This window comes from Mycolicibacterium rutilum (assembly GCF_900108565.1).
Taxonomy (GTDB): Bacteria; Actinomycetota; Actinomycetes; order Mycobacteriales; family Mycobacteriaceae; genus Mycobacterium; species Mycobacterium rutilum.
Map to the genome: position 1 here is coordinate 4,373,328 of NZ_LT629971.1, position 114,167 is coordinate 4,487,494.

Here is a 114,167-nt window from a genome sequence, read left to right on the forward strand (position 1 = left end):
CGCCGACCCGAAGCTGGCCGGCATGGAGATCTCCATCGAGTGGCCGTACGGGTCCAACCTGCACTGCGAGATCCTCGTCGACGACCAGATCGTCGCCAAGGCCGATCAGTTCATCGCGCCGCGGCTGTTCCGGCCGAAGGACGACCCGATGTACGGCGTGCTGCAATGCGGTGCGCCGCTGAACGTTCCGATCGACGGGGCCCCGGCCGCGCCGCCGGTCGACGCTCCGCCGGTCGAGGCGTCCGCACCGCCTGCCGCATAGGCGACGGTCAGGGCCGCCAGCCGGTCGTGTCGGCCCACTCCCACGCCCGTCGGTAGGCGTCGAGGAACCACGGCTCCTTCGCCTCGGCGTAAGCGTTGGTGGTGGCGTGTCCCTCCGCGGCGACCCGCCGCTTGAGCGCTAGGTAGTCCGCCTGCACCCCGGGGTTGGCGCGCAGCCAGTCCACGAACAACAGGGCGAACTGCTGATCTGGCCAGCCGTCCACCCGCAGGTGCACGTTCGTCGGCCGGCCCGGGTCGGCCGAGCTGTGAACACGCTTGTGCCACAACGCATCATCGCTGCTGTGATCGAACGCGGCGACGGTGCTGCGGGCGTCGGGCTTGCCGACGTCGGTGGTGTACGGCAGGCGCACGTAACCCACCGAGGTCAATGCCTCGCTCAACTCGTCGGCCGTCTCCAGCGAATCGACCGTCACCTGGATGTCGATGACGTCCTTGGCGTCCATACCGCGCACCGCGGTGGACCCGATGTGGTCGATGCGCACGGCGCGGTGCCCGCATGCGGTGTTCAGCCGTGCCAGGATGCGACGCGCCTGGTCGGGCCAGGTTTCGTCGTAGGGCACCAGCACCGGTTTCGGGGACGCGGGACGGTTCTGGGTGAGGTTGTGGGCGAACGGCAGGATCCGCTCGTGCCACAGCGCGCGGGCCTGCTCCACGAGTTGACCGGCGCTGCCCGCGTTGTCCAGCCACACGTCCGCGACGGCCCGACGCTGCTCCTCGGTGGCCTGCGCGGCAATCCTGGCCCTGGCGTCCTGTTCGGTGAAGCCGCGGTACTCGATCAGCCGCTTCACCCGGACATCTTCGTCGGCGTGGACGATCACCACGAGCGGGAACATCGGGGCCATCCCGGACTCGACGAGCAGCGGGATGTCCTCGATGATCACCGCATCGGTGGCGGCCGCCTCGATCAGCTCCGAACGCCGATGCGCCACCAACGGGTGCACGATCCCGTTGAGTGTCTGGCGCTTCTCCTCGTCGCTGAACGCGATCGCCGCGAGCGCGGGCCGGTCCAGCGCACCGTCTTCACGCAGAATGTCGCGGCCGAACGCGTCGACCAGCTTGGCCAGTCCCTCGGTGCCGGGCTCGACGACCTCGCGGGCGATCACGTCGCCGTCGACGACGATGCCGCCGAGTTCGCTGAACGTCGCGGACACGGTCGATTTCCCGGCGCCGATACCGCCGGACAGGCCTATGCGCAACACCGCACCAGTCTGTCAGGACCACCGAACGACGAACGCCCCGGCTCGCCATGAGCCGGGGCGTTCGATCGGTAACGAGTTAGGCGTTGCCTGCGAGCTTCTCGCGCAGCGCCGCGAGCTGAGCGTCGCTGGCCAGCGACCCGCCCGCCGACGGCTCGTCGCCGCGCGAGGTGCCGTTGCTGGCCGGGCGGCTGGCCGCTTCGGCCTCGGCAGCGGCGAACTTCTCCATCTGCGCGGTGTGCATCTTGTGCCGGCGCTCCGCCTCGGCGTAGCGGGACTCCCACTCCTCACGCTGCTTCTCGAAGCCTTCGAGCCATTCGTTGGTCTCGGCGTCGAAGCCCTCGGGGAAGATGTAGTTGCCCTGCTCGTCGTAGCTGTCGGCCATGCCGTACTTCGACGGGTCGAACTCCTCGGTGTAGTCCTCGTTGGCCTGCTTGAGGCTCAGCGAGATCCGGCGACGCTCCAGGTCGATGTCGATGACCTTGACCATCGCGTCGTCGCCGACCTGGACCACCTGGTCCGGGACCTCGACGTGGCGCTCGGACAGCTCCGAGATGTGCACCAGACCCTCGATGCCCTCCTCGACGCGGACGAACGCACCGAACGGCACCAGCTTGGTGACCTTGCCCGGCACGATCTGACCGATCGCGTGGGTGCGGGCGAAGTGGCGCCACGGATCTTCCTGAGTCGCCTTGAGCGACAACGAAACCCGCTCGCGGTCCATGTCGACGTCGAGCACCTCGACGGTGACCTCGTCGCCCACCTGAACAACCTCGGACGGGTGGTCGATGTGCTTCCAGGACAGCTCGGAGACGTGCACCAGGCCGTCGACACCGCCGAGATCGACGAACGCGCCGAAGTTGACGATCGAGGATACGACACCCTTGCGGATGGCGCCCTTCTGCAGCTGGTTGAGGAACTCGCTGCGCACCTCGGACTGGGTCTGCTCTAGCCAGGCGCGACGCGAGAGCACCACGTTGTTGCGGTTCTTGTCGAGCTCGATGATCTTGGCCTCGATCTCCTTGCCGATGTACGGCTGCAGATCGCGGACGCGACGCATCTCGACCAGCGACGCGGGCAGGAAGCCGCGCAGGCCGATGTCGAGGATCAGGCCGCCCTTGACGACCTCGATGACGGTGCCCTTGACGGCCTCGTCCTTCTCCTTGAGCTCTTCGATGGTGCCCCAGGCGCGCTCGTACTGGGCGCGCTTCTTGGACAGGATCAGGCGGCCTTCCTTGTCCTCTTTGGTGAGGACCAGGGCTTCGACCTCATCGCCCACGGAAACGACCTCGTTGGGGTCGACGTCGTGCTTGATGGACAGTTCCCGGGACGGGATGACACCTTCGGTCTTGTAGCCGATGTCGAGCAGGACCTCGTCACGGTCAACCTTGACGATGGTTCCCTCGACGATGTCGCCATCGTTGAAGTATTTGATGGTCTTGTCGATGGCGGCGAGAAAGTCCTCGCTCGAGCCGATGTCGTTGACGGCTACTTGCGGCGAGGTGACGGAGGGACTTGGCATGTGGTGGGTTGCTCCGGACAGGTTTGATCGTAGGGATGGGACTTGAGTTATTGGTGATACCCGCCGCAGAAGAATGCAAAAACCACAGACAGGTACCCGTAGAGGTTACTCGACGGTGCACATGCTGGACAAACCCGGTCCCCAGCGGGCTGGGGAGACGTCACACGATCCGGGTCGTGTGCTCGCCCCAGTACCGGTCGCGGAGCAACCGCTTGTAGAGCTTGCCGGTGGGTAGCCGCGGCAGTTGGTCCAGCCGGCGCAGCCCCCGGCGGCGTACGTCACCGACTCGCCCGCCCCGGCCGTGGTGCCGCTGATTGGACGAACTCGGCCCGCCTCGGGCGATTCCCGCGGCTAATCTGCTGGGGTGTCACACCCCGGCGCATCACCGCAGACCTGGCTGCCCACACCGCCGTTCCAGCGCAAGGTCCGCAAAGTCGGGGCCCCGCTCGCGGCGATCATCGTGATGGCCACCGTGGTGGGACTGATCATCGTCCTGCTGACCGCGCTCAACCCCGTCGGCACCGCGGTCGGCCTGGTGCTGTCGAGCATGGCCATGCTCGTCGTGGTGCTGGCGTACATCTGGCTGGACCGCTGGGAACCGGAGCCGCCGCGGCTGCTGATCTTCGCGTTCCTGTGGGGCGCGTCGGTCGCGGTCGTGTTGTCGGTGACGGTCGGACTTTTCGTCGAGTCGCTGATCGTGACCGGTGAGTCCGACGAGGTCAGCTGGGTGTCGGTGGCGATCGCCGCGCCGGTCATCGAGGAGGCGGCCAAGGGCGCGTTCCTGCTGCTGATGATGACCGGCAGGCGCCGCAACGAGCTCAACTCGCTGACCGACTGCCTGGTCTACGCCGGGCTGGTCGGCGCCGGCTTCGCCTGGCTGGAGGACATCCTCTACATCTCCAGCGGAGAATCCTTCGGTGATTCGCTGATGACGGCGGCGCTGCGGCTGATCATGGCGCCGTTCGCCCACTCCCTGTTCACCACCTTCTTCGGGATCGGCGTCTACTTCGCGCTGCAGCACCGCAGCGCCCTGGGTAGGGGCGCGCACATCCTGCTCGGCTACCTGGCCGCCGTCGTCATGCACGGGTTGTGGAACGGCTCGTCGCTGCTGGGCGTCGAGTGGTACTTCGGGATCTACGTGGTGTGGATGATGCCGATCTTCGCCCTGGCGATTGTGCTGGGAGTGCAGAGCCGGCGCCGCGAGCAGAACATCGTCGCCGCCAAGCTGCCCGGCATGACGCAGGCCGGGCTGGTGACGCCCAACGAGGCCACCTGGCTGGGGTCGCTCCGCGACCGCAAGGCAGCCCTCGGCCACGCCAACCGGTTCGGTGGCCCGGCGGCGGGCAAGTCGGTGAAGCGGTTCGCCGCCCACGTCGTCGAGTTGGCGTTCGTCCGCGACCGCATCGACCGCGGCTTCGGCGACGCGCGCCTCCAGGCGCTGCTGACCGAGGAGGCGTACGCGGTGCACGCCGCCCGCGCCGCCGCACCGGCATTGCAGAGCCTGGCCGGTTACCGCGCGCCCGGTCGCTGATCCGCTAGGAACTCGGTTGCGCGGGCAGCGATACTTCTGAGATGGCGACCGAAATGGCCCGGCATCTGTGGGATGTGATGCCCGCATTCCTGCTGGCGTGCGTGATCCTCGCGGCCCTCCCGGGCCCGGCGACGGCGTTGTTCCTGCACCGCTCGGTGCGCGACGGGCGCGCGGCCGGCCTGGCCGCGGTTGTCGGCAACGAGATCGGGATCCTGGGCTGGACCCTGGCCGGCGGTGCGGGCCTGTCGGTGCTGCTGCTGGCCAACCGCGCGCTGTCGGTGGTGCTGCACGTCGTCGGTGCGGTGATCCTGATCTGGCTCGGTGTCAGCGCCTGGCGCAACGCGAAACGCCCGACGGAACTCGAGGTGCCGCTGCCACCGCGCGGCCGCACACCCGCGGCGGCGTTCCGGGCTGCGCTGCTGTCGATCGCCGCCAACCCGAAGGCGGCGGCGTTCGGCATCGTGGTGATCCCGCAGTTCCTGCCGTCGAGCGGACCGGTGCTGCCGACCCTGCTCGTGCTCGCGCTGATCCAACTGGTCGTCGACACGTCCTGGTGCGCAGCCGTCGTGCTCGTCGCGGCGCGAGCGCGAGATATGTTGCGCCAGAACCATATTCGACGCCGCATGGAGCGCGTGATGGGCGCCATCCTGATGGCGCTCGGCCTTGGCCTGGCGGCCGACGCCCGTTAGTGCGCCGCGGCGTCCCAGCTGCGGCCGTATCCGACCGACACCTCGAGCGCAACGTCGAGCGGATAGGCGTTGCCCATCTGCTCACGCACCAAGGCCTCGACCGTGTCCCGCTCCCCCTCAGCGATCTCGAGGAGCAGCTCGTCGTGCACCTGCAGCAGCATCCGCGACTTCAGCTTCGCGTCCTTGAGTGCCTTGTCGACGTTGATCATCGCCACCTTGATGATGTCGGCGGCGCTGCCCTGGATCGGCGCGTTGAGCGCGGCGCGTTCGGCCGCCTCCCGCACATTGCGGTTGCTGCTGTCGAGTTCGGGCAGATAGCGCCGCCTGCCGAACACCGTCGAGGTGTAGCCGTCCTTGCGCGCCTGGTCGACCACGTCGCGCAGGTAGTCGCGGATCCCGCCGAACCGGTCGAAGTACTGCTCCATCTGGACCTTGGCCTCTTCGGTGGAGATCTTGAGCTGCGCGGCCAACCCGTAGGCGCTCAACCCGTACGCCAGGCCGTAGGACATCGCTTTGACCCGGCGGCGCAATTCGGCGGTCACCTCGTCGATCGGCACGTCGAATGCGCGTGACGCGACGAACGAGTGCAGATCCTCACCGGTGCGGAACGCCTCGATCAGGCCCTCGTCCTTCGACAGATGGGCCATGATGCGCATCTCGATCTGGCTGTAGTCCGCGGTCATGAGCTCGCTGTAGCCCGTGCCCACGACGAACGCGTCGCGGATCCGACGGCCCGCGTCGGTGCGGATCGGGATGTTCTGCAGGTTCGGCTCGGTCGACGACAGCCGGCCGGTGGCGGCGATCGTCTGGTTGAACGTGGTGTGGATACGGCCGTCGGAGGCCACCGAGTTCAGCAGCCCGTCGACGGTGACCTTGAGCCGGGTGGCGTCGCGGTGGGTGAGCAGGTGCTGGAGGAACGGGTGACCGGTCTTGTCGAACAGCGACTGCAGCGCGTCGGCGTCGGTGGTGTAGCCGGTCTTGGTGCGCTTGGTCTTCGGCATCTCCAGCTCGTCGAACAGCACCACCTGCAGCTGTTTGGGCGAGCCGAGGTTGATCTGCTTGCCGATCACCGCGTAGGCGGCTTCGGCGGCGTCGCGGATCTGGTCGGCGAACTCGCTCTGCAACTCGGTGAGCTGGGCGATGTCGACCGCGATGCCTGCGGTCTCCATCTCGGCCAGCACCCGCTGCACGGGCAGCTCGAGGTTGTTCAGCAGCGCCAGCGAGTCGATGCGCGCGAGCTCCTCGTCGAGCGCGTCGGCCAGGTCCATCACCGCGCTGGCCCGCAGGATCGTCGTCTGCACGGCCTGCTCGTCCGTGCCGTCACTGTCATCGAGCAGCGAGAGTTGTTGTTGTTCAGGGTTTTCCGCGCGCAGTTCGCGTTTGAGGTAGCGCAGCGACAGGTCGTCGAGCGCAAAGCTGCGCTGCCCGGGCCGCACCAGGTACGCCGCCAGCGCGGTGTCGGACGTGACGCCGGCAAGTGTCCAGCCGCGGCCCTGGACGTCGTGCATCGCCAGCTTGGCCTCGTGCAGCGCCTTGGGTGGACCCGAGTCGGCCAGCCACGACGCCAGCGCCGCCTCGTCCTCTTCGGTGAGCGTCGCGGTGTCGATGTAGCGCCCGTCGCCGTCGGCGGCGACGATCGCCAGCGCGGTCGCGTCGGCGTCGAAGGCCAGATGCGTGCCGACGACGGCGAGGCCGAACCGCTGACCGGTGCTGTGCTCGGCCAGCCAGGCGGCCAGCTCACCCGGCTCCAGCGCGCCGCCGCGTACGTCGAAACCCTGGTCGACCTCGGGGTCGGCCGACGCCAGCGTCTCGAACAACCGCTCGCGCAGCACGCGGAACTCCAGGTCGTCGAACAGGCGGTGGATCTGGTCGCGGTCCCACGGTTGCATGCGCAACGTGTCGGGGGTCTGCGGCAGCGGAACGTCCTTGACGAGGTCGGTCAGTTCGCGGTTGAGCACCACAGACGAGAGGTTGGCGCGCAGCGCGTCGCCGACCTTGCCCTTGACCGTGTCGACGTTGTCGACGAGCGCCTGCAGCGAACCGAACTCGGCGATCCACTTCGTCGCGGTCTTCTCGCCGACCCCGGGAATGCCGGGGAGGTTGTCGCTGGGGTCGCCGCGCAGCGCCGCGAAGTCGGGGTACTGCTGCGGGGTCAGCCCGTACTTCTCCTGGACGGCTTCCGGGGTGAACCGGGTCAGCTCGCTGACACCCTTGCGGGGATAGAGCACGGTCACGTCGTCACTGACCAACTGCAGCGAGTCCCGGTCGCCGGTCACCACCAGCACGCGGTACCCGCCCTGCTCGGCCTGGGTCGCCAGGGTGGCGATGATGTCGTCGGCCTCGAAGCCGGGTTCGGCGAGCACGGTGATACCCAGCGCGCCGAGCACCTCCTTGGTGATGTCGATCTGCCCGCGGAACTCGTCCGGCGTCGACGACCGGCCGGCCTTGTACTCGGGATACTTGTCGACCCGGAAGGTCTGGCGCGACACGTCGAACGCCGCGGCGATGTGGCTCGGCTGCTCGTCGCGCAGCAGGTTGATCAGCATCGCGGTGAACCCGTACACGGCGTTGGTGGTCAGTCCGCCCTGGGTCTTGAAGTTCTCCGCGGGCAGCGCGTAGAACGCCCGGTACGCCAGCGAATTGCCGTCGAGCAGCATCAGTGTCGGCTTGTCGGTGGGGTTGGCGGATGCCGTCTTCTTGGCAGTGGCGGTGCTGGCTGGGCTCACGGCCCTAACTCTAGGCACCGCCGCCGACACGCACGTGCTCGCGGGCCAAGGCGATCAGAACCCGGGCCGCGGGGCTGACCGGTCCGCGCGCCCGCCAGGCCAACACCAGGCGCCCCCGCAGTTCCGGCGTCACCGCGACGGGATGTATGTGGGTGCGCGAGCGTGCCACCGAACGGGGAACGATCGCCACGCCCAGACCGTGGGCCGCCAGATCGACGAGTTCCAGCGGCGTGCTGGCCTCCAGGGCGACCCGTACGGACACCCCTGCCGCCGCACACGCCTCGTCGAGCCTGCTTCGGATCCCGCTTCCGGCTGGCAGCGCGATCAGCGGCCGGTCGGCGAGTTCGTCGACCCCGACCGACCGGCGGCCCCACCATGGGTCCTCGCGCCCGACGGCCGCGTCGATCACCTCATCGGTGGTGGCCTCGACCTGCAGGCCGGCGGGCACTTCCGCACTGCCCACGGACGCGATGGCCAGGTCGAGTCGCCCGGACCGGACACCGTCGATGAGTTCGTCGGAACTGTCCGTGCTCAGCGTGATCTCGACCGCGGGGTGGTCGCGGTGAAACTTCGCCAACAGCGACGGCATGTCGACGTTGTGCGCGGTGACCGTGCCGATCGAGACCGACCCCCGCACCAGGTCGCCGAGTTCGTCGACGGCGGTGCGGATGTCCGCGACAGCGCCCAGTGCCGCACGCGCGAACGGCAGCACCGCCTCGCCCGCCGCGGTGAGCCGGACCCGTCGCTGGGTGCGGTCCAGGAGTCGCTCTCCGAGTTCGCGTTCCAGCCGGGCGATCTGGGCGCTCACCGCGGGTTGCGCGACCCGGATCCGTTCGGCCGCCCGGGTGAAGTTGGCCTCCTCGGCGACCGCGATGAGGTACTCGAGCTGCCGCAACTCCATAACCGATGATTATAGTTTCGGTCACTCATCGATATTGGACTTATAGCGCCTGCTCACGCACGGTGGATATATGGCCACCTACGTGCTGATCCCCGGAGCCTGCCACGGCGCCTGGTGTTTCGATGACCTCGCCGCCGCGCTGCGCACGCGCGGACACCGAGTGCTCGCCTACACCCTGACCGGCGTGGCGGAACGCGCCCACCTCGCCCATGCGGGCGTCAACCTCGACACCCACATCACCGATGTCGTCTCGGCGGTGACGGCCGACACCGACGACCGCAACCTGGTCCTCGTCGGCCACAGCTACGGCGGCATGGTGATCACCGGCGTCGCCGACCGGATGGCGGACCGGGTCGACGCCCTCGTCTACCTCGACGCCCTGGTGCCCCGCGACGGCGAATCCTGTTGGCAGCTGGTCAATGACGAGGAGCGCGAGTGGTACCTCGGCGTCGACGACACCGGTTACGGAGTGCCCCCGATGCCGTTCTTCGATCCGAGAGCCACCGCACACCCGCTCGCCTCGTTCCTGCAACGCATCAACCTGGACGGCGATGTCAACCGGTTCCGCAGGCGCGACTTCGTGTACGCGTTGCAGTGGCCCGGCGACTCTCCGCTGCGGCCCTCCTACGAACGTGTGCGCGACGACCCGAACTGGGCCGTGCACGAACTCGACGGCGCCCACAACCTGATGCGCGACAACCCCGACGACCTCCTGCGGATCTTGCTGGCGGCGGCCGCCCACTGACTGGAACACGTTTCAGTTTCACAGGTCGACTGGGTACGCTGACCGCGTGTCAGCATCCACTCAACCGGCGATCGACGGGTGGTTCGCCACCGACGGGTCCGGGTCGCCATACCTGATCGGTGGCAAGTGCCATCAGTGCGGGACCTACGTGTTCCCGCCCCGCGCCAACAACTGCCCCAACCCCGCCTGTGACGGCGACGAACTGGCGCAGGTGCCGATGTCGCGCCGCGGCACGCTGTGGAGCTACACCGAGAACCGCTACGCTCCCCCGCCGCCGTACCCGGCGCCGGATCCATTCGAGCCGTTCGCCGTTGCCGCCGTGCAACTGGCCGACGAAGGCTTGATCGTGCTCGGCAAGGTCGTCGAGGGCACGCTGGCCGCCGATCTGAAGGTCGGCATGGAGATGGAACTGACCACGATGCCGCTGTTCGTCGACGACGATGGCGTCGAACGCGTCGTCTACGCATGGAGGCCCGCGTCATGAGCACACCGGAACCCGTCTACATCCTCGGCGCCGGCATGCACCCGTGGGGCAAGTGGGGCCGCGACTTCACCGAGTACGGCGTCGTGGCCGCCCGCGCCGCGCTGGCCGAGGCCGGCCTGGACTGGCGCCAGATCCAACTCGTCGCAGGCGCCGACACCATCCGCAACGGTTATCCCGGCTTCGTCGCCGGCGCGACGTTCGCCCAAAAGCTCGGCTGGAACGGGGTTCCCGTCACCTCGAGCTACGCCGCCTGCGCCAGTGGGTCGCAGGCGCTGCAGAGTGCCCGCGCCCAGATCCTCGCGGGCTTCTGCGACGTGGCGCTCGTCATCGGCGCCGACACCACGCCCAAGGGGTTCTTCGCGCCGGTCGGCGGCGAGCGCAAGAACGACCCGGACTGGCAGCGGTTCCACCTGATCGGCGCCACCAACACCGTGTACTTCGCGTTGTTGGCGCGCCGCCGGATGGACCTCTACGGCGCCACCCTCGAGGACTTCGCCGCGGTGAAGGTCAAGAACGCCAAGCACGGCCTGGACAACCCGAACGCGCGGTACCGCAAGGAAGCCAGCGTCGAGGACGTGTTGGCCAGCCCGGTGGTCTCCGATCCCCTTCGGCTGCTGGACATCTGCGCGACGTCGGACGGTGCGGCGGCGCTGATCGTGGCGAGCAAGTCGTTCGCCGAGAAGCATCTCGGTTCCGTCGAGGGCGTACCGTCGGTGCGCGCGATCAGCCTGCAGTCGCCGCAGTATCCGCAGCATCTGCCCGAATTGCCGGACATCGCAACGGATTCCACCGCCGTGGTGAAGGCGCCCGAGCGGGTGTTCAAGGACCAGATCCTCGACGCCGCCTACGCAGAGGCCGGCATCGGACCCGAGGACCTGAGCCTGGCCGAGGTCTACGACCTGTCCACCGCACTGGAACTCGACTGGTACGAGCATCTGGGGCTGTGCGCCAGGGGCGAGGCCGAACAGTTGCTGCGCAGCGGCGCCACCACCATCGGCGGGAAGATCCCCGTCAACCCGTCGGGCGGCCTGGCGTGCTTCGGGGAAGCCATTCCCGCACAAGCCATCGCGCAGGTCTGCGAGCTCACCTGGCAGCTGAAGGGACAGGCCACCGGCCGCCAGGTCGAGGGCGCCAAGGTCGGGATCACCGCGAATCAGGGCCTGTTCGGGCACGGTTCGTCCGTGGTAGTTGCTCGCTAGGCAGTTCGAACCGTACGGCCCCTCGTACTGGGGTGCCCTGGCCGTGTTCGCGGTCGGGGCGGTGCTGCTGGTCTGGGCCGGGCGCGGGTTGGCGCCGGCTCGGGCTCGGCGACTGAGCCGCGTCCTCGGCGCGCTCACCGCGGCGATCTACGCGGCGATCCTGGTCTACAACGTGCTGCCGCCGACCTTGGCGAGTTCGGTGCCGCTGCAACTGACCGATCTGGCGACCGTCGTTGCCGCGGTGGCGTTGTGGACCCAGCGTCAGTGGGCCTACACGCTCACCTACTACTGGGGTCTGGTCCTCAGCGTGCAGGCGCTGATCACCCCCGTACTGCGCGGACCGGACTTCCCGCACTACCAGTTCCTGGCGTTCTACGCGATCCACCTGCTGGTGGTGTGGGCGGCGATCTTTCTCACCTGGGGCCGCGGCATGCGGCCCGACTGGCGCGGATACCGATTCGCCGTCGCCGTGACCGCCGGATGGGCGACGTGCACCGTGGTGTTCAACAAGGTCGCCGACACCAATTACGGGTTCACCCACCACAAGCCGGCCACCGCGTCGCTGCTGGACCTGCTGGGCCCGTGGCCGGTGTACATCGTGGTGACGGCCGCGCTCGTGTTCGCCGTATGGGCGCTGATGACCTGGCCGTGGGTGCGGCGATGATCGTCGCGGTGCGCGTCAAGCCCGGCAGCGCGAAGGGTCCCCTGGTCGAGGAGGGCGCCGACGGCGAACTCACGGTCTACGTGCGCGAGCGGGCCGTCGAGGGCAAGGCCACCAAGGCCGTAGCGAAACTCGTCGCCGCGCATCTGGGCGTCGCGCCCAGCCGGGTTCGGCTGGTCTCGGGCGCGGTGTCGCGCATCAAACGCTTCGAGGTGGACCTCTCCTAGGCGACGCCGAGGTAGGCGGCGCGAATGCTGTCGTCTGTCAACAGCTCTCGCGCGTTGCCGGTGCGTGTCACCTCGCCGGTTTCGAGGATGTAGGCGCGGTCCGAGCGGCTCAGCGCCTGCTGCGCGTTCTGCTCGACGAGCAGCACCGTGGTGCCCTGACTGTTGACCTCGGCGATGATCTTGAAGATCTGCGAGATCACCATCGGCGCCAGACCCATCGACGGCTCGTCGAGCAGCAGCACCCGCGGCCGGGCCATCAGCGCGCGCCCGATCGCGAGCATCTGCTGTTCACCGCCGGACAGCGTGCCGCCCACCTGGGTGCGGCGTTCAGCGAGCCGAGGGAACGTCTCCAGTACCCAGTCCAGCCGTTCCTTGTGCTCATGGCGCGACGCGAATTTCCGTCCGTAACAACCCATTTCGAGGTTCTCGACAACCGTCATACCGGGGAAGACGCCGCGGCCTTCCGGTGCCTGCACCAGGCCCTGGACCGCGCGGTGATGCGCCTTGACCTTGCTGATGTCGTTGCCCTCGAACCAGATCGAGCCCGACGTCAGCGGCAGCAGACCCGAGATCGCCCGCATGGTCGTGGTCTTGCCGGCACCGTTGGAGCCGAGCAACGTGACAAGTTCGCCTTCCCGCACGGTCAGTGAGATCCCGTGCAGAGCGCGGATACGCCCGTACTGCACGACGAGGTCGCGCAGTTCGAGGACGACGGGACGCTCGTCGGTCTTCTGCTCACTCGACTGCGTCATCAGGCACTCCCAGGTAAGCGGCGATGACCTTGGGGTCCTCGCGGATCTCGGCGGGCAGGCCGTCGGCGATCTTGCGACCGAACTCCAGCACCACGATCCGGTCGGTCACTCCCATCACCAGCCTCATGTCGTGCTCGATCAGCAGCACGGTGTAGCCGTCGTCGCGGATCTTCTGGATCAACTCGATGAGCGCGGCCTTCTCCTTCGGGTTGAACCCGGCGGCCGGTTCGTCGAGGCACAGCAGCTTGGGTTCGGTGGCCAGCGCGCGGGCGATCTCGAGTCGCCGCTGATCGCCGTACGGCAGGTTCTTGGCCTTCTCCTCGCCGCGGTGCCCGATCCCGACGAAGTGAAGCAGTGCGGCCGATCTCTCGACGGCCGACATCTCCTCACGGCGGTGCCGCGGGGTCCGCACCAGCGCGCCGGGCACCGACGTGAAGTGCCGGGCGTCGGTGCCCACCATGACGTTCTCCAGCGCGGTCATCTCGCCCCACAACCGGATGTTCTGGAACGTACGCGCGATGCCGCGACGGGTGATCTGGTGCCGCTTGATCTTTCCCAGCGGGGCACCGTCGAAGGTGACGGAGCCCGACGTCGGGCGGTACACGCCGGTGATCGCGTTGAAGCAGGTCGTCTTGCCCGCCCCGTTCGGTCCGATCATGCCGAGGATCTCGCCGCGGCGGATGTCGAACGACACCGAATCCAGCGCCGTCAGCCCGCCGAACTTCATCGTGAGATCCGTTGTGCGCAGCAGTATTTCACCTTCGGCCGCGTTGATCTCGCGGTGGACGCCTGCCAGTTCCTCGATGGTCACTTCGCGGCCTCCTTCTCCGGATTGCGGAGTAGGTCGCGCGCCGCCCTGCCGTAGGTCAGCAGCTGCTGGCGCGCCGGGAACAGCCCCTGCGGCCGGAAGATCATCAACGCCACCAACGCCATCCCGAAGAACAGGTACTTCAGGTCGCCGAGGTTGATGCCCAGGAACTCGACGCCCAGCAGCCGGTTGGGCAGGTAGACGATGATGAACGCGCCGACCACCACGCCGAGTTTGTTGCCCTGCCCGCCGAGCACCACCGCGCACAGGAACAGCATCGAGTTGATGATGTTGAACGTGGGCGGCGCGACGAACTGCACCTGGCCCGCGTACAGGGCGCCGGACAGGCCGCCGATCGCGGCGCCGATGACGAACGCCCACAGCTTGAACTTGAACGTGTTGACGCCCATGACTTCTGCGGCGTCCTCGTCCTCCCGGATGGCGATCCAGGCGCGGCCCACGCGGCTGCGTTCGAGGTTGCCGACAAGCAGCAGGATCGCGATGATCAGCACGATGCCCAGCCAGAACCACCACGTGCCGTAGTTGGCCAGGCCGGACGAGTTCCCGCTGGAGAACACGCCTTCGGGTAGCCGTTCACTCTCGCCGACGTGGGGATAGGCGACCTCGTTGAGGCCGCGCGGCCCGTTGGTGATGTCGGCGAGGTTGTCGGCCATCAGCCGGATGATTTCGCCGAATCCCAGCGTGACGATGGCCAGATAGTCCCCGCGCAGCCGCAGCGTCGGCGTGCCCAGGATCAGGCCGGTCAGCGCGGTGATCGCCATGGCCAGCGGCACACAGGCCAGCCACGCCCAGTCCTCGTTGAACCAACCGGTGGCGCCGAGCCTGTTCCATGGGCTGTTCGGGCTGGTCAGCAGTGCGACGGTGTAAGCGCCGACGGCGTAGAAGCCGACGTAGCCGAGGTCGAGCAGGCCCGCCTGCCCGACCACGACGTTGAGGCCGATCGCGATGATCGCGACCATCGCGAACTGCGCCATGGTGCCGCCGAAGCTGATGTTCGGAGTGTTGAGGAACGGCGGCGGGAACAGCGGCAGCAGCGCAAGCACCCCGAACGCGAGCAGTCCGAAGCCCCACTTCTGCACGCGGGTGCGGCCGTCCCACCACTCCCGCAGCCCGTCACCGGGGGCCAGCAGTTTGCGTGTCATGCTCGTGCCTTTCCGAGGCTCTCGCCGAGTATCCCGGTGGGCCGGAAGAACAGCACGAGGACCAGCAACACGAACGCCACCACATCACGCCACTGGGTGCCGAACACCGCCTGCCCGTAGTTCTCCATGATGCCGAGCAGCAGGCCGCCGAGCAGGGCGCCGCGCAGGTTGCCGATGCCGCCGAGCACCGCGGCCGAGAACGCCTTGATGCCGAGCAGGAAGCCGCCGGAGTAGATGATGCCCTGCGGAACCTTCAGCGTGTACAGCAGCGCCGCCGCGCCGGCGAGCAGGCCACCGATCAGGAAGGTGGTCATGATGATGCGTTCGCGGGAGACACCCATCAGCGTGGCGGTGTCCGGATCCTGGGCCACCGCGCGAATGCCGCGGCCGAACTTCGTGCGGTTGATGGCCATGTCCGTCATCAGCGCCAAGAACAGCGCCGCGATGACGATGATCAGCGTGATGTTGGAGACCGCGGCGCCGAACACGGTGAACTGCGTCTCCGGCGCGACGAGCCGGATCGGCTGCTGGGCGTTGGAGCCGCCGTAGCCGTCGATGATCTTCGGCAGGATGAAATGCACGAACTCCTGCAGCACGAACGACATGCCGATCGCGGTGATCAGGAACGACAGCCGCTCGGCTTTTCGCCGGCGCAGCGGCCGGTACGCGATCGCCTCCAACCCCACGGCCGTGCCACCGGACACCGCCATCGCGAACAGCATCGCGATCGCCAGGTACAGCACCGTCAACGCGATGCCCTTGTCGTAGGTGTTACCGCTGGGAGTGAAGCCCAGAATCATGTCGAGGCAGAAATACGCGCCGAACATGCCGAACATGAACACTTCGGAGTGCGCGAAGTTGATCAGCTTGAGCACGCCGTAGACCAGCGTGTACCCCACCGCGACCAGCGCGTAGATCGCGCCCCAGGACAGACCGTCGATCGTCAACTGCCAGAAGCCGTCCCGCAGGCCGTCCAGGTTGAAGTTGATGTTCGCGGCCAAGCAGGCGTACTGCTCGACGCACTGGTGTGTCATCCGGCGGCGGCTCCTCGCGGCAAAGGTCTGGTCACGAGAACGCGCCCGAGCCGTGGTGGCATCGGACGCGTCTCGCTCGTCTTCCTACTGAACCTTGTAAATCCAGATCAAACTGGTGGTCAGCTCGCCCTCGGGGGTCCACTGATACTGCCGGGCGACGCCGCGGCCGTTGTAGTTACGGACGAAGTCCAGCAGCGCGGGCCGCGTGATGGCGCCCGAGTCGATACCCTTGAGCATGATCGTGCCCAGGTCGTAGCCCTCGGAGCTGTACGTGCCGGGTTCCTGGTTGAACTTCTCGGTGTACTCGTCGGCGAAGCTGCCGGTCGCCGGGCCGCACGGGCAGGACAGGATGGCGTCCTTGGACGCATCGCCGGCCTGCTTGACGAACTCCGGATCCTTGGTGCCGTCGGCGCTGACGAACGCGCCCTCGAAGCCGCCGTCCTTGAGCTGCTGCACGAACGGCGACGCCTCGGCGTAGTAGCCGCTGAAGAACACCGAATCCGGCGCGGCGCCTTTGATCTGGGTGACCGCCGCCGAGAAGTCCTTGTCGCCCTTCTTCACCGAGATGTTGCACGCGGAGTCGGCCACCGGACCGAGCGTCTCGCGCACGGTCTGGGCCAGGCCGAGGCCGTAGTCGGTGCTGTCGTCGACCACGCACACCTTCTTGTGGCCCAACGTGTTCTTCAGGTAGTTCGCCACCGACGGGCCCTGCACGCCGTCGTTGCCCAGGCCGCGGAAGAACGTCTTCCACCCCTTCTCGGACAGCGTGACGTTGGTCGCCGAGGCGGTCGCCGCCACCAGGCCGGCCTGGTTGAACACGTCGCCGGTGGCGTTGGTCTCACCGGAGAAGGCGGGCCCGATCAGGCCGATCGTGAACGCGTCGTTGATGATCTGCGGCGCGATCTGCGTCGCCTTCTGCGGGTCGCCTTCGGTGTCGAAGGTCTTCAGCTGCACCTGGCAGCCTTGGTTGGCCGCGTTGTGCTTGTCGACGGCGAGTTGGATGCCGTTCTTGATGTTGATGCCCAGCGCGGCGTCGGGCCCGTTGAGCGCGCCGGCCATCGCCAGCGACACCGGCGGGCACTGCGCCTTGCCGTCCCCTGCCGGGTCGGCGGGCGCGGCGCTCTCGTCGGCCTTCACTTCGGCGCCGTTCTCGTCGATCTGCACCTGCTCGACGATCTTGAGATCGGTCTGCGCGCTGCCGCCTCCCTCACTCGGTTCGGACTGTTGGCAGCCCGCTATGCCGAGCACAACCAAACCGGCACTGCTGATGGCAAATGCTTTCCGTGCCACGCGAGAGCGCACGCTTCACCTCCGTGTCAATGATGTTGTGGGCTTCGGCGCCTCGACCCAGCTAGGCGGGGGCGGCGATGCTTCGGGAGAACCTTAGCCAACGCATGGCCTCGGTGCGTGCTGTTGGAAAAGGCGCGGTGGCTTTCCCGTGATCGTCGGGGCGAAACGGCGCTGTCGGAAACGTAGTTTTTACGCGACCGAGCCTCGGTGGGTCAGCTCGAGGCCGCCGCATCCCCGGGCGTGTCGAGGGTCTCGAGCACGACCTCGGCAACGCGTTTCATCGTCGTCCTGCGGTCCATCGCGGCGCGCTGTATCCACTTGAACGCCTCGGGCTCGGTCATCCCCTGCTTGGCCTGCAGCAAACCCTTCGCCCGCTCCACCAGCTTGCGGGTCTCCAACCGGTCCGACAGCGTGGCGACCTCCTGCTCGAGCGCGGCCATCTCGCTGAAGCGGCTGACCGCCACCTCGATGGCGGGAATGAGGTCGGTGATCGTGAACGGTTTGACCAGGTAGGCCATCGCGCCCGCGTCGCGCGCACGTTCCACCAATTCGCGCTGGCTGAACGCGGTCAGGATGACGATCGGCGCGATGCGCTTGCCCGCGATCTCCGCGGCCGCGTCGATGCCGTCGCGGCGGGGCATCTTGACGTCCATGATCACGAGGTCGGGTTTGAGGCTTTCGGCGAGGTCGACGGCCTCCTGCCCGTCGCCGGCCTCGCCGACGATCTCGTATCCCTCTTCGCGCAGCATCTCCGCCAGGTCCATGCGGATGAGTGCCTCGTCTTCTGCGACGAGAACACGGCGTGCTTGCTGGCCTTCGCTGGGTGACCCGGTCATGGATGCCATTGTGGCGGTAGCAGCCCCGTTCAGCGACCTCGGGTCATCCTCTATGGTGGTAACCCGCACGCCCTCGTATCCCAACTGGCAGAGGAAACGGATTCAAAACCCGTACAGTGTGAGTTCGAATCTCACCGAGGGCACCACCGGCGCTCAGACCGCCAGCAGCATCCCCCACGGCCCCTGCACGTAGGACACGTTCGAGCCGCTGCCACCCGACTTGTCGCCGCCGCCGGAGCTGTCGTTGCCTCCGCTGCCGCCGGAGTCGTCGCCTCCGGAATCCGCGCCTCCGGCACCCGCGCCGCCGGAGCCCGGACCGTTGGAGCCGGGACTTCCAGTGCCAGCACCGTTTCCGGCGCCACCGGTTCCCGGCGTGGCCTTGTTGCCGTCCTTAGTGTCGTTGGCGTTTCCATCGTCCGACGAGTCATCGTCGCCGCGAGCAGTACCGCGGGAATCGTCCTTGCCAGTGGAGGTTTCGTCCTCGTCGCCACCGGTGGTGTCTTCGTCCTCGGCGGGCGTCTGCTCCTCCTCGTCGGTCGGCGCGGGCGCTTCCACCGGCTCGGGAGTCTCTTCGACCGGAACCTCATCGACCGGGACCTCCTCGGCCGGCACCTCTTCGACCGGAACTTCCTCGGCCGGAACTTCCTCAGCCGGGACTTCCTCGGCCGGGACCTCTTCGGCCGGGACCTCTTCGGTCGGGACCTCCTCGGTCGGGACAGGTGCCTCTTCGGCGACCGGCGGCACCTCGGCCGCAGGTTCGGTGACCTCGGCCGGCGGCGCCTCGGGCGCCTCCGGGGTGACCGGATTGTCCAACGCGTCGAGCGAGGACTCGATCGGCTCACCCGTCACGTCCTCGGCGGCCGTGGTGACCGCGCCGGCCAGCGCCATCCGGGTGTCAGCCGGCACGTCGAGGCTGGCCGTCGCCGGATTCGTCAGACCGCCGAACAGGTTGCGCAGTGCATCGGCGATGACGTTGACGACGGCGTTCGCGAGCTGCGTAACGGTCTGTGCGACAACGGTGTACACCTGCTGCAGGACCGCCGCCACCGCCTGCACGAGCGCGGTGACCGGATCGACGACCGGATCTTCTCCCGGATCGACCGGGCATTTGCGTCCGGTGGTCGCGCACTCGATCACGTCGGCCACCAGCTTGCGTCCCCACTCATAGGTGAAGATGCCCATGGTGCCTTCTTCGGTGGTGGAGTTCAGCCGATCCCGCAGCGTGAACAGGAACGCCGGACCGGTGTAATCCTGAGCGCCCCAGTAGTCGAGGAAGTCCTTCACCCAGGCCGCCTGGGTCTCCTCGTCCTTGATGTAGGTGCTCAGGCCGTACTCGGTGGCCCAGATCTTGAGGGCGTCGTCACCGTTGGCGATCATCTGCTGCCGGATCGCGATCAACTGCTCGACCGGGGTCTGCCACAGGTTGTTGGGATCCAGTCCGTCGCTGAACTTGATCTCGTTGTTGTACGGGTGGATCGACAGCGCGTCGAAGTAGCCCTTCGCCCCGGCGGCGTACATCCGCTCCACGAACGTGACGGGGTTCATGGTCAGGCCGGAATCCTGAACGGTGCCAAGGACTCCGGCGACGACCAGCGCGTCCGGGTCGATCGCGTCGATGGCGTCGTATGCAGCCCGGAGGATCTCGGTGTAGTGCTCGGGATCCGGGCCGGCCGTCCAGTAGGCGGTGTAGTTCGGCTCGTTCCAGATCTCGTACGCCGACACCAGCCCCTTGTACCGTTCCGCGACGGTCGCCGCCCACGCGCCGTACAGCTCCGGGTCCGGTGGGGTGTAGATGCCGAAGCCCGGCTCCTCGGGGTCGTCACCCCAGCTCGGCGTCGTGTTCAGCACCCCGAGGACCGCCATCCCGCGATCGGCGGCGGCGTTGATGATGTACTCCGAGCGGTTCCACAGGGACTCTTCCCAGTCCGGCGGCAGCGTGCCCGGCTCCACCGGCTGGATGTCGGCCCACGGGATCAGCACCCGGACGGTGTTGACCCCGAGCTTCTGCATCTCCTCGAGATGCCGGTCGATGGCCTCGGTGTCGATGGTGCCGTCCGGCCTGGTCAGCCCGTAGATGTCGGAGTCGGCGATGCCGATGGTGTCATTGGAATCGTTGATGACGGCGGCGGGAACGTAGCTGTAGCTCACCGGCCTCGGCAGCGGCTCCGTCGGGACAAGCAAATTCGTGACATACGCGCAAAGCACCGCGAGAGGCGCAGCGGCAATCACGCTTGCCACCCCATAGCGACGCAGTCGGCGTTTCCCGATGAGCCCCATGGGCACTCCTGTTCAGTTCTCAACCGGAAGGCAGTCAACGATGCGAGGAACTCAAATTAACGTATTCCGGCGAACCATACACACCTAATGCCAGGAAATCTTCTTGGCCATTAAGCGAAACACCTCGAGGGCGCTACGACTCCATTCCAAGTCAGTTGTATGGTCCGCAATGATGGTCCGCGCCGTGCGAATGCGGCAAAGTCCATACCATTGGTCTTTTTCGCTGCGCGGTCGTCGGAAATAGTCGCTGTCCAGCGCAATCTCCGCAGATGGAGACTACTAATGCCGAAGGCGCGCCGTTGGCAATTCGGCTGCCAAGAATGGCGCACTGCTAGCTACGTTTGCGGGCGGCAATGGCAATGTGCGTTTATTTGCGATCGCGAAAATAACAACGTCGTCTCGATGTTCGTCAGCAATGTGGTCAGCGGAGTTTACGGACAGCCACAGCGATCCCCACACCCGCTTTCGGGATTCGTCACGTGACGGTCACCGTGGACGCCACGATGCGGATGACCACCGTTCGGACCGCAGCTGCGTGTGGCCGATGAAATTTCGGCCGCCGACGAAATCGAGCAAACCTACGGTTAACAGAAGGGCCGGTACGGGCGGCGGAAAAGCAAATAGCCGACCCTGGCAGCCGAGGCCGTCCATCCGTGCTCGCGCCTTGAACGGCAAAACCGCAGGTCGACAGACCTTTCGGCGTTACCCTTTCTGGGTGGAGATGAGGTTGCGCCCGGTCTGCGTGCCGGAACTGGCGCTCGAGAGCCGCAACCCGGCACGCGTCCGCCACTACGTCGACAACGCCGTCCGGCACCGGCGCGTGCTGAACGTGACCTCCCTGATCAGCGCGGCGATCAGCGCCGTCTTCGGGGTCCAGGGACTGCTCATCGGCCAGGACCTCTGGTGGATTGCGCTGATCAATCTCGCCAGCGCGGCGGGATTCGTCACCATCCCGTACCTGTGCAAGTTCGGCGAGCTCGTCGCGCCGCTGGTGTTCTTCGCGATCGCGTACACCACGATCACGGTGGTCTGCATCTTTCTCGGCACGGGGACCGGCCTGCAGTTCTACTTCGTGGTCGCCGCTGCGATCACCGTGCTGGTGCTCGGCATCGATCACATGGTGCTGGCGTCGGCACTCGCCGCCGTCGGTGCGGTGACGGTGGTCCTGCTCGAGTTCTTCGTGCCCAACGACACCGGTTCCCAGCCGCCATGGGCGTTCGCGACGTCGTTCGTCCTCACCGTGCTGACGGCGTGGATCCTGCTCGTCGCCACGCTCTGGTACGCCCTTCGCGAGATCCGTCGCGCCCGGCTGGCGATGGAGGCCGAGTACGAGCGCTCGGAGCGCCTGCTGGCCAACATCCTTCCGGCGCAGATCGCCGAGCGGCTCAAGGATCCGACCCGCACGGTGATCGCCGACAAGTACGACGACGCCTCGATCCTGTTCGCCGACATCGCCGGATACACCAAGCGTGCCAGCGACACCACACCCGACGATCTGGTCCGCTTCCTCGACCGGCTGTACACCGATCTGGACGCGCTCGTCGACCGCCACGGCCTGGAGAAGGTCAAGACCAGCGGGGATTCCTACATGGTGGTCAGCGGTGTGCCCGAACCGCGCCACGACCACATCGAGGCGCTGGCCGGGCTGGCGCTCGACATGGCCGACACAGTCGCGGATTTGCGCTACCCGCGCGGCCGGGAAGTGCCCCTGCGCATCGGGCTTGCCGCCGGCCCGGTGGTGGCCGGCGTCGTCGGTGCGCGCAAGTTCTTCTACGACGTGTGGGGCGACGCGGTCAACGTCGCCTCACGCATGGAAACCACCGACGTGGAGGGCCGCATACAGGTACCACAGGACGTCTACGAAAGGCTCAGCGGCACCTTTGTGCTCGAGCCTCGCGGCGAGGTCGACGTCAAGGGCAAGGGCGTGATGACGACGTGGTACCTGGTCGGGCGCCGAGCAGCGCCGGACGGCCGGGCGCTCGATGCGCTCAGTCGGAAACCTCAGTCGGTTTGAGCCGTTCGGCCAGTGCGGCCAGTCGCCACAACGTCTCCCGGTTGCGGGGGTAGACCGCCAGATCCGAGATCTTGTTCGGCATCACCGCGGCGGGACCGCTGACCGGATACTCGGTCATCTGCACCCGACAGCCGTCCGGAATGTCGCTCAGCCGCAGCACGATTCGTGCGCCGCCGAACGGGCGGCCCTTGGCGTGCAGCACCAGTTCTTCGAGCGGGACGCTCTTCTCGACCACGGTCACGTCGTTCAGCAACAGCGGCCAGACGCCCACCGAGTGGCAGATGGTGGAGCCCGGAGCCGGCCAGTTCGGGTCGACGGCGCGCATGCGGCTGTTGCCCACGACCCACTGCGAGTAGGTCCACCCGTCGGCCATGACGTCCCAGACCTGTTGCCGGGAGGCATGGATATCTCGCGTCACAGTCACGACGGATGGATACCCGCGAACGGCCGAACTAGACCTTGCGATTCTCCGACTTGATCAGCCAGGCCAGCTTCTCGAGCCCGTCGATCAACTGGTGCAGGATGTCGGCGGTGCTGGGATCCTCGGCGTCGACGGTGTCGTGCACGGCGCGGATCGTGTCCACCGCGGCGTACACCCGGCCGGTGATCAGGTCGACGGTCTCTTCGGTGCTCACCTCGAAGGCAGGGAACTGCGGGAGCGTGGTGGACGCCGCGACGGTGTCGGACCGGCCGTCGGGCACCGCGTCCAGTGCGCGCATGCGCTCGGCGACGGTGTCGCTGGACTCGCGGGCGAAATCGACCAGCTCGTCGAGCTGCAGGTGCAGGTCGCGGAAGTTGGTCCCGACGACGTTCCAGTGCGCCTGCTTGCCCTGCAGGTGCAGTTCGATCAGGTCGACCAGGACTCGCTGCAGGCTGGCTGCCAGTTCCGGCGACGCGTGGAATCCCTGAACTTCGGCTTCACTTCGACGTGTTGTGTTCATGTCTTCTTCAACGCCTCCTTATTTGGACTCAGTCCAATCTAGCACGTGCCGTTGCTCACAGTCGAATCCTGTTTTCCCAGCAAGCGGGCGTAACCGGCGCCCATCCCCAGCAGGATCAACCCCACGACGATGAAAACCCCGACCCGGAAGATCCCGTCGAGCGTGCCGAGATCGAACAGGAACAACTTCGCCATCGCCGCGGCCACCACGGCCAGCCCGGCGCCGATCGGTACCGACCGGTCGGCCCGCGGGCGGCGCGCCGCGTACGCGAACAGCGCGGCCGCCACCGCGATCCAGAAGATCGTCGCCGCCATGTGCCCGGCGAAGAAACCGCCGTCGGTCCCGCCGATCAGCACCCCGGCGGTCACCGCGAACATGGTGACCGCATATCCGGTCACGGCCGCCAGCCCCGTCCACACCACGGACTCGCGGCGCGGCAGCGACCAGCCGAGCGTGACCGCGCACGCGATCACCAAGACGCTGGTGACCAACGTCGAAAGGCTATGTGCAGCCGTCGGTTCCGCCGGATAGATAATCAGCGAGGGCGGTGAGTAGGACAGGTAGTGCACGCCACCGACAGCCGCCAGTCCGAACGCGCACACCCGGGCGACCGCGGAGCCGCGGCCGATCGCGGCCACCACGACCGCCATCACCAGCAGCACCGGACCCGCGATGCGCCCATCGAATGCCACCAGCACACCGATCAGCGCCGACAACGTCGCGAGCACGGCCCAGATTCGCCGCACGTCACGGTCGACGCCCGGCAACTGCTCCCCCGCCAGCACGACGGTGAGCAGGGCCGCCGCCAGCGCCGCCGCCATCAGCGCTGCCGCTGCCCGGTCGACGGCCAACCCGACGCACAGCACAGGCAGCACGCCGACCGCGGTCAGCACCGCCATCGCGGGCTTGTTCGCGGTCCGGGGCAGCAGGATCAGCGCAGCGGCGAGAGCCAGCAGTGCGGCGATACCGCAGGCACCGGCCAGCCAGGCATCGTGCCCGTCGTCGAAGTACACCCCGGCCAGCGCGACGAGCAGCGGAAGCGACGCCGCCGCGATCCGGGCGCCGTGCAGCCAGAGCCAGTCGCGGCCCAGCTGCACCGGCAGCGACGCCGCCGCCAGCGCGAGCATGAACGCGACCAGCAGCAGCGTCACACCGCCGACCACGACGGGCGCCAGCACCAGCAGCGGCACCAGGACTAGCAGGCCGAGGTGCTCGGAGTCCCACCGCCGCGCCAGCGTCAGGCCGCCGCCGCCGATCACCGCGGCAAGGACGAGCCCGGCCGGCGCGCTGACCCACTCGTAGATGGTCGTGACCGCGACAACGTCGATGTAGGCGGCCGCGATACCGGTGGCCGCCAACGCAATTGCCCCGGTGCGGCCACCCGGACGCGCGTAGAGCCAGCGGGCGGCCGCGACCAGCACACCCGCGAGCATCGCACCGGCCGCGACCCGCACCTCCGGACGCAGGATCCCGGCCTGCGCCGCGAGCACCAGCAGCAGCGCGACGCCGATCAGCGTGACCGCCACGCCCGCGACGGCGAGCAGCTTGCCGATCCAACCCTCGTCGCGAGACGCCCTGGGTGCGGGGGCCGGCGCCTGCGGCACGGGTGGCGGCGGCTGCACCGGCAGGACGGGCGGGGGCGCCGCGAGCGTGCGGTTGAGTTCGGTCAGGTCGGCGGACACCCGTGCGAGGTACGCGGACAGCGCGGCCACGTCGGCGGACATCCGCGCGATGAGGGCTTGCGGCGGTTCGGTCATGAGAACATCGTCGCCGCGTGACCGGCTCAGCGGATGAGTAGGACTACTCGTCCAGGCCGTGCTCGATCGCGTAACGGGCCAGCTCGACCCGGTTGGCGACCTGCAACTTGCGGAACGTGGCCTGCACGTGGTTCTCGACGGTGCGGTGGCTCAGCGACAGGCGCGCCGCGATCTGCTTGGCCGTCAGCCCCTTGGCCACATGCCGCAGGATCTCCGTCTCCCGCTCGGTCAGGCTCGGGGTCTCCGGACCCGGGTCTTTGGCGATGCGCCGGTACTCGCCGAGCACCAGACCCGCCAGCCCGGGCGTGAACACCGCGCGGCCGTCGGCGGTCGCGCGCACCGCGTCGCCGAGTTCCTGCTTGGAGGCGCTCTTGACGAGATAGCCGGTGGCGCCGGCCTTGACGGCCTGCAGCACGTCGTCTCGTTCATCGGATGCCGACAGCACCAGTATTCGCGACGACGGTGACACTGCCAGCACCTCGGCGGTCGCTTGCGCACCGTCGCCGTCGGCGAGGCGCATGTCCATCAGCACCACATCGGGGCGTACTGCCGCTGCGCGACGGCGGGCGGCGCCGACGCCGTCGGCGGTGGCCACCACGGTGAAGCCGTCCTCCTCGAGGTCGCGAGCCACCGCGTCGCGCCAGATGGGATGGTCGTCGACCACCATCACCGTCGGGGTACCGTCAGTTCCCATTCCGTCCCGCTCTCCGCGCCGGTGGTCAACGTGGCGCTGCCGCCGAGCCAGTTCATCCGTCCCACAATCGATTTCGCGACGCCCACCCGGCCCTCCCGCAGCGCCTCGTCGAGCCGGCCGTCGGCGATGCCCACCCCGTCGTCGCGGATGCTGACGGTCACCGTGTCACCGAGGTCCTCGACCAGCACGTAGGCATGCGCCTCCGGGCCGGCGTGCGCAGCCACATTGTCCAGCGCGTTGGCCGCCGCCGCCGCGAGTTCCGCCGCGACGCCGGCCTCGAGCAGGACCGGCTCGGCGGGCAGGCTCACCGAGACGCGGTCGGACGCGCGCTTGCGCAGCAGAGCGCCGACGTCGGTCAGCGCACCGCCACCCGGATCGGCCTGCGCCGAGCTGACCAGCCGCCGCAGCGCCCGCTCCTGCTCACCGGCGAGCTCGGCGAGTTCGGCTGTCGGACCGCCGATCTCGCGGCCGCGTCGGGACACCAGGGCGAGCACCTGGATCGCCCCGTCGTGCACCTCCCTGGACAACCGCTCGCGCTCCTGGTGCGCCGCCGCCAACCGCGCCGCCTGCTCGAGTTCGGCATGCGCGCGCCGGGCGGTCTGCGCGGCCATCCCGACCGCGAGTCCGACGGCGAGTTCGATGACGATCGTCGCGTTGCGGCCGAGGTCGTAGTTGATGAAACCCTTCACCACCGTGCTGGCGGCCATCACCGCCACTCCGCTCAACATGCCCGCGATCGGCCCGGAGACGATCGCCGCGGAGATCGTCGCGTTGGTGGCCCACAGCGTCGTCGGCCACGACTGGTTGTCGAATGCCCACTGCGCCGAGGCGATCACCTCGGTCGACAGGATGAGCGCGACGACGACGGCGATCTCGGCCACCACCCACGACCACCGCCTGCCGAACCCCTGCAGGTAGGCCACCGCGCACAGCGCACTCCACAGCAGCAGCACACCGAACAACAGCCACGCCAGGCCCGGCCGCTCGAGGTCGGCGTTGACCGACAACTGGAAGCCGAGGGCGTAGAGGCAGCTGAGCAACCGGAACACCTGCGCCGCACGCCACAGCGGCGTGGCCGGGTCCGGTGCACCAGTCGGCATCGGGCTACAGCACCTTGGACAAAAACGCTTTCGTGCGTTCGTGTTTCGGGTTGCCGAGCACCTCGCGGGGCGGGCCGCTCTCCACCACGACGCCACCGTCCATGAACACCAGATGATTGGCGACCTCGCGGGCGAACCCCATCTCGTGCGTCACCACGACCATCGTCATGCCCTCGGCGGCAAGCTTTTTCATCACTTCGAGCACCTCGCCGACGAGTTCGGGGTCGAGCGCGGAGGTGGGCTCGTCGAACAGCATAAGCTTCGGGTTCATCGCCAGCGCACGCGCGATCGCCACCCGCTGTTGCTGCCCGCCGGACAACTGGGCGGGATAGGCGTCGGCCTTGGCCGACAGGCCCACCTGGTCGAGCAGGTCGCGGGCCCGCGCAACCGCGGCGTCCTTCTTGACCCGCTTGACGTGGATCGGCGCCTCGATGACGTTCTCCAGCGCGGTGCGGTGCGGGAACAGGTTGAAGTGCTGGAACACCATGCCGATGTCGCGGCGCTGCTTGGCGGCCTCGCGCGGCGACATCTCGTGCAGCTTGTTGCCCCGCTCGTGGTAGCCGATGAGTTGGCCGTCGACGTACAACCGGCCTGCGTTCACCTGCTCCAGGTGGTTGATGCAGCGCAGAAACGTGGACTTGCCCGAACCGGACGGGCCCACCATGCACAGCACCTCGCCGCGGCCGATCTCCAGCGTGATGCCCTTGAGCACGTCGAGGGCGCCGAAGCTCTTGCAGACCTGTTCTGCTTTGACCATCGGTGTCACGGGTGCGCCTCTCCCACCGTCTGCGCCTTGGCGAGCGCCTCGAGTTGCTTGGTCGTCAGCTTGCGCGACGCGCCCCGCGAGTAGTATCGCTCGAGGTAGTACTGGCCCACCATCAGCACACTGGTGATGACCAGATACCACGTCGCGGCCACCAGCAGCAGCGGGACGGGTTCGAATGTGCGGGCGGCGATCTCGCGCGAGGTGATGCCGTACAGGTCCAACGTGAACGGAACCGCGGTCACCAGCGACGTGGTTTTCAGCATGCTGATGACCTCGTTGCCGGTCGGCGGGATGATCACCCGCATCGCCTGCGGAAGAACGGTGCGACGCATGGTCATTCCCCAGGACATGCCGAGCGCGGTGGACGCCTCGGCCTGTCCCTCGGGTACGGAACTGATTCCGGCACGGATGATCTCGGCCATGTACGCGGCCTCGTTGAGCGCCAGCCCGAGGATCGCCAGCAGGAACGGGATCGACAGCGCCTGCAGGTTCATCTCGAAGAACGCGGGCCCGAACGGCACACCCAGCCGGATGTTCTGGTAGATCGTCGGCAACAGCCCCCAGAACACCAGCTGCACGTACACCGGGGTGCCGCGGAAGATCCACAGATACACCCACGACACCGCTTTGAACACCGGGTTCGGCGACAGCCGCATCACCGCGAGCAGCACGCCGAGGGCGATCGCCAGCACCATCGAATAGATGGTCAGCTGCAGGGTGTTGACCACCCCGACGACCAGCACCCGCTCGTTGAACAGGTATTCCCAGTACGTCGACCATCGGTAGGCGTCGTTGGTCGCCGCGCCGTAGAGGAACAGCGCGAGCAGGAAGACGATGACGACCGCCGCCACCCACCGCCACGGGTGACGCAGTGGGACGGCGTCGATTGCGGCGGGGGCTGCGGGTGACGACGTGTCGACATCGGTCATCGGAAATCCTCTACGAGACAGCGCCGTTGATGACCGGCTTGTCGATCATCCCGTTCTCGACGCCCCAGTTGGCGGCGATCTCCTTGTACGTGCCCGACTCGATGAGGTGCTCGAGCGCCTTCTGTAGGGACTGCGCCAGCGCCGAACCCTTCTGCACCGGCCAGCCGTACGGCGCCGAGTCGAAGATCTCTCCGGCCGCTTCGAGCTTGCCGTTGCTCTGCTTGATCGCGTATGAGGTCACCGGCGAATCCGCCGACATGGCGTCGGCCTGACCCAGCACCACCGCGTTGGTGGCGGCGTCCTGGCCGTCGAACGGCACGATCTCGATCGCCGGCTTGCCCCCGTCGGTGCACGCCTTGCTCTTGGCGGGCAGTTCCTCGGTCTCCTGGGTGGTGGTCGCCTGCACCGCCACCTTCTTGCCGCAGGCGTTGTTCGGGTCGATCGGCGAACCCGGCCGCTGCGCCCACAGCGTGCCCGCGTTGAAGTAGGTGACGAAGTCGACCGACTCCTCGCGCTCCTTGGTGTCGGTGAACGACGACATCCCGACGTTGTAGGTACCGCCCTGGATGGACGGGATGATCTTGGCGAAGTCGGACTCGCGGTACTCCGGCGTCAGGCCCAGCGTGGCGCTGATCGCGTTCATCAGGTCGACGTCAAAGCCGACGATCTTGCCGCTCGGGTCCTTGAACTCGTTGGGCGGGTACGGGATGTTCACGCCGATGATCAGCTTGCCGGACGACTTGATGGCCTCGGGAACGGTATTGGCGATCTCGTCGACCTTCTCCGCCGAGGCGGCCGGAGGCGCACTGCTCGTCTCGCCGCCGCCCGAACCGCCGGTGTCGCTCGCGCAGCCGGCCATGGCGAGCGCACCGGTCGCAGCAAAGACCGCGGCGAAGCGCCAGAATTTCCCTCGACGGTTGTGACAGTCACCTAACACGTGTGCCTCTACTTTCTGCCTCGTGGAGCCGGTGCGAAGCACCGGTAACGGAACAGTAGTGGAGACCTAACGCGCTGGCTGAACTTCTGCGCTGCTACCCCACACCCCATACTTTGGGGCAGTACACGTAGACAGCACCTTCGACGAACGTCGAGGCTTCGGTCTGGGTCCAGCCGCCGGCGTGTTGCAGGTTGTAACCGGCCAGCCAATCCGGGTTTCCCTGCCGTACGGCGTCGACGCAGAACTCCTTGGCCATCCGGATCGCGGTGGTCTCGTTCTTGTACGGGACCCGCTTCTTGTCCAGGAAGTCGATGAAGGTCTGATTCTTGTCTTCCTGCGCATGCGCGGGAGCGACCGCCACCGCTGCGCCGCCCATCGTCAGCAGAACAGCTGCCACCGCGGCGCCTGCGCCGCGCCACAAAGCGGTCGATGCCGTCGATGACATTGTCACTCCTCGCCTGCCGGTGATTTGCCCGTTGCCGTGTACAGACTGTGCTCAGTCCGGGCTACGGAATTGTCATCGTACCGAACGATCAGAGCGTTACCGGTAATCGAGCGTCCCGCGGGCATTTCAAATATTTGCGCGCCAGTCGGGAAATTATTTGCGCTGCATTCGGCACGAATCGAATCGATACCGAAATGCGACGGCATGTCCATTCTGCTGTGCCAAACTTCGGCCATGGAAATCACCGCACCGCCCAGCCTGCTGCAACACCTCTGGAAGACCACGCTCGCCTCGGGAATCCTCGCGGTCGTTCTCGGCGCCCTGGTCTGGCTCTGGCCCGGAAAGACGATCGTCGTCGCGGCCATCTTCTTCGGCGCCTACCTGCTGGTCGCCGGCATCGCGCAGGTGATCTTCGCGTTCAGCCTGCACGTTTCCGCAGGCGGGCGCGTGCTGCTGTTCATCTCCGGCGCGGCGGCCCTGATCCTTGCCGTGCTGTGCTTCCGCAGTTTGCAGGAATCGATCCTGCTGTTGGCCATCTGGATCGGCATCGGCTTCATCTTCCGCGGCGTCGCGACCGCGGTGTCGGCGATCAGTGACCCGACCCTGCCCGGCCGCGCCTGGGAGATCTTCATCGGCGTGGTCAACCTGCTCGCCGGCGTGGTCATGCTCGCCGCGCCGTTCGAGTCGCTGGCCATCCTGACGGTGGTCGCCGGAATCGCGCTGGTCGTGCTCGGCCTGTTCGAGATCGTGTCCGCGTTCGCGATCCGCAAGGCTGCCAAGACCCCCGGTGAGCAGGCCGGACCGGCGCCCGAAACCGCCGACGAGACCCCGGTGAGCTAACCCACACTGATATCTACTACGCCCTGTCGTAGGCTGGTGCCACAGCCACGAAAGAGGGGCCGATGGACGCACTCGATGTGTCGCGGTGGCAATTCGGGATCACCACCGTCTACCACTTCATCTTCGTCCCGCTGACCATCGGCCTGGCGCCGCTGATCGCCGGTATGCAGACCGCGTGGCTGGTCACGGGGAACACCGCCTGGTACCGGCTCACCCGGTTCTTCGGCAAGCTCTTCCTGATCAACTTCGCCCTCGGTGTGGCCACCGGGATCGTGCAGGAGTTCCAGTTCGGGCTCAACTGGTCTGAGTACTCGCGCTTCGTCGGCGACGTGTTCGGTGCACCGCTCGCCATGGAGGGCCTGGCGGCCTTCTTCTTCGAGTCGACGTTCCTCGGGCTGTGGATCTTCGGCTGGACCCGGCTGCCGCGCCTCGTCCACCTGGCCTGCATCTGGGTCGTCGCGATCGCGGTGAACATGTCGGCGTTCTTCATCATCGCCGCGAACTCGTGGATGCAGCACCCGGTCGGCGCGCGCGTCAACCCCGAAACCGGCCGCGCCGAACTCACCAGCATCGTCGCGCTGTTCACCAACAACACCGCGATCGCGGCGTTCACCCACGCGGTGTTCGGGGCCTTCCTCACCGCGGGCGCCTTCGTCGCGGGCGTCTGCGCCTGGTGGATGGTGCGGGCGCACCGCGAGGCGCACACCATGTTCCGCCCCGCAGCGGTGATGGGCGCCCTCGTCGTGCTGGTGTCCGCGGTCGGGCTCGCCGTCACCGGCGACGTCCAGGGCAAGCTGATGTTCGAGCAGCAGCCGATGAAGATGGCGTCGGCCGAATCGTTGTGCCACAGCGAAACCGACCCCGACTTCTCGATCCTGACCGTCGGCACCCACAACAACTGCGACGGCGTCATCCACCTCATCGAGGTGCCCTACGTGCTGCCGTTCCTCGCCAAGGGCGAATTCGACGGCGTCCGCCTCGAGGGCGTGGAAGACCTGCAGGCGCAGTACGTCGAGAAGTTCGGCCCCGGCGACTACCGGCCCAACCTGTTCGTGACGTACTGGGCGTTCCGGGCGATGATCGGGTTGCTCGCGGTACCCGCACTGTTTGCCCTCGCCGTGCTGTGGCTGACCCGCGGTGGGCGAATCCCGCAGTCGCCTTGGTTCTCCCGGTTCGCGCTGGCGACGCTGCCCACCCCATTCCTGGCCAACAGCGCCGGCTGGGTGTTCACGGAAATGGGCCGCCAGCCGTGGGTGGTGGTCCCCAACCCGACCGGCGACCAGATGATCCGGCTCACCGTCGCCGACGGGGTGTCCGGTCATCCCGTCGGCATGGTGGTGCTGTCGCTGACGGTCTTCACCCTCATCTACGGCGTGCTCGCGGTCATCTGGTTCTGGCTCATCCGCCGCTACACCGTCGAGGGCCCGCAGGAACACGACTCCGAACCCGCCGCCCCGTTGCCGCCCGACGAGGTCGCGCCGCTCTCGTTCGCTTACTGAAAGGAGTTGAGAAGCAATGGCATTACCGGATCTTTGGTTCGTCGTCATGGCGGGCCTGTTCCTCGGCTTCTTCATCCTCGAGGGCTTCGACTTCGGCGTCGGCATGCTCATGAGCTTCTTCGGCCGCGCGGCGGGCGCAGAGTCCGAGCGGCATCGCCGCGCCGCCCTCAACACCATCGGCCCGGTGTGGGACGGCAACGAGGTGTGGTTGATCACCGCGGGCGGCGCGATGTTCGCGGCCTTTCCGGACTGGTACGCGACGATGTTCTCCGGGCTGTTCCTGCCCCTGCTGCTGATCCTGGTGTCGATGATCCTGCGCGTGGTGGCCATCGAATGGCGCGGCAAGGTCGACGACCCGCAGTGGCGGCGCTGGGCCGATCTCGGGATCGCCGCCGGGTCGTGGGTGCCGGCCGTGTTGTGGGGCATGGCGTTCGCGATGCTGGTGCAGGGCCTGCCGATCGACGCCGACAAGCAGGTGCGCGCATCGTTCGGTGACCTGATCAACGGCTACACGCTGCTCGGCGGGCTGACCACCGCGGGCCTGTTCCTGCTGCACGGGTCGGTGTTCGTCGCTCTGAAAACCGAAGGCGCCGTGCGCGATGACGCGTTGCGGTTCGCGAACAGGTTGGCGGTCCCGGTGACAGTGGTTCTTGCCACGTTCGCTCTGTGGACCCAGCTGTCGCATGGGAAGACGTGGACGTGGCTGGTGCTGATCGCCGGCGGGCTGGCCCAGTTCGCGGTGCTCACCCGCGTGTGGCGGCGCACCGGCGAGGGCTGGGCGTTCGCGTACACGACGGTGGTGGTGGCGTCGTTGGTGGTGCTGTACTTCGGCGCGCTGTACCCGAACCTGATGCCGTCGACGATCGACCCGGCCTACAACCTGACCGTCGCCAACGCGGCGTCGAGCCCCTACACGCTGACCATCATGAGCTGGGCGGCGCTGATCTTCGCCCCGCTCGTGCTGCTGTACCAGGGTTGGACGTACTGGGTGTTCCGGCAACGTATCTCGGCCGACCGGATACCCGACTCCATCGGACTGGCGCGCCGACGATGAACCTGTGGCGGGCATCGGCGGCCATGCGCCGGTATCTGGTGAAGGCGGTCGGTTGCGGCGTCCTGATCGCCGCCGCGACGATCGCGTCGGCCGTCGTGCTCGCCCAGATCGTCGCCGGGATCATCACCGACCCCGCTGCGTGGCGGTTGGAGCAGTGGGCGGGGCCGCTGGCCCTGCTGTCGGCGCTGTGGACGCTGCGCGCGGTGGCGCAGTGGTGCCAGGGAAGGCTCGCCTCGACCGGTGCCACGCAGGTCATCGCGGAGTTGGCCGGCCGCGTGCTGCGCACGGTCACCGCGCTGCCGACCCGGCGGCTCGCCGCCGAACGGGACACCGCCGCCGCGCTGATCACCCGCGGGCTCGACGGGTTGCGGCCGTTCTTGACCGCCTACCTGCCGGCGGCGTTCCTCGCCGGAATCCTCACCCCGGCAGCGGTTCTCGTGATCGCCGTGTACGACTGGCGCTCGGCGCTGATCGTGCTGGTGGCGCTTCCGCTGATCCCGATCTTCATGGTGCTGATCGGCCTGTTGACCAAGGACCGCACCGAAGCGTCGCTGGCGGCGATGACCACGCTGCAGTCGCGGCTGCTCGACCTGGTGGCCGGGATCCCGACGCTGCGGGCGCTGGGCCGGCTGGACGGCTCGGCCGAACGCATCGCCGATCTGGCCGCTGCGCACCGCCGTTCGACGATGGCCACGTTGCGGATGGCGTTCCTGTCGGCGCTCGTGCTCGAACTGCTCGCCACGCTCGGTGTCGCCCTGGTCGCCGTCGGCATCGGGTTGCGACTGGTGTACGGCGAGATGACGCTGACCGCCGGGCTGACCGCGCTGCTGCTGGCCCCCGAGGTGTTCTGGCCGCTGCGCCGGGTCGGCGTCGAGTTCCACGCCGCGCAGGACGGCAGGGCCGCCGCCGACGCCGCGCTGCGGCTGCTCGACTCGCTCCCGCTGCGCGACAGCGGAACCCGCACGATCGCCGCGCGCGGAGCGACGATCCGGCTCGCGTCGCCGGCCGCCGACGTCCGGCCCGGCGAGGTGACGGTGCTGACCGGGCCCAACGGATCGGGCAAGACGACGGCGCTGCACACCGTGCTCGGACTGCACCCCGGCCGGGTCTGGGTCGACGGCGTCCCGCTCGACGACATCGACCTGCAGAGTTGGTGGCCGCAGATCGCGTGGCTGCCGCACCGCCCCGTGATCGTGCCGGGCAGCGTGCGGGAGAACCTGGAACTCTTCGGCCCGCTCCCCGACCTCGCGCTCGCGTGCCGGTCCGCGGGATTCGACGAAGTGCTCGCCTCGCTGCCGGACGGGCTGGAAACCATGCTCGGCCGCGACGGCGAAGGCCTGTCGCTCGGGCAGCGCCAGCGACTCGGGCTGGCGCGGGCGCTCGGCTCGGCAGCGCCGGTGCTGCTGCTCGACGAGCCGACGTCGCACCTCGACGCGGCCATGGAGGCCCGTGTGCTGGCCGCCATCGTCGCCCGCGCCCGCGTCGGCGCCACCGTGCTGGTCGTCGGTCACCGAGATCCGGTGCTGGCGATCGGCGATCAAATCGTTCGGCTGGGGAGCCTCACCCATGCGTGAGGTGTTGCGGGCTCGGCTCCCCCGGCTGGCACTGGCGGTGGTGCTCGGTGTGTTGTCGTTGGGCAGCGCGCTCGCACTGGCCGCGATCTCGGCGTGGCTGATCACTCGGGCCTGGCAGATGCCGCCGGTGCTGCACCTGACCGTCGCCGTCGTCGCGGTGCGTGCGCTCGGCATCACCCGCGGTGTGCTCGGCTACTGCCAGCGCCTGGCCGCACACGACACGGCGTTGCGCTCGGCGGCCGACATCCGCGAAACCGTGTACCGGCGGCTGGCCGCGGCCCCCGCCGACACCCTGATGCGTCTTTCCGGCGGTGAACTCGTGGCGCGCGTCGGCGCATCGGTCGACGACCTGGCCGACGTCCTGGTGCGCGCCGTGCTGCCGATCGCGGTCGCCGCGGTGCTGGGCGTGATCGCGGTCGCGGCAATCGCGGTCATCTCTCCCGCTGCCGCGGGCGTGCTCGCGATCTGCCTGCTGGTCGCGGGCGTCCTCGCGCCGTGGTTGGCGGCACGTTCGGCTCGACAGGTCGAAGCCGTTGCCGCCGAGCATCATTCGGGCCGCGACGTGGCGGTGATGCTCGCGCTCGAACACGCACCGGAACTACGCGTCGGCGGCCGCCTGGACGCCGTCCTCGCCGACGCCGAGAACCGGCACCACGAGTGGGGCACCGCCACCGACCGGGCGGCCAGGCCCGCAGCGACGGCGTCAGCCGTCGCGACACTGTCGATCGGTGTCAGCGTGCTCGGCGCGGTGATCGCGGCCGTGCTGATCGCCGACTCCGTCGCACCCACCACGCTCGCCATCCTCATGCTGCTGCCGCTGTCGGCGTTCGAGGCGACGAGCGCGCTGCCCGCCGCGGCCGCCCAACTCACCCGCTCACGCATCGCCGCCCGCAGGATCGCCGAACTCACCGAACCGGCGCCATCGAACCGGGCTCGGCCCGACGTCGCGCCCGTCGTTCCGACGCCGGGTGAGCGGCGCGCGATCACCGGCCCGAGCGGATCGGGCAAGACCACACAGTTGCTCAAGCTCGCCGAAAACTGCGACGGCGCAACGTTCTTCGCCGAGGACGCGCACGTGTTCGCGACCACCGTGCGCGACAACCTGTTGGTCGCCAGGGGTGATGCCGACGACGACGAAATCCGGGCCGCCCTGCGCCGGGTCGGGCTCGGCGACTGGCTCGACGCGCTGCCCGACGGGTTGTCCACCGTGCTCGTCGGCGGCGCGGCCGCGGTGTCGGCCGGCCAGCGCAGGCGGCTGCTGCTGGCCCGCGCCCTGCTCAGCCCGGCCCCGATCGTGCTGCTCGACGAGCCCACCGAACACCTCGACGCCGACGACGGCCAACGGATCCTCACCGAACTGCTCACGCCCGGCGGGCTTTTCCCCGCCGACCGCACCGTGGTTATCGCCACCCATCACCTGCCGCTCGGAGTAACCTCACCGGCATGAGCGAACCGGACCCGCCGCAGCAACAGCCGCAGTACGGGGCGTATCAGGGCGGCTATCCGCCGCCGCCGCCGCAAGGTGGTTATCCCCCGCCACCGCAGGGTTACCCGGCCTACCCGGGCTATCCGCCCGGACCGCCGGCGCCGAAGAACGGCCTCGGTATCGCGGCGCTGGTCGTCGCGATCGTCGCGCTGCTGTCCGTCTTCGGCGGCATCGTGCTGGGCCCCGTCGCGGTGGTCCTCGGCTTCCTGGGCTGGAACCGCGCCAAGCGCGGCGAAGCCAACAACGGGGGCATCGCGGTCGCCGGCATCGTGCTCGGCGTGCTGAGCATCATCGAGGCGATCGTGATGATCTGGCTCGCGGTGTGGGGCTTCAACGAGGTCGGCGGCACCGACTACATCGACTGCGTCTCCCGGGCCGGCAACGACCAGGAAGCCGTGCAGCAGTGCGCCGAGCAGTTCCAGCAGCGCATGGAAGACCAGTTCTCCGTCACCTTGACACCGACCCGCTGATCAGCGCGCCGGGAAGTACTTGACGATGCCTTCCTGCACGACACTGGCGATCGGCTGACCCGCCGCATCGAAGTAGTGGCCGGTGCTCAGACCGCGCGAATCCGCCGCCACCGGCGACGACGTCGAATACAGGACCCAGTCGTCGAAGCGCACCGGCCGGTGAAACCACACCGAGTGGTTCGTGGTGACCGCGAAGATCCGGTCGAACCCCCACGACAGCCCGTGCGTGGTGATAATCGAGTCCAGCACCGTGGTGTCCGACGAGTAGATCAGCGCCGCCGCGTGCAGCACCGGGTCGTCGGGCAGCTCGCCGAGCGCCTTCATCCAGACCCGGTTGTGCGTCAACGTCTCGCCCTTACTGCGCATCACCCACGTCGGGTCGTTGGTGTAGCGCCAGTCGATGGGCCGCAGCGCGTTGACGAAGTGCGGCACGACATCCTCGTAGCCGCGCAGCAGGTCGTCGACCGGCGGGACCTCCAGCGGGCCGGACACCGGCGGCGGCTCGATGCCGTGTTCGAGGCTACGGCCGCCGGCCAGAAAGGACACCATCGCGGTGGTCAGCAGTGCGCCGTCCTGCATCACGTCGACGCGGCGGTTGGCGAACCGGCGCTCGTCGCGCAGCCGCACGACGTGGAACTCGAGGTCCTTCTCCGGGTCGCCGCCCGCGATGAAGTGCGCCGACATCGCGCTGGGCAACGTCGGATGGTTCAGGCTGCGGCTGGCCGCGACGAACGCCTGGGCCATCATCTGCCCGCCGAAGGTGCGCACCGGGTTCTTGCTGGGATGCGACCCGACGTAGGTGGCGTCGTCGCTCTGGCGGAGGTCGAGTATCGCGAGCAGTTCGTCGAAGTCCCTCGAGCCGGCCACCCGTTACCTCCTGCTAGACGTCGTCCTCCCCGATCCGGTGCACGTGGATCAGATTCGTCGACCCTACTGTGCCCGGCGGAATGCCCGCGATCACCACCACCAGGTCGCCGCGCTTGTAGCGACCGAGCTCGAGCAGCGACTTGTCGACCTGGCGGATCATCCCGTCCGTGGTCTGGATGTGCGGCACGATGAACGTCTCGGTGCCCCAGCTCAGCGCCAACTGGCTGCGCACCTCGGGCAGCGAGGTGAACGCGAGCAGCGGCAGCGGGGTGTGCAACCGCGCCAGCCTGCGCACCGTGTCGCCGGACTGCGTGTAGGCCACCAGCGCCTTGGCGTCGAGGCGCTCGCCGATGTCGCGGGCGGCGTACGAGATGACGCCACGCTTGGTGCGGGGGACATGGGTCAGCGGCGGCGCGGCCACCGAGTTCTCCTCGACCGCATGGATGATGCGCGCCATCGTCTTGACCGCTTCGAGCGGATACTTGCCGACCGACGTCTCACCGGACAGCATCACCGCGTCGGCGCCGTCGAGCACGGCGTTGGCGACGTCGGACGCCTCGGCACGGGTCGGCCGTGGCGCGTCGATCATCGACTCCAGCATCTGGGTCGCGACGATGACGGGTTTCGCGTTCTCCCTTGCCATCTGGATCGCACGCTTCTGCACCAGCGGCACCTCTTCGAGCGGCAACTCGACGCCGAGGTCACCGCGGGCGACCATGATCGCGTCGAAGGCCAGCACGACCGCTTCGAGGTTGTCGATGGCTTCGGGTTTTTCGAGTTTGGCGATGACGGGCACCCGCCTGCCGACGCGGTCCATCACCTCGTGCACGAGTTCGATGTCGGCCGGTGAGCGCACGAACGACAGTGCGATCAGGTCTACCCCGAGGGGCAACGCGAACTCGAGGTCGTCGACGTCCTTCTCCGACAGTGCCGGCGCCGAGACGTTCATCCCCGGCAGCGACATGCCCTTGTTGTTGCTGACCGGCCCGCCCTCGGTGACCGTGCAGATGACGTCGTTGCCTTCGATCCTGTCGACCACCAGGCCGACGTTGCCGTCGTCGACGAGCACCCGGTCGCCCGGTGAGGCGTCCTCGGCGAGCCGCTTGTAGGTCGTCGAGACCCGGTCGGCGGTGCCCTCGACATCGTCGATGGTGATCCGCACCGTCTCGCCGTTGGCCCAGAACGTCGGTCCGTCCTTGAACCGGCCGAGCCGGATCTTCGGTCCCTGCAGGTCGGCGAGGATGCCGACCGCGTGTCCGGTGGCGTCCGACGCCGCCCGGACTCTCTTGTAGTTGGCCTCGTGATCGGGGTAGTCGCCGTGGCTGAAGTTCAGCCGGGCGACGTCCATACCGGCTTCGACCAGCGCACGAACCGCCTCCTCCGAGGCGGTCGCCGGACCCAGGGTGCAGACGATCTTTCCGCGTCTATTCACGGGAACCGAGCATAGTCGTTAATCGATTCAGACAACCGCTAGCGGAAGCGCACCCGGGATCACCGGCGCGGGCAGATCCGACTCCCCCATCAAGTACGCATCGACCGCGTGTGCCGCGCTGCGGCCCTCCGCGATCGCCCACACGATCAACGACGCGCCGCGGTGCGCGTCCCCGCAGACGAACACGCCCGGCGCGTCGGTCTGCCAGTCCGAACCGCACGCCAGCGCGCCGCGCCGGTTCAGCGACAGCCCGAGCCCGTCGAGCACCGGCATGTGCTCGACGCCCTCGAATCCGATGGCCAGCAGCGCCAGTTCGCACGGGATCTCGATCGGCTCCCCGACCGGGGTGATGACGCGGCGGCCCTCGGCGTCGCGTTCGACCTTCACCTCGGCGATCTCCAACGCCCGCAGGCGGCCGCGGTCGTCGCCGAGGAAGCGTTGCACGGCCACCTCGTAGCGACGCTCGCCGCCTTCGGCGTGCGCCGGCGAGAGCCGCGTGCGCAGCACCAGCGGCCACGTCGGCCACGGTGTGCGGGTGTCGTCGCGGACCTCCGGCGGTTCGGGGTTGTAGTCGAGCTGGGTGACCGACAGCGCGCCCTGCCGGTGCGCGGTGCCCAGGCAGTCCGCTCCGGTGTCGCCGCCGCCGATGATCACGACGTGCTTGCCCTTGGCCGAGATCGGGCTCGGCCCGTCACCCTCGCATTCCTTGTTGGCGGGCACCAGATGCTCCATCGCCAGGTGCACACCCTTGAGGTGGCGGCCCTCGACGTCGTGGTCACGGGCACGCAGCGCGCCCACCGCGAGCACGATCGCGTCGTACTGCGCGCGGAGCTGGTCGATCGTCACGTCGACGCCGACCTCGGTCTCGGTGACGAACCGCGTTCCCTCCGCCCGCATCTGGGCCAACCGCTGATCGAGGGTGGCCTTCTCGAGCTTGTACTCCGGGATGCCATAGCGCATCAGCCCGCCGATCCGGTCGTCCCGCTCGTAGACGGTGACGTCGTGACCGGCGCGGGTGAGTTGTTGTGCCGCAGCCAGTCCGGCGGGACCCGAGCCGACGATCGCGACCCGCTTGCCGGTGGCGATCGCCGCGGGCTGGGGTTCGACGATGCCGTCCATCCACGCCTGGTCGGCGATCGTTTGCTCGATGCGTTTGATCGTGACGCTGCCGCCGGTCTGCTCCTCGGAGATCGACAGCACGCACGCCGCCTCGCACGGCGCCGGACACAACCGGCCGGTGAATTCCGGGAAGTTGTTGGTCGCGTGCAGCCGGTCGCTGGCGGCGTCCCATCGGCCGCGGCGCACCAGGTCGTTCCACTCGGGAATCAGGTTGCCGAGCGGACAGCCGGCACTTCCGGAGTGGCAGAACGGGATTCCGCAGTCCATGCAACGGCGGGCCTGTTGGGACACTTCGCCGGCGCGCTGGTGCGGGTCGAGCTGTTCGTAGACCTCGCGCCAGTCGCCGACCCGCTCGTCGACGGGTCGTTTGGCGGCCTCGATTTTCGGGACTTTCAGAAATCCGGTGGGATCAGCCACGGCTGGCCTCCATGATCGCGGTGTCGACGTCACGCCCCTCGCGCTTGGCCGTGAGGGTGGCTTCCAGCACGCGCTGGTAGTCGCGGGGCATGATCTTGGTGAATTGTGCGCTGCGCCTTGGCCAGTCGGCGAGTACCGAGGTCGCCAGGCTGCTGCCGGTGTACTGGGCGTGCCGGGCGATGACGTCGTGCAGCCAGGTGAGGTCCTCGGGTTCGAGGCGCTGCAGTTCGACCATCTCGGTGTTGACCCGGCGCGGGTCCAGGCCCAGCACGAACGCAATGCCGCCGGACATGCCGGCAGCCATGTTGCGTCCGGTGCGGCCCAGCACCACCACCCGTCCGCCGGTCATGTACTCGCACGCGTGGTCGCCGACGCCCTCGACGACCGTCAACGCGCCCGAGTTGCGGGCGGCGAACCGTTCGCCGACGCGGCCGCGCAGGAACACCTCGCCCGACGTCGCCCCGAACAGCAGGGTGTTGCCGGCGATCACGTTGTCCTCAGCGAGGAACAACACGTCGTCGGGTGGCCGGACGATGATCCGCCCGCCCGACAAGCCCTTGCCGACATAGTCGTTGGCGTCGCCGACGAGATCCAGCGTTATGCCGGGCGGCAGGAACGCGCCGAGCGACTGGCCTGCCGACCCCGTCAGCGTGAGGTGGATGGTGCCGTCGGGCAGTCCCTGTGCGCCGTAGCGCCGGGTCACTTCGGCGCCGAGCAGGGTGCCGACGGTGCGGTTGACGTTGCGGATCGGCAGATCCAGCCGCACCGGATGCGCGTCTTCGAGCGCACCTTCGGCAAGTTGGATCAATGTCTGGTCGAGGGCCTGGTCCAACGCGTGGTACTGGTCGCGGACCTTGCGGCGCGGGGTCGGCTCCCCGGTGTGCCCGTCGGCCGGCACAGCGAAGACCGGGCTCAGGTCCAGGCCGCGGCTCTTCCAGTGCGCGACACCGGGATCGGTGTCGAGCACTTCGGCGTGGCCGATCGCCTCATCGAGGCTGCGGAAGCCGAGTTCGGCGAGGTACTTGCGGATGTCCTCGGCGATGAACCGGAAGAAGTTTTCCACGAATTCCGGCTTGCCGGTGAACCGCGCACGCAACTCGGGGTTCTGCGTCGCCACGCCGACCGGGCAGGTGTCGAGGTGGCAGACGCGCATCATGATGCAGCCGGACACGATCAGCGGAGCGGTGGCGAACCCGTACTCCTCCGCACCCAGCAGCGCGGCCACGACGACGTCACGGGCGGTGCGCATGCCGCCGTCGCACTGGACGGTGATGCGGTCGCGTAACCCGTTGAGCATCAGGGTCTGCTGAGTGTCGGCGAGCCCGATCTCCCACGGCACGCCGGCGTGCTTGAGGCTCGTCAGCGGTGCCGCGCCGGTGCCGCCGTCGTACCCCGAGATCAGCACCACGTCGGCGTGCGCCTTGGACACGCCGGCGGCCACCGTGCCGACGCCGACGCTGCTGACGAGCTTGACGTGGATCCGGGCCTGGTCGTTGGCGTTCTTCAGGTCGTGGATCAGCTGGGCCAGATCCTCGATGGAGTAGATGTCGTGGTGCGGCGGCGGGGAGATCAGGCCGACGCCGGGCGTGGAGTGCCGCGTCTTGGCGATGTTCGGATACACCTTGAAACCCGGAAGCTGGCCGCCCTCACCGGGTTTGGCGCCCTGCGCCATCTTGATCTGGATGTCGGTGGCGTTCACAAGGTAGTCGCTGGTGACGCCGAACCGTCCGGAGGCCACCTGCTTGACGGCGCTGCGCCGCTTCGGATCGTAGAGGCGGTCGGTGTCCTCGCCGCCCTCGCCGGAGTTCGACCGCCCGCCGAGGTTGTTCATCGCGATCGCCATCGTCTCGTGGGCCTCGGCCGAGATCGAGCCGTAACTCATGGCGCCGGTGTTGAACCGCGTCACGATGTTCTCGACCGGTTCGACCTCGTCGAGCGGGACGGGCGGCCTGGTGTTCTTGAACTCGAACAGCCCACGCAGCGTCCCGCCCTCGCGCGAGAGCCGGTTCACCTCCTCGGAGTACCGGCGGAAGATATCGGCACGCCCGGTACGGGTCGAATGCTGCAGCAGGAAAACCACTTCCGGGGTGAACAGATGCAGTTCACCTTCGCGGCGGAACGCGTAGTCGCCGCCGACCTCGAGGCGACGGTGCACACGCTCGGTCGGGTTCTCGGGGTAGGCGCGGCGGTGCCGCTGCTTGACCTCTTCGGCGATGACGTCGAGTCCGACGCCGCCGAGTTGGCTGGGCGTGCCGGTGAAGTACTCGTCGATGACGTGCTTGTCGATCCCGACGGCCTCGAATGCCTGTGCTGCGGTGTAGGAGGCGACGGTGGAGATGCCCATCTTGCTCATCACCTTCATTACACCCTTGCCCAGCGCCTTGCAGTAATTGCGCACGGCCGCAGGGGGTTCGATGCCGGTGAGTTCGCCTTCGCGGACGAGGTCCTCGATCGACTCGAAGGCGAGATAGGGATTGACCGCGGCGGCGCCGAAGCCGATCAGCATCGCGATGTGGTGGACTTCGCGGGCGTCGCCGCTCTCGACGACCAGTGCGACGGCGGTGCGCTCCTTGGTGCGCACCAGGTGGTGGTGCACGGCCGAGATCGCCAGCAGGGACGGGATCGGCGCGCGGGTGTGGTCGGAGTCCCGATCGGAGATGACCAGCGTCCGTGCACCTTTGGCGATTGCGTCGCAGGCTTTGGCCCGTAGATCGTCGATCGCGTCGGCGAGCCCCTCCCCGCCGCGTTCGACGTCGTAGAGCGCCTTGAGCACCGTGGTGCGCAGGCCGGGATGCTCACCGTCGTCGTTGATGTGCACGAGCTTGCTCAGTTCGTCGTTGTCGAGAACCGGCCAGCGCAGCACGATTTGGCGGCAGGACGCCGCCGAGGGTTCGAGCAGATTCTGCTCGGGACCCATGATGCGGGCCATCGAGGTGACGACGGCCTCGCGGATCGCGTCCAGCGGCGGGTTGGTGACCTGCGCGAAGAGCTCGACGAAGTAGTCGTAGAGCAGGCGGGAACGCTGCGACAGCACCGCGGCGGGAGTGTCGGTGCCCATCGACCCCAATGGTTCGGTGCCGGAGGCCGCCATCGGGGTGAGCAGGATGCGCAGGTCCTCTTCGGTGTAGCCGAAGGCGATCTGCCGTCGCACCACGGATTCGTGGTTGGGCTGCATGTGGGCCCGGTCGGGCAACGTCGCGATGTCGAGCAGGCCGGCGTGCAGCCATTCGCCGTACGGTTCCTGCTTGCTCAGCGAGTCCTTGATCTCGTCGTCGCTGACGATGCGGCCGGCCGCGGTGTCGACGAGGAACATCTTGCCGGGCTGTAGCCGCCCCTTGGCCACGATTTGCGCCGACGGCACGTCGAGCACGCCGCTCTCACTGGCCAGGATGATGCGGTCGTCGATGGTGCGCCACCAGCGGCCGGGCCGTAACCCGTTGCGGTCCAACACGGCTCCGACCAGTGTGCCGTCGGTGAACGTGACACAGGCGGGCCCGTCCCACGGCTCCATCAGCGAGGCGTGGAACTGCCAGAACGCGCGCTCGGCGGCGCCCATCGTGGTGTTGTTCTCCCACGCCTCGGGGATCATCATCAGCACGGCGTGCGGCAGGCTGCGGCCGCCGAGGTGCAGGAGTTCGAGCACCTCGTCGAATGACGCGGAGTCGGAGGCCTCCGGGCTACATATCGGCGACAGGCGGGACAGGTCGCCCGGGATCTTGGCGCTGGCGAGCATGGCCTCGCGGGCGTGCATGCGGTTGCGGTTGCCGCGGACGGTGTTGATCTCGCCGTTGTGGGCGACGAAGCGGAAGGGATGCGCCAGCGGCCAGGACGGGAAGGTGTTGGTCGAGAAGCGGCTGTGCACGATCGCGATGGCGCTGCGGCAGCGTTCGTCGCGCAGATCCGGAAAGTATTGCGGCAGTTGCTTGGTGGTGAGCATGCCTTTGTAAGCCATGGTACGGCTGGACAGCGACGGGAAGTAGACGCCTTCGCGTTCGGCGCGTTTGCGCAGTGGGTAGACGCGGCGGTCGAGTTCGATGCCGCTGACGCTGTCGGTGGAGGCGACGAACAACTGCTCCATGTGCGGCATGCAGCCCAGCGCCGTCGCGCCAAGGTCCGCCCCGAGCGGATCGATCGGCAGGGGCCGCCAGCCGAGGACCTTGAGGCCTTCGTCGTCGGCGATGGCCTCGATGGATTCGCGGGCGGCGGTGCGCGCGGTTGGTTCGGCGGGCATGAAGCAGATGCCGGCGGCGAAGGTGTTCTCACCGTCGAGTGCCGGGGGCGGAAGTTCGAAGTCGACGACTTCGCGGAGCAAATCGACGGGAAGTTGGATGAGAATGCCGGCACCGTCGCCGCTGTTGGTCTCGGCGCCGGCGGCACCGCGGTGGTCGAGGTGTTCGAGGGCGATCAGCCCGTCGACGACGATGCTGTGCGAGCGGCGGCCCTTGATGTCGGCGACCATGGCGACGCCGCAGGAGTCTGCTTCGTTGTCTGGGTCGTAGAGACCCTGGGGTTCGGGGAATGCCGAAAACAGCATCGAGGGGCACCTTCGCAGTCCGGAAGTGTTCATGTCCGGGACTGCACCGGCCCGTCGCCCAGTGTATCAGCGAGGTTGCTGGATCACCCGTCGAGAACCGTCGGGGCCAGCGGGAATCCGGGCAGGTTACGAACGATCGTCCACGTGGCGACCGAGACGAAAATCACGACGATTGTCACGGTGTTCATCGCCGGTTTGCCCTGCCGGGACCTCAGGAACAGCCAGGCCAGTAGGACAGGCAGGCCGATGAGGACGAAGGCATTGTCGACGAAAGCCGCGGCGAGGTCACCGTGCAGCAGATCGTGCGTCATCCGGAGGCCGCCGCAGCCCGGGCAGTAGAGCCCGGTGAGGGCGTGGAACGGACACGGCGGGAAGACGAAGCCGGGACCGTGCGGGTCGCCGATGCCGATGTAAGCCAGGGCACCAGCCAGTACCGCGCCCGCCCCGAGCGCCGGGTACAGGCGTTTGGTGGTGGTGCTAGGTGCCATCGCGCAGGGGCCGGCCCTGCGGGTCGCGAACCCGGTCGGTCAGCATCAGGATGGCGTCGATGATGCCCCAGATGATGGCGCCGACGCCGCACGTGAGCACTCCGACGACAAGCTGGGCGACGCCGAGTCCCGTGTAGCCGAGGTAGATGCGGCCGATGCCGACGATGCCGAACAGGCCGATCAGTTGCAGGAGCCCTGCGATGATCTTCGACTTCTCCGAGTAAGGCTCCCCCGTCATCGGGTGCCGGCCATACGGGGCGGTCGGGTCGCCGTAGGCCGAGGGGTAGCCGGTGGGCGGCGGAGGGTACTGCCCAGGTGGCGGCGGGTATGGCGGCTGCTGTGGCGGCGGCGGAGGCGTGCTGCCGTACTCGCTGCCACCGAACTGCGGCTCAGTCATGATGCCCAGCATGCCAGACGGGTGTGCTCGCGGTAAGTAAGGAAAACCCGCCTTTTCGCATGCGGACATGACGATGCGCCCGCGAGCTCCGAATCCCGCTGCGGGCCATCGTCTATCAGGTGGTGGGGATTTCTGTGGTGCTGGGCTCAGCGCGTTCGTAGCCTCAACTGAGGCACCGGGTTTCGTAGGCCGGCGTTGTCAGAAGGGTGGTGGTTCGTCGTTTCTGGCGAGTCGTTCGGCGATGAGTAGGTCTGTGCGGGTGATGCGTGCGGTGTTGTGTTGGCGTTCCAGGGCGATGCGGTAGGTCTTGTCTTCGGTGCGGGTGCGGCGGCGTCTGGGCATCATCGCGCCCCGGTGATCGTTGGGCGCTGCGCTTGGTGTGGTCAGGTCGATGACGCCGGTGGGTTGGGCCAGCGCGGCGAAGAACTCAGCCCCGGCCGGTGTGGTCGTGTACATCTTCCCGCTGGGGGCGCGCCAGATCACGGTGCCATCGGGCAGTTGCAGGTCGCCCCACCCGGTGCGTCCGGTCCAAAACGTCTTCAACAGATGGTGAAACACGCACAGCAGCTTGAGGTTTGACGGATGGGTGGGCCCCATCGGGTAAGCGACCGTGTGGTCGATCTGACACGCCGACGCCGGGACGTCACACCCGGGGAACCGGCACGCCAAATCGCGGCACCGAATGAACCGGGCCAACGCCGCCGAGGGCCGGCAACCGGCCTCCGCACACGGCTCAGGCAACGTGAGCGGGCGCAGTTGGGCGGTGGCGGCGCGCTCGCGCAGCACCGCCGCCGGGATCGCCCCGTACCCCGGCAGATACCCGGGGTTATTGTTCGAGCCCTCCAGGGTGGCCTGCTCGGCGATCACATTGATCACCACCTGCGCCGCCGGCGCCACCGACCCACTATTCGGACAATCGGAGGCACCACAACCGCACACCAACCGCAGCTGGCCTTGCGAGATGGCCACCATCGCGTCCACCCGGCGCTGCTCGGCGGTGCGTGGATCCTCACGACAGACGGTGGCGGCGATCTCGTCGATGCGGGTATCGAAGGCGACGCCTTCGTCGAAGGCCAGCCGCGCCCACACCCCGACCTGAACTACCCCAGGTTTTCTTCCGATCTCTATAGGAGGATTGGAAGTTATGCCCCGTCAGTATTCGCCCGAGTTTCGGGTGCGTGCGTTGCGTTTGGTGGACACCACAATGGAGTCTGCGGAAGTGTCTGAGTTCGAGGCGATCAAGTCTGTTGCGAGCAAACTCGGGGTTGCCGAGGAGTCGGTGCGTCGGTGGCGGCGTAAGTCGCAGATCGATGCCGGCGAACGCCCTGGCGTGACGACCTCCGAGCACGCTGAGATTCGCCGCCTCAAGCGCGAGGTCGCCGAATTACGAAGAGCGAACGAGATTTTGAAGTCTGCGTCAGCGTTTTTCGCAGCGGAACTCGACCGCCCAGGAACGAAATGATCGCCTACATCGATGCGCATCGCGATCAGTTCGGGGTCGAGTTCATCTGCCGTGTTCTGCGGGCAGCTATCCCTGGGTTTTTCACCTCCCGCGGTTACCGCGACGCCAAGACCCGCCCCCGCTGCGACCGCGCTCTGCGCGATGAGCTGCTGATCGCCGAGCTGGCCACCGTGCACCGGGCGAACTACTCGGTCTACGGCGTCAAGAAAATGCAGCACGCCATGATCCGGCGTGGCTGGTCGATCGGACGCGAACAAACCCGCAGGTTAATGCACTTGGCTGGCCTGCGCGGTGTGCGGCGCGGCAAACCGGTATTCACCACAATCACCGACCCCGCCGCGGCCCGACCGGCCGATCTGGTCAACCGGCAGTTCGCCACCAGCGCACCCAATCGGCTCTGGGTCGCCGACATCACCTACGTGCGGACCTGGCAGGGGTTCTGCTACACCGCGTTCGTCACCGATGCCTGCACTAAACGGATCGTCGGGTGGGCGGTGTCGCCCACGATGAGCACCGAAGACTTACCTCTTCAGGCGTTCAATCATGCTGTTTGGCAACAGAACTCAGATCTTTCTGAGTTGATCCATCATTCCGACCGCGGATCGCAATACCTATCGCTGACCTATACCGAGCGGCTACTTGAGCTCGACATCGCGCCATCGGTGGGATCTCGCGGAGATAGCTATGACAACGCCCTGGCCGAAGCAGTCAACGCCGCCTACAAAACAGAACTGATCTACCGCGGCCGGCGCTGGCGCGGCGTCGACGACGTCGAACTGGCAACCGCTCAATGGGTGGCCTGGTACAACCAGGAACGCCTGCACGAAGCCCTCGGCTACCTCACCCCAGCCGAGTACGAGACCGCCCTCACCGCGGACTCACACCATGCGAGCCAGCCAGCCCCGGCCCTCGCAACCGCATAGGAAGAAAACCTGGGGTAGTTCAACCATCCCGCCGCCCATCGGCGCAACGTGCACATAGCGGTCATCGCGTTCCGGTGTGGGTTCACGCACCCCGGCCGGGTCGAACTTTTCGACCCACATGTCGATGCGCTCACCAAGTTTGGGCCCCGACAGGTTCATCCACTTCGGGGCCCGGCGGGCGAACTCGGCGTCCAGGCGGGCCAGCAGCTCAGGGTCTTCGACGTTGCTGCTGCGATTGACCAGCGCGATCACCATCCGGTAGTCGATGTCCCCGGCGGCGAACACCTCCCCGACGTTGGGCAGGCGCTCGCGCAGGTCGATCGCCACATCCAGCCGGCTCGCCGCCCGCCCACGGCTGATATTGAGTGCCGCCGAGATCTCGGCGACCACGTTGGCATGCCCGTCAACCGCCCACGTCAGTCGCTCGTCCTCGTCCTCGGGCGCCCGACGGGCATAGAGCTCACCAATGGCGCGCATCTCTTGACCGCACGCCGCGTTCTGCGCACGCGACGCCGCAGCGATGGCCTCCACCACCGCCACATCATCCGCCTGCTCGAACATGTGTTCGATATTACCCGCGGGGTCGGACGTTGGGGCGAAGAAAAACTTCGCCTGTGGATAACTCGAGATTCGTTCTAGCGATTACGTCGGGCGCGCAGCCAGCGACGAACGCGACCACCAGACTCGGCGGTGGATTGTGCAGCGGGAGTTACGGTTTCGGAGGTGTCAGCGCCTGTCTGATCAACAGCTGACTCGCGAGCCCCCGACTCGTCGGCTGGGGCGTCGTCTGCCTCCTCGCCCTCGACAGCGCCCAGATCGGCTTCGGCTTCGTCTGCGTCGCCGGCCTCGGCTTCGTTGGCAGCTTCGGCTTCCTCGGCCAGCTCGGCGGCCTCGGCTTCGCCTCCTACGGCGGCGTCGTGGGCCTCGGACGCACCGGCCAAGGCGTCGGAGGCTTCCTCACCCTCGACCGCGCCCAACCCGGCTTCGGCCTCTGCGGCTTCGCCGGCTTCGGCGAACTCCTCAGCCTCCGCGATCTCCTCGGCAGGCGCCGCGGCCACCTCATCGGCCAGTTCTTCAGCCTCCGCGACAGCCTCGGGCGTCTCATCGCCGGAGCTGGCCTCCTCAGCCACCTCGGCGGCCTCGGCTTCGCCTTCTACGGCGGCGTCGTGGGCCTCGGACGCATCGGCCAAGGCTTCGGACGCTTCCTCACCCTCGACGGCGCCAAGCCCAGCTTCGGCATCCGCGGCGTCACCGGCATCGGCGAACTCCTCAGCCTCCGCGATTTCCTCGGGCGTTTCCTCGTCGGTACTGGCCTCCTCAGCCACCTCGGTGGCTTCAGCTTCGCCGTCGACGGCAGCGTCGTGGGCCTCAGATGCGTCGGCCAAGGCGTCGGAGGCTTCCTCACCCTCGACAGCGCCAAGCCCAGCCTCCGCCTCTGCGGGTTCGTCGGCGGCGCTGGCTTCCTCGGCCAGCTCGGCGGCCTCAGCTTCGCCGTCGACGGCAGCGTCGTGGGCCTCAGATGCGTCGGCCAAGGCGTCGGAGGCTTCCTCACCCTCGACAGCGCCAAGCCCAGCCTCGGCCTCTGCGGCTTCGCCGGCTTCGGCGAACTCCTCAGCCTCCGCGATCTCCTCGGCAGGCGCCGCGGCCACCTCATCGGCCAGTTCTTCAGCCTCGGCGACAGCCTCGGGCGTCTCCTCGGCGGCGCTGGCTTCCTCGGCCAGCTCGGCGGCCTCAGCTTCGCCCTCGACGGCAGCGTCGTGGGCCTCAGATGCGTCGGCCAAGGCGTCGGAGGCTTCCTCACCCTCAACAGCGCCAAGCCCGGCCTCCGCCTCTGCGGGTTCCTCGGCGGCGCTGGCTTCTTCGGCCAGCTCGGCGGCTTCAGCTTCGCCCTCAACAGCCGCGTCGTGGGCCTCAGATGCGTCGGCCAAGGCGTCGGAGGCTTCCTCACCCTCAACAGCGCCAAGGCCGGCCTCCGCCTCTGCGGGTTCCTCACCGGAGCTGGCTTCCTCGGCCAGCTCGGCGGCCTCCGCCTCGCCCTCAACAGCCGCGTCGTGCGCTTCAGCCGCATCCGCCAAGGCGTCGGACGCTTCCTCACCCTCAACGGCGCCGAGCCCAGCTTCGGCATCCGCGGCTTCACCGGCTTCGGCGAACTCCTCAGCCTCCAGGATTTCCTCGGCAGGTGCGACGGCCACGTCGTCGGCGAGTTCCTCTGCCTCCGCGACGGCTTCCGCGGTGTCGGACGTGGCTTCGGGGTCGTCGCCCTCCAGCGCGAACTCCTCGGCTTCCTCCAGATCGTCGGCGGGCACACCGGCGACGTCGGCGCCGAAGTCTTCGGCCGCGATCTCTCGAGTCGCCTCGTCCTCGGCGGCCTTGAGATCCTCTTCCTCATCGGCCGCAGCAGCTTTCGCCGCGGCCACAACACCCGCAGTAGCGCCGACAGCCGCGAGTTCTTCGGTCAGGTCCTCGGCGCGATCGTCGCCCTGGAGTGTGGCCGGGTCTTCACGACCCTTCGGCGCGACCATGATGTACACCACGGCGCCGATGAACACGAATGTCGACGTGAACGAGTTGATCCGGACGCCGTCGATCAACGTGGCGTCGTCGACCCGCAGCAGTTCGATCCAGAACCGGCCCAGGCAGTAACCCGCCACATACATCGCGAACAGCCGGCCGTGGCCGAACTTGAAGCGCCGGTCGACGTAGATGAGCACCGCGAAAACCAGCAGGTTCCACAGCAGTTCGTAGAGGAACGTCGGATGGACGAGGTGCACCACCTCGCCGGTCGACACACCGTTGAGGTTGTCGAGCGCACCCGAGGCGTCGCGCCGCTCATAGATCTCCAGCGCCCACGGCAGCGTCGTCGGGGCGCCCCACAGCTCCTGGTTGAAGTAGTTGCCGATGCGCCCGATCGCCTGCGCCAGCACGATTCCCGGCGCGATCGCGTCCCCGAACGCGGGCAGCGGTATCCCCCGCCGCCGACAGGCGATCCATGCGCCGACGCCACCGAGCGCGACCGCTCCCCAGATTCCGAGACCGCCGTCCCAGATCCGGAAGACCCCGGCCAGCCCGGCTCCGTTCTCGCCGAAGTACCGCCACCAATCGGTCATCACGTGGTACAGCCGGCCACCGATCAGACCGAACGGCACCGCCCACAACGCGATGTCGTAGATGACGCCCCGCTCACCGCCACGCGCCTCCCACCGGCGGTCGCCGATGACGAGTGCCGCGATGATGCCGACGATGATGAACAACGCGTACGCCCGCAGCGGAACCGGCCCGATGTGCCAGACGCCCTGCGCGGGGCTGGGGATCGCCGCCAAGAAGGTCGTCGTCACGCAGAGATCCTCTGCCGAACTCCGTCAGCGAGTTCCGCGGTCAGCGCCGCGACCGCGTCGAGGCCGGTCTGCAGCGCCGACACCAAAGCCGAACCCACGATGACCCCGTCGGCGTACGCGCCGATCTGCGCGGCCTGTTCGGCCGACCTGACGCCCAGGCCCACGCCGACCGGGATGTCCGAGACCTCTTTGACCCGTCGCACCAATTCCGGTGCCGCGTTGGACACCGCATCGCGCGCGCCAGTGACTCCCATCGTCGAGGCGGCGTAGACGAAGCCGCGCGACGCGTTGACCGTCATCGCCAGCCGCTCCGGCGTCGACGACGGCGCCACCAGGAAGATCCGGTCCAGATCGTGCGTCTCCGATGCTGCCATCCACTCGTCGGCCTCTTCGGGGATCAGGTCCGGCGTGATCAGGCCGAGGCCGCCGGCCGCCGCCAGGTCCCGCGCGAAAGCGTCGATGCCCCACTTCAGTACGGGATTCCAGTACGTCATCACGACGGCGCGTCCGCCCGCGTTGCTGATCGCCTCGACCGCTGCCAGCGCGTCCCGCACCCGCACACCACCGCGCAACGCGACATCCGTCGCCGCCGCGATGACCGGGCCGTCCATGCCGGGGTCGGAATACGCGATCCCGACTTCCACGACGTCGCAACCGTTTTCGACGAGGGTGGTCATCGCGGAGATGGAAGTCGGCACGTCCGGGAAGCCGGTCGGCAGGTAGCCGATGAACGTGGAGCGTTCTTCGGCACGGCAGGCGTCGAACATCGGTCCCAACCGGCTCACGGCGCACCGTCCAGCAACCCGAACCATTTCGCGGCGGTTTCGACGTCCTTGTCCCCGCGGCCCGACAGGTTCACCAACACGATCGAACCGCGGCCGAGCTCGCGACCCAGCTTCAGTGCGCCCGCGAGGCCGTGCGCGGATTCGATCGCCGGGATGATCCCCTCGGTGCGGCAGAGCAACGAGAACGCGTCCATCGCCTCGCTGTCGGTGATGGGACGGTACTCCGCGCGACCGGTGTCCTTGAGGAACGCGTGCTCGGGACCGACGCCCGGATAATCCAAACCCGCTGAGATCGAATGCGATTCGATGGTCTGGCCGTCGTCGTCCTGCAGCAGGTAGGAGAACGAACCCTGGAACGCCCCGGGTGAACCACCCGTGAAAGTCGCTGCGTGCCGGCCGGTTTCGACCCCGTCACCGGCGGCCTCGTATCCGACGAGCCGCACGTTGGGATCGTCGATGAAAGCGTGGAAGATCCCGATCGCGTTCGACCCGCCGCCGATGCACGCGGTCACCGCGTCGGGCAACCGCCCCGCCTGCGCCAGGATCTGCGCGCGCGCCTCCAGCCCGATCACGCGTTGGAAATCGCGCACCATCGTCGGGAACGGATGCGGTCCGGCGGCGGTGCCGAAGCAGTAGTAGGTGTTGTCGGCGTTGGTGACCCAGTCGCGGAACGCCTCGTTGATGGCGTCCTTGAGCGTCTTCGATCCGGCCTCGACCGAGACGACCGTCGCGCCCAGCAGTCGCATCCGCGCCACGTTGAGCGCCTGGCGCGCGGTGTCCACAGCGCCCATGTAGATGACGCACTCGAGCCCCAGCAGCGCGCACGCCGTCGCGGTCGCCACACCGTGCTGTCCGGCGCCGGTCTCGGCGATCACCCGGGTCTTGCCCATCTGCCGCGCCAGCAGCGCCTGGCCCAGGACGTTGTTGATCTTGTGGGATCCGGTGTGGTTGAGATCTTCTCGCTTCAGGAAGATCCGGGCTTCCCCGGCGTGCTCCGACAGCCGCTCGGCCTCGTACAGCGGCGAGGGGCGGCCGCTGTAGTGCTGCTGCAGCCGGTCCAGTTCGTCGAGGAACGTCTGATCGCCGCGGGCCTTCTCGTACGCCGAGGTGACCTCCTCGATCACCGCCATCAGCGCCTCGGCGACCAGGCGGCCGCCGTAGACACCGAAGTGGCCGCGCTCGTCGGGGTCATGCGGGGTCGGCTCGGCCACGGCCGCACTGGAACGGGGCAGTTCAGGCCCGGCGTTGTCGGCCACGGCTCACCGCGAGGGCTTGGGGCACGACGGATGCGTGCCTGCGGTGACGAGATCGGCGACGGCGGTGCGGGGATCACCGCTGGTGACCAGTCCCTCGCCGACGAGTACCGCGTCGGCACCGGCGCCGGCGTAGGCGAGCAGGTCTGCCGTCCCCCGCACACCGGACTCCGCCACGCGGATGACGCCGGACGGCAGGCCCGGCGCGATCCGCGCGAAGCAGTCCCGGTCGACGCTGAGGGTCTTCAGATCGCGGGCGTTGACGCCGATCACGGTGGCACCGGCGGACAGCGCCCGGTCGGCCTCCTCCTCGGTGTGCACCTCGACGAGCGCGGTCATGCCCAGCGACTCGGTGCGCTCCAGCAGCGATTCGAGCACCGGCTGCTCCAGCGCCGCGACGATCAACAGCAGCATGTCTGCGCCGTGGGCACGCGCCTCGTGGATCTGGTACGGCCGCACGATGAAATCCTTGCGCAGCACCGGGATTGACACCGCGGCGCGCACGGCGTCGAGGTCGGCGAGCGAGCCGTTGAACCGGCGCTGTTCGGTCAGCACGCTGATCACCCGCGCGCCGCCGCTCTCGTAGGCGCGGGCCAGATCCGCGGGGTCGGCGATGGCGGCCAGTTCACCGCGCGACGGGCTGGCGCGCTTGACTTCGGCGATCACCGCGATGCCCGGTGCACGCAGCGCCGCCATCACGTCCAGCGGCGGCGGTGCGTCCTTGGCCTTGGCCTTGATCTCGGCGAGCGGGATGAGCTCTTCGCGGGCAGCGACGTCGGCACGAACTCCCTCGATGATCGAGTCGAGCACGGTTGCCGAACTCATGAGTGCCGCTTTCCTTCCCCCGACATGACCGGACGATCTTCAACCACGAAGGGTAGTCGCCACCACAGCATCGGCGATCACCGGCCCTTGTTGTCTGGATCGGTCGGATCCCGGGTCGGATCGGAGCCCTCGTCGAGGGCGTCCCAGATGGCCCGCTCGGACATCGCCTCGGCCGGATCGTCCTGGCGCGCGGCGGTGCTGCGGCGGCTGTACCGGGCGGCGCCGGACGGGTCGCTGCGGGCCGCCCGCACCATCAGCACCGCGCAGGCCAGCGTGAGCACCGCGGCGACGACGGTGATCACCGCGCCGGCGTAGTGACGTTGGGTGCCGACGATGTCGGCGACCGGGGCTTCGGCGAGGTGCGACGCCCGCACCGCGACGTCGTCGATCACCCACAGGCTGACGGCCAAGTACCCGGTCCCGGCGCTGGTCAGGGCGACCAGCACGGCCAGCGCCCGCAGCGGCCAGCCGCGCACCGCGAGCGCCGCGACCGCCGCGGCCAGCAGCAGAACTGCGAGCGGGACCAGCGCCGTCGACCACGTGCCACCGGACAGCGCGACCGTCTTGGGCTGGCCCAGACCGTCGAACGACGTCACGTCGACCCACGTCAGCCTCGACGCGCCCCACAGCGCCGCGGCGGCGAGCACGAGTCCCAGCTGCGCGGCCCTGATCATGGCTCGGTCAGGGTCTCGGCCGCGGCGATGGCGTTGAGCACCGCGCGCGCCTTGTTGGACGCCTCGGTGTACTCGTAGGGGCCGTTCGAATCGGCGACGACGCCGCCGCCGGCCTGCACGTAGGCGGTGCCGTTGCGCATCAGCGCGGTGCGGATGGCGATCGCGAAGTCGGCGTTGCCGGCGAAGTCGAGATAGCCCAGCACACCGCCGTAGAGCCCGCGACGGGTCTTCTCGACCTCCTCGATCAACTCCATCGCGCGCACCTTCGGCGCACCGGAGAGCGTGCCCGCCGGGAAGCATGCGGTCACCGCGTCGAGCGCGGTCCTGCCCTCGGCCAGCAAGCCGGTGACCGTCGACACGAGATGCATGACGTGGCTGTAGCGCTCGATGTGGCTGTAGTCCTCGACGCGCACCGTGCCGGGCTGGCAGACCCGGCCGAGATCGTTGCGGCCGAGGTCGACCAGCATCAGGTGTTCGGCGCGTTCCTTCTCGTCGCTCTGCAGCTCCTTCTCGAGCAGCAGGTCTTCCTCCTCGGTCGCGCCGCGCCACCGGGTGCCCGCGATCGGGTGCGTGGTGGCCCGACCGTCCTTGACGGTCACCAGCGCCTCGGGGCTGGAGCCGACGATCGAGAAGTCCAGACCGCCGGCGGCGTCGGGCACGTTGAGCAGATACATGTACGGGCTGGGGTTGGACACCCGCAGCATCCGGTACACGTCGAGCGGGTCGGCGCTGGTGTCCATCTCGAAGCGCTGCGAGGGCACCACCTGGAACGCCTCGCCGGCTTCGATGTCGCGTACGAGTTTCTCGACGATCGCGCCGTACTCCTCGACCGTGCGCTGCGCCCGGTGGGTGGGTTCGGGTCGGCTGAACGTCGCGACCGTCGACGGCAGGTGCTCGCCGAGCGCGGCGGTCATCACGTCGAGGCGGGCCACGGCGTCGTCGTAGGCCCAGTCGACCCGTTCGTCGGTGCCGTTCCAGTTGACCGCGTTGGCGATCAGCGTGATCGTGCCCTCGTGGTGGTCGACGGCGGCGATGTCGGTGGCCAGCAGCAGCAGCATGTCCGGCAGGTGCAGGTCGTCGACGGCCAGCGTCGGCAGTTTCTCCAGCCGGCGCACCATGTCGTAGGCGAAGAAGCCGACCAGCCCGCTCGACAGCGGCGGCAGGCCCGGCACGGGTTCGGTCTTGAGCAGTTCCAGCGTCGCGCGCAGCGCCTGCAGCGGGTCTCCGCCGCTGGGCGCGTCCTGGGGCGTCGTCCCCAGCCACCCCGCCTCGCCGTCACGCACGGTCAACGCCGACGGGGCGCCGGCGCCGATGAACGACCAGCGCGACCACGACCGGCCGTTCTCGGCGGACTCGAGCAGGAACGTTCCGGGCCGGTTGGCCGCCAGCTTGCGGTACGCCGACAACGGGGTCTCGCTGTCGGCGAGCACCTTGCGGGTCACCGGCACCACGCGGTGGCCTGCGGCCAGCGCGCGGAAGTCCTCACGCGAGGTGGTTATCGCCAGCGGGTTGGCGGTTGTCTGCACCCGTCAAGTGTCCCAGACGCGGTCAGCATCACCGGCGACTGCGCCATGAACCGCGGTGTGCTGCCCCGATGCTCGTCGGCTGCGTGCGCGGTGAACGGGTGCAGCAGATACATGTCGCCCGGCGCGCCGGTGGCGTAGATCACCGGACGCGACGCGCTCGCCTCGTCGACGAGGCGGCCCATCTCGGCGAGTTCGACCGGTTCGGGCCCCAGCACCTGGGCGACATCGCGGTGCGATCCGACCCTGATGCGGGTCGGCGCGTCGTCGGGACCGACCTCGGAGAGCAGCGTGAGCAGCAGGACGGTGTGTGGGCGTCCGGTCACCGCCCAGGAACCGTCGGGCAGCGGGGTGTTGGCGTCGATGTGCCAGCCGCGGTCCTCGGCGGGCCGCGACACCGGGAAGCGCACCGGGATGTTGCCGAGCGATCCCCGCGGCGTCCAGCCGCCGACACCGCAGATCTGATCCAGTGCCGCAGCGAGTTTCGGGCTGCGGACCAGCTCACCGAACGGGCCTTCGCCGGTCATGTCGGCCGCCCAGCGCACCGGCTCGGTCCAGGACTCGGGCGCGTCGGGTGAGAGCCCTAGCTGGCGCCACAGCACCGCCCGCGCCGCGTCGGCCACCGCACGCGGCGCCGCCTGTTCGATCTTGAGGTATCCGTCGGTCGCGAACATCGTCACGAGGTTCGCATGCAGGCGACCATCGGCACCAACGGTTTTCCGTCCTCGAAACCGACGCAATGGTCGATCTGGCGGCCTTGAACCAACCAAAACGTCGGTCTGGGCGTGCGCGGCGTAGCGTGGTCGATCATGAAGCAGGGTGACAGCGTTGCCGATTTCCAGCTGCCGGACCAGACGGGTGCGGTCCGCTCGCTCACCGAGTTGCTCGCCGACGGGCCGATCGTGTTGTTCTTCTACCCGGCGGCGATGACGCCGGGCTGCACGAAGGAAGCCTGCCACTTCCGGGATCTGGCTTCCGAATTCGCGGCCGTCGGCGCCAGCCGGGTGGGCATCAGCACCGACGCGGTCGACAAGCAGGCCGAGTTCGCGACCAAACAGAACTTCGACTATCCACTGCTGTCGGACGCCGACGGGACGGTGGCCGCCCAGTTCGGCGTCAAGCGGGGTCTGCTGGGCAAGTTCATGCCGGTCAAACGGACCACGTTCGTGATCGACACGGATCGCACCGTGCTGGCGGTCATCGCCTCGGAGATCAACATGGACGGCCACGCGGATAAGGCACTCGAGGTGCTGCGGCAACGCGTATGACACCGGTTCTCGAACTCGCCGACGTGACGTTTCGCCGCGACGGCAAACAAATCATCGACGGCATCTCGTTGAGCGTGCACGCGGGTGAACACTGGACGCTGCTCGGCCCGAACGGCGCGGGCAAGAGCACGCTGCTCGGGTTCTGCGCCGCGGTGCAGTTCCCCAGCAGCGGTACGGTGCGCATCCTCGGCGAGCAGATGGGCCGGGTCGACCTGGCCCGACTGCGCCACTCGATCGGCCACGTCAACCCGCGGCACCGGCTGCAGTACTCGCTGACTGTCCGTGAGGTCGTGCTGACCGGCATCACGGCGACCATCGACATCCCGATGCGGTGGACGCCGAGCGCCGCGGAGATCGCGCGCGCCGAGGCGATGATCGACGCAGTGGGCTTGACGCACAAGGCGACTGATGGGTGGGCGACGCTGTCGCAGGGCGAGCGGGGACGGACGTTGATCGCGCGGGCACTGGTGGCCGAGCCGAAGCTGCTGTTGCTCGACGAACCGACGACGGGGCTCGACGTGGCCGCCCGCGAGCAGTTGCTGGAGACGCTGGACTCGCTCGACGAGACGCACCCCGACGTGGCCTCGATCCTGGTCACCCATCACCTCGAGGAACTGCCGACGACGACGACGCACGCCCTGCTGATCGCCGAGGGACGCACGGTCGCAGCGGGTCCGGCGCGGGAGACGGTGACCACCGACAACGTCAGCGCCGCGTTCGCCCACCCGGTTGTGGTCGGTTACGACGAGGGTCGATGGACCGCGCGCGCGAAAGCCACCCGCATCATCGACGTCTGACGTTCACTGCTCCGGAGCGAGCAACTGGTCGGCGTCGAAGCAGGTGTGGTCGCCGGTGTGGCAGGCGCCGTCGACCTGGTCGACCTCGAGCAGCACCGTGTCGCCGTCGCAGTCCAGCCGCACCGAGTGCACATACTGCGTGTGCCCGGAGGTCTCGCCCTTGACCCAGTGCTGCTGGCGGGACCGCGAAAAGTACGTCGCCCGACGGGTTTCCAGGGTGCGGGCGAGCGCGATGTCGTCCATCCACGCGACCATCAGCACCTGACCGGTGCCGCGTTCCTGCACGACGGCGGTGATCAGCCCGTTGCCGTCGCGCTTGAGCCGCGACGCGATCGACGCATCAAGTGTCATCGGACGGTGATCCCTTCGGCCGCCATCGCCGCCTTCACCTGACCGATCGTCAGTTCGCGGAAGTGGAACACGCTGGCGGCCAGCACCGCGTCCGCACCCGCGCCGACCGCGGGCGCGAAATGCTCGGGCGCACCCGCACCACCGCTGGCGATCACCGGGACGTTCACCGCGCCGCGCACCGCCTTGATCATCGGCAGGTCGAAACCGGCCTTGGTGCCGTCGAAATCCATCGAGTTCAGCAGGATCTCACCGACACCGAGTTCGGCTCCGCGGGTGGCCCATTCGACCGCGTCGATACCGGTCCCCCGCCGCCCGCCGTGCGTGGTGACCTCCCATCCCGACGCCGTGGGCTCCTGGTCCTGGGGCACCGTGCGCGCGTCCACCGACAGCACGATGCACTGCGAGCCGAACTGCCGCGACAACTCGGCCAGCAGTTCCGGGCGCGCGATCGCGGCGGTGTTGACCGCCACCTTGTCGGCGCCGGCGCGCAGCAGCACGTCGACGTCAGCCACCGACCGCACCCCACCGCCGACGGTCAACGGGATGAACACCTGCTCGGCGGTCCGCTTGACCACCTCGAGCATCGTGGCCCGGCCCGATGACGACGCGGTGACGTCCAGAAACGTCAACTCGTCGGCGCCCTCGGCGTCGTAGGCGGCGGCCAACTCCACGGGATCGCCTGCGTCGCGCAGGTTTTCAAAGTTGACGCCCTTGACCACCCGGCCGTCGTCGACGTCCAGGCAGGGAATGATCCGCACCGCCAGGTCTTTCGGGTTCATCAGAAGTCCCGGGGGTCGCCGACCGCGCGCAGCAGATCGAGCAGCTGTTCGTGGGTGCCGGGCACCCCGGCGAGCGCCGACGGCGACCGGACGGTCCAGTCGTTGCCCATCAGATCCGTCACCACACCGCCGGCAGCGCGGATCAGCGCCACCCCGGCGGCGTGATCCCACACGTGCCCGCCGAAACTGATTGCTCCGCCGAGGATTCCGGCCGCCGTGTAGGCGAGGTCGATGCCGGTGGCGCCGTGCATGCGCATCCGCGAGCACTGCCTGCTCAGGCTCTCGATCACCGCGAGGCGGTAGCGGCCCGGCACCTTGCCGCGGGAGTCGACGTTGAACGTGCTGACCCCGACGATCGACTCCGACAGGTCCGCGCGCGTCACCCCGGGTTGTTCGACGCCGTTGCTGCGCAGCGGTCCCCCGACGACCGCGGTGAACCGCTCGCCGGTGAACGGCACCCACGTCAGCCCGGCCACGGGTTCGCCGTTGCGCACCAGGCCCAACAGGATCGCCGCCATCGGGGAACCCGCGGCGTAGTTGAACGTGCCGTCGATCGGGTCGAGCACCCACACCAGCGGCGACTCGAGGTCCTCGCCCCCGAACTCCTCCCCGTGCACGCCGATACCGGTGCTGCGGGTCAGCGCCTCGACCACCTGGCGTTCGATCGCCAGGTCCACCTCGGTCGCGAAGTCGTTGCCCTTCTTCTGCACGGCGCTGTCCGCGCGGTGGCCCTCGATGAAGGGGGTGGATGCGGTCTCGAGGATCTGGGCGGCCTCGGCGACCAACGCGTCGAGGTCGGCGGTGTCCAGCGCCATCTACCGCTCCACCGCGGCGAGCGCCTCGGGAAGCGTGAAGCGCCCCGCGTACAGCGCCTTTCCGACGATCGCGCCCTCCACGCCGCGGTCGGTCAGGGTCGCGATGGCCCGCAGGTCGTCGAGGCTGGACACCCCGCCGGAGGCGATCACCGGCGCGTCGGTGCGGTCGGTGACCTTTGCGAGCAGGTCCAGGTTGGGCCCGTTGAGCGTGCCGTCCTTGGTGACGTCGGTGACGACGAAGCGCGAACACCCCTCGCGGTCAAGCCGATCCAGCACGTCCCACAGGTCGCCGCCGTCGGTCTCCCAGCCGCGGCCGCGCAGCCGGTGCTCGCCGTCGGAGATCTTGACGTCCAGGCCGACCGCGACCTTGTCGCCGTGTTCGGCGACCACTTTGGCGCACCACTGCGGGTTCTCCAGCGCCGCGGTGCCCAGGTTCACCCGGGCGCAGCCGGTGGCCAGCGCCGCCGACAGCGAGTCGTCATCGCGGATGCCGCCGGACAATTCGACTGCGACGTCGAGCTTGCCGACCACCTCGGCCAGCAGTTCGCGGTTGCTGCCCCGGCCGAACGCGGCGTCGAGGTCGACGAGGTGGATCCACTCCGCCCCGTCGCGCTGCCAGGTCAGCGCCGCGTCGAGTGCGGAGCCGTACTCGGTTTCGCTGCCCGCCTGTCCCTGCACGAGGCGCACGGCGCGGCCGTCGACCACGTCGACGGCGGGAAGAAGAATCAGTCGTTGCGGCACTGTGGTGGTCTCCTCTTCGCGCGAGCGCTCATCGGTGGTCAACCTAATGCCTTCACCCAGTTTGCGAGTAATGCGGCACCGGCATCGCCGCTCTTCTCGGGGTGGAACTGCGTCGCCGACAGGGGCCCGTCCTCGACGGCGGCGAGGAACGGCACGTGGTGGGTGGCCCAGGTGAGCTTGGCGGCCGGATCGCCTTCCCACTGCTGGGCGGCGTAGGAGTGCACGAAGTAGAAGCGGGTGCCCGCCTCCATCCCGGCGAACAGCGTGCTGCCCTGCGGGCTGTCGACGACGTTCCATCCCATGTGCGGGATCACCGGCGCGTCGAGTCGCACCACCGAGCCGGGCCACTGGCCGCAGCCGGTGGTCTCCACCCCGAATTCGACGCCGCGCGAGAACAGGATCTGCATGCCCACGCAGACGCCGAGCACGGGCCGGCCCGCGGCCACCCGGTCGGCGATCAGCTTGGCCCCGTCGATCTTGCGCAGCCCGGTCATGCAGGCTTCGAATGCGCCGACCCCGGGCACCACCAGGCCGTCGGCGTTCATCGCCGCGTCCGCGTCGGCGGTCACCTCGACGTCGACGCCGACGCGTTCCAGTGCCCGCTGCGCGGAGCGCAGATTGCCCGAACCGTAATCCAGGATGACGACTTTGTTTGTCACAGTGTGCCTTTGGTCGAGGGCACGCCGGTGACGCGCGGGTCGTATTCGACAGCCTGGCGCAGCGCGCGGGCCACCGCCTTGTACTGGGCCTCGGTGATGTGGTGCGGGTCGCGACCGTAGATCGTGCGCACGTGCAGCGCGATCCGGGCGTTGAGCGCGAGCGACTCGAACACGTGCCGGTTGACGACGGTGTGGTACGGCGCCTGCGAACCGGCGATCGTGAAGTGGAGCATGTGATCCGGCTCGCCGGTGTGCACGCAGTACGGCCGGCCCGACACGTCGACCGCCGCGTGGGTGAGCGTCTCGTCCATCGGGATCCACGCGTCGCCGAACCGCCGGATGCCCTTCTTGTCACCGAGCGCCTGACCGAGCGCCTGGCCCAGCACGATCGCGGTGTCCTCGATCGTGTGGTGTCCCTCGATCTCGATGTCGCCCTTGGCGCGCACGGTCAGGTCGAAGCTCGCGTGGCTGCCCAGCGAGGTCAGCATGTGGTCGAAGAACGGCACGCCCGTGTCGATGTGCACCTGGCCGGTGCCGTCGAGGTTCAGTTCGACGACGATGTCGCTTTCCTTGGTCTTGCGCTCGATCGTCGCCCGACGAGGCTCGTTCACGTTGCTCCTAGTGTCGAAAGTTCGGTTGCGGCCAGGCGCGCGCTGGCCGCCAGCAGCGCGTCGTTCTCCTCGGCCAGGCCGGTGGTGGCGCGCAGATAGCCGGGCAGCCCGACGTCGCGGATGAGGATGCCCTCGTCGAGGTAGCGCTGCCAGCTGGCGGCGGCGTCGGCGAACTCGCCGAACAGCACGAAGTTGGCGTCGCTCGGGATGACCCGGAACCCCATGTCCGACAGCGCCTTCGTCACCCGCTCGCGCTCGGCGATCAGGGTTGCCACGCTGCCGAGGGTGTCGTCGGCGTGGCGCAGCGCCGCGCGGGCGGCGGCCTGGGTGACCGATGACAGGTGGTACGGCAGGCGGACCAGCAGCATGGCGTCGATCACGGCCGGCGCGGCGATCAGGTACCCCAGCCGGCCGCCGGCGAACGCGAACGCCTTGCTCATGGTGCGGGTCACCACCAACCGGGTGGGGAACTCCTCGATCAGCCGCACCGCGCTCGGCTGCGAGGAGAACTCGCCGTACGCCTCGTCGACGATCATCACGCCGGTGCTCATCGCCTCCAGCAGGCGGCGCAGATCCTCGAGCGGAACACTCTGTCCCGACGGGTTGTTCGGGCTGGCGACGAAGACGATGTCGGGGGTGTGCTCGCCGATGGCCGCTGCGGCCACCTCCACGTCGAGGGCGAAGTCGTCGCCGCGGTTGGCCACCAGCCACCGGGTCTGGGTGCCGTCGGAGATGATCGGGTGCATCGAGTACGACGGCACGAAACCGATCGCGCTGCGCCCGGGCCCGCCGAACGCCTGCAGCAGCTGCTGCAGGATCTCGTTGGAACCGTTCGCCGCCCAGAGGTTTTCGACGGTGACGGGATTGCCGGTCTGCGCGGCGAGGTAGCGCGCCAGGTCGGTCCGCAGCGCCACCGCGTCGCGGTCCGGGTAGCGGTGCAGGTCACCGGCGGCCGCGGCCACCGACGCGGTCACGTCGTCGATCAGCGCCTTGGTCGGCGGGTGCGGGTTCTCGTTGGTGTTCAACCGCACCGGCACGTCCAACTGCGGTGCGCCGTAAGGCGATTTGCCGCGCAGGTCGGTCCGCAGCGGCAGATCCTCGAGCGTCACCTGGTCTCCGAGGCTCACCTTTCGAACCTCCGCCGGACCGCCTCGCCGTGGGCGGGCAGGTTCTCGGCTTCGGCGAGCGTGATGACGTACCCGGAGACGTCTTTGAGCGCCGCCTCGTCGTAGTCGATGACGTGGATGCCGCGCAGGAACGTCTGCACCGACAATCCGCTCGAGTGCCGGGCGCAGCCTGCCGTCGGCAGCACGTGGTTGGAGCCCGCGCAGTAGTCGCCCAGGCTGACCGGTGCATACGGGCCGACGAAGATCGCGCCCGCGGACCGGATCCGGCCGGCGACCTCGCGCGCGTCGACCGTCTGGATCTCCAGATGCTCGGCGGCGTACGCGTTGACGGTCCGGATCCCGGCGTCGAGGTCGTCGACCAGCACGGTCGCCGACTGCCGTCCGCCCAGCGCCGCATTGACCCGTTCGTGGTGCACGGTGGTCGCCAGCTGGTTCTGCAATTCGCGGTCGGTCGCGTCGGCGAGGTCCACGCTGGGGGTGACCAGCACGCTGGCCGCCATCTCGTCGTGTTCGGCCTGGCTGATCAGATCGGCGGCGACGTGCACCGGGTCGGCGGTGTGGTCGGCGAGGATCGCGATCTCGGTCGGGCCCGCCTCCGCGTCGATGCCGACCTGCGAGCGGCAGATGCGCTTGGCGGCGGTGACATAGATGTTGCCGGGGCCGGTGATCATGTCGACCGGCGCGAGCTCGGTGCCGTTGGTATCGGTGCCGCCGTACGCGAGCAGCGCCACGGACTGCGCGCCGCCGACCGCCCACACCTCCTCGACGCCGAGCAGTGCCGCCGCGGCCAGGATCGCGGGGTGCGGCAGGCCGGTGAACGGCTCGGGGTTGCCGGCCTGCGGCGGGCTGGCGATCACCAGCGAGTCCACGCCTGCGGTCTGCGCGGGCACCACGTTCATCACCACGCTCGACGGGTAGACGGCGTTGCCGCCGGGCACGTAGAGGCCGACCCGCTCGACCGGCACCCAGCGCTCGGTGACGGTCGCGCCGGGGCCCAGCGTGGTGGTGGTGTCGGTGCGGCGCTGATCGGCGTGCACGGCGCGGGCGCGGTCGATCGCGACCTCCAGCGCGGCCCGCACGTCGGCGGGCAGTGCGGCCAGCGCGGCCGCGAGCCGGTCGGCCGGCACCCTGACCTGCGCGGGACGCACGCCGTCGAACGATTCGGTGTACTCCAGGGCGGCCTGCGCGCCGCGCTCGGCGACGGCGTCGACGATCGGGCGCACCCGCGGCAGCACCGCGTCGACGTCGACACCGCCCCTGGGCAGCGCGGCCCGCAACTGCGCCGCACTCAGCGAGCGGTTGCGCAAGTCGATGCGGGCGATCGGCCCCGGCGATACATTCACGCTGTCCATTCTCCCAGAGCAGACCAAATCGGTTATGGAGGCGTCATGCGAGCCAGCGAGCACCCCAACAACGCTCCCGGCGTGCCCATGGTGTTCCCGCCGTGGTTCGAGAATCTGCAGGTCAAATACCTCAACAAGATGGTCCGCCCGTTGGCGAAGGTGATGCCGGGGCTGTCGACGGTCATTCATCGCGGCCGCAAATCCGGCAAGCAGTACGAGACGATCGTCACTGCCTATCGCGACGGCGATACCGTCGCCGTGGCGCTCGGCCACGGCAAGACCGACTGGGTGAGGAACGTGCTGGCCGCCGGCGAGGCCGACCTGCGGCTCGGCCGGCGCGAGCTGCACCTGGTCAATCCCCGGATCGTGCCGGCAGGCGGCGACGGCACCGGGCTGCCGCGGATGGCCCGGATGCAGGTCGGCCGGATGGCGATCTTCGTCGCCGACGTCGCCTGAGCTACGCGCGGGTGAACACCGTCTTGCCGGTCATCGCCGGCCACGCCGACGGCGCCTCTTCCCACGGCACCACCCTTTCGACGACCGACGAAATAGCCTGTCCCGCAAGTAGATCAAGTACGTCCGGCAGTGCCGCGCGGGCGTTGACGCGTCCGGTGACCAGGCGGACGCCCCGGGTGTACATGGACAGCATCGGCAGGGAAACCGCCCCCTCGGCGTAGATGCCGGTGTCGGTGCACACCCCGTCCGGCCAGGTGACGCGCAGCGTGGCGGCCAGCACCGCGGGGTCCGCGGTGGTGTGCACAGTCACCGGGTACGGCTTCGCCGACTTGTCGGGCTTGTCCCGGTCGTGCACGGTCGCGCCGAGCTTCTCGGCGACCGCGAGGCGGTTCGGGTCGGTGTCGACGTAGTCGACGGGCACGCCCAGCGCCACCGCCGTCGCCGCTGCATACAGGCCGATGGACAGCCGGCCCAGCACCAGGACGCGCCGGTCGCCGGGCGGCAGCGCCTCGAGTTCGCGGCGGTAGGGACCGACGCCGCGCCAGCCGTCCGGCACGTTGTCCGACATCGACGCCACGGCTACCGGGTCGGCGCCGTCGGGCACCGCCACCAGCATCGCGTCGGCGTAGGGCACCAGCACGAGGTCGGCCATGAAACCGCCGCCGTCGAAGCCGGCCAACGGCGCCATCCCGTACATCGCCATCAGCGGGAGCGAAGCGCAGGACCCGGTCACTCCGCGCACGCACGCTGCGCAGTGCCCGCAACTGATCTGAAACGGCACGACGACGCGATCACCGACGGACACGGCCCGCACGTCGTCGCCGATTGCGACCACTTCGGCGACTCCCTCGTGGCCGACCGCGTGCCACGACGGCATCGGCAACCGGCCCTGCGCCACCGCCACGTCGAGATCGCAGCACGCCACCGCCAGCGGCCGCACGATCGCCTGCTTGGGGTCGCTGAGTTCCGGGTCGGGCGCCTCGCGCCAGGCGTAGCTTCCCGCGGCTTCGAACATGAGCTGCTGCATCGCGGCGGCACCCTTCTTTAGTGGTCGCTCAACTATTCTTGAGTGACCTTTCTAGTAAAGTCAAGGGATGCCTCGCCCCGACCGCAGCCGCAGCGCACTCGTCGATACCGCGGCCGTGCTGTTCCGCAGGCAGGGCTACGCCGCGACCGGGGTCAACCAGATCCTCGAGGACGCCGGGGTCAAGGCCGGATCGCTGTATCACCACTTCCCCGACGGCAAACAGCAGCTGGCGGCCGCGGTGGTCGAGCGCGTGGGCTCCGACATCGAGCGGCGGCTGCGCGAGGTGCTGGCCACCGAACTGCCGGTGACCGACATCGTCGACGGCTGGATCGACCTGATGGCCGCGGGTCTGGCCGACGATCAGCGCGACGGCTGCCCGATCGAGCCGATCGCCACGGAGTCGGTCAACGCCAGCGCCGAGGTCCGGACGGCCTCGGCCGCGGTGTTCGACAGCTGGCGACGGGCGATCACCGACCGGTTGCGCGCCGACGGCTGGCCGCAGGCCGATGCGGACCGGACCGGGCTCGCGCTGATCGCGTTGGTCGAGGGCGCGCTGCTGTTGTCGCGCATCGCCGGGGACTCCGCCGCGCTGGACGCGGCCAAGACGGCCGCGCGCACGCTGCTGGCGCCTACTTACACAGCTCGGTGATCGTCGTGTTGGCCGCATCGGCGTCGGTCAGCCGTTTCGCTTGCGCCGGTTCGTCGTTGGGCACCCCGGCCGTAGCGTTCGCGCCGATGTCCATCAGGTTGTTGGCGAATTCGCGAACCTTGTCGGCGAGCTGAGCCGGCGTCGCCGGATCGATGCGCTCCAGCAGGTACTGGCCGCCGTCGTACAGCGAGATCCTGGCATTGGCCGCGACGGCCTGCGCGCCGGTGACGTCCTGCGGACCGCCCGCCGGGGCCAGGTTGGTGTTGATCGAGATGCCGCGGCGCACGACGTCGGCCGCACCGCAGACCCGGCCCTTGGCGTCGGCGATCTGCGTCGGGTCGTACTCGGTCTTGCTGAACTCCGTCTTGTACAGCGTCCACCCGGCCACACCCAGCGCCACCACGGCGATGATCAGCGAGATGATGGTCAGCAAACTGAAGCGGCGCGGCTCGTCGTCGTCGTACACGCAAGCGATCGTAGCGGCCCGGCGCCGACGCGAACGGTAGCGGCGCGCTAAACGTCCAACCCGATGTCGAGAACGCGCACCGAGTGGGTGAGCGCTCCGACTGCGAGGAAGTCGACGCCGGTACCGGCGTATTCGGCCGCGCTGTCGAGAGAAAGCCCGCCCGATGATTCCAGTTTCGTCCCCGGCGCCCGGGCATCGCGGCGCTGCACCGCGATCTGTGTCTGCCACACCGGGAAGTTGTCCAGCAGCACCAGTTCGACGTTCTCGGCGAGGACCTCGTCGAGTTGCTCGAGCGAATCGACCTCGACCTCGCACTCGATGTCGGGGGCCGCGGCCCGGACCGCGCGCAACGCCGCGACGACGGATCCGGCCGCCGCGACGTGGTTGTCCTTGATCAGGGCGGCGTCCCCGAGGCCCATCCGGTGGTTGACGCCCCCGCCGACGCGCACGGCGTACTTCTGCAGCGCCCGCAGGCCGGGCAGCGTCTTGCGGGTGTCGCGGATCTTGGCGGAGGTGCCGTCGACCGCGTCGACCCAAGCCGCGGTCGCGGTCGCGATGCCCGACAGGTGGCACACCAGGTTCAAAGTGGTGCGCTCGGCGGTCAGCAACCCCTGCGTCGGCGCCTCGACGGTCAGCACCACGCCGCCGGGCTCCAGGCGGGTGCCGTCCTCGACGCGGTCCTTGACCAGGTAGCCGTCCGGGCCCAGCACCTCGTCGAGCGTCAGCAGTGCGATGTCGACGCCGGCGATCACCCCGGGTTCGCGGACCACCATCGAGGCCGTCGTGCGCGCCTCGGAATCCACCGTCGCGAGCGTGGTGACATCGGGCCCGTAGCGCAGGTCTTCCTCCAGCGCGCGGGCGATGACCCGGCGCGCCTCGGTGAGTTCGTCGGCGGTCAGTTTCATCAGCAGCACGCTCCCGCGGCGATCAGGCTGCGCGCGAACTGCCCTTCGGCGTCGGGGAAGTCGCTCCGGTGATGGCAGCCGCGTGACTCGGTGCGCGCCATGGCGGCTGCGGCAACACCCGTGGCAACCGTCGTCAGCGCGACGTCTTCGAATGTGGCCCGGGAGTCGATCGGCCGCGGCCGAGCGGTGTCCAGTTCCTTCGCCAACAGCCGCAATCCGTCGGCATCGCGCACCACGCCGGCGTGTTTGGTCATGGCCCGCTGCAGATCGCGGCGCGGCAGCGCGCGTCGCACAGCCGGTTCCGGCGGCGCTGCGGTCACGGGCCCGGCGTCGAGCGCATGCGCGACGGCGGCCTTGCCCGCCCGCACGCCGACGACCAGACCCTCGAGCAGGCTGTTGGACGCCAGCCGGTTGGCGCCGTGCATGCCGGTGCGGGCGACCTCCCCCGCGGCGAACAGGCCCGCCAGTTCGGTACGGCCGTGCACGTCGGTGAGCACCCCGCCGCAGCTGTAGTGCGCGCCGGGGACCACCGGAATGGCCTCGAGCAGCGGGTCTATCCCGGCCGCCCGGCACGCGGCGGTCACGGTCGGGAAGCGGGTCGCGAACCCGTCGATACCGCGCGCGTCGAGGAACACGCACGGCGCGCCGGTCTCCTCGAGGCGGGCGTGGATGGCGGCGGCCACCACGTCACGGGGTGCGAGGTCTCCCATCGGGTGGACGCCGGCGGTAACTGAACGACCTTGAGAGTCAACGAGTCTGGCGCCCTCACCGCGGACCGCCTCGGTGATCAACGGACGCCTGCCTGCGTTGTCGCCGTCGAACAACATGGTCGGGTGGAACTGGATGAACTCGAGATCGCTGACCGCCACGCCGGCCCACATCGCCAGCGCCACCCCGTCACCGGTCGAGCCGTCGGGGTTGGTGGTGGCCGAATACAGGTGGCCCAGACCGCCGGACGCCAGGATCACCGACGGCGCGTGCACGACACCGGGGCCGTCCTCGTTGAGCACGAGGACGCCGGTGACCGCACCGGCCTCATGCAACAGCTCGACGGCGACGTGGTTGTGCCGGATGTCCAGCGTGGTGGCCGCGCCGTTGAGTGCCCGCTGCACCTCGGCGCCGGTGGCGTCACCGCCGGCGTGGATGATCCGGCGCCGGGAGTGGCCGCCCTCGCGGGTCAACGCCCACGACCCGCTCGCCGACTCGTCGAAGCGGGCACCCTCGTCGACCAGTTCGCGCACGGCGCGGTAACCGTCGGAGACGATCGACCGCACGGCGTCGGGATCGCACAGGCCTGCACCCGCGGCGAGCGTGTCGGCGACATGGGCGTCCACCGAGTCCCCGGCGTCGCGCAGCGCGTCCGGCAGCACCACCGCGATGCCACCCTGGGCGTAGAACGTCGCGGTGTCGCCGGTCTTGCTCAGCACCACCACCTTGCGGCCGCGCCGGTGCGCGGCCAGCGCCGCCACCAGACCCGCGACGCCCGTGCCGATGACGACGACGTCCGCGCGCTGCTGCCAGTGCCCGGCCCACCGGCCGGACCCGCAGGCCGGCCGATTGCCCATGGCGCGCGTCATTCGCCGCCGCCGGGTTGGCCGATCTCGATCATCCGCTGCACGCTGGCGCGGGCCAGGCGGGCGGTCTCGGGATCGACGTCGACGACGTCGTTGCCGTCGACCAAGCACCGCAGCAGGGCCGCGGGGGTGATCATCTTCATGTACTTGCAGGAGGCCCGGTCGTTGACCGCCATGAACTCGACGTCCGGTGCGGCCCTGCGTAACTGGTGCAGCATGCCGACCTCGGTGGCGACCAGCACCTGACGGGCACCGGTTTCGCGCGCGGCGTCGAGCATGCCGCCGGTGGACAGGATCTTCACCCGCTCCTCGGGCACCGCGCCCTCACCGGCGAGGTACAACGCCGAAGTAGCGCAACCGCATTCGGGGTGGACGAAGAGCTCGGCGTCGGGATGCGCACGGGCCTGGTCGGCGAGCTCGTCGCCGTTGATCCCGGCGTGTACGTGGCATTCGCCGGCCCACACGTGCATGTTCGTCCGGCCCGTCACCCGGCGCACGTGGGCGCCGAGGAACTGGTCCGGGCAGAACAGCACCTCGCGGTCCTCAGGGATCGAGGCGACCACCTCGACGGCATTCGAGGAGGTGCAGCAGATGTCGGTCTCGGCCTTCACCGCCGCGGTGGTGTTGACGTAGGAGACCACCACCGCGCCGGGATGGTCGGCCTTCCAGGCGCGCAGGTCGTCGGCGCTGATGGAGTCGGCCAGCGAGCAGCCGGCCCGCTGGTCCGGGATCAGCACGGTCTTGTCCGGCGACAGGATCTTGGCGGTCTCGGCCATGAAGTGCACGCCGCAGAACACGATCGTGTCCTCGGGTGCCTCGGCCGCAATCCGCGACAGCGCCAGCGAGTCGCCGACGTGGTCGGCGACGTCCTGGATGGCGGGCAGTTGGTAGTTGTGCGCGAGCAGCGTCGCGCCGCGCAGATCGGCGAGCCTGCGCACCTCCGCGGCCCACCACTCGTCGCCGTCAACTCCGGAAAAGCCGGCCGGACCGTCGGTGATCCGGCCCGTCAGATCGTCCGCGGGCATACGGTCGAGAACCGTCATGGCCGCCTCCTTCATCCCGTTGGAGTTTTCGACTTATAATCGAAAACATGGCACATACTAGCACCGCGCACGAGGTGCTCGCCGCTGTGTTCCAGGTTCGGGCGGTCGCGTCGGGAAAACCGGCACTTCACGTGCTGTTGTGGCAGCGGGCGCTCGATCCCGAGCGTGGCAAGTGGTCGCTGCCGGGCGGCCGACTCGGCGACGACGAGGACATGACCAGCTCGGTACGACGCCAACTCGCCGAGAAGGTCGACCTCCGTGAAGTTGCTCACCTCGAACAACTCGCCGTGTTCTCCGATCCGGCGCGGGTGCCCGGCGTGCGCACCATCGCCTCGACCTTCCTCGGGCTGGTGCCCTCCCCCGCCACCCCGGAACTGCCGCCCGACACCCGCTGGCATCCGGTGAGCGACCTGCCGCCGATGGCGTTCGACCACGGCACGATGGTCGAGCATGCTCGCACCAGGCTGGTCGCCAAACTGTCCTACACCAACATCGGATACGCCTTGGCGCCAACGGAGTTCGCCCTGTCGGCGCTGCGCGACATCTACAGCGCGGCGCTCGGACACCACGTCGACGCGACCAACCTGCAGCGCGTGCTGGAGCGACGCAAGGTGATCACCAGGACCGGCACCACGGCGCGGTCGGGCCGCAGCGGCGGTCGGCCCGCGGCGCTGTTCCGGTTCACCGAATCGCGTTATCGGGTCACCGACGAGTTCGCCGCATTGCGCCCGCCCGGGTGAGTCGACTGGATTCTTAAGACTTCCTTAAGTAACAATGGCCGGATGACTTCGGGCAACGCCGCGCCGGCCTCCGGTGCCGACTGGATCGGTCAGACACCCCACGAGGACCTGATCCGCGGCGCGCGCCCGCAGCTGCCCGCCGACGACCCGTTCTATGAGCCGCCGAGCGGTTTCCAGCACGCCGAACCCGGCACGGTGCTGCGCAGCCGCGACGTGGAGCTGGCGTTTCTCGGGCTGATCCCGCAGAAGTTCACCGCCACTCAGCTGCTGTACCGCACCACGGACATGACCGGCGCACCGGAGGCCACCGTCACCACGGTGATCGCTCCCGCGGACCGGACCAACCGGCCCGTCGTCCCGGTCATCTCCTACCAGTGCGCGATCGACGCGGTGACCTCGCGTTGCTTCCCGTCCTACGCACTGCGGCGCAAGGCGCTGGCTCCCGGGGCCCTGGCCCAGTTCGAGTTCCTGCTGATCGCCGCCGCACTGGCGGAGGGGTGGGCGGTCTCGGTGCCCGACCACGAGGGTCTGCAGGGGTTGTGGGGCACGCCGTACGAGCCCGGATACCGCATTCTCGACGGCCTGCGGGCCGCGCTGGGCTGTGAACGGCTCGGGCTGAGCGAGTCGGCGCCGATCGGACTGTGGGGGTATTCGGGCGGTGGACTGGCCTCCGCGTGGGCGGCCGAGATGCACAACCAGTACGCGCCCGAACTCAACATCGTCGGGGCGGTGCTCGGGTCGCCGGTCGGCGATCTCGGCCACGCCTACCGCCGGCTCAACGGCAGCCTGTACTCCGGGCTGCCCGCGATGGTGGTGGCGGCGCTGACCCACGTCTATCCCGAGCTGCACCGCGTCATCCAGGAGCACGCGACCGAGGCGGGCAAGGCGATGCTGCTGCGGGTGGAGAACATGACCACCGCGCACGCGGTGCTGCGGTTCGCGGGCATGGACATGGGCAAGCTGGTCGACCGGCCGCTCAACGAGATCCTCGACATGCCCGAGGTCAAGCACGTCTTCGACAGCATCAAGCTGGGCACCGCGGTGCCGACGCCGCCGGTGCTCATCGTGCAGGCCGTGCACGACAAGATCGTCTCGGTCGACGACATCGACGAACTGACCGAGACGTACCGCTCCGGCGGGGCGGCCGTGACCTATCACCGCGACCTGTTCAGCGAGCACATGCTGCTGCATCCGATGTCGGCCCCGATGGCGCTGCGCTGGCTGATCGACCGGTTCGACGGCAAGCCCGTCTCGGAGCACATCGTGCGCACGACCTGGCCGACGCTGCTGAACCCGATGACCTACGTCGGGATGACCCGGCTGGTCAAGATCGCGGTCAAGGTGATGACGGGCCGGCGGGTGGAGCGGACTCCGCTGTAACGGGCGGCTACCGTCGGGGGTGATGCGATACCGCCGGGTGGCGCCGGCACCGCCGCTGCGCGCGACGGTGGCGTACCTCTGGTGCCTGAGCGACGGACCCACCCACCCACGGGAACGCATCTTGCCGACCGGCAGCGCCGAGTTGGTGATCAACCTGGGCGCCGACGAGATCAGCATCCGCGACGAGACGCGCGACGCCCGCTACTCCGGGGCGGTCTTCACCGGCCCGTACACCCGTGCGTTCGACATCGACGCCGCGGCGCACCGCACGATGGTGGGTGTGCACTTCAAACCCGGTGGCGCACAGGCTTTTCTGTCCGTCCCGCTGGGTGAGCTCGCGGACACGCACGTCGACCTCGAGAACCTCTGGGGCACGCGGACGCTGCGGCCGCAGATGTGCGAGGCCGCCTCGGACGCCGAGCGCCGTCCGCGGCTTGGCCGACGGCGCCTCACGGGTCGGCGACATCGCCGCACTGACAGGACTCAGCCACCGCAGATTCACCGACGTGTTCAGCGCCGGCGTCGGTATGACCCCCAAGCGGTTCGCGCGGCTGCGCCGCTTCCGGCGCGCGCTGGACTGCATCGGAGCGGCGCGAGGGTGGGCCGAGTTCGCGGCCGCGCACGGGTTCTCCGATCAGGCTCACATGATCCGCGAGTTTCAGGCGTTCTCCGGGCTGACCCCCGTCGAACACGTCGTCGGGCGGTCCCATCCGGCCAAGGACGACCACATCGCGCTGGTCAGCTGACTTCGCTTTTGTTCAATGCAACGCCGTCCGCGGCGCGCACACTCGACCCGTGAGCGAATTCCGTGCGGGCGCCGTCCGCTACCTGGTCACCGACCTCGAGCGGTCCGTCGACTTCTACACCGGCATCGGTTTCCTGCTGGTCCAGCAGCGCGGACCGGTCGCGATTCTCACAAACGCGGCGCTGACACTGTGGCTCAGCGGACCGGGCAGTTCCGGCTCCCGACCCCTACCGGACGGCCGCAGCCAGAGACCCGGCGGATCCAACCGCCTGGTGCTCGAGGTGTCCGAGATCGAGTCGCGGATCGCCGAACTGGAGCGACGAGGGGTGCCGTTCCGGAACACGCTCGAGGTCGGGCCGGGCGGCAAGCAGGTTCAGGTCGAGGATCCCGACGGCAACCCGATCGAATTGTTCGAGCCGGCCTCGGGCGGCGGATTCCACGCCGCATCCGCCGGCGGCCAGGCGCCCAGATCGTCGCGCGCGGTCGACACCGCGATCAGCGAGTAGACCAACGCCGCGATGGCGGCGGGAAACAGGATTGTCAGCGCCGCCTGCAGCGGGGAGTGCCCGAAGAACACTGCCGGCGCCTCCGTCACGTAGTGCACCCGATGTTCCTCGGAGACCGGCGCGGCGGCCACGTCGATGCTGCCGTAGCGCAGATGCACGAGCAGCGCCCCCACCCCGGCCGCGGCGCCCGCGGCCGCCATGGCGCCGACGGTCAGCGCGGCCATCATCGTCGGGCCGCGATGCGGCTGCCACTGCCACACCAGCACGGCCGCGACCATCGCGACCACGCACAGCAGGCCGACGAGCAGAAACGCGGCGACGAAGAAGTTGTCCCCCTCGTTGCCCAGGTAGGCGCGGATCCGGTCGCCGTCGCGCGCGAGTGCCACCACCCCGTGCACGGGCGGCGCCAGCCATGCCCACAGCGCACCCGAAAGGACGCCGGTGAGCGCCAGCCCGACGATCACGGTCAGCGCGGCACGTCGGCGCGAATACCGCGGAGCGGCAACGTCGTTCATCTAGCGCTGCTCCAGATCTTTGGAGTCGGTCATACCGTGCCGCGAGCAGGACGCCGACCACCCGTCGGGGCGTACCTGCACCACCATCCGGCGCCCGCACTCCGCGCAGAACCGCGGCGGTTCCAGACCCAGGCTCGCCGCGGTGGGCACGGCGGTGCCGTCGGGCTCGCCGGTGTAGACGTTGAACGCCATATACGGAGTATCTACGGCCGGTGCTCAGAGGGTCGCGTTGAGGGCCTTGATCGGCATCTGCAGATCCTCGAGCAGTTCGAGGTCGGCCTCGGCGGGGCGCCCCAGGGTGGTGAGGTAGTTGCCGACGATCACGGCGTTGATCCCACCGAGGATGCCCTGCTTGGCGCCAAGGTCGCCGAGCGTGATCTCACGCCCACCGGCGAACCGCAGCATCGTGCGCGGCAGCGCCAGCCGGAACGCGGCGACGGCCCGGAGCGCATCGGCCGCGGGCAGCACCTCCAGGTCGCCGAACGGAGTGCCCGGCCGCGGGTTGAGGAAGTTCAGCGGCACCTCGTGCGGATCGAGTTCGGCGAGGTTCGCCGCGAACTCGGCGCGCTGTTCGAGGGTCTCCCCCATGCCGAGGATGCCGCCGCAGCACACCTCCATGCCGGCGTCGCGCACCATCTGCAGCGTGTCCCACCGCTCCTCCCAGGAGTGGGTGGTGACGACGTTGGTGAAGAACGACCGCGCGGTCTCCAGGTTGTGGTTGTAGCGGTGCACGCCCATCTCCGACAGCCGCTCGACCTGCTCGGCGGTGAGCATGCCCAGCGAGCAGGCGATCTGGATGTCGACCTCGTTGCGGATCGCCTCGATGCCCGCGGCGACCTGGGCCAGCAGCCGCTCGTCGGGTCCGCGCACGGCGGCGACGATGCAGAACTCCGTCGCACCGGTCTTGGCGGTCTGCTTGGCGGCCTCCACCAGGCTCGGGATGTCCAGCCACGCGCTGCGCACCGGAGACGCGAAAAGCCCGGACTGCGAACAGAAATGGCAGTCCTCGGGGCAGCCCCCGGTCTTGAGGCTGATGATGCCTTCGACCTCGACGTCGGGGCCGCACCACTTCATCCGCACGTCGTGCGCGAGGGCGAGCAGGTCGTCGAGGCGATCGTCGGGCAGCTGCAGCACCTGCAGCGTCTGCTCCTGGTTCAGGCCCTCGCCGCGGTCGAGCACCTGCTCACGGGCCACTGCCAGAATGTCGCTCACCGAATACCCTCTCGTCACTTGAACACCGTTCAGGTTAGGGTACGGGCGTGCAGCTCCACAAACGGGACGTGGTCGAGGCGGCGACGACGCTGCTGGACAGCTTCGGCATCGCCGACCTGACCATGCGCCGGCTCGCGCGCGAACTCGACGTCTCCCCCGGCGCGCTGTACTGGCATTTCGCCAACAAACAGCAGCTGCTCGGCGCGGTCGCCGACCGGATCCTCGAGTCCGTGGCCGATGCGGACGGGCCGTGGCGGGTGCGCATCGGCCGGCTGTGCACGGGGCTGCGCGACGCGCTGCTCTCGCACACCGACGGCGCCGAGCTGGTGTCGGCCAGCTTCGCCGCGGGCCAGTCGCAGCGGATGACCGAGCTGCTCGGCCACCTCACGGACGCCGCCGTGGATGCGGGCGTACCCGTCGGACAGGCCGAACTGGCCGCGCGCACCGTCGTCTACTACGTGCTCGGTTTCACCGTCGACGAGCAGTCGCGGCTGCAGTGGGACGCCGCCGGCGCCGAGCTGCCCGACGAGCAGTCCGCGCTCACCGACGACGCCACCGCGCGGTTCCGCTTCGGGGTGGAGGTGCTCCTCAACGGGATGAGTGTCGCCGAACGCGAACCTATGCTCGACTGATCGGATGTTCGACGCGGTTGTTGCCGTCCCAGTGGCGCAGCCCGACGATCCGGCCGGACAGGTCGCGGCCCACGGATCTCAGTGACAGCGCGGTGGCGAGCTGTTCGGGCGGTAGCCGCCGCGCCAGCGTGACATGCGGTGTCCAGTGACCCGGATCCGCGTGCGGCAGCGCCCCTTTCGGCATGTGTGGCAGGCAGGCCTCGTGCACCTGGGTGTGCAGCGCCAGCAGGTCGGCCGACGGCACCACCAGCCGCACGAGCGTGAAAACCCGGCCGCCGAACAGCATCGGCGCGCCGATCGTGCACGGCAGCGGTAGCCGGTCGAGCACCGGCACCAGCGCGTCGTCGACCGTGTCGGCCATCTCCTCGGCGACGGTGAGCGTCACGTGCGGCCGGTTGCTCGGCGAGGTGTGCCCGGCCTGGCTGCGAACGCCTGCGCGCATGAGGTCGTCCCAGCAGCGGCGGACGGCGGCATCGGTGGCCTCGTCGAACACCAGCTCCACCGAGTGCACCATCGTCACACCAGGCTTGCGACCCAGTCGGCGTCGAACACCGCCGCGCTCATCGCCTCGAACTCACCGCCGCTCGATCCCCCGGCCCCCGCAGGCAGGACCGCGCGCACCGGCGCCAGGTCGGCGAGCGCCTCGCGGTTGCCCTGTTCGGCCACACCCGGCTGGGCCGGCCACGCGCCGATCACCAAGCCGGCGCACGGAATACCCTGTCCGGCAAGTGCTTCCAGCGTCAACGCGGTGTGGTTGAGGGTGCCCAGCCCGGGGCCCACCACCACCAGTACCGGCGCCGAGAGGTCGAGCGCCAGGTCGCGCAGCGTGGTGCCCGCGCCGATCTCGACGAGCAGGCCCCCGGCGCCCTCGACCAGGGTCAGCTCCGCGTCCACGTCCCGCACTGAGCTCACCAGTTCCGCCCGGGTGGGCAGCGTCAGGCCCGCCCGTTCGGCGGCCGCGCGGGGCGCGAGCGGTTCCGGGTACCGCCAGTGACCGGACAGTTTCGTGACGCCGGACAGCCTGGCGACGTCGGCGAGGTCGTCGTCCTGCGGGCTGCCGGTCTGCACCGGTTTGCTCACCGCCACATCGATCCCGGCCAGCCGCGCGTGGCACGCCAGTGCGGCGGTCGCCACCGTCTTGCCGACGCCGGTGTTGGTCCCGGTGACGATCAGGACGCTCACGCGAGCGCGGACAGCGCGTCGGTGAGAACCGCACGCGCCAAGGTCATTTCGTCGCCGGTGAGCGACGCGCGCGCCGTCAGCCGCAGCCGCGACGTGCCCACGGGCACCGTCGGCGGCCGGAAGCACCCGACCCGCAGCCCCCGGTCCAGACAGGCCAGCGCCGCGCCGAACGCCACCTCGGGCTCGCCCAGGATCACCGACACCACCGCCGACTCCGGACGTTCGTCGACCGCGCACACCGACGCCAGTTCGGCCGCGCGGTCGAGGACGGCCTGCGCCCGCCACGGTTCGGCGATCAGCACCTCGAGAGCCGCCCACGCCGCGCCGACCGCGGCGGGCGCCAACCCGGTGTCGAAGATGAACGGCCGGGCCGCGTCGATGAGGTGGTCGCGCACCACCGTCGGGCCCAGCACCACACCGCCCTGGCTGCCGAGCGCCTTGGACAACGTCGTCGTCATCACGACATCGGGCGCACCGGCCAGGCCGACCTCGTGCAGCAGCCCGCGGCCACCGTCACCACGCACCCCGAGGCCGTGCGCCTCGTCGACGATCAGCAGGGCGCCGTGCCGACGGCACACGTCGTGCAGCGCTCGCATCGGCGCCAGCACCCCGTCGGCCGAGAACACCGAATCGGTCAGCACGACCGCCCGCTCCTCGGTGCGCGCGGCCAGCGCCGCCTCCACTGCGGCGACGTCGCGATGCGGGGTGACGACGACCCGCGCCCGCGACAACCGGCAGGCGTCCACCAGCGACGCGTGGGTGAGCGCATCGGACACCAGCAGCGAACCCGCACCCGAGAGCGCCACCACCGCACCGAGATTGGCGGTGTACCCCGACGAGAAGACCAGCGCGGACTCGGCGCCGACGAACTCCGCGAGCGCGCGTTCGAAACCCTCGTGCAGTTCGGTGTTGCCGGTGACCAGCCGTGACCCGGTCGACCCGGCACCCCAGGTCCGCAGCGCCGACACGCCGCCCTCGATCACCGCGGGATGCTGCGACAGGCCCAGGTAGTCGTTGGAGGCGAGGTCGAGTTCGGCGCCGACGGGCGTGCGGGTCCGCAGTGAGCGGCGCAGGCCGTCGGCGCGCCGCTGACGCTCGACCTCGTCGAGCCAGGCCAGCGGGGAAAGACCTGCGCGGGTCATGGCGCCTCCGTAACTTGAACGGTGTTCAGGTTAGCAGTGCGCGCGCCACGCCGACCATTCCCGAACCGATCGCCGCGATCTCCTCGGGTGTGCAGATGTACGGCGGCATCGCATAGATGAGGTTGCGGAACGGCCGCAGCCACAGACCGTGCTCCAGCGCGGCGGGGGTGGCCACCCGCAGGTCGACCGGGCGGTCCAGCTCGATGACGCCGATCGCGCCGAGCACCCGGACATCGGCGACGCCCGGTATCTTTGCGGCCGGCGCCAGGTGCTCGCGCAGGCCGGTCTCGATGCCGTGCACCGTCGACCGCCAGTCCCCGCCGAGGAGCACCTCGACCGAGGCCACCCCGACCGCGCACGCCAGCGCGTTGGCCATGAACGTCGGGCCGTGCATCAGCGCACCCGGCTCGCGCGTGCTGATCGTCTCGGCGATCTCCCCGGTGCACAGCGTCGCGGCCAGCGTGATGTAGCCGCCGGTGAGCGCCTTGCCCACGCACATGATGTCCGGACAGACCCCGACGTGGTCGGCGGCGAACAACTCCCCGGTGCGGCCGAACCCGGTGGCGATTTCGTCGAAGATCAGCAGAACGCCGTGGCGCGAACACATTTCGCGCAGGTCGGTCAGATACCGCGGGTCGTGGAACCGCATCCCGCCCGCGCCCTGCACGACGGGCTCGACGATCACCGCGGCCAGTTCGGCGGCGTGCTCGGCGAGTTGGCGTTCGAAGGCTTCGATGTAGGCGACGTCGTAATCGCGCGGCACCGCCGCCGCGAACTCCTGGGCCACCAGCACGTCGGTCCACAACTCGTGCATGCCGCCGTCGGGGTCGCACACGCTCATCGGGGTGAACGTGTCGCCGTGATAGCCGCCGCGCCAGGTCATCAGCCGGTGCTTCTCGCCGCGGCCCAGGCTGCGCCAGTACTGCAGCGCCATCTTGACCGCCACCTCGACCGACACCGAACCCGAGTCGCTGAAGAACACCGTGTCCAGGCCGTCGGGGGTGATGTCGACGAGCAACTGCGCCAACCGGGCCGCCGGTTCGTGAGTCAGCCCACCGAACATGACGTGATTCATGGTCGCGAGTTGCGTCGTGATCGCCGCGTCGAGCACCGGGTGCCCGTGCCCGTGGATCGCGGTCCACCAGGACGCCATCGCGTCGAGAACCCACAGCTCACGGCCCTCATGGTGCACGGTCAACCACGCTCCGCCGGCTCCGACCGCGACCACCGGCGGCAGGGCTTCCGCACCGATCGTGCTGTACGGATGCCAGACGTGGGCGGCGTCGACGGCGCTGATCTCGGCGGGCGTCATGGCTGGCACCTTCGGTAGATTATCGGTCGACCATGATGACCCTCGCCCCTCCCCGGCCGGCGCCCGTCACCGATCGGGGTTCACCGTCGCGCGCCGCGAAAGCCCTCAGCGGCACCCGCGGCACGGCGGCCTACCGGCACGATCTCGACGGTCTGCGCGGTATCGCGATCGCGCTCGTCGCGGTGTTCCACGTGTGGTTCGGCCGGGTCTCCGGCGGTGTCGACGTGTTCCTGGCGCTGTCGGGCTTCTTCTTCGGCGGGCGTCTGCTGCGGACCGCGATGACGCCGGGCGCCTCGCTGTGGCCGGTCCCCGAGGTCAAGCGGCTGATCCGCCGGCTGCTGCCCGCCCTGGTGGTGGTGCTCGCCGCGGGCGCCGTGCTGACCATCCTGATCCAGCCCGAGACGCGGTGGGAGACGTACGCCGACCAGAGCCTGGCCAGCCTCGGCTACTTCCAGAACTGGGAGCTGGCCAACTCCGCGTCGAACTACCTGCGGGCGGGCGAGGCGGTCAGCCCACTGCAGCACATCTGGTCGATGTCGGTGCAGGGGCAGTTCTACATCGCGTTCCTGGCGCTGATCTTCGGCACCGCGGTGCTGTTCCGGCGCGTGTTCGGTACCCACATGCGGCTGGCGTTCGTGCTGCTGCTCAGCGTGCTGACCATCGCCTCGTTCGTGTACGCGATCATCGCCCACGACGCCGACCAGGCCACCGCCTACTACAACAGCTTCGCGCGGGCGTGGGAACTGCTGCTGGGCGCGCTGGCCGGTGCGTTCGTCTCGCACCTGCGCATGCCGATGTGGCTGCGCACGACGGTGGCGTTCGTCGCGCTGGCTGCGATCCTCGCGTGCGGCGCGCTGATCGACGGCGTCAAGGAGTTCCCCGGCCCGTGGGCGCTGGTTCCGGTCGGCGCGACCGTGCTGTTCATCCTGTCGGCAGCCAACCGCGTTGCCGACCCCCACACCGCCGGCCGGATGCCGCTGCCCAACCGGCTGCTCGCCACCAAGCCGTTCGTGTCGCTGGGCTCGATGGCGTACTCGCTGTACCTGTGGCACTGGCCCCTGCTGATCTTCTGGCTGTCCTACACCGGGCACACCCGCGCCAGCTTCCTCGACGGCGCCGGCGTGCTGCTGGTCTCCGGTGTGCTGGCGTGGCTGACCACCCGCTACATCGAGAACCCGCTGCGCTACCGGTCGCCGGCCACACCGACGGCGACTGTGCCGGTGCGCAGGCGACTGCGCAGGCCGACGATGGTGCTCGGTTCGGTGGTCGCGCTGCTCGGCGTGGCGCTGACCGCGACGTCGTTCACCTGGCGCGAGCACGTCATCGTGCAACGCGCCAACGGCGAGGAACTCGCCGGGCTGTCCACCCAGGACTACCCGGGCGCTGCGGCGCTGCTGAGCAAGGCCAAGGTGCCGAAGCTGCCGATGCGCCCGACGGTGCTCGAGGCCAAGAACGACCTGCCGCAGACCACCGAGGACGGCTGCATCAGCGATTTCGACAACGTCGACGTGATCAAGTGCACCTACGGCGACCCGAACGCCACCCGCACCATCGCGCTGGCGGGCGGCTCGCACGCCGAGCACTGGATCACCGCACTCGATCTGCTCGGCAGGCAACACCGTTTCAAGGTGACCACCTATCTGAAGATGGGCTGCCCGCTGACCACCGAAGAGGTGCCGCTGGTGATGGGCGACAACCGTCCGTACCCGAAGTGCCACGAGTGGAACCAGCGCGTGATGAGCGAGATCATCGCCGACCGGCCCGACTACGTGTTCACCACCTCGACGCGGCCGTGGAACATCAGGGCGGGCGACGTCATGCCGGGCACCTATGTCGGGATCTGGCGGGAGTTGTCCGACAACGACATTCCGATCCTGGCCATGCGCGACACCCCGTGGCTGGTGCGCAACGGCGAACCGTTCTTCGCCGCCGACTGCCTGGCCGACGGCGGCGACGCGATCTCCTGCGGAACCCGGCGATCCGACGTACTGTCAGAGCACAACCCCACACTCGACTTCGTCAAGCAGTTCCCGTTGCTCAAGCCGCTCGACATGAGTGATGCGGTGTGCCGCAAGGACATCTGCCGCGCGGTGGAGGGAAATGTGTTGCTGTATCACGACGCTCACCACATCTCGAAGACCTACATGCGCACCATGGCGCCCGAACTGGGCCGCCAGATCGCCGACGCCACCGGTTGGTGGGTTGGCTGATGACACCGGACGAGCCGGCCTCGGTACCCACCGTATGGCCGGGCACCGCCTATCCCCTCGGCGCCACCTATGACGGGGCGGGCACCAACTTCTCGCTGTTCTCTGAGGTCGCCGAACGCGTCGAACTCTGCCTGATCGGCAAGGACGGCCGCGAGGAGCGCATCGACCTCGACGAGGTCGACGGCTACGTCTGGCACTGCTACCTGCCCACAGTCACACCGGGCCAGCGCTACGGCTTCCGGGTGTACGGGCCGTGGGACCCGTCGGCCGGGCACCGCTGCGACCCGAGCAAGCTGCTGCTCGACCCGTACGGCAAGTCGTTCCACGGCGCGTTCGACTTCAGCCAGGCGCTGTTCTCCTACGACCTGGACGCCGACGACCTGGCCTCCGGGGGCACGCCGCCGCGCATCGACTCGCTCGGCCACACCATGACCAGCGTCGTGATCAACCCGTTCTTCCAGTGGGCCTCCGACCGCGCGCCGCGCACCCCGTACCACGAGACGGTGATCTACGAGGCGCACGTCAAGGGCATGACGCAAACCCATCCCGGCATCCCCGACGAACTGCGCGGCACCTACGCCGGCCTCGGCCACCCGGCGATCATCGACCACCTCAAGTCGCTGAACGTGACCGCGATCGAACTGATGCCCGTGCACCAGTTCCTGCACGACCACCGGCTGGTGGACCTCGGACTGCGAAACTACTGGGGCTACAACACTTTCGGCTTCTTCGCCCCGCACTACGAATACGCCGCCACCAAACACGCCGGCGGCGCGGTCGCGGAGTTCAAGACCATGGTGCGGTCCTTCCACGAGGCCGGCATCGAGGTCATCCTCGACGTGGTCTACAACCACACCGCCGAGGGCAACCATTTGGGCCCGACGCTGAACTTCCGCGGCATCGACAACGCCGCCTACTACCGGCTACTCGACGGCGACCTGCGGCTGTACAAGGACTTCACCGGCACCGGCAACAGCCTCAACGCCCGCCACCCACACACCCTGCAGCTGATCATGGACTCGCTGCGCTACTGGGTGCTCGACATGCACGTCGACGGGTTCCGCTTCGATCTGGCCGCCACGCTGGCCCGCGAGTTCTACGACGTGGACCGGCTCAGCGCGTTCTTCGACCTGGTGCAACAGGATCCGGTGGTCAGTCAGGTCAAGCTGATCGCCGAACCGTGGGACGTCGGCGAAGGCGGTTATCAGGTCGGCAATTTCCCAGGTTTGTGGACCGAGTGGAACGGGAAGTATCGCGACACTGTGCGTGATTACTGGCGGGGCGAGCCCGCAACCCTCGGCGAGTTCGCCTCGCGGCTGACCGGATCCTCCGACCTGTACGAGGCCACCGGACGGCGGCCGAGTGCCTCCATCAACTTCGTGACGTGCCACGACGGCTTCACGCTGAACGACGTGGTGTCCTACAACGAGAAGCACAACGAGGCCAACGGCGAGGACAACCGCGACGGCGAGAGCCACAACCGGTCGTGGAACTGCGGTGTCGAGGGCCCGACCGACGACCCGGAGATCCTCGCGCTGCGGGCCAAGCAGATGCGCAACATCATGGGCACGCTGATGGTCTCGCAGGGCACGCCGATGATCTCGCACGGCGACGAGATCGGACGCACGCAGTCGGGCAACAACAACGTCTACTGCCAGGACAACGAGCTGTCGTGGATGGACTGGTCGCTGTGTGAGACCAACGCCGATCTGCTCGAGTTCACCCGCAAGGTGACCCGGCTGCGCAAGGAGCACCCGGTGTTCCGCAGGCGCCGCTTCTTCGAGGGCAAGCCGATCCGCAGCGGCGACCAGGTCCGCGACATCGCCTGGCTGACCCCGGCCGGCGAGGAGATGACCCTCGAGGACTGGGGCACCGGGCTCGGCAAGTGTGTGGTGGTGTTCCTCAATGGCGACGCCATCTCCGCGCCCAACGAACGCGGCGAACGGGTTGTCGACGACTCGTTCCTGTTGTGCTTCAACGCCCACGACCACCCGCAGGACTTCATCGCCCCGTCCGACAGCTACGCCGTGGAGTGGACCGCGGCGCTGGACACCGCCGACGGCAGCGGAGCAACGGAGTTGACCGCCAAAGCGGGCGAGAAGATCTCGCTGCAGGCCCGGTCGCTGCTGGTCCTCCGCAAGACGGCGTAGGTGCCGTGATGTCGCCGCTGTCGACCTACCGCCTCCAAATGCGCGGGGACGCTTTCACTTTCGCCGATGCGCAGAAGCTGCTCGACTACTTCGCCGCGCTGGGCGTGTCACATCTGTACCTGTCGCCGATCCTGACCGCCGCCGAGGGCTCCACGCACGGCTACGACGTCACCGACCCGACCACGATCTCACCGGAACTGGGCGGGCGCGACGGCTTCGAACAACTGTCCCGGGCCGCCCGCGACAAGGGCCTCGGCCTCATCGTCGACATCGTGCCCAACCACGTCGGGGTGGAAAAACCGCGGGAGAACCCGTGGTGGTGGGACGTCCTCAAGCACGGCCGCTCGTCGGCGTACGCGTCCTACTTTGACATCGACTGGGAGCTCGACGGCGGGCGTGTGGTGCTGCCCGTGCTCGGATCCGACGGCGACGCAGACGATCTCGTCGTCGACGACAGCGGCGAGGAGCCGGTGCTGCGTCTGGGCGATCTCGTCTACCCCATCGCGCCGGGCACCGCCGACGGCACCGGACCGCAGGTGCACGACCGTCAGCACTACCACCTGATCGGCTGGCGGAACGGGATCTGCGGCTACCGCCGATTCTTCTCGATCACCTCGCTGGCCGGCCTGCGTCAGGAGGACCGCGCCGTCTTCGACGCCACCCACGTCGAGGTCAAGCGGTGGTTCACCGAGGGGCTCGTCGACGGCGTGCGCATCGACCATCCCGACGGGCTGTCCAACCCCGCCGAATACCTGAACTGGTTGCGCGAGATCACCGGCCCGGACGCGTGGATCGTGATCGAGAAGATCCTCGCCGCCGACGAACCGCTGGAACCCACCCTGCCGGTCGCGGGCACCACCGGATACGACGCCATGCGCGAGATCGGCGGCGTGTTCATCGACCCCAGCGGCGAGCGGGCGCTGACCGAGCTGTTCGAGTCGACCGGGGTCGACTATCACGCCCTCGGCGAGTCCGCGCGCACGTTGAAGGCCAACGCGGTGACCGACACACTCGGCAGCGAGCTGGCCCGCCTGCGGCGCACCGTGGCCGCCGCGGCGGGCACGGACCACGACGACCTGCCTGCCGCGATCGCCGCCCTGCTGAGCCGCATCGGTGTCTACCGGTCCGACTATCTGTCGCTGTCCGGCGTGCTGCCCGCGGCGATCGGCGAAACCGCGTCGCAGCGGCCCGATCTCGCAGCTGCACTGGCGGTACTGGCGAGCGCGCTGGCGCACGGACCCGAAACCGGGGTGCGCCTGCAGCAGCTGTGCGGCGCGGCGACGGCCAAGTCGATGGAGGACTGCCTGTTCTATCGCGACGCCCGGCTGGTGTCGCTCAACGAGGTCGGCTCCGAACCCCACCACTTCGGCGTGTCCGTCGCCGAACTGCACCACCGCGCGGCGGTGCGGGCGCAGTTGTGGCCGCACGCCATGGTGTCCCTGTCGACCCACGACACCAAACGCGGCGAGGACGTCCGTGCCCGCATCGGGGTGCTCTCCCAGGTCCCGTCGCTGTGGGCCGAACTGATCGGCAAGTGGACCCTCGCGGCGCCTCCCCCGGACGCCGGAACCGGACTGTTCTTGTGGCAGAACATCTTCGGGGTTTGGCCCGCCGACGGCGAGATCAGCGACGACCTGCGGCAGCGGTTGCACGCCTACGCCGAGAAGGCGATCCGTGAGGCCGGTGCCCACACCTCGTGGAACGAACCGGACACCGCGTTCGAGTCCGGGGTGCACGGGTGGATTGACGCGGCGCTGGACGGCCCGGTGGCCGCGGAGATGAGCTCACTGGTCGCCCGTCTGGACCTGCATGCCCGCAGCGACGCGCTGGGCCAGAAGCTGTTGTCGCTCACCGTGCCCGGGGTACCGGACGTCTATCAGGGCACAGAACTGTGGGAGGACAGCCTGGTCGACCCGGACAACCGTCGGCCGGTCGATTATGCGGCGCACCGCGACGCGCTCGCCGCAGGCAGGCACCCGAAGCTGCGGGTGGTCACCGCCGCGCTGGCCCTGCGCCGAGACCGGCCCGCGGCGTTCGCCGGCGGCTATCTGCCGGTGTTGGCCGACGGGCCCGCCGCCGACCATGCCGTCGCTTTTCAGCGCGGCGACGACGTGCTCACCGCGGTGACCCGGCACTCGGTGCGGCTGTCCGAAACCGGCTGGGGCGACACGTCGCTCACGCTGCCCGCCGGCAGGTGGACCGACCGCATCAGCGGCCGCAGCCACCGCGGCAACGTGCCGGTCGCCGAACTGTTCACCGAGCTGCCCGTCGCACTGCTGGAGCGCGCCGATGACTGAATTCGCGGTGTGGGCGCCGCGCCCGGACCGGGTGCGACTCGACGTCGAGGGCACGCTGCATGACATGGCCCGTTCCGATGACGGCTGGTGGCGCGCCGACGTCGACGCGGCCGGCGACGCCCGGTACGGGTTCGTCCTCGACGACGACCCGACGGTGCTGCCCGATCCGCGGTCAGCGCGCCAGCCGGACGGCGTGCACGCCAGATCCCAGCTGTGGCAACCGGATCCGCAGGCGTGGACCGACGGCGAGTGGGCCGGCCGCTCGATCGAGGGTGCAGTGATCTACGAGCTGCATGTCGGCACCTTCACCCCCGAGGGCACCTTCGACGCCGCGATCGACAAGCTCGACTACCTCGTCGACCTCGGTGTCGACTTCGTCGAGCTGATGCCGGTCAACGCGTTCGGCGGCACGCACGGCTGGGGTTACGACGGGGTGCTCTGGTACGCGGTGCACGAACCGTACGGCGGCCCGGACGCCCTGGTCCGGCTGATCGACGCCTGCCACGCGCGCGGCCTCGGCGTGCTGATCGACGCGGTGTTCAACCATCTCGGCCCGTCGGGCAACTATCTGCCGAAGTTCGGGCCGTACCTGTCCACCGGCAGCAACCCGTGGGGCGAGTCGATCAACATCGCCGACGCCGATGCCGACGAGGTCCGCCGCTACATCCTGGACTGCGCGCTGCGCTGGATGAGCGACTTCCACGCCGACGGGTTGCGGCTCGACGCGGTGCACGCGCTGGTCGACACCACCGCGATCCACATCCTCGAGGAGTTGTCGGCCGAAACCGACGCGCTGGCAGAGCGGTTGGGCCGCCCGCTGTCGCTGATCGCCGAGAGCGACCTCAACGATCCGCGGCTGATCACGCCGCGGGATCAGGGCGGTCTGGGGATGACCGCACAGTGGGACGACGACATCCACCACGCCATCCACTCCGCGGTCTCCGGTGAAAGACAGGGCTATTACGGCGATTTCGGCACCGTCGAGGCGCTGGCCACCACGCTGAAGCACGGCTACTTTCACGCGGGCACCTACTCGTCGTTCCGCCACCGCAGGCATGGGCGCCCGCTGGACACCGCGACCATCCCGGGGACCCGCCTGCTGGCATACACCCTGACGCACGATCAGGTCGGCAACCGCGCCGTCGGCGACCGCCCGTCGCAGAACCTGACGTTCGGCCAGCTCGCGGTCAAGGCCGCGCTCGCACTCGGGTCCCCCTACACCGCAATGCTTTTCATGGGTGAGGAGTGGGGTTCGTCCTCACCGTTCCAGTTCTTCAGCTCGCACCCGGAGCCCGAGCTCGCGCGGGCCACCGCCGAGGGACGCAAGCGTGAGTTCGCCGAACACGGCTGGGACGCCGACGAGATCCCCGACCCGCAGGACCCCGAGACGTTCCGGCGTTCGAAGCTGAAGTGGGACGAGGTCGACGACGGCGAACACGGCCGGCTGCTCGGGGTGTACCGGGCGCTGATCGAGTTGCGGCACAGCGAGCCCGATCTGGCAGATCCGTGGCTGGACAACCTGCAGGTCGACTTCGACGAGGACGCGCGGTGGATCGTCATGCGCCGCGGCGCGTTCGCGATCGCGTGCAACCTGGGCCAGGACGCGGCGGAGGTACCGGTCACCGGTGACGTGGTGCTGGCCTGGGGCGAGCCCGCCGCGACCGCAGGGGGCACCCGGCTCGACGGGCACTCCTTCGCCGTTGTCAAGTCGCCATCCACAACCGGCTGACCTGTGGATAACTGATTACCGCCGGGCGCCCCAACGGGGTGATGCTCGGAGGCATGACACATCCGTACCGGCCGCCGCCGATCGAAACAGCGACCGATCCGATCCACTCACCGGCCGACATGGGCCAGCGCTGGCGGGCTCTGATGGGCGAACTGGGCTTCGACCTGCGGCTGCTGTGGGTCGGCTTCGTCGGACCCGACCGCCGAATGATCAAGGCGCTCAGTCAAGTCGAGCTGCGGGCCACCGCCGATGCCGGCCTCGCCGACGAGGTGATGGCCGGCTGCCGCGACGTCCTGGCCGACTTCCCCGACGGCACCACGGTGGCACTGCTGCTCACCCGGCCGGGCGTCGGGCCGGTGTCGCGACTGGACCGGCAGTGGGCGGAACTGCTCACCGCAGCCGCCCGCGAGCACGACGTCGTCATCGAGCCGATCTTCCGGGCCCACGACGAGTCGCTGGACCTGCTACAGCAGGTAGCGGTAGGCCGGTGAATCGGGCGCGAGCGCCTCGACGTGGATGTCGGAGGCGCGCATCCGCTGCAGCAGGCCGTCGAAGTCGGCCGCCGAGCCGAGCTCGATACCCACCAGCGCCTCACCGGTCTCGCGGTTGTTGCGTTTGACGTACTCGAACAGCGTGATGTCGTCGTTCGGGCCGAGCACCTGGTCGAGGAAGCGGCGCAGCGCGCCGGGCTCCTGCGGGAAGTCGACCAGGAAGTAGTGCTTCAGACCGAGGTGCACCAGCGACCGTTCCAGCACCTCGCCGTAGCGGGAGACGTCGTTGTTGCCGCCGGAGATGACGCACACCACGGTGGAGCCCGGTTCGACGTCGGCCTCCATCAGCGCGGCCACCGACAGCGCGCCGGCGGGTTCGGCGATGATGCCCTCGTTCTGGTACAGGTCGAGCATCGCGGTGCACACCGCGCCCTCGTCGACCGTGATGAGCGACACCATGTCCCCCGCGGCGGCCAGCACCTGATACGGCAGCGAGCCCGCGCGGTTCACCGCGGCGCCGTCGACGAACTGATCGACCTCGTCGAGCACCACCGGCTCGCCGGCGCTCAGCGCCGCCATCATCGACGCCGCGCCCGCCGGCTCGACGCCCAGCACCGAGGTGTTGGTGGTCTTCTCCGCGAGATAGGTGGTGATGCCCGAGATGCAGCCGCCGCCGCCGACCGGGACGATCACCACATCGGGTTCGTCGTCGAGCTGGTCGAGGATCTCGGCGGCGATGGTGCCCTGTCCGGCCATCGTGCGCAGGTCGTCGTAGGGCGGCACCAGCGTGGCGCCCGTGCGCGCGACGTCGTCCAGCGCGGCCGCCGCGGCCTCGTCATAGGTCCGGCCGACGACGATGAGCTCGATGAACTCGCCGCCGTGGTACCGGATGCGGTCACGCTTCTGCTTGGGCGTCTTGCCGGGCACGTACACCCGGCCGCGCACCCCCATCGACCGGCAGGCCATCGCGAAGCCCTGGGCGTGGTTGCCCGCCGAGGAGCAGACCACGCCGGCGGCGAGCTCGTCGGCGGACAGCTGCATCAGGAGGTTGTGCGCGCCGCGCAGCTTGTACGACCGGACCGGCTGCAGGTCCTCGCGCTTGAGATAGACCGTCGCGCCGGTGACGCCGGACAGCCGGTCGCTGATCTGCAGCGGGGTGCGCAGCACCACGCCGGCAATTCGCTGAGCGGCCTCGTCGACATCGGCCGCGGACAGCGGCGACAATCTCCGGGTCTGGCTCAGTTCAGCGGACACCGGTCAATAGTGCCACCAACCTGCCCGTTCCTCTGAATCGGACCGGTCAGCCGACCGGGGTCAGCACGAACACCGGGATCTGGCGGTCGGTCTTGGTCTGGTACTCGGCGTAGTCCGGCCACGCCTCGACGGCCCGCTCCCACCACACGGCCTTTTCCTCGCCGAACACCTCGCGGGCGTCGTACTCCTTGGTCACCGGGCCGTCCTGCAGTTCCACCCGCGGATGAGCCTTGACGTTGTAGTACCAGACCGGGTTCTTCGGCGCCCCGCCCAGCGAGGCGACGACCGCGTACTCGCCGTCGTGCTCGACCCGCATCAGCGGCGTCCTGCGGATCTTGCCCGACTTGGCGCCGACCGTGGTCAGCAGGATGAGCGGCTTGCCCTTCAGGTCGATGCCCTCGGTGCTGCCCGACTCCACGATCTTGTCGGCGTGTTCCCGCACCCAGTCCCACGGGCTCGGTTCATACTCTCCGGAAAGCGGCATGCGACCAGACTAAACCGCTGATCATCTGACAGACCTGAACCGGTGTTTCGGGTGGCCGAAATTTCGATTACGAGCTATCGTCGTGCTATGACCACCGCAGGCAACTTTCGCACCACGGCCGCCCGCGCGGCCTGCGACGTCAGTGTTGCCGGTGTGCCGTGGCCGGCCTACAAGTTGATCGCCCTCGTGCTGGGCGCGGTGGTGGCGCTCGTGGTCGGTGTCGCGACCGCGACGGCGGCCACCGCGGTGCTCGCCGGGGCGGCAGTCGGCACCGTCACGTGGGTGGTCTTCAGCGCGTACTGCTCCTCGAGTCGCTGAGCGGCGCCGGTCAGCTCTCCAGCAGACCCCGCAGCGTCGCCAGATCGGCGGCGACGGCCGCGACGTCGGCGTCGAACTCGTCGTCGCCCATCCCGGGCCTGCGCCGCACCGCGAACACGACCTCGCAGCCGGATTCGTCGCCGGGCGGTCCGCCGGGTTGGACCCGCATCGGGTTGTAGACCTCCTCCCCCGACGGCAGGCGCACGATGTGGTCGAGCACCCCGAACTCGTTGGGAGGCGCCAGCTCGACGCGCACCTGGCCCATCGGCGAGTCGGCTACCCACCCGTCGGCGGTCCGGCGCAGCCCGCCCTCGGCCAGTCCGGCGGCCCACGACGGCCACGTCTGCAGGTCGGCGGCGAACTCGTAGACCGCTTCGGCGCGGGCGGTTATCCATACGCTGACGTGTCGTGACTCCATCCGGCCATCATGGCCCACCAGACTGACACCATGGCCCTCCCGCGGCGCCACCCCGAGAGCACGCTGCCGGTACTGACCGCGCTGCTCATCGCGATGGCGCTTCAACTCGCAATCCCGAAGAGCTACACGTTGGTTCCGCGCTGGCCGCTGCTCGTGCTCGAAGGGCTGCTGCTGCTCGCCCTGCTGGCCATCAACCCGCTCGTCATGTCGCGGCGCACCCGGTTCGGCCGGTACGCCACCCTGGTGCTGCTGACCGCGATCACCGTCGACAACACGCTCTCGGCGCTGGTGCTCGACATCGGAATCTTGTCCGGGGACGAGAGCAAGGATGCGGCCGTGCTGCTGGGCAGCGGTGCGTCGATCATCATCACGAACGTCATCGTGTTCGGGATCTGGTACTGGGAACTCGACCGCGGCGGCCCGTTCGCGCGACACGCCGGCGAGCGCGCGTACCCGGACTTCCTGTTCCCGCAGATGACCACTCCCGGTGTGGCGCCGCCGGATTGGCGCCCCACGTTCATCGACTACCTCTACGTCAGCGTCACGAATGTGATGGCCTTCTCCCCCACCGACACCATGCCGCTGGCCCGCTGGGCCAAGATGATGATGACCGTGCAGGCGATGGTCGCGCTGTCGACCGCGGGTCTCGTAATCGCAAGGGCAGTCAACGTTCTGGGCTGATCATGCGAGGATGTCGGCGTGGCGCGGATCGCGGACCTGCTGACGTTCACCGGCGTCAACGGCGTCCCGGTGGCCGGGTGGTTCGTCCAGCACTGGTCGGCGGGCACCACGCTGACGGTCTACTGGATCGAGAACGTCGCGGCCTGCCTGTTCGTGGCGGTGCGCATCCTCACCCACCAGCGGGTGAGCCCCCGCCGCGGCCACTTCAGATACCGGGCGCCCGACGGCGAGCGCTCGGAGGGTTCGTTCGTCAAGGGGTTCCTGCTCGTCGCGCTGGCCATCTGCGGGGGCCACGCCGTGTTCCTCGCCGTCATCCTCGGCCTCCTCGCCCACAACGGTGAGGCCATGGCCCGCGTCGACTGGCACAGCGTGCTGATCGGTTCGGCGTGGGTGCTGGCGTTCCTGGCCGTCGACCTCGCGGTGGATCTGATGCGCCTGCGCGACTGGACCTTCTGGCGGGTCGAGCAGGCGGCCAACCGCGGCCTCGGCCGCGTCATCGTCGTGCACATGACGCTGATCTTCGGCTTGCTCGGAGTCGCGGTGACCGGTGCGTCGTCGGCGTTGTTCGGCGTTTTCGTGGTCCTCAAAACCCTCTACGCCCTCAGTTGGGTGCTGCCGCAGTACGAACCGGCCGTCGCGCCGCGCTGGCTGAGCACGCTGATGAACAAGGTGCCCGGCAAGACGACCGACCGGTTCGAGGACTTCTGGGCCAAGGAGTCGGCCGAGGAGACGCAGCGCCGTCAGCGCAACGAGGAGCCCTGGGTCAGCCGCCCAGGCAGCCCGGACCGAGCAGCGCCTTGAGATCGCCCATCAACGCCGAGGACGGCGTCACCCGCAGCGCGGCGTCGAGCTCCAGCGTGGTGATCCGCTCGCCGCTGATCAGCCGCAGGTGCACCTGCGACGTGCCGGGGTGGCGCGCCAGCACCTGCTTGAGCGCGGTGACCTTGTCCACGGTGCACTGCCGCGTCGGCAGGCTCACCGCCAGCGGCCGATCCAGCTGAGCGCTCGAGAAGTCAGGCACCACAAGGTCGTTGGCGATCAACGAGATCCGGTCGTCGCGGATCGCCACCTTGGCGCCGACCAGCACGACGGCGTCGTCGGCGATCTCGCCGCCGAACGTGGAGTACGTCTGCGGGAAGAACAGCACCTCGATGCCGCCGGTGAGGTCCTCGAGTTGGGCTGACGCCCACGGCAGCCCGTTCTTGTTCACCCGGCGGTTCACCGACGCCAGGATTCCGCCGACGCGGACCTGCGTCTCGTTGGGCACGTCGCCGTCGAGGATCGCCGGAATCGCCGTGTCGACCTGGGCGGCCAGCAGATGCGCGATGCCGTTGAGCGGGTGGCCGGACACGTACAGGCCGAGCATCTCGCGTTCGAGGGCGAGCTTGTGCTTGTCCTCCCACTCCTCGTCGGGGACTTTGATGGTGAACACCGCGTCGGTCGCGGTGTCGGCTCCACCGAACAGGTCGAACTGGCCCATCGCCTCGGCCTTCTTGGTGCCCAGCACCGAGTCGACGGCGTCGGTGTGCACCAGGAACAGGCCCTTGCGCGGGTGCCCGAGCGAGTCGAACGCCCCGGCCTTGATCAGCGACTCGGTGACCTTCTTGTTGCAGGCGCTGATGTCGATCTTGTTGAGGTAGTCGGAGAAGTCGATGTACTTCCCCTTCTCGGTACGCGAATTGATCAGGGAGGCAACGACATTCGCGCCGACGTTGCGCACCGCACCCAGCCCGTAGCGGATGTCCTCACCGACCGAGGCGAAGTTCAGCGCCGACTCGTTGACGTCGGGCGGCAGCACCGTGATGCCCAGCCGGCGGCAGTCGGCCAGATAGACCGCGGCCTTGTCCTTGTCGTCGCCCACCGAGGTCAGCAGGCCGGCCATGTATTCGGCCGGGTAGTTGGCCTTCAGGTAGGCGGTCCAGTACGACACCAGCCCGTAACCCGCGGCGTGCGACTTGTTGAACGCGTAGTCGGCGAACGGCAGCACCGTGTCCCACAGCGCCTTGATCGCCGCGGCCGAGAAGCCGTTGGACTTCATGCCTTCCGAGAAGCCCTCGAACTCCTTCTCCAGGACCTCGCGCTTCTTCTTGCCCATCGCCTTGCGCAGAATGTCTGCTCGGGCCAGCGAGTAGCTGGCCACCTTCTGCGCGATCCGCATGATCTGCTCTTGGTAGACGATCAGGCCGTAGGTCTCGGCGAGGATCTCGCGCAGCGGTTCCTCGAGTTCGGGGTGGATCGGCTTGATCGCCTGCCGGCCGTTCTTGCGGTCGGCGTAGTCGTTGTGGGCGTTCATGCCCATCGGACCCGGGCGGTACAGCGCGATCACCGCGACGACGTCCTCGAAGCCGGTCGGCTGCATGCGCCGCAGCAGGTCGCGCATCGGGCCGCCGTCGAGCTGGAACACCCCGAGCGTGTCGCCGCGGCCCAACAACTCGTAGGTCGGTTTGTCGTCGAGCGGCACAGATTCGAGGTCCAGCTCGATGCCGCGGTTGGCCTTGATGTTCTCCAGCGCGTCGCCGATGATCGTCAGGTTGCGCAGGCCCAGGAAGTCCATCTTCAGCAGGCCGATGGCCTCACATGACGGGTAGTCCCAGCCGGTGATGATCGCGCCGTCCTGCGGCCGCTTCCACAGCGGGATCGCGTCGACGAGCGGCTCGGAGCTCATGATCACCGCGCAGGCGTGCACGCCGGCGTTGCGCACCAGGCCCTCGAGGCCGCGCGCGGTCTCGTAGATCGTGCGCACGTCGGGATCGGTGTCGATCAGCCCGCGCACCTCGGCGGCTTCCTTGTACCGCTCGTGGTTGGGGTCGGTGATGCCCGACAGCGGGATGTCCTTGGCCATGATCGGCGGCGGCAGCGCCTTGGTGATCCGATCCGCGATCGCGAAGCCGGGCTGGCCGTAGTGCACGCGCGCCGAGTCCTTGAGCGCCGCTTTGGTTTTGATCGTGCCGAAGGTGATGACCTGGGCGACGCGGTCGCTGCCCCACTTGTTGGCGGCATAGCGCAGCATCTCGCCGCGGCGGCGGTCGTCGAAGTCGATGTCGATGTCGGGCATCGAGACGCGCTCGGGGTTGAGGAACCGCTCGAACAGCAGGCCGTACGGGATCGGGTCGATGTTGGTGATGCCCAGCGCGTAGGCGACCAGGGAACCGGCCGCCGAGCCGCGGCCCGGCCCCACCCGGATGTCGACCGACCGGGCGTAGTTGATCAGGTCGGCCACGATCAGGAAGTAGGACGGATAGCCCTTCTCGCAGATGACCTTGATCTCGAAGTCCGCGCGGTCGAGGTACTCCTGCGGGACGTCGGCGGACGGGAAGCGGCGCACCAGGCCCGCCTTCACCTCGTGCCGCAGCCAGGACTCCTGGGTGTGGCCCTCGGGCACCGGGAAGACCGGCATGCGGTCGCGTGGGGTCCACACGTCGGCGTACGACGTGACCCGCTCGGCGATCAGCACCGTCGAATCGCACGCCCCGGGCACCTGACCGTCCCACAGTGCGCGCATCTCGGCGGCCGACTTCAGGTAGTAGCCGTCGCCGTCGAACTTGAACCGGTTCGGATCCGACAGTGTCTTGCCGGTCTGGATGCACAGCAGCGCCTCGTGGTTCTGCGAGGCGTCGCGGGTGACGTAGTGGCAGTCGTTGGTGGCCAGCGGCGGGATGCCCAGCTTCTGCCCGATCTCGAGCAGCCCCTCGCGGACCCGGCGCTCGATGTCGAGCCCGTGGTCCATCAGCTCGAGGAAGAAGTTGTCCGGGCCGAAGATCTCGCGCCACTTCGCGGCGGCTTCGAGCGCCTCACGGTCGTGGCCGAGCCGCAACCGGGTCTGCACCTCGCCCGACGGGCAGCCGGTGGTGGCGATGATCCCCTCGGCGTGCTCGGCGATCAGCTCGGCGTCCATACGCGCCCACTTGCCGAGCTGGCCCTCGAACGACGCCAGCGACGACAGCTTGAACAGGTTGCGCAGCCCGGTGGCGTTCTCGGCCACCATCGTCATGTGGGTGTAGGACCCGCTGCCCGAGACGTCGTCGCCCTTCTGGCTCGGATCACCCCACAGGATGCGCTTGGTGTCGAACCGCGACGCCGGCGCGATGTACGCCTCGACACCGATGATCGGCTTGATGCCGGCGTCGGTGGCGGCGTTGTAGAACTCGCTGGCGCCGAACATGTTTCCGTGGTCGGTCATCCCGATCGCGGGCATCTCGAGGCGCTGCGCCTCGGCGAGCATCGGCTTGACCTTCGCGGCGCCGTCCAGCATCGAGTATTCGGTGTGGTTATGCAGGTGCACGAAGGACTGCGAAGACGGACCGCTCATAGGGTGGCCAGTCTATGGCCGAGGCCCGACAAGTCCCGGCGTGTCGCGGTGCGTGTCTCTCGCCGCGTTCACCGGGTTCGGGAATCGACCCGCCGCGTCCCCGGCCGGACCCGCAGCAGGACGCGTCTGAGCTCGTCGTTGGTCGGCAGCTGCCAGCCGAGTTGAGCCACGACGCCCGCCAGGACGAGGCACGCGATCATGGCCGTGAACCAGAAGCCGATCATGCCCCGAACGCTATTGCGCCGACCGGCGCAGAGGAATCGGGTGTTTCCCTATATCCGGGACCTCCGAGCGGGTCCACCGGCATCACCGCCGGAGCCCCCATCACCGCGAGATCCGCGTCGACCGGCGCGCTCAGCAATCCCCGACGCAGCAGCGTGTTCAGTTGCTTGGCAATGCCGGAGACGCCCGTGGCGCCGTGGATGAAGCCCGCGAACAGACCCATTCCCCAGAACATCGCGAACAGCATGTTGGCCACCGCGTCGGCGTCCACGTGGGCGGAGATCTCGCCGCGGCGGATCGCATCGTCGACCATCCACCGGTAGAACCCGGCCACCGCCTCGGTCACCGCGGTGGTGCTCCCGCGCAGCCTGGGGTGGCGGTGCTGCTCGAGGCGCGACATCACGATGAACCGCATCATCGAGCCGTCGGAGAAGTCCAGCCGGCGCGCCGCGGCAACGAAGGTCGACAGCTGGTCGAGCAGCGTGTCCTGCCGCTTAGCCGCCGCAATGCAATCCGAGACAACTGAATACGCCTCGCGCTGGAGGCTTTCGTAGATCTCTTCCTTGGTGTGGAAGTAGTAGTGCATCGTCGGCCTGCTGAACCCGGCCCGCGCGGCGATGGCCTGGAACGTGGCGGCTTCGTAACCGCGTTCGACGATGACCGTGCGGGCGGCGCGCAGGATGGTCGCGCGCGTCTCGGCCGAGTCGGAGCCGACGGGACGTCCGCGTCCGCGTCCGCCGGGAGCGGGTTCGATCCTGCTGGCCACGAGCAAACGCTAAGACATTGCTAGTGCCAGGTCAACCGCGGGTTCTTTGCAAACGTCGCAAAAGTGTCAGGCGAGTGACTGAGCGGTGGCGCGCCGATCGGCCCGCGTCCGCCGGATCGCATCGACGCTGAACACCAGCAGCGCCGTCCAGATCAGCCCGAACCCGAGCCAGCGCGCCGGCGGCATCGGCTCGTGCCCGACCACCACTCCCCAGGTGAGCTGCATCGCCGGTGTCAGGTAGAACAGCAGGCCCATGGTGACCAGCGGAAGGCGTTGCGCCGCCGCGGCGAACAGCAGCAGCGGCAGCGCGGTGACGAAGCCCGCCACCACCATCAGCACCGCATGTTGACCGCCGTGCATGGCGAACGCGGCGTGCCCGGTGACGTGCAGCATCACCAGGTACGCGACGGCGAACGGGGTGGCCAGGCCCGCCTCGACCCCGACGCTGACGCGGGGATCGACCGGGACCACCTTCTTGACCGCGCCGTACAGACCGAACGACAGCGCCAGGCCGAGTCCGATGTAGGGCGGCGTGCCCACCTCCACCGTCAGCACCACGACCGCGAGCACGGCGATCGCCAGCGCGACGAACTGCGCCCGGTTCAGCCGCTCGCGGAAGATGAGCAGGCCCAGCGCCACGGTCACCAGCGGGTTGATGAAGTAGCCCAGTGCCGCGTCGACGACGTGACCGTTGTTGACCGCGTAGACGTAGATGCCCCAGTTGACCGAGATCAGTGCCGAGGCCGCCGCCAGCAGCAGCCAGGTGCGGCCCGACATCGTTCGCAGGTCGCCCATCCGCCGCACCACCGCGACGACCACGACCAGCAGCAGGAAGCCCCACACGATGCGGTGGGCCAGGATCTCCCCCGCCCCGGCCGGCTTGAGTAGCGGGAAGAACGCCGGGAACACGCCCCAGCACAGGTAGGCGCCGACGCCGAACAGCAGGCCGGACTTGCGGTCCTCGCTCACAGTTCGTGCCGAAGCACGTCGAGGGCGTGCTGCAGATCGGCGGGATATGGGCTGGTGATCTCCATGCGTCTGCCGTCGGCGGGGTGCGCGAACGCCAGCGACCGGGCGTGCAGCCATTGCCGTTCCAGCCCAAGGCGTTTCGCCAGTGTCGGGTCGGCGCCGTAGGTCAGGTCACCGGCGCAGGGGTGGTGCAGCGCCGCGAAGTGCACCCGGATCTGGTGCGTGCGGCCGGTTTCGAGTTCGATGTCGAGCAGGCTGGCGGCCCGGTGCGCCTCGAGCGTGTCGTAGTGGGTGACGCTGTGCCTGCCGTCCTCGACGACGGCGAACTTCCAGTCGTGACCGCGGTGCCTGCCGATCGGGGCGTCGATGGTGCCGCTGGACGGATCCGGATGGCCCTGCACCAGCGCGTGATAGCGCTTGTCGACGGTGCGCTGCTTGAACGCCCGCTTGAGCACCGTGTACGCCCGCTCGGACAGCGCGACCACCATGACGCCCGAGGTCCCGACGTCGAGGCGGTGCACGATGCCCTGGCGCTCGTGGATGCCGGAGGTGCTGATGCGGAAACCCGCCGCGGCCAGCCCGCCGAGCACGGTCGGGCCGTGCCAGCCGACGGTGGCGTGCGCGGCCACCCCCGGCGGTTTGTCCACCGCGACGATGTCGTCGTCGGAGTACAGGATCGTCATGCCCTCGATCTCGACCGGAGTGTTCTCCACCGGGGCGGGCGCCTCGGGCAGCCGCACCTCAAGCCAGGAACCGGCGGTCAGCTTGTCGGCCTTGGCGGCGGTGGCGCCGTCGATGACCACACCGCCGTCCTCGGCCAGCGCCGCCGCGGCGGTGCGGGACAGCCCCAGCAGCCGCGCGAGCCCCGCATCGACCCGCATCCCCGCCAGCCCCTCCGGGACCGGAAGTGAGCGATCGGTCATCTAGTTGTCCCCGTCCGGCCGGCGCCGCCCGACGGTATCGAAGTCGAAACCGAACACCGACAGCACGACCAGCAGGATCGCACCGCCGACCACACACGGGTCGGCGACGTTGAACACCGGCCACCAGCCGATCGACAGGAAGTCGACGACGTGGCCCTGCAGCGGGCCGGGCGAGCGGAAGAACCGGTCGACCAGGTTTCCCAGCGCCCCGCCGAGGATCATGCCGAGGCCCAGCGCCCACCACGGCGACACCAGCCGCCTGCCCATCCAGATGATCCCGAACACCACGCCGGTGGCCACCAGCGTCAGCACCCAGGTGTAGCCGGTGGCCATCGAGAACGCGGCGCCCGAGTTGCGCACCAGCGTCCAGGTCACGGTGTCACCGATGATCGAGACCGGCTGGCCGGGGGTGAGCAGTTTGACCGCAAGCACTTTCGTGACGATGTCGGTGACCAGCACCACGGCCGCGACGATCAGCAGCAGCCGCAGCCTGCGCTGGGGCGGCGCCTCGATGGTCTGTTCGGGCGCGTCCTGGTCATCACTCACGCATCCATCATTCCAAAGCGTCGATGCGGAAGAATTCCGCACCATGGCTCGCATCGTCGTGATCACCACCGGCGGCACCATCGCCACCAGTGCCGGCGCCGACGGGGTCAAGCGCCCGACCCGCACCGGGGCGCAGCTGACGTCCGGGCTGGAAGTTGATCTGGTGGATCTGATGGCGGTGGACAGCTCGCAGCTCGTCCCGGCCGACTGGGACCGGATCGGCGACGCGGTCGGACAGGCCGTCGCGTCGGGCGTCGACGGTGTGGTGGTCACCCACGGCACCGACACCATGGAGGAGACGGCGCTGTGGCTCGACCTGACCTACTCGGGCGCCGCGCCGGTGGTGCTGACGGGCGCCCAGCGCAGCGCCGACGCACCGGATGCCGACGGGCCCGCCAACCTGCGCGACGCGGTGGCGGTGGCGGTTAGCCCCGCGGCCCGCGGGCTCGGGGTGCTGGTCGGGTTCGCGGGCACGGTGTGGCAGCCGCTGGGCCTGTACAAGACCAGCACCGCCGACCTGCAGAGCTTCACCGGCACGGCGGTGGGCTCTGTCGCCGGTGCGCAGTTCACCGTGGCGACAGCCAAGCAGCGACCCGGGCTGGGCGCGGTGTCGGCGGCGCAGGCACCGCGCGTGGACATCGTGAGCGGGTACGCGGGCGCCGACGCGGTCGCGATGGACGCCTGTGTGGCCGCGGGTGCCCGCGGGATCGTCGTCGAGGCGCTCGGCGCGGGCAACGCGGGCGCGGCGGTCATCGACGGGGTGCGGCGGCTGTGCCGCGCCGGGGTCGCGGTGGCGCTGTGCACCCGGGTTCCCGGCGGGCGGGTCAGCCCGGGCTACGGCCCCGGCCACGACCTGGTGGCTGCGGGTGCGGTGCCGGTGCCGTCGCTGCGGCCTGCGCAAGCGCGGGTGCTGCTGATGGCGGCGCTGGCGGCAGGCGAACCGGCCGCCGACGTCCTCGACCGGTGGGGTTGACGCGCGTGGCACCGTGGGGACGTGCTCTTCGACAGAACGATTTCCCGGGCGACCGCGGCGATCGGGGTGAGCGCACTTGCCCTCACCGCGGGCGCGATCGCCAACGCCGAACCGTCACCGGACCCGATCGACCAGTACCCGGTCGCCGAGGGCAACTACCGGCCCGGACCGCCGCCGAACTACCACGTGTTCTTCCGGACCCCGGACGGCCTGTCGTGCGGCATCGGGCCCAACGGCGGCCCGATCGGCTGTGACGGCGTTCCGCTCGATGCGCCACCCGGAACCAACCAGACGTTCCTGACCAGCGGCGGCCCGGCCGAATACCGCCACTCCGACACGCCCACCTTCACCAGGGAGGGCGTCGACGTGCTGCCCGCCGGTCACCGGCTGGAGAACTGGGGCGCCGACTGCGGGGTGAGCCATCAGGGCACGGTGACGTGTGAGACCTACGGCGGGCACGGCTTCACGATCTCGAGCACCTACGGCGTGCTCTGGTAGCGCGCCAACTCCGCGACGTAGTCCGGCCAGTCGAGGCTGTCCACCGGGTTGGCCCGGTCGAGGCCGGGGGTGTCGTCGGGAAAGGTGCGGGCCTGCCCCGGCCCGCTGGCGCGGGTCTCGAACCGGACCGTCATCACGCCGTGGCCCGCACCCTGGATCCAGCCGTGCCCGAAGTCCGGATGCGTGACGTCGTCGCCGATCCGCCAGGCCGGCGGCGTCGCGGCCAGGTCGGTGACGGTCGGCGGAACACCGGTGTGCGCGACCTCGTCGTCGGAGGCCATCAGGTCCAGGTCGGGGAACAGCGATTCCTGCTGCACCTCGGACAGCCCCGAAAACCCAACGCCGAGAAGGCGAATGGGTCCGATCTCGACGGGGTCGAGCAGTAGCCGGCGGGCCGTCGCGATCAGGGTGGCCGCCTCGGTGGTGGCGTACGGCAGGGTGGCCGAGCGGGTCAGCGTGCTCATGTCGGACTTCTTCAGCTTCACCGTCACGGTGCGGGCGCCGCGACCGTCCTTCTCCAGCCGCGCGTGCGCGTGCTCGCCGATCGGGCCCATCGCCTCGCGGAGCTGATCGAGGGTGGTGAGGTCGGCCGGGAACGTCGACTCCGCGCTGATCTGCTTGGCCGGGGCGTTCTCGGCGACCGGCCGGTCGTCGATGCCGCGTGCGAGCCGGTGCAGCGCGGGACCGATCGTGCCGCCGAGGATGTCGGCGGCCTCGGTCTCGGTGAGCGCGGCGAACGCGCCGATGGTCTCGATGCCCAGCCGGTGCAGCTTCTCCCCCGCGACCGGCCCGATGCCCCACAGTCGCCGCACCGGCAGCCCGTCGAGCAGCGTGCGCTGCTCCTCGCGCCGCACCACCCGGATGCCGTCCGGTTTGGCCAGCCCGGAGGCGATCTTGGCGAGTTGCTTGCCCGACCCGGCGCCGATGGAGGCGACGAGGCCGGTCTCCTCGAGCACCCGGGCCTTGACCAGCCGGCAGAACTCGTCGACCTCGTCGGCCGACGCGCCGGCCAGTTCGGCGGGTTCGCCGAAAGCCTCGTCATAGGACAGCTGTTCGAGCACCGGCACCAGCGTGCGCACGGTTTCGAAGACACGGCGGCTCGCGACGCCGTAGACGACGCCGCGGGGCGGCAGCACCACCGCCGTCGCGCCGACGAGCCTGCGCGCCTGGTGCATCGGCATCGCCGACTTGGCGCCGTAGACGCGGGATTCGTAGCTCGCGCCGGCCACCACGCCGCGGCCGCCGAGCCCGCCGACCAGCACGGGGCGGCCCCGCAGGGTGGGACGGGTCAGCTGCTCGACGGAGGCGAAGAACGCATCCATGTCGAGGTGCAGCACCCAGCGACCGTCCACACCTGCCGATGCTAAGGCGCTAGCCTGACGACCATGACGTACCCGGGCGACGGCGGCGAGCCGCTCGACGTCCCGATCCGGGACGGCGCAATCCGACTCGGCCAGTTCCTCAAGCTCGCCGGGCTCATCGACTCCGGCGCCGACGCCAAGACCGTCATCGCCGACGGGCAGGTCAGCGTGAACGGCGAGGTCGAACAGCGGCGCGGCAGACAGCTGCGCCACGACGATGTGGTGGTGTTCTCCGGCCGCAGCGCCCGCGTCGTCGATGGGTGAGTTTGCACCCTGGGTGCGCCGTTTCGAGGACAACGCACAATTGCACGCCCGCGCCGACGCGGCCATCGGGTTTGATGAGCGCTGCTCGCTGCCCGATGAGCTCAGGACACCGCTGATCGACTCGGTGCGCCGGTTCCAGCTCGGCGAGAGCGGCGACGGCGAGCAGCTGCTGGCCAAGTCCGCCGACGACCCCGAATACCGCTGCGCCGCTGAGCTTTTCGTCGCCGAAGAACAACAGCACGCCGAGTTGCTGCTGCGCCTGCTCGGCTACCTCGGCGGGCAGCCGATGGCGCAACACTGGTCCGACGCGGTGTTCGTCCGGCTGCGCAGGCTGATGGGCCTGCGCACCGAGTTGATGGTGCTGACGGTCGCCGAGGTGGTGGCGCTGTCCTACTACGGCGGCCTGGCGTCGGCGTGCCCGGACCCGGTGGTGCGGGCGGCCGCGGCCCGCATCCTGGCCGACGAGCGCGCGCACGTCCGGTTCCACGAGCAGCGGTTGCGCGGCGGGTTCGCCGACTCGTCCGCCGCGGCGCGGGCCCTGGCGTGCACGCTGTGGTGGATCACCGCGATCGGCGCGACCGCCGTGGTCGCCTACGACCACGGCCGGTTGCTGGCAGCGCTCGGCTACCGCCGCCACCGCTTCGCCCGCGACATCCTGGGCGACTTCGCGAAAACCGTTCGCGCCGTGCTGGCTCCGCGCTAGCGGTCCACCTTGGCGATCGCCACCTTGACCCCGTCGCCGATCTCGCTGCCGTCCGCGAGTTCGCCGAAGTCGAAGCTGGTCGCCAGGATCTCGCGGGCGATCAGCCCGCTGTGCGCCTGAGCCCACGCCTGCCGGGCCGGGGGCACCGACATCAGCACCGAGATCCGGTCCGAGACGTCGAGGCCGGTGGACTTGCGCAGGTCCTGCAGCTCGCGGATCCGGTCCTTGGCCCACCCCTCGGCTTCCAGTTCCTCGGTGACCGTGCCGTCGAGCACGACGAGACCCGCGCCGTCGGGCAGCGCGGCGGTGTACTCGGGATCGGCGGCCACCAGTCGCGAGTTGTACTCCTCGGGCTGCAGCACCGCCGGGCCAGCCGTCAGCGTGCCGTCGGAATTCACCACGGCCGCACCGGCCTTGACCGCCTTGATCGCGGCCTGCACGTCCTTACCCAGCCGTGGCCCGGCGACGCGCGCGTTGACGGTCAGCTCGAACCGGCCGTAGGTGGCGATGTCGTCGGTCAGCTCGACGGCCTTGACGTTGAGCTCATCGGCGATCAGATCGGCGAACTGCTCGAGGCGTTGCGGATTGTCAACGGCGACCGTGAGTTTCGGCAGCGGCAACCGGACCCGCAGCTTCTTGGCCTTGCGCAGCGACGAACCCGCCGACGCCACCTCGCGCACCAGGTCCATCGTCTCGACGAGCTCGGGATCGGCGGGCAGCACACCCTCCTCGGGCCAGTCGGTCAGATGCACCGAACGCTGCCCGGTCAGATCGCGCCAGATCCGCTCGGTCATCAGCGGCAGCAGCGGCGCGGCCAGCCGGCACGTCACCTCCAGCACGGTGTGCAGGGTGTCGATCGCGTCGGCGTCCTCTTCCCAGAACCGCGAACGCGACCGTCGCACATACCAATTGGTCAACGCTTCGGTGAACTGGCGCAGCTGGTCGCAGGCGCCGGAGATGTCGCAGACGTCGAGTGCGGCGGTCAGGTCGTCGCGCAGCACGGCCAGCTTGGCCAGGATGTAGCGGTCCAGCACGTGCGTCGAGTCGGTGCGCCAGGTGCCCTTCGCCGGGGCGTAGAGCGCCAGGAAGGAGTAGGCGTTCCACAGCGGCAGCAGCACCTGGCGGACGCCTTCGCGGATGCCCTGTTCGGTGACGATCAGGTTGCCGCCGCGCAGGATCGGCGAGGCCATCAGGAACCAGCGCATCGCGTCGGATCCGTCGCGGTCGAACACCTCGGTCACATCCGGGTAGTTGCGCAGCGACTTGCTCATCTTCTGGCCGTCATTGCCCAACACGATGCCGTGCGCCACACAGGTTTTGAACGCCGGCCGGTCGAAGAGGGCGGTCGCCAGGATGTGCAGCGTGTAGAACCATCCGCGGGTCTGGCCGATGTACTCGACGATGAAGTCGCCCGGGAAGTGCGAGTCGAACCAGTCCTGGTTCTCGAACGGGTAGTGCACCTGCGCGTAGGGCATCGAGCCGGAGTCGAACCACACGTCGAACACGTCCTCGATGCGGCGCATCGTCGACTTGCCGGTCGGGTCGTCGGGATTGGGCCGGGTGAGTTCGTCGATGTAGGGCCGGTGCAGATCGGTGGGCCGCACGCCGAAGTCCCGCTCGAGTTCGTCGAGGCTGCCGTACACGTCGATGCGCGGGTAGGCCGGGTCGTCGGATTTCCACACCGGGATCGGGCTGCCCCAGTAGCGGTTTCGCGAGATCGACCAGTCGCGTGCGCCGGACAGCCACTTGCCGAACTGGCCGTCCTTGACGTGTTCGGGATACCAGGTGATCTCCTGGTTGAGCTCGACCATGCGGTCCCGGAACTCGGTGACCTTGATGAACCACGACGACACCGCGCGGTAGATCAACGGGTTGCGGCATCGCCAGCAGTGCGGATAGGAGTGTTCGTAGGTTTCGTGGCGCAGCAGCACCGCGCCGTTGGCGGCCGCAGGCCCCGCCTGGTTCTTCAGGTCCCGGATGATCTGCGGGTTGGCGTCGAACACGTGCTGGCCGGCGTAGTCCGGGACGGTCTGGTCGAACCGTCCCCTGGCGTCGACGGGTGTGACGGCCTCGATGCCCCCGGCCTGCGCGGTGAGCATGTCGTCCTCGCCGTAGGCCGGCGACATGTGCACGATGCCGGTGCCGTCCTCGGTGCTGACGAAATCGGCGGGCAGCACCCGGAACGAGTTCGGCGTGTCCGCGAAGTACGGGAACGGCGGCAGATAACGGGTGTCGAGCAGATCGCGGCCGGTGTAGGTGCCGAGCACCTCGGGCTCCTCGCCGAGCTCGCGGGCGTAGGCGGCGACGCGGGCCTCGGCCAGCACGTAGCGCCTGCCGTCACCGCCCTGCACGTGCACGTAGGTCACGTCGGGGTGCACCGCGACGGCCTGGTTCGACGGCAGCGTCCACGGCGTCGTGGTCCAGATCAGCAGGTGGCTGTCGGCCAGCGGACCGTCAGTGACCCGGAAGCCGACGGTGATCGCCGGGTCCTGGCGGCTCTGGTAGACGTCGTCGTCCATCCGCAGCTCGTGGCTCGACAGCGGGGTCTCGTCGTTCCAGCAGTACGGCAGGACCCGGTTGCCCTCGTAGGCAAGTCCTTTGTCCCACAACTGCTTGAAGGCCCAGATGACCGACTCCATGAACTCGGGTTCGAGCGTCTTGTAGTCGTTGTCGAAGTCCACCCAGCGGGCCTGCCGGGTCACGTAGTCGCGCCATTCATCGGTGTACTTGAGCACCGACGCCCGGCACGCGTCGTTGAACTTCTCGATGCCCATTTCCTCGATCTGCGCCTTGTCGGTGATACCGAGTTGGCGCTGCACCTCGAGTTCGGCGGGCAGCCCGTGGGTGTCCCACCCGAACCGGCGCTCGACCTTGTAGCCGCGCATGGTGCGATACCGCGGCACGATGTCCTTGACGTACCCGGTGAGCAGATGGCCGTAGTGCGGCAATCCGTTGGCGAACGGCGGACCGTCGTAGAAGACGTACTCGGGGGCGCCGTCGCGGTTCGCGATGCTGGCGCGGAACGTGTCGTCGCTGTCCCAGTACGAGAGGACGTCGGCTTCCAGCGCCGGGAATTTCGGGGCTCCGGCGGCCGGCTTCGGATAGGCGGTCATAGCTCCTGTGCCTCTTACGGGCCTTCGGTGAAAGGCCTCGAGTGTTCGTCAAGGCACGGGGACGACGTCGCACTGGTGTGCGCGCACCGCGGTACCACCCCGCTTGCGCACGTCGGGTCCTCGCCGACGCGCGCCGCTCACTTCAGGGCGATGACGGGCCCACCCGTTCGGGTCTACTGAGCTGTGTGAGCTGTTCTTCCGAAGGCTCCCCGGTGATCGCCGGATCGATGCCGTTGACGACGATTCTAACGACGTCGTGGTGCGAAAACGAAAACGGACTGGATCGGGATCGCCCTGCGGCGAGTCCCCGATCCAGCCCGTGAGTGGCTGTCGTCAGTTGGGCGGCAACGCGTCCGAGGTCATCTCGAACAGCGCCAGCGGGAACTGCTCGGTCAGTTCCTGGACCGTGTAGCTCTCGAACCGGCTGGTGTCGTACCACCAGTCGACGTGGACGTCGCCGTCGGCGCGGTACACCCGCACCTCGAGGGCGTGGCCGAGGCCGGGCGGGGTGTCCTGCACGGAATCGGTCTGCTCGGGCGCCTCACCGATGTAGTTGAAGTACACCTCCGAGGTCGCGGCCGCGACGTGCTCGGACGCCGACGCCAGCGTGCGGTGCACCGATGCGAGCACCTCGGTGGCGGTGGCCTGGCCGGCGGTGGCGCACACCATCGGCACCGCGTCGAGCAGGCTGCCCCGCTCGCTGGCGATGTCGACGCGGACCAGACCGTCGCCGAGCGTGCGGGCGATCGTCCTGGTCAGCGCGGCGAGCAGGATCTCGTCGGCGGGCAGACCGAGCCATTCGGTGGCGCCGTCGAGCTCGGCCGTCAGCTCGTCGCGGGCCGGGGTGGACAGTTTGGCCATCGCGGCACGGCCAGTGTCCACGACGTCGTAATCCGCGATGCGGATCGTTGCTAGGGCAAAATCGCCGGCCGGGTGAAGAACCTCTGTGGCCGACGGAACCATGTACGGGGCAACCATGTGATCAAAGATAGCCCACGTGTCCCAAAATTGGGAGACGCCTCCCAAAACTGTGACGGCCGTGTCAATAAAGGCAACCATATCCAGTTTGCGGACCGCACTGCCCAAACTCGGGACTGTGGTTTACAGTATGTGAGTGCCACGTACCGATGAGAACGGCAGACAGCTCAAAGCCCTGCTCGATTACCTCCTGGACGGGGACATCGAAGCCAAGGACATCTACGACGCGCTGGGTACCTCGAGCAGTACCTATTACCGGCGCATCAAGGAAGCCGACTATCCGGACGCCGAAGAATTGCGTCGCGTCTCGGACCGTTTCGGCCTCAGCTACCCCGACCTGCAGATCCGATTCGGGCTGATGACACGGCAAGAAGTGTTGAACTACGTCGAATCGCTCGAGGTCACCGGCGGTGCCGGGCAGACCGCGGTACGCGAGACGACCAGGATGCGAACCCGCGCGCCGCGACTCTCCGAACTGCGACCGCGGAGTGACGCTCCACCCCTTTAAGCCGTACACTTTGCTGAGTACCACGGCGGCTCGAAGGCAAATTCCATGGCATTGGCGACACTGATCGCGATCACGCTTTGCTGTATCGCCTGGAGCCTGTGGATTCGCCGGGTGACGTGGTCGTCGCGTTGGGAAGTCGCGGCCACCCTCAACATCGCTTTGCAGGGCATGGCCGTGCTGCTGATGTCGCCGTGGGCGTCCGAGACGCTCGGCGTCGCACTGCACGCGCTGACCGGCAAATGGAATCTCGAGGACTTCATCGGCCACGACTGCTACATCGTGGCGGCGTCGGCCGTCGTCTACAACGCGCTGGGCCGGTTGCAGGACGACCACCTGCTGCAGAGGTCGTTCAAGAAGTACGTCGAACTGCCCGCGACGCTGTGCATCCCGCTGCTGCTGGTGACCTTCTCGCTCGGCAACGGGGCCAGGATCTACAAGGCCGACTTCTTCCAGGTGCCGACGGATTTCTGGCTGAACATGTACTGGCTGATCTTGTGCGGCATCCTGATCTATCTGCTGGTGTACGGCTGCCGCGCGCTGCTGGTGCTGCGCAGGGACCCGCGGTCGCGCAAGATCGCCAACGTCTATCTGGTCTCGTCGGCGGCGGGCATCGCGGCGTGCGTCGTGCGGCTGCTGACCGCCTACATCCCCGCCCTGCAGCAACTCGACGCCGGCACCACGCTGGTGTGGGTGTTCGCGTGCATGTGCGGCGCCGGCTTCGCGCTCACCTCGGCCGAGTCGTGGCGCCAGAAGACCAAGTGGTTCAGCAGCGCACCGAACTGATCGACAGGACTACCCGGCGGCGGGCCGCGGCACCTTGGTGAACGGCGCGCCCTGATCGGGCACCGAATGGTATCCGCGTTTGCGGGCGCGGGCCGCGTCCCGCCGGATCAGCGCCCCCAGACCGGCGAAGGTCGCCTGATCGAGCACCATGCGGGTCAACAGCCGGTTGTGCACGAAGCCGAAGGCCAGCCCGCTGGAGGGATCCGCCCAGCCGACCGAGCCGGCCAGCCCGGCGTGGCCGAATCCGGGCATCAACCCGGGCGGCACCGGCAACGAGTGGTACCCGAGGTTGAAGCTCAGCGGCACGAAGATGTTGCGGTCCGGCCAGTAACTCGGTGTTCCGGTCAGCTGCGCGACCCGCTCCTCGGAGAGGAACCGCTGCCCGTCGATGCTGCCGCCGTTGGCGATGGCGCCGTACATCCGGGCCAGGCTGCGTGCGGTGGCGACGCCGTTGGCCGCCGGGATCTCGGCGTCGAGGAACGGGGTGTCGCCCTGCACGACGGCCTTCATCCCCGGGAAGTACATCGAGCCGAACATCCCGGACACGCCGAGCGCTGCCACGCGCGGGGCGACGAAGTTGAAGATCGGATTGGCCAGCGTGCCCTGCGGCGCGAGGATCTGCGCGGCCCGAGTCGGCGCGTCGGCCGACGGTCTGCCCAGGTGCAGGCCGTCGGTTTCGAGCGGTTCGGCGAGCTCCTCGCGGATCAGTTCGCGCATGCCCTTGCCGGTGAGCGCGCGACCCAGCCCGGACATCAACCACCCGTAGGTCAGCGCGTGATAGGCCTGGTGACCGCGCAGCAGCTTGTTGACCGACGCGCGCGCGACCCGGTCCTCCATCACCTGATGGTCGAGCAACTCGGCCTTGGTGCACCCGTTCAGATGCGACAGCCCGGCCCGGTGCTGCATCATCTCGCGCACCGTGATGCGGGCCTTGCCGTTGGCGCCGAACTCGGGCCAGTACTCGGCGACCGGCGCGTCGTAGTCGAGCAGGCCGCGGTCGGCGAGGCGGTGGATCACCGTCGAGGCCATGCCCTTGGTGACCGAGAAGACCATCGCGCCGGTGTCGGCGGTCCAGTGCTGGGTGCCGCGGCGGTCGGAATAGCCCGTCCAGACGTCGACGACGGGTTCGCCGTGCAGGTAGATCGACAACGCGCCGCCGCCGTACCGGCGGCCCGGGAACAGCTGCGCGAAGCCGCGCAGCGTGCACGCGAAGTTGGGGTCCGCAGCGCCCTGGATACCTCGCGGGAGCGCGGCGCTGCGCTCCCCGGTTTTGACACCCGTCACAATAAATGAATTTACTCGGTCCCCCGGCAAATAAACCGGGCGTTACCGATTTGTTAGGTCAGCGCACGTCAGCGGCGTCGAGCAGGCGCTCCGCAGCAAGCGCGGGGGTCAGCTCGCCGTCGCGCACCTGGCGCTCGATGTCGGCGCGGATCGCCTTCACGTTGGGGTTCGACACCACCCGGTCGATGACCGTGTCGCGCACCATCGACCACGTCCACTCGACCTGCTGGGCGCGCCGCCTGCTGTCGAACTCCCCCGTCTCGGTGAGCACGTCGCGGTGTTGGAGCACGGTCGCCCAGAGCCCCTCCAGGCCGGTGCCCTCGATCGCGCTCATGGTGAGAACCGGTGGCCGCCAAAGGGTTTCGCGGGGATAGATCAGCCGGATGGCGCCGGTGAGCTCACGGGCGGCGCGCTTGGCCTCCAGTGCGTACTCACCGTCGGCCTTGTTGACGACGACGATGTCGGCGAGTTCGAGCACGCCCTTCTTGATGCCCTGCAGCTGGTCGCCGGTGCGGGCCAGGGTGAGGAAGACGAACGTGTCGACCATGTTGGCGACCGTCACCTCGGATTGTCCGACGCCGACGGTCTCCACCAGGATCACGTCGAAGCCGGCGGCCTCGAGCAGCACGATCGTCTCGCGGGTGGCCTTGGCGACGCCGCCGAGCGTGCCGGACGTCGGCGAGGGCCGGATGTAGGCGTCGGGGTGCACCGCCAGCCGGGCCATCCGGGTCTTGTCACCCAGGATCGAGCCGGCTGTCCTGGTCGAGGACGGGTCGACGGCCAGCACCGCCACCCGGTGGCCCTGCTCGATGAGATGCATGCCGAGCGCCTCGATCGACGTCGACTTGCCGACCCCTGGCACGCCGGTGATCCCGATGTGCAGAGCTTTACCGGCCTCCGACGTCAGCTTCAGCAGCAGTTGCTGCGCCTGCTCGCGGTGATCGGCGCGGGTCGACTCGACCAGCGTGATGGCCCTCGCCAGCGCGGCGCGGTCACCGTCGGTCAGCGCAGCCGCGAGGTCTGCGATCGGGTCGGCCATCTAGTCGAGGCGGTAGCCCAGCCGCTCGGCCAGCTTGCCCAACAGGCCGACCGCTGCCTCGGCGATGACGGTGCCGGGCGGGAAGATCGCGGTGGCGCCCGCGGCGTAGAGCTCGTCGAAGTCGCCGGGCGGGATGACGCCGCCCACCACGATCATGATGTCGGGCCTGCCGACTTCGGCGAGCGCCTCGCGCAGGGCGGGCACCAGGGTCAGGTGACCCGCGGCCAGCGACGACACGCCGACGACGTGCACGTCGTTGTCGGCGGCCTGGCGCGCGACCTCCTCCGGCGTGGAGAACAGCGAGCCGACGTCGACGTCGAAGCCGATGTCGGCGAACGCGGTGGCGATCACCTTCTGGCCGCGGTCGTGGCCGTCCTGGCCCATCTTGGCGATCAGGATGCGGGGCTGGCGGCCGTCGGCCTCGGCGAACTTGCGCACGAGGTCGGTGGCCTGCGTGATGTTGCTGATCCCTGCGCCCCCCATCTCATCGCGGTAGACGCCGGCGATCGTACGGATCTCGGCGACGTGGCGTCCGTAGACCTTCTCCAGCGCATCGGAGATCTCGCCGACGGTGGCGTTGGCCCGGGCGGCGTTGATCGCCAGCGCCAGCAGGTTGTTGCCCAGCCCGTCCTCGCCGCCGGGCTCGCGGGTGGCGGCGGCCCGGCTCAGCTCGGCCAGCGCGGCGTCGACGGCGGCCTGGTCGCGGTCGGCGCGCAGCTGTTCGAGCTTGGCCAGCTGTTCGGCGCGCACCCGGCTGTTCTCGACCTTGAGCACCTCGATCTCGTGGTCCTCGTCGACCTGGTACTTGTTGACGCCGATCACCGGCTGCTGGCCGGAGTCGATGCGCGCCTGGGTCCGCGCGGCGGCCTCCTCGATGCGCAGCTTCGGGATGCCGTCGGAGATCGCCTGCGCCATCCCGCCGTGTTCGACGACCTCGCCGATGTGCATGCGGGCCGCGGTGGCCAGCTGGTGGGTCAGCCATTCGACGTAGTAGGAGCCGCCCCACGGGTCGATCGGCCGGGTGGTGCCCGACTCCTGCTGCAGCACCAGCTGGGTGTTGCGGGCGATGCGGGCGGAGAAGTCGGTCGGCAGGGCCAGCGCCTCGTCGAGGGCGTTGGTGTGCAGCGACTGGGTGTGGCCCTGCGTGGCGGCCATCGCCTCGATGCACGTGCGGGCGACGTTGTTGAACGGGTCCTGCGCGGTCAGCGACCAACCCGACGTCTGCGAATGTGTGCGCAGCGACAGCGATTTGGCGCTCTTGGGGTTGAACTCGGCGACCAGCTCACTCCACAGCAGGCGGCCGGCCCGCAGCTTGGCGACCTCCATGAAGAAGTTCATCCCGATGCCCCAGAAGAACGACAGCCGGGGCGCGAACTTGTCGACGTCCAGCCCGGCCTCCAGGCCGGCCTTGATGTACTCCACGCCGTCGGCCAGCGTGTAGGCCAGCTCGAGATCGGCTGTGGCACCGGCTTCTTGGATGTGGTAGCCGGAGATCGAGATCGAGTTGAACTTCGGCATCTTCGCGCTGGTGTAGGCGAAGATGTCCGAGATGATCCGCATCGACTCCTTGGGCGGGTAGATGTAGGTGTTGCGGACCATGAACTCTTTGAGGATGTCGTTCTGGATGGTGCCCGCGAGCTTCTCCGGCGGCACCCCCTGCTCCTCGGCGGCGACGACGTAGAGCGCCAGGATCGGCAGCACCGCGCCGTTCATGGTCATCGACACCGACACCGACGACAGGTCGATGCCGTCGAACAGCTGACGCATGTCGAGGATGGAATCGATTGCCACGCCGGCCATTCCGACGTCACCCTGCACCCGCGGGTGGTCGGAATCGTAGCCGCGGTGGGTGGCCAGGTCGAAGGCCACCGACAGCCCCTTCTGACCCGCGGCCAGGTTGCGCCGGTAGAACGCGTTGGATTCCGCAGCGGTGGAGAAACCCGCGTACTGCCGGATGGTCCACGGCTGGTTGACATACATCGTCGGGTACGGCCCGCGCACGAACGGCGGCTCACCCGGGAACGTGTCCAGGGGGTATCCGGCCGCGACCGCGGCG

At 68.8% G+C, this 114,167-nt stretch carries 109 protein-coding genes, 1 tRNA gene, 2 pseudogenes and 1 other annotated feature (2 of these 113 cut by a window edge); of the genes and pseudogenes, 41 read left to right on the forward strand and 71 right to left on the reverse strand.

Going from position 1 to position 114,167, the window contains the following annotated elements:
• Window positions 1–262 carry the 3' end of a hypothetical protein gene (locus tag BLW81_RS21300; protein WP_083408893.1) on the forward strand. 296 nt of this gene lie to the left of the window's left edge, so only the last 262 of its 558 coding nucleotides appear in the window; the start codon falls outside the window, past its left edge; the stop codon is at window positions 260–262.
• Between the two features lie 7 nt (window positions 263–269).
• Here BLW81_RS21300 and coaE read toward each other — a convergent pair whose 3' ends face one another.
• Window positions 270–1,481, reverse strand: coding sequence for a dephospho-CoA kinase (coaE, locus tag BLW81_RS21305; RefSeq protein ID WP_083408894.1), 1,212 nt, complete (start codon window positions 1,479–1,481; stop codon window positions 270–272).
• Window positions 1,482–1,557: 76 nt separating this feature from the next.
• Window positions 1,558–3,000, reverse strand: a complete 1,443-nt coding sequence (gene rpsA, locus BLW81_RS21310; protein WP_083408895.1) for a 30S ribosomal protein S1 — start codon at window positions 2,998–3,000, stop codon at window positions 1,558–1,560.
• Between the two features lie 364 nt (window positions 3,001–3,364).
• Between rpsA and BLW81_RS21315 the strand changes: the two genes are divergently transcribed.
• Complete coding sequence (locus BLW81_RS21315) at window positions 3,365–4,531, forward strand: PrsW family intramembrane metalloprotease (RefSeq protein WP_083408896.1); 1,167 nt, start codon at window positions 3,365–3,367, stop codon at window positions 4,529–4,531.
• A 53-nt stretch (window positions 4,532–4,584) separates the two neighbouring features.
• A complete protein-coding gene (locus BLW81_RS21320; RefSeq protein ID WP_083410719.1) occupies window positions 4,585–5,220 on the forward strand; it encodes a LysE family translocator in 636 nt (211 codons plus the stop codon).
• On the opposite strand, the gene polA is transcribed toward BLW81_RS21320, so the two are convergent.
• Complete coding sequence (gene polA, locus BLW81_RS21325) at window positions 5,217–7,946, reverse strand: DNA polymerase I (RefSeq protein WP_157897782.1); 2,730 nt, start codon at window positions 7,944–7,946, stop codon at window positions 5,217–5,219. The two genes, BLW81_RS21320 and polA, sit on opposite strands and share 4 nt — an antisense overlap.
• Window positions 7,947–7,956: 10 nt before the next feature.
• Entirely contained in the window at window positions 7,957–8,847 is an 891-nt protein-coding gene (locus BLW81_RS21330; RefSeq protein ID WP_083408898.1) for a LysR family transcriptional regulator, read from the reverse strand.
• A 70-nt stretch (window positions 8,848–8,917) separates the two neighbouring features.
• On the opposite strand from BLW81_RS21330, the gene BLW81_RS21335 reads away from it, so the two are divergent.
• From BLW81_RS21335 to BLW81_RS21355, 5 genes are read left to right on the forward strand one after another with little or no spacing between them, the layout of a single operon-like run.
• Window positions 8,918–9,592, forward strand: a complete 675-nt coding sequence (locus BLW81_RS21335) for an alpha/beta fold hydrolase (RefSeq protein WP_083408899.1) — start codon at window positions 8,918–8,920, stop codon at window positions 9,590–9,592.
• Between the two features lie 46 nt (window positions 9,593–9,638).
• On the forward strand, window positions 9,639–10,076 hold the full coding sequence (locus tag BLW81_RS21340; RefSeq protein WP_083408900.1) for a Zn-ribbon domain-containing OB-fold protein: 438 nt from the start codon (window positions 9,639–9,641) through the stop codon (window positions 10,074–10,076).
• On the forward strand, window positions 10,073–11,275 hold the full coding sequence (locus tag BLW81_RS21345; RefSeq protein WP_083410720.1) for a lipid-transfer protein: 1,203 nt from the start codon (window positions 10,073–10,075) through the stop codon (window positions 11,273–11,275). Before BLW81_RS21340 ends, BLW81_RS21345 begins: the two co-directional genes overlap by 4 nt.
• Complete coding sequence (locus tag BLW81_RS21350; RefSeq protein WP_083408901.1) at window positions 11,265–11,939, forward strand: YwaF family protein; 675 nt, start codon at window positions 11,265–11,267, stop codon at window positions 11,937–11,939. The genes BLW81_RS21345 and BLW81_RS21350 overlap by 11 nt, the downstream gene beginning before the upstream one ends.
• Window positions 11,936–12,163 (forward strand): DUF167 domain-containing protein, encoded by a 228-nt coding sequence (locus BLW81_RS21355; RefSeq protein ID WP_083410721.1) that lies wholly within the window; start codon window positions 11,936–11,938, stop codon window positions 12,161–12,163. The genes BLW81_RS21350 and BLW81_RS21355 overlap by 4 nt, the downstream gene beginning before the upstream one ends.
• Here BLW81_RS21355 and BLW81_RS21360 read toward each other — a convergent pair.
• The 6 genes from BLW81_RS21360 to BLW81_RS21385 all read right to left on the reverse strand — a co-directional run bounded on the left by BLW81_RS21360 (window position 12,160) and on the right by BLW81_RS21385 (window position 18,055).
• Entirely contained in the window at window positions 12,160–12,915 is a 756-nt protein-coding gene (locus BLW81_RS21360) for an ABC transporter ATP-binding protein (RefSeq protein ID WP_083408902.1), read from the reverse strand. The genes BLW81_RS21355 and BLW81_RS21360 overlap by 4 nt on opposite strands.
• The gene (locus BLW81_RS21365; RefSeq protein WP_083408903.1) at window positions 12,899–13,726 is read right to left on the reverse strand and encodes an ABC transporter ATP-binding protein; all 828 of its coding nucleotides are present in this window, start codon (window positions 13,724–13,726) and stop codon (window positions 12,899–12,901) included. The genes BLW81_RS21360 and BLW81_RS21365 overlap by 17 nt, the downstream gene beginning before the upstream one ends.
• Window positions 13,723–14,886 carry a branched-chain amino acid ABC transporter permease gene (locus BLW81_RS21370; RefSeq protein WP_083408904.1) on the reverse strand — a complete coding sequence of 388 codons (1,164 nt, stop codon included), beginning with the start codon at window positions 14,884–14,886 and terminating at the stop codon, window positions 13,723–13,725. The genes BLW81_RS21365 and BLW81_RS21370 overlap by 4 nt, the downstream gene beginning before the upstream one ends.
• The gene (locus BLW81_RS21375; protein ID WP_083408905.1) at window positions 14,883–15,920 is read right to left on the reverse strand and encodes a branched-chain amino acid ABC transporter permease; all 1,038 of its coding nucleotides are present in this window, start codon (window positions 15,918–15,920) and stop codon (window positions 14,883–14,885) included. The genes BLW81_RS21370 and BLW81_RS21375 overlap by 4 nt, the downstream gene beginning before the upstream one ends.
• An 84-nt stretch (window positions 15,921–16,004) precedes the next feature.
• Entirely contained in the window at window positions 16,005–17,222 is a 1,218-nt protein-coding gene (locus tag BLW81_RS21380) for a branched-chain amino acid ABC transporter substrate-binding protein (RefSeq protein WP_083408906.1), read from the reverse strand.
• Between the two features lie 200 nt (window positions 17,223–17,422).
• A complete protein-coding gene (locus BLW81_RS21385) occupies window positions 17,423–18,055 on the reverse strand; it encodes a two-component system response regulator PdtaR (RefSeq protein ID WP_083408907.1) in 633 nt (210 codons plus the stop codon).
• A gap of 60 nt (window positions 18,056–18,115) precedes the next feature.
• Between BLW81_RS21385 and BLW81_RS21390 the strand changes: the two genes are divergently transcribed.
• A tRNA-Leu gene (locus BLW81_RS21390) sits at window positions 18,116–18,192 on the forward strand.
• A 7-nt stretch (window positions 18,193–18,199) separates the two neighbouring features.
• Here the strand turns inward: BLW81_RS21390 and BLW81_RS21395 are convergent.
• Complete coding sequence (locus BLW81_RS21395; protein ID WP_162277406.1) at window positions 18,200–20,194, reverse strand: glycoside hydrolase family 5 protein; 1,995 nt, start codon at window positions 20,192–20,194, stop codon at window positions 18,200–18,202.
• 850 nt (window positions 20,195–21,044) lie between these two features.
• Here BLW81_RS21395 and BLW81_RS21400 point away from each other — a divergent pair.
• A complete protein-coding gene (locus BLW81_RS21400) occupies window positions 21,045–22,337 on the forward strand; it encodes an adenylate/guanylate cyclase domain-containing protein (protein ID WP_083408909.1) in 1,293 nt (430 codons plus the stop codon).
• On the opposite strand, the gene BLW81_RS21405 is transcribed toward BLW81_RS21400, so the two are convergent.
• The 10 genes from BLW81_RS21405 to BLW81_RS29475 form a co-directional block, all read right to left on the reverse strand.
• Entirely contained in the window at window positions 22,312–22,761 is a 450-nt protein-coding gene (locus BLW81_RS21405) for an SRPBCC family protein (RefSeq protein ID WP_083408910.1), read from the reverse strand. The two genes, BLW81_RS21400 and BLW81_RS21405, sit on opposite strands and share 26 nt — an antisense overlap.
• A 28-nt stretch (window positions 22,762–22,789) precedes the next feature.
• Window positions 22,790–23,278 (reverse strand): Dps family protein, encoded by a 489-nt coding sequence (locus BLW81_RS21410; protein WP_083408911.1) that lies wholly within the window; start codon window positions 23,276–23,278, stop codon window positions 22,790–22,792.
• 38 nt (window positions 23,279–23,316) lie between these two features.
• A complete protein-coding gene (locus BLW81_RS21415; protein ID WP_083408912.1) occupies window positions 23,317–25,035 on the reverse strand; it encodes a DUF2339 domain-containing protein in 1,719 nt (572 codons plus the stop codon).
• 43 nt (window positions 25,036–25,078) lie between these two features.
• A complete protein-coding gene (locus tag BLW81_RS21420) occupies window positions 25,079–25,729 on the reverse strand; it encodes a response regulator (RefSeq protein WP_083408913.1) in 651 nt (216 codons plus the stop codon).
• Window positions 25,702–26,829 (reverse strand): MacS family sensor histidine kinase, encoded by a 1,128-nt coding sequence (gene macS, locus BLW81_RS21425; protein ID WP_173839656.1) that lies wholly within the window; start codon window positions 26,827–26,829, stop codon window positions 25,702–25,704. The genes BLW81_RS21420 and macS overlap by 28 nt, the downstream gene beginning before the upstream one ends.
• Before the next feature lie 4 nt (window positions 26,830–26,833).
• Complete coding sequence (locus BLW81_RS21430) at window positions 26,834–27,586, reverse strand: amino acid ABC transporter ATP-binding protein (RefSeq protein WP_162277407.1); 753 nt, start codon at window positions 27,584–27,586, stop codon at window positions 26,834–26,836.
• 5 nt (window positions 27,587–27,591) lie between these two features.
• Window positions 27,592–28,524 carry an amino acid ABC transporter permease gene (locus BLW81_RS21435; protein WP_083408915.1) on the reverse strand — a complete coding sequence of 311 codons (933 nt, stop codon included), beginning with the start codon at window positions 28,522–28,524 and terminating at the stop codon, window positions 27,592–27,594.
• Between the two features lie 10 nt (window positions 28,525–28,534).
• Complete coding sequence (locus tag BLW81_RS21440; protein WP_157897783.1) at window positions 28,535–29,383, reverse strand: ABC transporter substrate-binding protein; 849 nt, start codon at window positions 29,381–29,383, stop codon at window positions 28,535–28,537.
• Between the two features lie 172 nt (window positions 29,384–29,555).
• Window positions 29,556–29,906, reverse strand: a complete 351-nt coding sequence (locus BLW81_RS21445) for a DUF732 domain-containing protein (RefSeq protein ID WP_083408917.1) — start codon at window positions 29,904–29,906, stop codon at window positions 29,556–29,558.
• Window positions 29,907–29,908: 2 nt separating this feature from the next.
• Window positions 29,909–30,142, reverse strand: coding sequence for a hypothetical protein (locus BLW81_RS29475; protein WP_157897784.1), 234 nt, complete (start codon window positions 30,140–30,142; stop codon window positions 29,909–29,911).
• On the opposite strand from BLW81_RS29475, the gene BLW81_RS21450 reads away from it, so the two are divergent.
• From BLW81_RS21450 to BLW81_RS21475, 6 genes are all read left to right on the forward strand, one after another.
• Window positions 30,141–30,746 carry an HdeD family acid-resistance protein gene (locus tag BLW81_RS21450; RefSeq protein ID WP_083408918.1) on the forward strand — a complete coding sequence of 202 codons (606 nt, stop codon included), beginning with the start codon at window positions 30,141–30,143 and terminating at the stop codon, window positions 30,744–30,746. The two genes, BLW81_RS29475 and BLW81_RS21450, sit on opposite strands and share 2 nt — an antisense overlap.
• Window positions 30,747–30,808: 62 nt before the next feature.
• Window positions 30,809–32,245, forward strand: coding sequence for a cytochrome ubiquinol oxidase subunit I (locus BLW81_RS21455; protein ID WP_083408919.1), 1,437 nt, complete (start codon window positions 30,809–30,811; stop codon window positions 32,243–32,245).
• 16 nt (window positions 32,246–32,261) lie between these two features.
• On the forward strand, window positions 32,262–33,299 hold the full coding sequence (gene cydB, locus BLW81_RS21460; protein ID WP_083408920.1) for a cytochrome d ubiquinol oxidase subunit II: 1,038 nt from the start codon (window positions 32,262–32,264) through the stop codon (window positions 33,297–33,299).
• Between the two features lie 23 nt (window positions 33,300–33,322).
• Window positions 33,323–34,873 carry a thiol reductant ABC exporter subunit CydD gene (gene cydD, locus BLW81_RS21465; protein WP_173839740.1) on the forward strand — a complete coding sequence of 517 codons (1,551 nt, stop codon included), beginning with the start codon at window positions 33,323–33,325 and terminating at the stop codon, window positions 34,871–34,873.
• Complete coding sequence (locus BLW81_RS21470; RefSeq protein WP_083408922.1) at window positions 34,866–36,320, forward strand: ATP-binding cassette domain-containing protein; 1,455 nt, start codon at window positions 34,866–34,868, stop codon at window positions 36,318–36,320. Before cydD ends, BLW81_RS21470 begins: the two co-directional genes overlap by 8 nt.
• Window positions 36,317–36,829: a DUF4190 domain-containing protein gene (locus BLW81_RS21475; protein ID WP_083408923.1), complete on the forward strand. Its 513-nt coding sequence runs from the start codon at window positions 36,317–36,319 to the stop codon at window positions 36,827–36,829. Before BLW81_RS21470 ends, BLW81_RS21475 begins: the two co-directional genes overlap by 4 nt.
• Here the strand turns inward: BLW81_RS21475 and BLW81_RS21480 are convergent, their stop codons facing one another.
• From BLW81_RS21480 to BLW81_RS21510, 7 genes are all read right to left on the reverse strand, one after another.
• Window positions 36,830–37,696, reverse strand: coding sequence for an acyl-CoA thioesterase II (locus BLW81_RS21480; RefSeq protein ID WP_083408924.1), 867 nt, complete (start codon window positions 37,694–37,696; stop codon window positions 36,830–36,832).
• A 13-nt stretch (window positions 37,697–37,709) separates the two neighbouring features.
• The gene (gene pyk, locus BLW81_RS21485; RefSeq protein WP_083408925.1) at window positions 37,710–39,128 is read right to left on the reverse strand and encodes a pyruvate kinase; all 1,419 of its coding nucleotides are present in this window, start codon (window positions 39,126–39,128) and stop codon (window positions 37,710–37,712) included.
• Between the two features lie 27 nt (window positions 39,129–39,155).
• The gene (locus tag BLW81_RS21490; protein WP_083408926.1) at window positions 39,156–40,664 is read right to left on the reverse strand and encodes a glutamate synthase subunit beta; all 1,509 of its coding nucleotides are present in this window, start codon (window positions 40,662–40,664) and stop codon (window positions 39,156–39,158) included.
• Window positions 40,657–45,198 (reverse strand): glutamate synthase large subunit, encoded by a 4,542-nt coding sequence (gene gltB / locus BLW81_RS21495; protein WP_083408927.1) that lies wholly within the window; start codon window positions 45,196–45,198, stop codon window positions 40,657–40,659. Before gltB ends, BLW81_RS21490 begins: the two co-directional genes overlap by 8 nt.
• Before the next feature lie 83 nt (window positions 45,199–45,281).
• Entirely contained in the window at window positions 45,282–45,686 is a 405-nt protein-coding gene (locus BLW81_RS21500) for a DUF2752 domain-containing protein (protein WP_083408928.1), read from the reverse strand.
• Window positions 45,676–46,083, reverse strand: coding sequence for a TM2 domain-containing protein (locus BLW81_RS21505; protein WP_083410723.1), 408 nt, complete (start codon window positions 46,081–46,083; stop codon window positions 45,676–45,678). Before BLW81_RS21505 ends, BLW81_RS21500 begins: the two co-directional genes overlap by 11 nt.
• Before the next feature lie 198 nt (window positions 46,084–46,281).
• Window positions 46,282–47,172 carry an HNH endonuclease signature motif containing protein gene (locus BLW81_RS21510; RefSeq protein ID WP_235632054.1) on the reverse strand — a complete coding sequence of 297 codons (891 nt, stop codon included), beginning with the start codon at window positions 47,170–47,172 and terminating at the stop codon, window positions 46,282–46,284.
• Window positions 47,173–47,227: 55 nt separating this feature from the next.
• Between BLW81_RS21510 and BLW81_RS21515 the strand changes: the two genes are divergently transcribed.
• A protein-coding gene (locus BLW81_RS21515; RefSeq protein WP_407662279.1) for an IS3 family transposase occupies window positions 47,228–48,468 on the forward strand; the annotation gives its coding sequence in 2 pieces (ribosomal slippage) (window positions 47,228–47,510 and window positions 47,510–48,468; 1,242 coding nt in all).
• Window positions 47,503–47,620, forward strand: a sequence feature (AL1L pseudoknot). (Overlaps the previous gene by 118 nt.)
• On the opposite strand, the gene BLW81_RS21520 is transcribed toward BLW81_RS21515, so the two are convergent.
• From BLW81_RS21520 to BLW81_RS21555, 8 genes are all read right to left on the reverse strand, one after another.
• Window positions 48,424–49,029, reverse strand: a complete 606-nt coding sequence (locus BLW81_RS21520) for a DUF222 domain-containing protein (protein WP_083408930.1) — start codon at window positions 49,027–49,029, stop codon at window positions 48,424–48,426. The two genes, BLW81_RS21515 and BLW81_RS21520, sit on opposite strands and share 45 nt — an antisense overlap.
• Before the next feature lie 74 nt (window positions 49,030–49,103).
• Window positions 49,104–51,803 carry a prolipoprotein diacylglyceryl transferase gene (lgt, locus tag BLW81_RS21525; protein WP_083408931.1) on the reverse strand — a complete coding sequence of 900 codons (2,700 nt, stop codon included), beginning with the start codon at window positions 51,801–51,803 and terminating at the stop codon, window positions 49,104–49,106.
• On the reverse strand, window positions 51,800–52,588 hold the full coding sequence (gene trpA / locus BLW81_RS21530) for a tryptophan synthase subunit alpha (RefSeq protein ID WP_083408932.1): 789 nt from the start codon (window positions 52,586–52,588) through the stop codon (window positions 51,800–51,802). The genes lgt and trpA overlap by 4 nt, the downstream gene beginning before the upstream one ends.
• Window positions 52,585–53,844 carry a tryptophan synthase subunit beta gene (trpB, locus tag BLW81_RS21535; protein ID WP_083408933.1) on the reverse strand — a complete coding sequence of 420 codons (1,260 nt, stop codon included), beginning with the start codon at window positions 53,842–53,844 and terminating at the stop codon, window positions 52,585–52,587. Before trpB ends, trpA begins: the two co-directional genes overlap by 4 nt.
• A gap of 3 nt (window positions 53,845–53,847) precedes the next feature.
• Window positions 53,848–54,666, reverse strand: coding sequence for an indole-3-glycerol phosphate synthase TrpC (gene trpC / locus BLW81_RS21540; RefSeq protein WP_083408934.1), 819 nt, complete (start codon window positions 54,664–54,666; stop codon window positions 53,848–53,850).
• A gap of 77 nt (window positions 54,667–54,743) precedes the next feature.
• A complete protein-coding gene (locus tag BLW81_RS21545) occupies window positions 54,744–55,340 on the reverse strand; it encodes a TIGR02234 family membrane protein (RefSeq protein ID WP_083408935.1) in 597 nt (198 codons plus the stop codon).
• On the reverse strand, window positions 55,337–56,866 hold the full coding sequence (locus BLW81_RS21550; RefSeq protein WP_083408936.1) for an anthranilate synthase component I: 1,530 nt from the start codon (window positions 56,864–56,866) through the stop codon (window positions 55,337–55,339). Before BLW81_RS21550 ends, BLW81_RS21545 begins: the two co-directional genes overlap by 4 nt.
• Entirely contained in the window at window positions 56,836–57,537 is a 702-nt protein-coding gene (locus BLW81_RS21555; protein ID WP_083408937.1) for a phytanoyl-CoA dioxygenase family protein, read from the reverse strand. Before BLW81_RS21555 ends, BLW81_RS21550 begins: the two co-directional genes overlap by 31 nt.
• 135 nt (window positions 57,538–57,672) lie before the next feature.
• Between BLW81_RS21555 and BLW81_RS21560 the strand changes: the two genes are divergently transcribed.
• A complete protein-coding gene (locus BLW81_RS21560) occupies window positions 57,673–58,131 on the forward strand; it encodes a peroxiredoxin (RefSeq protein ID WP_083408938.1) in 459 nt (152 codons plus the stop codon).
• Window positions 58,128–58,928 carry an ABC transporter ATP-binding protein gene (locus BLW81_RS21565; RefSeq protein WP_083408939.1) on the forward strand — a complete coding sequence of 267 codons (801 nt, stop codon included), beginning with the start codon at window positions 58,128–58,130 and terminating at the stop codon, window positions 58,926–58,928. Before BLW81_RS21560 ends, BLW81_RS21565 begins: the two co-directional genes overlap by 4 nt.
• A gap of 3 nt (window positions 58,929–58,931) precedes the next feature.
• Here BLW81_RS21565 and hisI read toward each other — a convergent pair whose 3' ends face one another.
• The 8 genes from hisI to hisD are packed head-to-tail and all read right to left on the reverse strand — an operon-like array spanning window position 58,932 to window position 65,363.
• On the reverse strand, window positions 58,932–59,279 hold the full coding sequence (hisI, locus tag BLW81_RS21570) for a phosphoribosyl-AMP cyclohydrolase (protein ID WP_083408940.1): 348 nt from the start codon (window positions 59,277–59,279) through the stop codon (window positions 58,932–58,934).
• The gene (hisF, locus tag BLW81_RS21575; protein ID WP_083408941.1) at window positions 59,276–60,058 is read right to left on the reverse strand and encodes an imidazole glycerol phosphate synthase subunit HisF; all 783 of its coding nucleotides are present in this window, start codon (window positions 60,056–60,058) and stop codon (window positions 59,276–59,278) included. Before hisF ends, hisI begins: the two co-directional genes overlap by 4 nt.
• Window positions 60,058–60,873, reverse strand: coding sequence for an inositol monophosphatase family protein (locus BLW81_RS21580; RefSeq protein ID WP_083408942.1), 816 nt, complete (start codon window positions 60,871–60,873; stop codon window positions 60,058–60,060). Before BLW81_RS21580 ends, hisF begins: the two co-directional genes overlap by 1 nt.
• Window positions 60,874–61,656: a bifunctional 1-(5-phosphoribosyl)-5-((5-phosphoribosylamino)methylideneamino)imidazole-4-carboxamide isomerase/phosphoribosylanthranilate isomerase PriA gene (priA, locus tag BLW81_RS21585; protein ID WP_407662280.1), complete on the reverse strand. Its 783-nt coding sequence runs from the start codon at window positions 61,654–61,656 to the stop codon at window positions 60,874–60,876.
• Entirely contained in the window at window positions 61,653–62,273 is a 621-nt protein-coding gene (gene hisH / locus BLW81_RS21590; protein WP_083408943.1) for an imidazole glycerol phosphate synthase subunit HisH, read from the reverse strand. The genes priA and hisH overlap by 4 nt, the downstream gene beginning before the upstream one ends.
• On the reverse strand, window positions 62,270–62,884 hold the full coding sequence (gene hisB, locus BLW81_RS21595; protein WP_083408944.1) for an imidazoleglycerol-phosphate dehydratase HisB: 615 nt from the start codon (window positions 62,882–62,884) through the stop codon (window positions 62,270–62,272). The genes hisH and hisB overlap by 4 nt, the downstream gene beginning before the upstream one ends.
• Window positions 62,881–64,011 (reverse strand): histidinol-phosphate transaminase, encoded by a 1,131-nt coding sequence (locus tag BLW81_RS21600; RefSeq protein WP_083408945.1) that lies wholly within the window; start codon window positions 64,009–64,011, stop codon window positions 62,881–62,883. The genes hisB and BLW81_RS21600 overlap by 4 nt, the downstream gene beginning before the upstream one ends.
• A complete protein-coding gene (hisD, locus tag BLW81_RS21605) occupies window positions 64,008–65,363 on the reverse strand; it encodes a histidinol dehydrogenase (protein ID WP_173839657.1) in 1,356 nt (451 codons plus the stop codon). Before hisD ends, BLW81_RS21600 begins: the two co-directional genes overlap by 4 nt.
• 36 nt (window positions 65,364–65,399) lie before the next feature.
• Between hisD and BLW81_RS21610 the strand changes: the two genes are divergently transcribed.
• Entirely contained in the window at window positions 65,400–65,810 is a 411-nt protein-coding gene (locus BLW81_RS21610) for a nitroreductase family deazaflavin-dependent oxidoreductase (RefSeq protein ID WP_083408946.1), read from the forward strand.
• A 1-nt stretch (window position 65,811) separates the two neighbouring features.
• On the opposite strand, the gene BLW81_RS21615 is transcribed toward BLW81_RS21610, so the two are convergent.
• Window positions 65,812–66,837 (reverse strand): zinc-dependent alcohol dehydrogenase, encoded by a 1,026-nt coding sequence (locus BLW81_RS21615; protein WP_083408947.1) that lies wholly within the window; start codon window positions 66,835–66,837, stop codon window positions 65,812–65,814.
• 67 nt (window positions 66,838–66,904) lie between these two features.
• Here BLW81_RS21615 and BLW81_RS21620 point away from each other — a divergent pair, with 67 nt between their 5' ends.
• Window positions 66,905–67,486: a TetR/AcrR family transcriptional regulator gene (locus BLW81_RS21620; protein WP_083408948.1), complete on the forward strand. Its 582-nt coding sequence runs from the start codon at window positions 66,905–66,907 to the stop codon at window positions 67,484–67,486.
• On the opposite strand, the gene BLW81_RS21625 is transcribed toward BLW81_RS21620, so the two are convergent.
• The 4 genes from BLW81_RS21625 to nadA are packed head-to-tail and all read right to left on the reverse strand — an operon-like array spanning window position 67,467 to window position 71,474.
• Window positions 67,467–67,952: a hypothetical protein gene (locus tag BLW81_RS21625; RefSeq protein WP_083408949.1), complete on the reverse strand. Its 486-nt coding sequence runs from the start codon at window positions 67,950–67,952 to the stop codon at window positions 67,467–67,469. The genes BLW81_RS21620 and BLW81_RS21625 overlap by 20 nt on opposite strands.
• Window positions 67,953–67,999: 47 nt before the next feature.
• On the reverse strand, window positions 68,000–68,857 hold the full coding sequence (nadC, locus tag BLW81_RS21630; protein WP_083410726.1) for a carboxylating nicotinate-nucleotide diphosphorylase: 858 nt from the start codon (window positions 68,855–68,857) through the stop codon (window positions 68,000–68,002).
• Window positions 68,857–70,422 (reverse strand): L-aspartate oxidase, encoded by a 1,566-nt coding sequence (locus tag BLW81_RS21635; protein WP_083410727.1) that lies wholly within the window; start codon window positions 70,420–70,422, stop codon window positions 68,857–68,859. The genes nadC and BLW81_RS21635 overlap by 1 nt, the downstream gene beginning before the upstream one ends.
• An 8-nt stretch (window positions 70,423–70,430) precedes the next feature.
• On the reverse strand, window positions 70,431–71,474 hold the full coding sequence (nadA, locus tag BLW81_RS21640; protein ID WP_083410728.1) for a quinolinate synthase NadA: 1,044 nt from the start codon (window positions 71,472–71,474) through the stop codon (window positions 70,431–70,433).
• 74 nt (window positions 71,475–71,548) lie between these two features.
• Between nadA and BLW81_RS21645 the strand changes: the two genes are divergently transcribed.
• The 5 genes and pseudogenes from BLW81_RS21645 to BLW81_RS30025 form a co-directional block, all read left to right on the forward strand.
• Window positions 71,549–72,214: an NUDIX hydrolase gene (locus BLW81_RS21645; RefSeq protein ID WP_197680393.1), complete on the forward strand. Its 666-nt coding sequence runs from the start codon at window positions 71,549–71,551 to the stop codon at window positions 72,212–72,214.
• A 42-nt stretch (window positions 72,215–72,256) separates the two neighbouring features.
• Entirely contained in the window at window positions 72,257–73,594 is a 1,338-nt protein-coding gene (locus BLW81_RS21650; protein ID WP_083408951.1) for a lipase family protein, read from the forward strand.
• A 22-nt stretch (window positions 73,595–73,616) separates the two neighbouring features.
• Window positions 73,617–73,937 (forward strand): annotated as a pseudogene (locus BLW81_RS30310) (DUF6597 domain-containing transcriptional factor); the annotation flags it as partial.
• A gap of 91 nt (window positions 73,938–74,028) precedes the next feature.
• Window positions 74,029–74,340, forward strand: a complete 312-nt coding sequence (locus tag BLW81_RS29480) for a helix-turn-helix domain-containing protein (RefSeq protein WP_157897786.1) — start codon at window positions 74,029–74,031, stop codon at window positions 74,338–74,340.
• 49 nt (window positions 74,341–74,389) lie between these two features.
• Window positions 74,390–74,689 (forward strand): annotated as a pseudogene (locus BLW81_RS30025) (VOC family protein); the annotation flags it as partial.
• Between the two features lie 23 nt (window positions 74,690–74,712).
• Here BLW81_RS30025 and BLW81_RS21665 read toward each other — a convergent pair.
• Genes BLW81_RS21665 through bioB form a run of 3 tightly spaced genes read right to left on the reverse strand, consistent with a single transcriptional unit; the run spans window position 74,713 to window position 76,572 of the window.
• Window positions 74,713–75,360 (reverse strand): DUF2567 domain-containing protein, encoded by a 648-nt coding sequence (locus BLW81_RS21665; RefSeq protein WP_083408953.1) that lies wholly within the window; start codon window positions 75,358–75,360, stop codon window positions 74,713–74,715.
• The gene (bsaP, locus tag BLW81_RS21670; protein ID WP_083408954.1) at window positions 75,361–75,552 is read right to left on the reverse strand and encodes a biotin synthase auxiliary protein BsaP; all 192 of its coding nucleotides are present in this window, start codon (window positions 75,550–75,552) and stop codon (window positions 75,361–75,363) included. It lies immediately after the preceding gene.
• A gap of 24 nt (window positions 75,553–75,576) precedes the next feature.
• The gene (gene bioB / locus BLW81_RS21675) at window positions 75,577–76,572 is read right to left on the reverse strand and encodes a biotin synthase BioB (protein ID WP_083408955.1); all 996 of its coding nucleotides are present in this window, start codon (window positions 76,570–76,572) and stop codon (window positions 75,577–75,579) included.
• Between the two features lie 47 nt (window positions 76,573–76,619).
• Here bioB and BLW81_RS21680 point away from each other — a divergent pair, with 47 nt between their 5' ends.
• A complete protein-coding gene (locus BLW81_RS21680; RefSeq protein ID WP_083408956.1) occupies window positions 76,620–77,204 on the forward strand; it encodes a TetR family transcriptional regulator in 585 nt (194 codons plus the stop codon).
• On the opposite strand, the gene BLW81_RS21685 is transcribed toward BLW81_RS21680, so the two are convergent.
• Genes BLW81_RS21685 through BLW81_RS21700 form a run of 4 tightly spaced genes read right to left on the reverse strand, consistent with a single transcriptional unit; the run spans window position 77,191 to window position 80,849 of the window.
• A complete protein-coding gene (locus BLW81_RS21685) occupies window positions 77,191–77,718 on the reverse strand; it encodes a 2'-5' RNA ligase family protein (protein WP_083408957.1) in 528 nt (175 codons plus the stop codon). The genes BLW81_RS21680 and BLW81_RS21685 overlap by 14 nt on opposite strands.
• Window positions 77,719–77,720: 2 nt before the next feature.
• Window positions 77,721–78,386: a dethiobiotin synthase gene (gene bioD, locus BLW81_RS21690; protein WP_083408958.1), complete on the reverse strand. Its 666-nt coding sequence runs from the start codon at window positions 78,384–78,386 to the stop codon at window positions 77,721–77,723.
• The gene (locus tag BLW81_RS21695; RefSeq protein WP_083408959.1) at window positions 78,383–79,528 is read right to left on the reverse strand and encodes an 8-amino-7-oxononanoate synthase; all 1,146 of its coding nucleotides are present in this window, start codon (window positions 79,526–79,528) and stop codon (window positions 78,383–78,385) included. The genes bioD and BLW81_RS21695 overlap by 4 nt, the downstream gene beginning before the upstream one ends.
• A 25-nt stretch (window positions 79,529–79,553) precedes the next feature.
• Window positions 79,554–80,849: an adenosylmethionine--8-amino-7-oxononanoate transaminase gene (locus tag BLW81_RS21700; protein WP_157897788.1), complete on the reverse strand. Its 1,296-nt coding sequence runs from the start codon at window positions 80,847–80,849 to the stop codon at window positions 79,554–79,556.
• A gap of 23 nt (window positions 80,850–80,872) precedes the next feature.
• Here BLW81_RS21700 and BLW81_RS21705 point away from each other — a divergent pair, with 23 nt between their 5' ends.
• The 5 genes from BLW81_RS21705 to BLW81_RS21725 are packed head-to-tail and all read left to right on the forward strand — an operon-like array spanning window position 80,873 to window position 89,717.
• Complete coding sequence (locus BLW81_RS21705; protein WP_083408961.1) at window positions 80,873–83,050, forward strand: acetyltransferase SucT; 2,178 nt, start codon at window positions 80,873–80,875, stop codon at window positions 83,048–83,050.
• On the forward strand, window positions 83,050–85,200 hold the full coding sequence (gene glgX / locus BLW81_RS21710) for a glycogen debranching protein GlgX (RefSeq protein ID WP_083410729.1): 2,151 nt from the start codon (window positions 83,050–83,052) through the stop codon (window positions 85,198–85,200). The genes BLW81_RS21705 and glgX overlap by 1 nt, the downstream gene beginning before the upstream one ends.
• Before the next feature lie 8 nt (window positions 85,201–85,208).
• A complete protein-coding gene (treY, locus tag BLW81_RS21715) occupies window positions 85,209–87,497 on the forward strand; it encodes a malto-oligosyltrehalose synthase (protein WP_083408962.1) in 2,289 nt (762 codons plus the stop codon).
• Window positions 87,490–89,226, forward strand: a complete 1,737-nt coding sequence (treZ, locus tag BLW81_RS21720; RefSeq protein WP_083408963.1) for a malto-oligosyltrehalose trehalohydrolase — start codon at window positions 87,490–87,492, stop codon at window positions 89,224–89,226. The genes treY and treZ overlap by 8 nt, the downstream gene beginning before the upstream one ends.
• 53 nt (window positions 89,227–89,279) lie before the next feature.
• Window positions 89,280–89,717, forward strand: a complete 438-nt coding sequence (locus tag BLW81_RS21725) for a hypothetical protein (protein WP_083410730.1) — start codon at window positions 89,280–89,282, stop codon at window positions 89,715–89,717.
• On the opposite strand, the gene ilvA is transcribed toward BLW81_RS21725, so the two are convergent.
• A complete protein-coding gene (ilvA, locus tag BLW81_RS21730) occupies window positions 89,691–90,971 on the reverse strand; it encodes a threonine ammonia-lyase IlvA (RefSeq protein ID WP_083408964.1) in 1,281 nt (426 codons plus the stop codon). The genes BLW81_RS21725 and ilvA overlap by 27 nt on opposite strands.
• Before the next feature lie 46 nt (window positions 90,972–91,017).
• Window positions 91,018–91,455: a nitroreductase family deazaflavin-dependent oxidoreductase gene (locus tag BLW81_RS21735; RefSeq protein ID WP_083408965.1), complete on the reverse strand. Its 438-nt coding sequence runs from the start codon at window positions 91,453–91,455 to the stop codon at window positions 91,018–91,020.
• Window positions 91,456–91,542: 87 nt separating this feature from the next.
• Here BLW81_RS21735 and BLW81_RS21740 point away from each other — a divergent pair, with 87 nt between their 5' ends.
• Window positions 91,543–91,773 carry a hypothetical protein gene (locus BLW81_RS21740; protein WP_083408966.1) on the forward strand — a complete coding sequence of 77 codons (231 nt, stop codon included), beginning with the start codon at window positions 91,543–91,545 and terminating at the stop codon, window positions 91,771–91,773.
• 10 nt (window positions 91,774–91,783) lie between these two features.
• Here the strand turns inward: BLW81_RS21740 and BLW81_RS21745 are convergent, their stop codons facing one another.
• Entirely contained in the window at window positions 91,784–92,191 is a 408-nt protein-coding gene (locus BLW81_RS21745) for a polyketide cyclase (RefSeq protein ID WP_083408967.1), read from the reverse strand.
• 30 nt (window positions 92,192–92,221) lie between these two features.
• Between BLW81_RS21745 and BLW81_RS21750 the strand changes: the two genes are divergently transcribed.
• Window positions 92,222–92,872, forward strand: a complete 651-nt coding sequence (locus BLW81_RS21750) for a hypothetical protein (RefSeq protein WP_083410731.1) — start codon at window positions 92,222–92,224, stop codon at window positions 92,870–92,872.
• 18 nt (window positions 92,873–92,890) lie between these two features.
• Window positions 92,891–93,673 carry a DUF6498-containing protein gene (locus BLW81_RS21755; RefSeq protein ID WP_083408968.1) on the forward strand — a complete coding sequence of 261 codons (783 nt, stop codon included), beginning with the start codon at window positions 92,891–92,893 and terminating at the stop codon, window positions 93,671–93,673.
• Here BLW81_RS21755 and dnaE read toward each other — a convergent pair.
• The 6 genes from dnaE to lspA all read right to left on the reverse strand — a co-directional run bounded on the left by dnaE (window position 93,636) and on the right by lspA (window position 100,607).
• Complete coding sequence (gene dnaE / locus BLW81_RS21760) at window positions 93,636–97,181, reverse strand: DNA polymerase III subunit alpha (protein ID WP_083408969.1); 3,546 nt, start codon at window positions 97,179–97,181, stop codon at window positions 93,636–93,638. The two genes, BLW81_RS21755 and dnaE, sit on opposite strands and share 38 nt — an antisense overlap.
• A gap of 68 nt (window positions 97,182–97,249) precedes the next feature.
• Window positions 97,250–97,405, reverse strand: coding sequence for a hypothetical protein (locus BLW81_RS29650; RefSeq protein WP_173839658.1), 156 nt, complete (start codon window positions 97,403–97,405; stop codon window positions 97,250–97,252).
• Window positions 97,402–98,169, reverse strand: coding sequence for a TetR/AcrR family transcriptional regulator (locus BLW81_RS21765; protein WP_173839659.1), 768 nt, complete (start codon window positions 98,167–98,169; stop codon window positions 97,402–97,404). Before BLW81_RS21765 ends, BLW81_RS29650 begins: the two co-directional genes overlap by 4 nt.
• A 66-nt stretch (window positions 98,170–98,235) precedes the next feature.
• Window positions 98,236–99,138: an EamA family transporter RarD gene (gene rarD, locus BLW81_RS21770; RefSeq protein ID WP_083408970.1), complete on the reverse strand. Its 903-nt coding sequence runs from the start codon at window positions 99,136–99,138 to the stop codon at window positions 98,236–98,238.
• Window positions 99,135–100,061, reverse strand: a complete 927-nt coding sequence (locus BLW81_RS21775) for an RluA family pseudouridine synthase (protein WP_083408971.1) — start codon at window positions 100,059–100,061, stop codon at window positions 99,135–99,137. Before BLW81_RS21775 ends, rarD begins: the two co-directional genes overlap by 4 nt.
• Entirely contained in the window at window positions 100,062–100,607 is a 546-nt protein-coding gene (lspA, locus tag BLW81_RS21780; protein ID WP_083408972.1) for a signal peptidase II, read from the reverse strand.
• Window positions 100,608–100,650: 43 nt separating this feature from the next.
• Between lspA and BLW81_RS21785 the strand changes: the two genes are divergently transcribed.
• On the forward strand, window positions 100,651–101,580 hold the full coding sequence (locus tag BLW81_RS21785) for an asparaginase (RefSeq protein ID WP_083408973.1): 930 nt from the start codon (window positions 100,651–100,653) through the stop codon (window positions 101,578–101,580).
• A 21-nt stretch (window positions 101,581–101,601) separates the two neighbouring features.
• Window positions 101,602–102,078: a hypothetical protein gene (locus BLW81_RS21790; protein ID WP_407662282.1), complete on the forward strand. Its 477-nt coding sequence runs from the start codon at window positions 101,602–101,604 to the stop codon at window positions 102,076–102,078.
• Here BLW81_RS21790 and BLW81_RS21795 read toward each other — a convergent pair.
• Window positions 102,060–103,430 carry a DNA polymerase IV gene (locus BLW81_RS21795; RefSeq protein WP_083408974.1) on the reverse strand — a complete coding sequence of 457 codons (1,371 nt, stop codon included), beginning with the start codon at window positions 103,428–103,430 and terminating at the stop codon, window positions 102,060–102,062. The two genes, BLW81_RS21790 and BLW81_RS21795, sit on opposite strands and share 19 nt — an antisense overlap.
• Window positions 103,431–103,463: 33 nt before the next feature.
• Here BLW81_RS21795 and BLW81_RS21800 point away from each other — a divergent pair, with 33 nt between their 5' ends.
• On the forward strand, window positions 103,464–103,703 hold the full coding sequence (locus BLW81_RS21800) for an RNA-binding S4 domain-containing protein (RefSeq protein ID WP_083408975.1): 240 nt from the start codon (window positions 103,464–103,466) through the stop codon (window positions 103,701–103,703).
• On the forward strand, window positions 103,696–104,406 hold the full coding sequence (locus BLW81_RS21805; protein WP_083408976.1) for a ferritin-like domain-containing protein: 711 nt from the start codon (window positions 103,696–103,698) through the stop codon (window positions 104,404–104,406). The genes BLW81_RS21800 and BLW81_RS21805 overlap by 8 nt, the downstream gene beginning before the upstream one ends.
• On the opposite strand, the gene ileS is transcribed toward BLW81_RS21805, so the two are convergent.
• Complete coding sequence (gene ileS / locus BLW81_RS21810; RefSeq protein ID WP_083408977.1) at window positions 104,403–107,519, reverse strand: isoleucine--tRNA ligase; 3,117 nt, start codon at window positions 107,517–107,519, stop codon at window positions 104,403–104,405. The two genes, BLW81_RS21805 and ileS, sit on opposite strands and share 4 nt — an antisense overlap.
• Window positions 107,520–107,852: 333 nt before the next feature.
• Window positions 107,853–108,401, reverse strand: a complete 549-nt coding sequence (locus BLW81_RS21815) for a hypothetical protein (protein WP_235632055.1) — start codon at window positions 108,399–108,401, stop codon at window positions 107,853–107,855.
• Between the two features lie 232 nt (window positions 108,402–108,633).
• Between BLW81_RS21815 and BLW81_RS21820 the strand changes: the two genes are divergently transcribed.
• Together BLW81_RS21820 and BLW81_RS21825 are read left to right on the forward strand one after the other, a co-directional pair.
• Window positions 108,634–109,005, forward strand: a complete 372-nt coding sequence (locus tag BLW81_RS21820; protein ID WP_083408979.1) for a transcriptional regulator — start codon at window positions 108,634–108,636, stop codon at window positions 109,003–109,005.
• Between the two features lie 45 nt (window positions 109,006–109,050).
• A complete protein-coding gene (locus BLW81_RS21825; protein ID WP_083408980.1) occupies window positions 109,051–109,788 on the forward strand; it encodes a hypothetical protein in 738 nt (245 codons plus the stop codon).
• A gap of 9 nt (window positions 109,789–109,797) precedes the next feature.
• Here BLW81_RS21825 and lipL read toward each other — a convergent pair whose 3' ends face one another.
• The 3 genes in view from lipL to scpA are tightly spaced (at most 58 nt apart) and all read right to left on the reverse strand, a layout consistent with a single transcriptional unit that may run on beyond the window.
• Window positions 109,798–111,072 carry an esterase/beta-lactamase LipL gene (lipL, locus tag BLW81_RS21830; RefSeq protein WP_083408981.1) on the reverse strand — a complete coding sequence of 425 codons (1,275 nt, stop codon included), beginning with the start codon at window positions 111,070–111,072 and terminating at the stop codon, window positions 109,798–109,800.
• 58 nt (window positions 111,073–111,130) lie between these two features.
• A complete protein-coding gene (gene meaB, locus BLW81_RS21835; protein WP_083408982.1) occupies window positions 111,131–112,111 on the reverse strand; it encodes a methylmalonyl Co-A mutase-associated GTPase MeaB in 981 nt (326 codons plus the stop codon).
• Window positions 112,112–114,167 carry the 3' portion of a methylmalonyl-CoA mutase gene (scpA, locus tag BLW81_RS21840; RefSeq protein WP_083408983.1) on the reverse strand. The gene runs 212 nt beyond the window's last position, so the window shows 2,056 of its 2,268 coding nt (coding positions 213–2,268); the start codon falls outside the window, past its right edge; the stop codon is at window positions 112,112–112,114.

Bases quoted from the DNA above. Each gene is read 5' to 3' on its own strand.
- BLW81_RS21725 (WP_083410730.1), top strand. From the start codon at position 89,280: ATGACACATCCGTACCGGCCGCCGCCGATCGAAACAGCGACCGATCCG.
- BLW81_RS21665 (WP_083408953.1), bottom strand. From the start codon at position 75,360: ATGAACGACGTTGCCGCTCCGCGGTATTCGCGCCGACGTGCCGCGCTG.
- BLW81_RS21450 (WP_083408918.1), top strand. From the start codon at position 30,141: ATGGAAATCACCGCACCGCCCAGCCTGCTGCAACACCTCTGGAAGACC.
- BLW81_RS21415 (WP_083408912.1), bottom strand. From the start codon at position 25,035: ATGACCGAACCGCCGCAAGCCCTCATCGCGCGGATGTCCGCCGACGTG.
- BLW81_RS21545 (WP_083408935.1), bottom strand. From the start codon at position 55,340: ATGATCAGGGCCGCGCAGCTGGGACTCGTGCTCGCCGCCGCGGCGCTG.
- BLW81_RS21695 (WP_083408959.1), bottom strand. From the start codon at position 79,528: ATGACCCGCGCAGGTCTTTCCCCGCTGGCCTGGCTCGACGAGGTCGAG.
- BLW81_RS21385 (WP_083408907.1), bottom strand. From the start codon at position 18,055: ATGGCATCCATGACCGGGTCACCCAGCGAAGGCCAGCAAGCACGCCGT.
- BLW81_RS21470 (WP_083408922.1), top strand. From the start codon at position 34,866: ATGCGTGAGGTGTTGCGGGCTCGGCTCCCCCGGCTGGCACTGGCGGTG.
- BLW81_RS21500 (WP_083408928.1), bottom strand. From the start codon at position 45,686: ATGGCACCTAGCACCACCACCAAACGCCTGTACCCGGCGCTCGGGGCG.
- BLW81_RS21800 (WP_083408975.1), top strand. From the start codon at position 103,464: ATGACGTACCCGGGCGACGGCGGCGAGCCGCTCGACGTCCCGATCCGG.
- BLW81_RS21555 (WP_083408937.1), bottom strand. From the start codon at position 57,537: ATGTTCGCGACCGACGGATACCTCAAGATCGAACAGGCGGCGCCGCGT.
- rpsA (WP_083408895.1), bottom strand. From the start codon at position 3,000: ATGCCAAGTCCCTCCGTCACCTCGCCGCAAGTAGCCGTCAACGACATC.
- ileS (WP_083408977.1), bottom strand. From the start codon at position 107,519: ATGACCGCCTATCCGAAGCCGGCCGCCGGAGCCCCGAAATTCCCGGCG.
- BLW81_RS21435 (WP_083408915.1), bottom strand. From the start codon at position 28,524: ATGACCGATGTCGACACGTCGTCACCCGCAGCCCCCGCCGCAATCGAC.
- nadA (WP_083410728.1), bottom strand. From the start codon at position 71,474: ATGACGGTTCTCGACCGTATGCCCGCGGACGATCTGACGGGCCGGATC.
- BLW81_RS21375 (WP_083408905.1), bottom strand. From the start codon at position 15,920: ATGACACACCAGTGCGTCGAGCAGTACGCCTGCTTGGCCGCGAACATC.
- macS (WP_173839656.1), bottom strand. From the start codon at position 26,829: ATGCCGACTGGTGCACCGGACCCGGCCACGCCGCTGTGGCGTGCGGCG.
- BLW81_RS21580 (WP_083408942.1), bottom strand. From the start codon at position 60,873: ATGGCGCTGGACACCGCCGACCTCGACGCGTTGGTCGCCGAGGCCGCC.
- treZ (WP_083408963.1), top strand. From the start codon at position 87,490: ATGACTGAATTCGCGGTGTGGGCGCCGCGCCCGGACCGGGTGCGACTC.
- BLW81_RS21355 (WP_083410721.1), top strand. From the start codon at position 11,936: ATGATCGTCGCGGTGCGCGTCAAGCCCGGCAGCGCGAAGGGTCCCCTG.
- BLW81_RS21650 (WP_083408951.1), top strand. From the start codon at position 72,257: ATGACTTCGGGCAACGCCGCGCCGGCCTCCGGTGCCGACTGGATCGGT.
- BLW81_RS21520 (WP_083408930.1), bottom strand. From the start codon at position 49,029: ATGTTCGAGCAGGCGGATGATGTGGCGGTGGTGGAGGCCATCGCTGCG.
- BLW81_RS21420 (WP_083408913.1), bottom strand. From the start codon at position 25,729: ATGGGAACTGACGGTACCCCGACGGTGATGGTGGTCGACGACCATCCC.
- BLW81_RS21345 (WP_083410720.1), top strand. From the start codon at position 10,073: ATGAGCACACCGGAACCCGTCTACATCCTCGGCGCCGGCATGCACCCG.
- BLW81_RS21805 (WP_083408976.1), top strand. From the start codon at position 103,696: ATGGGTGAGTTTGCACCCTGGGTGCGCCGTTTCGAGGACAACGCACAA.
- BLW81_RS21750 (WP_083410731.1), top strand. From the start codon at position 92,222: ATGGCCCTCCCGCGGCGCCACCCCGAGAGCACGCTGCCGGTACTGACC.
- BLW81_RS21740 (WP_083408966.1), top strand. From the start codon at position 91,543: ATGACCACCGCAGGCAACTTTCGCACCACGGCCGCCCGCGCGGCCTGC.
- BLW81_RS21335 (WP_083408899.1), top strand. From the start codon at position 8,918: ATGGCCACCTACGTGCTGATCCCCGGAGCCTGCCACGGCGCCTGGTGT.
- BLW81_RS29650 (WP_173839658.1), bottom strand. From the start codon at position 97,405: ATGATCGGCTTCTGGTTCACGGCCATGATCGCGTGCCTCGTCCTGGCG.
- BLW81_RS21745 (WP_083408967.1), bottom strand. From the start codon at position 92,191: ATGGAGTCACGACACGTCAGCGTATGGATAACCGCCCGCGCCGAAGCG.
- BLW81_RS21360 (WP_083408902.1), bottom strand. From the start codon at position 12,915: ATGACGCAGTCGAGTGAGCAGAAGACCGACGAGCGTCCCGTCGTCCTC.
- BLW81_RS21430 (WP_162277407.1), bottom strand. From the start codon at position 27,586: ATGGTCAAAGCAGAACAGGTCTGCAAGAGCTTCGGCGCCCTCGACGTG.
- BLW81_RS21330 (WP_083408898.1), bottom strand. From the start codon at position 8,847: ATGGAGTTGCGGCAGCTCGAGTACCTCATCGCGGTCGCCGAGGAGGCC.
- cydD (WP_173839740.1), top strand. From the start codon at position 33,323: ATGCGCCGGTATCTGGTGAAGGCGGTCGGTTGCGGCGTCCTGATCGCC.
- BLW81_RS21370 (WP_083408904.1), bottom strand. From the start codon at position 14,886: ATGACACGCAAACTGCTGGCCCCCGGTGACGGGCTGCGGGAGTGGTGG.
- BLW81_RS21455 (WP_083408919.1), top strand. From the start codon at position 30,809: ATGGACGCACTCGATGTGTCGCGGTGGCAATTCGGGATCACCACCGTC.
- BLW81_RS21705 (WP_083408961.1), top strand. From the start codon at position 80,873: ATGATGACCCTCGCCCCTCCCCGGCCGGCGCCCGTCACCGATCGGGGT.
- BLW81_RS21620 (WP_083408948.1), top strand. From the start codon at position 66,905: ATGCCTCGCCCCGACCGCAGCCGCAGCGCACTCGTCGATACCGCGGCC.
- BLW81_RS21785 (WP_083408973.1), top strand. From the start codon at position 100,651: ATGGCTCGCATCGTCGTGATCACCACCGGCGGCACCATCGCCACCAGT.
- BLW81_RS21615 (WP_083408947.1), bottom strand. From the start codon at position 66,837: ATGCAGCAGCTCATGTTCGAAGCCGCGGGAAGCTACGCCTGGCGCGAG.
- BLW81_RS29475 (WP_157897784.1), bottom strand. From the start codon at position 30,142: ATGGCCGAAGTTTGGCACAGCAGAATGGACATGCCGTCGCATTTCGGT.
- gltB (WP_083408927.1), bottom strand. From the start codon at position 45,198: ATGCTGTTTTCGGCATTCCCCGAACCCCAGGGTCTCTACGACCCAGAC.
- BLW81_RS21775 (WP_083408971.1), bottom strand. From the start codon at position 100,061: ATGACCGATCGCTCACTTCCGGTCCCGGAGGGGCTGGCGGGGATGCGG.
- hisF (WP_083408941.1), bottom strand. From the start codon at position 60,058: ATGAACCCGAAAGACCTGGCGGTGCGGATCATTCCCTGCCTGGACGTC.
- BLW81_RS21445 (WP_083408917.1), bottom strand. From the start codon at position 29,906: ATGTCATCGACGGCATCGACCGCTTTGTGGCGCGGCGCAGGCGCCGCG.
- meaB (WP_083408982.1), bottom strand. From the start codon at position 112,111: ATGGCCGACCCGATCGCAGACCTCGCGGCTGCGCTGACCGACGGTGAC.
- hisI (WP_083408940.1), bottom strand. From the start codon at position 59,279: ATGACACTTGATGCGTCGATCGCGTCGCGGCTCAAGCGCGACGGCAAC.
- trpC (WP_083408934.1), bottom strand. From the start codon at position 54,666: ATGAGTTCGGCAACCGTGCTCGACTCGATCATCGAGGGAGTTCGTGCC.
- BLW81_RS21505 (WP_083410723.1), bottom strand. From the start codon at position 46,083: ATGACTGAGCCGCAGTTCGGTGGCAGCGAGTACGGCAGCACGCCTCCG.
- hisD (WP_173839657.1), bottom strand. From the start codon at position 65,363: ATGGACAGCGTGAATGTATCGCCGGGGCCGATCGCCCGCATCGACTTG.
- BLW81_RS21410 (WP_083408911.1), bottom strand. From the start codon at position 23,278: ATGAACACAACACGTCGAAGTGAAGCCGAAGTTCAGGGATTCCACGCG.
- BLW81_RS21560 (WP_083408938.1), top strand. From the start codon at position 57,673: ATGAAGCAGGGTGACAGCGTTGCCGATTTCCAGCTGCCGGACCAGACG.
- treY (WP_083408962.1), top strand. From the start codon at position 85,209: ATGTCGCCGCTGTCGACCTACCGCCTCCAAATGCGCGGGGACGCTTTC.
- BLW81_RS21440 (WP_157897783.1), bottom strand. From the start codon at position 29,383: ATGGCCGGCTGCGCGAGCGACACCGGCGGTTCGGGCGGCGGCGAGACG.
- nadC (WP_083410726.1), bottom strand. From the start codon at position 68,857: ATGAAACTGACCGCCGACGAACTCACCGAGGCGCGCCGGGTCATCGCC.
- dnaE (WP_083408969.1), bottom strand. From the start codon at position 97,181: ATGAGCGGTCCGTCTTCGCAGTCCTTCGTGCACCTGCATAACCACACC.
- BLW81_RS21825 (WP_083408980.1), top strand. From the start codon at position 109,051: ATGGCATTGGCGACACTGATCGCGATCACGCTTTGCTGTATCGCCTGG.
- BLW81_RS21320 (WP_083410719.1), top strand. From the start codon at position 4,585: ATGGCCCGGCATCTGTGGGATGTGATGCCCGCATTCCTGCTGGCGTGC.
- BLW81_RS21610 (WP_083408946.1), top strand. From the start codon at position 65,400: ATGCGAGCCAGCGAGCACCCCAACAACGCTCCCGGCGTGCCCATGGTG.
- BLW81_RS21735 (WP_083408965.1), bottom strand. From the start codon at position 91,455: ATGCCGCTTTCCGGAGAGTATGAACCGAGCCCGTGGGACTGGGTGCGG.
- BLW81_RS21565 (WP_083408939.1), top strand. From the start codon at position 58,128: ATGACACCGGTTCTCGAACTCGCCGACGTGACGTTTCGCCGCGACGGC.
- cydB (WP_083408920.1), top strand. From the start codon at position 32,262: ATGGCATTACCGGATCTTTGGTTCGTCGTCATGGCGGGCCTGTTCCTC.
- BLW81_RS21635 (WP_083410727.1), bottom strand. From the start codon at position 70,422: ATGGGCAATCGGCCGGCCTGCGGGTCCGGCCGGTGGGCCGGGCACTGG.
- bsaP (WP_083408954.1), bottom strand. From the start codon at position 75,552: ATGGCGTTCAACGTCTACACCGGCGAGCCCGACGGCACCGCCGTGCCC.
- glgX (WP_083410729.1), top strand. From the start codon at position 83,050: ATGACACCGGACGAGCCGGCCTCGGTACCCACCGTATGGCCGGGCACC.
- BLW81_RS21475 (WP_083408923.1), top strand. From the start codon at position 36,317: ATGAGCGAACCGGACCCGCCGCAGCAACAGCCGCAGTACGGGGCGTAT.
- BLW81_RS21685 (WP_083408957.1), bottom strand. From the start codon at position 77,718: ATGGTGCACTCGGTGGAGCTGGTGTTCGACGAGGCCACCGATGCCGCC.
- BLW81_RS21400 (WP_083408909.1), top strand. From the start codon at position 21,045: ATGAGGTTGCGCCCGGTCTGCGTGCCGGAACTGGCGCTCGAGAGCCGC.